Below are 115,343 nucleotides of genomic sequence, written 5' to 3' on the forward strand. Positions count from 1 at the left end.
ACCAGCTCCTGATCAAGCCTGGAGACGAAGGATCGGAATGTCCGACGGTCGCCCTCGTCCTCGATACTCAAGGCGTTGATGTCGCCTGGAGCGATCATGCGGTTCGCGAGCTGGATGTTCCGATTCATCAGGTTGAGGGCGGTTTCGTCGCCGCCGAACACCAGTGACACCACACCGTCGTCGAGCATGCGCTTCAGCGTATCCGTGGGGTCCGATCGCTCGGAAGCGCGAAAGTTCAGGTGCTGCACCTCGTCGACGAAGATCATCTCCGTCCTGAACCTCTCGACGCAGCGATACAGGCGCTTGCGAAGCGTGCTCTCGACGCTCGCATCGGAGTACTCGTCCCCGTAGCCGTCCAGCATCGAAGTCACGAGGCGCTTGGTCGTGCAGGCGCGATCGAGCTTGATCCGAAAAACCGGGAGTGTCCCCGGCTCAGGCTCGGACCGTCGGCGGTCGATCTCGATGTACTGATCGAATCCGGTCGACTTGCCCGAGGCGCTGGCACCGATAACGCGCATCGCCGACTTCGGGCCCGTGGAAAGCCGGTCCAGGGCTCGAATGTAGTCGAAGGAAGCGAACATCGCGCGGTGAGCGGGATGCTGCAGATAGATCTGCCTGGACAATGCCACCGCATTCGCCGCGGCGATGGAGCGCTCACGGCTGTTGTCCTCGACCGGCAAGCCGGTCGAGGGGCGCAGCTGTGCCGCGGAGAAAGTGGGCCGCACAACGGCCCTACGTCGTGGTCTTCTGCTCATGAATAGTCCTCCTCGAAGCGCTCGTCCTCGTCGTCGGGGGGCGTGAAGAGGCCGGTCTTCGGATCGATCGGTGGAAGTTCGAGATCCTCGCGGGGATCGGCGTCGTGGCTACTCCCCTGCGCGGTGACGCCCGAGGCTGGCCGGTCTTGAACCACGTCGTGATCGAGCCGCTCGGGGGCGGCCGGATCATGCTCGATGACCTGACCCAGGCCATCGTGCGAGGCCTCCGCATGCTCGATTGTCACGTCGCCGTCCGGCGTCGGGGTGCCCGCGGGATCGGTGAAGCGACCTACGGCGCGGCGCTCCCGTACCGACAGGGACGGGATCTTCGCTTCGATGAAGTCGTTGAGCCCGTTAAGCGCCGCCAGCCGCTCTTCCTCGGTGTTGAAGGCGAGATTCTGCTTCTTGGCCCAGGCGAGCACCTGCTCATGCTGATCGAGGCTGAGCCCCCACGAGTATCGCGCGTCGGTCGCTCGAAGCTCGACATAGGTGCGCGTCACAAGGTCTTCGACCCAGATGTGGCCCACGTTGTTGGGATCGATCTTGATCTTCACCGTGCACGCGGCGTTCGGCTTGATCCAGTCCCCGACCGCGCTGTTCGGCACGTTGGCGCGTAGAAGCCGTTCAAGCTCGCCCACCCTGTAGGTCCGACGATTCCAGCGCACTCCGTTGATCGTAAGTCGCCGTCCCGGAACGGTGATCAGCAGCATGCGGTCCAGCGCCTGCTGGTCGAGGATCGCACGCGGCCGCGCCTCGATGGACCGTAGCCATGCGGCGGCCGGCTGCTCGTTGAGCGTCGAGTGGATCGAGATATGATATACGTTCAAGAACTCGGCGATGAGCGCTTCCAGCTCCTCCACCAGCAGAACGGCCTTGGTAGCGGGGTCGTAGTTGAGTTCCCGCAGCGTCTTCGGGTCGAGAGTGTGACCTGGAAGCTTCTGCAGCAGCCAGGTGTTCAAGGTCCGGAAGAAGCGTTCGATGATCGCCTTCCACTTCGGCTCCCGAATGGGTGCATAGCGTATGGTGATGCCGGCCTCGGCCGCCGCTTCCTGGAATGCAGGCGAGATATAGTTCGAGCCGTTATCCACTCCGAGCGCGACCGGCTTGCCTCCGATCGTCGTGAGAACGGGATAGCGCCGCTTCCATTCTGGTGAAATGTTGGTCTTCTCGAGACCGACCCTCCTCAAACACTCCGCTGCGGTGTGTGTCGTTGGAGGCTTGAAGCTGATGACAAAGCCGGGCACGCAACGTGTCCCCGCGCATATCGCCAAGCACAGATACGGCCTTCCAGCCGGATAGCGCCGGCCGTTCACGGTGCGGATGCAGGCCACGGCGTCCAGAACCGTATCGTCCATCAGAACCAGCTCGAGGGCATTCTTCGCCTGCTGTCCCTCACGAGAAGTGCGCCAGTACCGCTGAGCGGCGATCTTGCCGTATTTCCGCTCGTAGTTCTCCGGCGATTCCGAAGTTCGGACAGCACGCCGGTAGGCCTCGCGTGAAGCCTGCTTGAGCGGCGATAGCCCCTGCTCGCGCCGCTCCTTGTTGATCTTCAGGATTTCGACGGCGCCCTTTGCCTCGACGTCCTTGATCTGACGACCACGCTCCTCCCAGTACCACTCGCAGCCGCGAGAGATGACCTCTCTCACGAGAGGGTCGAGACGCTTCGCGCGAGGCACGCGCCCGCTGTTCGACACCAGCTGGACGAGGGCGGGGAAAGCCGGATCGGTCCAGGTCATCCACTCGCGCACGGTCGACGTCGCTGGGCGTTCCCCGAAGCCCGTCAGCTTCTCTGTCCAGATCTCCCTGACTGCCTCGCCCAGATTGGGATCACTGCGACTGATACCCTTGAGATGAAGCTCCAGGAGGAGCGTCTGTCGCGCTTCTGCGTGCGGATCGTACTTCAGCAGCTCGTCGCGATTCATTTCGGACAAGGGCGCTCGTTCAGCCTCGGGCTTGGTGCCGTCGGCGTACAGGAGGATCTTGAACGCGCCACGGGCGAGCGCGTCCTGCATCCACGTCAAGGTGGCGACCTGACGCATGCCGGTCGAGGCATCCAGCGGCCGGTAGAGCTCTCCCGTACGGTAGTCCTGGACGTTCAGGTCGCCGTCGCCCAGCTCGCCTCTCCAGACGAGCTTCTTGTCGTCGACGGAGAAGATGGCGCCGGGCGTCAGCCCGGCGATGTTCAGTGGAGGTATCTGTCGTTCGATGTCCATGTGGATGTTCTCCAGACGCGAGGTATGGATCCGCAGCACGGCGTCGCGTGGCGCCGGACGGCAGGGGCGGCTCGAAGCGACCGCTGAGAGGAAGTGCGGGGGATGCCTGCGCGCTAGGAACTCAACGACGCGAGGCGCAGCGCGGCAGGATCTTCCTGCGGCGGCAGATGGCCGGGTCCGCACCCGGCAGAGAGCAGGTTAGAGGCGGATGCGCGGAAATGCGAAGGGTAGGGAAGGGGCCTGTCGCACGAGGCTGCGGGCACCAAGCGGAACTTGCAGATCGATGTCGGCCAGGCGGCGCACCATGAGTGCGCAGATCAGCGCCTGACCTCGGGAGGCGGTCTCTCCCATCTCCTCGGCGAGATCCGCGACCGTCATCTGACCACGTTCGCGAAGAGCACGGGTTGCCGCCTGCTCCTGACGAATGGGGATGTGCGCGAACCGATGCGCTACGATCTCGTCGAGATTCTCTCGGTAGTCGAGGGTGCCAACCGTCTCCCCCGTAATCTGTCGATATTCCCAGCCGAGGAGCTCCGCCGCCTTCATCGTCAGCGCCTTCTGGCGAAGTGCGCTTGCCCTTTCGAACTGCGCTCGATCGCGCTTCACCTCGCCCAGGATCGGCGCACAGTCCTTCTCGACCATAGCGAAGTCCGGGAGCGCGATATGCTTCTTGCCCCCGATTTCGCCCTCGACGCGGCATGGCTGCGGATTGAAGTCCAGCATCGTAGGAACGGCCTCGGCGTATTTGGTGAGGAGAAGTTCCATGGCCGTCTCCCCGGTCAGCGTCCGCCGCCATCGCTTCGAAGGGAAGCTGAACGTCTCATGGGTCTTAGTGCCGGTTATAACCTGGCGCAGCTGATTCCCGCGCACGTCGAAGACGATGCGATGAATGGTGGTGTCGGCGAGAATGTCGGAAAATTCCTCGTCAGCCTGGCTGAAGTTGGTCGCCATCTAAGTCTCCTAGTCGGAAGGGTTGTTCTCCAGGGTAGTCACGGTGTTTTTCGATGAAGGGCACCGTCCGGTCCCATACGGATCGCGAGCGCGTTCGCTCGAGCCCAAGCGAGCGCGCTTGGAGCGCCCGGAGCTGTTTCGTTCTTTCTTGATGTGGTGTTGCGACCCCGGTGAGGGGCTTTTTAGTGGAGCGCCGGGTGATCAGCGAAAGGCCGGTGCGGGCGCCTCGACGGAATGAGGACGCGGCCGCTGAACGTCGTCGTCGAGCAGGAATCCGATCTCCTCATCGAGCCATTCGACGACCTGGGTCGCATCGACTTCGGACAGGAAGCCGTTGCTCGCGAGGTACTCTGCGCATCGGTCTCCCTGCCAGACCGCCTCGCAGGGGACGGAGGTGATGAGCGCATGCATGTGGTCGAAGTCAAAGCCAGCCGTCACGGCCTTCTCGACGAGGTTGTGCCTGAAGTCGGCATCGATCTCGTCGCGGATGATGCTCTTCATCTTTGAGACGATGCGCTTGAAGCGGCGATGCGTAAGGGTGATCATCTTTCTTCTCCTTAGGTCAGCGTATGCAGGGTGGATCCGAGCACGATCGCCCGTAGGTCAGGTGGTCAGGAAAGGGGGATTGGAGCGCACAGGGACATAGGCAGGCCTGGAAAGGTAATGCCGTCCTCGCACAGCAGTGCGTAGATGAACGCCACGGTCAGCTTCCACCTACGGATCTGCACCTTGCCATCTTTACGATCGACAGACATCGCTGCGATCGTTCCATCGGCAAGCTGCCCGGTCGCAACCAGCCACTGATCCTTGACGAGAAAGGGGCGGCCAGCCTCGATGGCTCGAAGCGCAGTCAACAGCTCGACATCGTGAACGGAAAGGCCGCACGTGGAGGCCTCCATGGTCATCGTGGCCTCGTACTCAGCCATGGTGGCCGGGGTGAGTTCGTCCGGGTAGTCCCACGTCACGTCATTCATGAATTTCTCCTCGCTGGTGGAAGCCCGATTCTGGGCGTTGTTGTTGATAATGTGCTCAGCGCAGCACTGCCTCCTCCAGCCGCTCGGGCGGGGAGAGGAGGCGATGAGCGGATGCATGTGATCGAAGGCCGAAGCCGCCGTCATGGCCGACCCAATCAGTGGGCGCCTGAGATTGGCGTCGATCTCCTCGCTTGGGTTAGTCGAGCTTTCGAAGAGTGCCGGCGAAGCCGGACGACGTTCGGCTGACGATCGAGAACATGCCGTCGGACCATGCTTCCGTGAATGCGTCGCTGTAGTCCTCCGCGTCCTCCCACAGCCGCTCGTCCGCAATGATCATGCCGCAAGCGGCTGCCCGGGTTTGACCGCACAGCGACCGACAAACCTGCTGCGGTCGGATCCGTTGACGGTCGCCACCGCCTCCTTGCCTGGGACGCGCTGATGGCCACGGCTCATCAGTCTTTGACCATTCAGCTTGGCTGGGCTTCCTCGCTTCTGTCTCCTCGCTGAGTCTCTTCCCCCAGCCCATGCCACCTTTCCTGCCATTGCACGTTCTCTCTTGATATGCCTTCAAGTCGGCTTTCACGATGCAGACGTCAAGGGTAATCACTAAGTGCCATGATAGTTTGTTGGTTAACGGGTCGTTTGTCGCGTGTTGAGGGATGCTGAGGTGATTGGCGTGGATGTTCGATCGAGGCCTGCTAAGGTCCGGGGCATGTCGATGCCCTCGAAGCAGATTTCGGAAGACCTGAGGCTTGAGAGGCTGCTGAAGCAGCAGTTTGCGGCTCTCGAGTATCAGCTCTCAGATGATGACCGTGCCTTCCTAAAGAAGCTACGTCCAACGCAAATGCGTGATCTCCTGAAGCGACTCGTGGCGCTCGTTGCGCTGAAAGAGGGCGAGACGACGCAGATCGCAAGCCAGATCGCTGGCGTCAGCGTGCCGACTATGTTCAGGCTCAAGCGGATCTGGAAATCGACCGGATCAAACCTAAAATCCATCGCAGGAGGATCTGCCCGCAAAGCGCGGGGGGGCGACGCTGCAGAGAAGTTCACAAAGGCACGAGAGTATGCAGAGCGCTTGGCTGAGTCTGTCGCGCTTGAGGGGTCGCTAAACGCGTTTGCCACCCAAATCGTCGAAGCACACAAAGATGTGTCCTTGAGAGCAGCGGAGCGCATCGCACGGGAGGTCCTCAAGAAGCGGCGTCTGGTCGTTGACAATTTGAAGGAAGGCTACGGCCGAGATATCCTTGTGGATGCAGTAGGCATTTCGCTGCTTTTAGCGTTGCCTGGAGAAGAAAGCCGGGAAGATGGAGAGCGGCTGGAAGCCGCGGTCCTGGCTGTCGTTCTAGACAAGGCATCTGGGCTTATCTTGGGCGCTAGAGTTGTAGAACGTCGCAATGCCGTGACGGGACAACGTGCAGCTCTGATCGATGCTCGTCATTACATTTATGAGCGAGGAATCGACATTCACGTTCCAGACAAGGTGCGCTTGCACGTTACCGTGGGGCCTATTCAATCGGATAGGGACAGGCACTTCGCCGAAACCATGAAGACCCTGTTGGGCAGCGATGTCGTCCTACAAGGCTCGCGGCGGTTTGGGCGCAAGGCGATACCAATAATTGGGAGCTCCATCGGCTCCATAAAATTCATTCCTGGCGCGACCGAAACGGGGCGGGGTGAAGCTGCAGCGGTCCGTGCAGTTGGAAGAGAACCACTCAGCTTGTTCAAGGCTGACGAGGTGGTGAGTGCTGAAGTGTCCGCATACAATCAGACTATCTTAGATAGGCTAGAGGTGTCGGGAGCTATCCGACGCATAAAACTTCCTAGCCAGGGATCTATGTGCGCTTCACTTGAAGAAGTGATCAAGATGCTGAGGCGACCAATTTTGTCTCGCTGACCCTAAGATGTTATTAAGGCCGGATTGGCCCTGGTCTTCATAGTTGCGGTCCGTGTGCATAGGGGGCTCTCGGCGCTAACCGAGGCTGATTGCCTGCCTCTGAGCTCGGTCGTGCATGGCCAGCGCTCGAATCTTCCATTCTCTACGGGGCGAGCAAGCGCTCCCTCATGACAACGCAGTCAAGGCTGGCCGGCGGACGGTCCCAGCCGCGATTTCGCACATCTGCTTAGCTAGCTGACAGCGGATACAAATTTCAAAGGAGAAACTATGTCTGATATCAGTCGATATGATCTTTCAGGCGTTGCCCCGCATCGGCAGCGTGAGGTTCTTAGGCGAGTCGAGGTCCTTGAGGCATATATCTCGAAGGAGATCTCGAGTTCTCAGGCCATCGAAAGACTTGGGCTTTCAGTTCCTACCTTCTGGCGTCTGGTCCGGGCCTGGCGCAATAGCGGCCGTCCCGCGGAGCTTGGCGGGTCCGGAAAGGCCTTCAAAGGGCGATGGCCAATTGAAGCCGAAGCCGACATGATCATTCAGAGCGCGGTCGCGGAGACGCCCACGGCTTCGGTGCGGAAGATCGTCGAACGCGCTTGCCGAATTGCTCAGCAGAACGGCGTCGCGATGCCCGGCCGGGAGAAGATCGAGTATCGCGTCGACGAGTTCCGGCGCGAACTCGGTCTCAGGCCACATGGCGTGGCGGATCTGCTGCTTGAGTTCTGCGCGGTGAGAATTCCCGTCATACACGCGGAATTTGGTCACATTGTTCCCGTCATGTGCGTGCTGCTGGACGTACGACAGACGGTGAAACCGCTCGGCCTCAGCCTGTCCTTCGAAGCGGGAGACGCAAGCGCGGCTGCCAGGGCGATGCTCGACGCCATAGCGCAAGCCGATCGGCCTCGTACGTCGCCTCCCCGCTCTTTCTCAATCCCGGCTGAGGCGAGCGGCGAGTTCGCTGATCTAGGCACTGCCATGATGGATGCAGGAATTCCCGTCACCGTCGAGCCAGTTCGTTCGCGAGCCTCGGCGCGACGGGTCGTTCGACTTCTTGGCAAACGTCCAGGCGGGATCGTACTCCTGCCCGATCTGGCCCGAAGGTCCGCAAGGGAACGCGTCGCCAAGCTCACCTTCGGCGATCCCGTAGCGCTGACGACCGCGGAGGACATGATACGAGAGCGCTTCCGAGACGCCTTCCCAGGCGACCGTGAATTTCTGTCCAACGATCCGAAAGTTCGCAGCCGTCTCACGGGTGCTCTCCAGCGATTGATCTGACGCCTCAACTCGGAAAAGCCTAGTACCCCGCAACGTCGGCGCCGAGCCGAAAAGCTCGTTGGCCGCCGGGCCTAAATCGCCGTTCGGGAAGTGTAAGTGAACAGCAGAGTGCGCTCTTCGGGAGGTCCGGAGCGGCGCGACCCCCCTCAGGATGACGTTGTCCTTCCGGCGGACACTCGCCGAGCGGTGCGGCAAGAGGTCGCCGAAATGGCCATCGGTCTCGCTCAAGCGTCCGGCCGGCCCCGCACAGCTTATAGCTGACGATAGGTGCGGGACGATCAACGACCGTCGCAACGTGAGACAATCAATCACGAGACGATGAAGGTGGATGGCTAGGTTGCCATCTCTGGAAATCCGCTCCCGCGGCGGAGCAACCGCTCGCGAGCTCCCTGAAAACAACTGGCGACTGAATTAGCGGATTACCGCGTTCGGGGCGGGTTTTCGCGCGAGCTATTTCGCTGAGTCTTCGAGAAAAGGAGAGTCTATGTCAAATGAGCGCTATTACGATTTGTCCGGGATTGTTCCGCGGAAGCGTCAGGAAGTTTTGCGGCGGATCGAGATCATCGAAACGTATCTAGGAGGCACCATCTCGAGCGTGGAAGCGATGCGAAGGCTCGGTGTGTCGGCGCCCACATTCTGGAGGCTGTTGCGGGCATGGCGTCAGAGCCAACGCCCGGCAGACCTCGGTGCGACTGGGCACGTATTCAAGGCGAGGATGCCAATCGACGAGGATGCGGAGGTCCTCATCCAGGAGGCCGAGCGTGGATTGCCCGGTGCCTCGATCCGCCGCGTTGTCCATAACGTTCAAATGCTCGCTCAGCAGCGAGGCGTGCAGGTGCCTTATCGGCGGAAGATCGAGGCTCTGGTTCAGGAGGCAAGACGGGCCCGGGGCCTCAGGCCCGAAGGTATCGTGGATCTTGTGCTCGAGTTCTGCGCGCTCGACGTCGCAGTCGTGCATCCGGAACACGGACTTGTCGCACCTGTTATGTGTGCGCTGCTGGACGTTCGGAAGGGCGCGACCTTTCTTGGAATGACACTGTCGTTCGATGCAGGAAGTTCCAGCCAGGCTGCGCGGACCATTCTGGACGCCGTTGCGCGAGCGGACCGCCCGCGATCGGCGCCCGTACGTTCATTCACCATTCCAAACGAAGCGAGCAGTGGCTGGCCAGAGCTGGGTGCAGCACTTGCCGGCGCGGGGCTGCCCCTGTCGCTCCAAGCCGTGCGTCCCAGGGCCTCGGCCCGCAGCCTCGCTCGTCTGCTCGGCAAGCGTCCAGCAGGTGTCGTGCTTCTCCCCGACCTCACAAGAAGGCCGCCAAGCGAACGCCTGGTGAAGCTCAAGTTCGGTGATCCGATCGAACTGCCCGACGCCGAGGACATGCTGCGGGAGAGGTTTCGGAATTTCTTCCCCGGTGACGTCGAGTTCCTTTCCAGCGACGCCGCAGCTCGCAGCCGGCTGACCGCCGCTCTTCAAAGATTTGCCTAGGTTGCAGGCGCGTTGCGGACCCGGCACATGCCGCAGCGACCCATAGCATGTCGTCGGCCGAGCCCAGTTCCTCCGCCCAGTCGAGAAGAGAACGGCTGATCCACCATCAGCCTACAAAGACGTTGGAAGTGACGCCGATCGTGCGCACTTGCCGCGTAGCCTCCACATGAAATCGATGGCTTTTCTGCGCCCTCCTGTATTCGCGGCGCCGGGGGTATGACGCCACGCTCTGTTCGCAGCGATCGGCCGTCGGCTGCAGCTTGACCTGCTCAGTGGAACACGAGCGCAATGGTCCCCTCCATGTATCAAGCGAAGCCGTCGGACCAAAAGCGTCCGTCACGTGTCTGCCCTTGGGAGCGATCCTCCCAGTTCGGGTGCAGCATGGCCACTCAGGAAACTCGACTCCGTAGCGTACCGGGGCACGATGTTCCTCATTCATAGAAAGAGATAATCATGAACAGGTTCAATGAGCTGGACTTCTCGCAAGTGGCTCCCCACCGGCGTCATGAGGTCGCGGAGAATTGGGATTATCGAGCGCTATGTCGCTCGTGAGATTACTCGTCGTGAAGCTATTGCCCAGCTGGGACTTACGGAGGTTTCGTTCTGGATCCTAGTGCGGGGGTGGCTAGACACTGGCAGGCCCGAAGCACTCATGGGTTCCGGCAAGGAAAGGAAGAAGGTTGGTTCGGTTAGTGACACGCAGCGCCAGCTTATCTCCGATGCGGAGGCAGCAGCAAGGAACCAGTCGGTGAGTCAAGTCATGGATAGAGCTCGCCGGCTAGCCGAACTCCGCGGGGTGGGACTACCCGGCGTGACGGCCATGAAAGCCCTCATTGGCGAGATCCGTCGCAGCAGAGGACTGCGCCCGGAGGGAGTACGGGACGTTCTCGTCACGCATTGTGCTATCGACGTCCCGGTGCGACACGCCGAGCACGGCGTCGTTGCACCCATCGCGGCGCTCGTTCTCGACATCAGGCGCGAAGCCACGGTCCTCGGCATGTCGCTGTCGATGGAGCCTCCGAGTTCGTCGAGCGCCGCAGCTGCGCTGCTGGACGCCCTGTCCGCTGACAATCTTCCGCAAAGCCAGGCATTGAACGAATGCCGCGTTTTGGTCGGTGCGGGCGCGGGCTGGTCCAACCTGGAAGGCGCGCTGCAGGGAGCTAACCTGCCGCTGTACTTCATGCCGGCGCGGCCCCGGTCCTGGCGCGAGATCGTGGGGCTCCTAGGGCACAGGCCCGGCGGTATCAGGCTGAAGCCGGACCTGACTGAACGACCAGAAGGCGAGCGCGCCGCGCATGTGCCGCAGGGCGGAACTTCCCTCGACCTCCAAGACGCCGACGCGATCTTGAGGGGCCGTTTCAAAGGCAGCTCCAGCCCTCAACGTGAGGCATTGCTTGACAGCGAAGAAGAGGCAGACCGGCTGAGATCTCGCCTGCGGCATCTGATTGCAATGCCGAGCACCACCGCGGCGCCCATCGATTCTGAGGAAGTCGCAAAAAGAACATAAAGTGAACGTACTGACTCGGAAGACATGTTGCGCCAGCGCTTCCACGACGCTTTCCCATGCGACCGTGAATTTCTGCCCAGCGATCCGAAAGTCTGCAGCCGCCTCACGGGTGCTCTTCAGCGATTGATCTGAAGCCTCAACTCAAAAAAGCGCTGTACTTCCGACTTCGCCGCAGAGCCGAAAAGATTATTGGGCGCCGGGCCCCAGTCGCCGTTTGGGAAGTACGAAGTGTCTTAAGATGTATCTATTCGCCCGTGTTGAGCTTTTTCCGCAGATATCCATCTCCGGTCATCCCGCGCTGTGCCGGCGCGAGAATGGAGGTTTGAATGGCTTGCTCTAAGGAACAGCTGTACTTCGAGGTCGTCTTCGGGCGCGAGCCGTGGCTCGCCGAACTCGTTCTTCCCGCAATGCGAGAGGCGCTGGAGCCGTCTTTCAAGGTGCAATGGTCCCCTTCGCCCGATGCAGGTTTGGTGACCGGCGATGCCCTAACCATGCGGGTTTGGCTGAGCCCGAGCAACCTTGAGGCGGACAACGATGTCCCTCCGTGCTGTTCCTCTCTCGACCGCGTTGCAGCGCATTGCGACCTGATGGACCAGCTCGCAATTCCAAACGGCACCAAGGCGATCTCGATTGCGCTTCATAAACACTGGGGGGCCGACCACCGCGAACGGTTTGGCGATCCCGCTAGTCCCTCGACGGTGAAGCGATGGCGTGCGAGCCGGAAGGCGGGGAAGGGCACTCCGGGCGAAAAGAAGCCGCGGCATCTCACCGATGCCGACAGAGTGGTTCGAAACCTACGGCGTCATCATGCGCTGCGAATCGCTGGGGATGGCGGCACGATCCGGGAAGGTTACCGTCGCGTCTTGCGGGATATCCAGACCAGCACGGCAAGTGATCGGAGTTCTCGTGCGCGCGGAGAAAGGGCCGCGCCGCTCAGCTACGAGACTTTCCGGCGCGACTGCCATCGCGTCCGTGCGGGTGGAAGAGGTCGCTACAGCAGATCGAACGGCGTCTAGCCGGCGTTCGTCGCGAAATCGCGTCGGCAGAAGGTCCGTCGAGATTTCAGGCGGCGCTCGGCGGACACGATCAGTAGCCACCGCATCGACGGAAGTTTCCAATGCGAGAAGAAAGTCCGCATGTGGCGATCCAGGCGGGACGTCCTGATGAAGGACGCCCGTTGCCGCACCTGGCCAGCGGATTGCAGCCGAACTATCCTCGCGGCCGCTGATGCCGCTTTAGCCGTTTCTCAGGTTTCCTTCGAGGGGCCGGTGCCTTGCACGCGCCCGTCGCCGGCTGCTTGAGCACACCGACCTGCAAGCCGTGATCGACCCGAGACGTCCTCCAAGCGAGAGCGTCTCGGATCGCTAGCCGTTCCGTTACCAAGTCGCGCGGCGGACCAGGCCTGCGACATCCCGGTGACCCTGAAATCCGCAGGGGATTTGCCAAGCGATCCTTAGAGTTGGACGACTTGATCATCTGAACCCGGTCAGCCGGAAGGTTGAGACACGGGTAACCTCCCGCTGGCTCGCGCAACAGAACCCCCGCCGAGCAGCCATACACGCGCATATGGGCCTCGTTGCCATGTCGATGGGCCTGCGAATAGCTGGCCAGCTACCGCGTATCTCCACCACATTGCGCGAATGAGAGACACGGCTGAAATCGATCCCAGCGCGCGGGAGGACATCCTCGCTGGTAGCGGGTCCATCGAGTACGAGGTCCGGCTCGACACGGCTTCCTCGACGATCGGCATGTTCCGCGTTGTCGGGCGTAACGGAGCGTCCTTCGCCGAATACCCCGTATGGACCAGAACCTGGAGGCATAGGCGTCATGCGGCGTCGCTCTTTTCCTGGATGTTGGACAAGCGCGGAAAGTGGCTGCTCTGGGGCCGCCTTGGAGAGGTCGTCGGACCGGATCGACTGCTGGCCATGGCGGCGAGCGAGATATCCGAGCTTCGTGCTTCACAGGCGCGCGATCTGCTGAAGAAGCGGGCCAAAGCTCGCAAGGCCAAGGCGCGAGCGCTGAAGATATACTCCTTCCTGGTGGACCGTCACGGCGAGTTCGGCATCGATCTGCGTAGGGGAGGGGAGGACAAGGGCTTCTTCGTCATCTGGTTCCGGCAGAACTGGGAGCGGGAACGTTTCCGCGACTGGTGGCGCCCGCAGGCACACCGCTTCGCGGACTTTGCTGCCTTCTTTGAGGAGCAGGGGCCCCGAGCGCTGGAGCGCAAGCTCCTAGCCGAGATGCAGGAGACCGAGAAGCGAGTGAAGCTCGCCGGCCTCTCCTCGGGGGGGCGACGTCCTCTTCGCTTCTGGCGAGGTGACGAATGACGATAGCTGAAGCGGAACTTGCGCCCATCTGGCGCAACATCGCGGTCATCCCTCGGGCTAGCGCCGAGGCAAACCCGACCAGGACGGTAATGCAGGGCTCCCCAGCCGGGGAGTCCTTCGGTCTGGACAGGCCGCTGGATCTGCTCGGTTCCCCATCCGCCGACTGCGCGCAGCGGATCGGGATGGAATGGGTCCCCGGACTGGTCGAGTTCCTCGCGAACGACACCCGCCATCGTCGCCATGTTGAAAGAAGCTGGTTCCATTTCGCTCCGCTCGCCCTTGTGGGCCACACAGACGACGAGGCGCGCTTCGTTGCGCGCCGAATGGCGCGCGTCGCCGGCGTGCCGCTGTTCGTGATGGACGCTGGCCGGCTCCAGCCCGACGCGCTGCGCCGTTCGGGAGCGCGCGGACCCGAACTCGTCGTGCCGCCCGATCCCGTGATCGCCATGGCCAGCGCGCGTTGCGCCAATCCGATCGTCCTGGTGCTTGGGCTCGGGGGCGCAGCCGCCCGGATTGGAGACGACATCGCGACCATGCTCGACCCTGACGCCGCGCGCCGATGGTTCTGCCGATCGATGGATGCCGTCATCGACCTGGGGGAGATAAACTGGATGGTTGCGGCGTCGAACGAGCACGCGCTGCCAACCAGCCTCTACACGCGCCTTGAGCCGCTTTCGATCGGCGTGCCCTGCGATCCGACCGAGAGGATGCTCCGGGTCCTCGCGATGGCGCTCGAGGTAATGGCCGACCACGATCTGGAGATCGAGGAAGTCGGTCCAGCGCTAGCTACCATCTTCGACGACCCCGATGGCGAATGGTCCAGGATGTCAGGCTTAGCCGCCGGCGCGCTCTACGAAGCGGTGGGGCGGCATCTGCTCCGTGCGGCGAACGCGCTCAGGTTCTGAGAGCCCGCGCCGTCCGCAATAGGCACTCAACTGTAAGGAGATTGTGCATGATCGACGACAAACGAAGCCTTGTGCCGTTGAGAGTGAATCCGCTGCGGCCCGCCCATGACGTGGGCGATACCTGCGAGATCATCGTCAACGGGCAGAAGCACCTGATCAAAGGGAGCAGCATCGAGCATTGCGATCTCGTACGGCTCGCGTTCCCCCAGATGCGCGCTTCAATCAATAGTGCGGTGACCATCGCCTTCAGGGGTGGCCCGTCGCACGCTGCGGAAGGGCTGCTCACCGTGCGACAGCGCACGCCGATCGCCCAGGGGGAGACCTTCGTTGTCACTCACACCGTCGCGTCGTAGTGCGGACCTGGAGCGGCTGCGCGACGAGGGCTACGACGTAGCCCTCGTCGATGGCCTGCTTGTCGTCCGCGGCATCCCGTATGTCGACGGATTGAGGACCGTTAAGTACGGCACGCTTTCCGTTCGGGTCCTTCTCGCAGGCGACGTCACCGTTGCTCCCCATCGGCATGACGTGGGCTGGAGCGGAAGCCCGCCCTGCACCGCGAGTGGCGAGCCGCTGCCCGGCATATCCACCGGGCATGCCAAGGAGTTCAACGGTGAAGTGCAGCGAAGCCTCTGCCAACAGCCGTCTGGTCGCGAGTTCATGGACTACCACGAACTGGTGACCGCATATGTGGCCGCGTTGACCGGTCAGGCGATGCTGCTGGATCCTCGTTGTACCGCCAGGCCAGGCGGGGTCATGCGGGAGCACAACGTCGCCTCGCCCTTCCACTATGTCGACACGGCATCCAGCCGCGCCGGTACCGAACGTCTCGCCTCCAGGTTCCATGGACAGAAGCTGGCCATCGTAGGGCTGGGCGGAACGGGCTCCTACGTCCTCGACCTCGTCGCGAAGACACCCGTCGCATCGATCCATCTCTTCGACGACGATACCTTCGACCAGCACAATGCCTTCCGTGCACCGGGGGCCGCCTCTTTAGAGAATCTTCGCCTCCGCCGATCCAAGGTTGACCACTGGGCCGCCGTTTACTCGCAGATACATCGCGGCATAGTACCTCATCCGGAGCGCCTGCAGCGTGGCGGGCTTTCGGTTCTGGACAGCATGGACTTCGTGTTCCTCTGCATCGACCAGATCGAACCGAAGCAGTCCATCTGTCGCCGACTCGACAGGGCCGGTGTGCGGTTCATCGACACTGGGATCGGCCTTGAGGTAACCGCGGACGGAGTCTTTGGTCTGCTAAGGGTCACGACCAGCACGGACAGCACCAGGGAGGCGGCGCTGGCTACAATCCCTGGCGGCTCCGGCGGTCACGACGATCCCTATCAGTCGAACGTGCAGGTGGCCGATCTGAACGCTTTGACCGCCTCCCTTGCGGTGCTCAGGTGGAAGCGCCTGTGCGGATTCTACAGGAACGGAGCGGACGAGCATGTCAGCGTGTTCGACGTCGAGAGCGGGCTCGTACACACCGCCTCGAAGTAGCGGGGCCGCTGGTTCCATCAAGACGCCTGGGCTGACGGCGGCGATCAGCCCATGGGCTCGAGCCTACTTGCGCCCGCCTGACCGGGCGGGCGCACCCTCGCTCATGCCGAGACGATATTCACGTCCCGCAACGCCGAGGCTGGTACGCCCGGATTCCCCAGGAACAGCCCCCTTACCGACGAGCTGCGGGAAGGGGATGCCAGCCGCAGCCTAACCGATGATTTTAACGCGGCGCGCCGCTCCTCCTTGCGACCGCCTAACCAAGCTCCTCCTGAAAATTGAACGAGATGCGCGCACATCGCGGCTGCAGAAGTGCTCCCGTGCCTCGACGATTTCAGCGTCGCACAAGACGCGAACGCACGCCAACCAGCCCCGGGGAATATGTCCAGTGCTCGCTTCCGCCTTCAACTCGAGGAGCGGAGCTTCGTCGGCAGCAACGCGCCCGAAAACATGACCGCTCTCGCGATCCCGGGATGAAGCGAGCTCGCCATCCCCGTCATGAGGCTCGCGCCCGTGCCCGCCGCCACCACGAAACCCTCAAATTTGGAGACCGCCATGTTCGTACTGCCTTACGCAGCACCAGCCATCGTCCTTGCGCTCGAAGATCGACGTGACCGACCTTCTGTGCCCGGTCAGGTCAACCATCGTGGCTTCGATAACAGCCGTCTTGGTATCGTTGATGTCGCTGATCGCGAGGCGGGCGCCGGCTCCCAATATGCGGTCACCAACGTCTTCAGCGGACGGAACGAGACAAGCTTGGCCGACCACGTGATAGTCGGTGCACCACAATGCAAGGCGGACCAGCTCTGCTCTGCTCCCGCCAATGTTCTCGACGCCCGCCCGATACACGTCGTTCTCGTCAGAGACATTGGGGACAAGGTAGCCGGCACTCAGCGCTCCTGCGAGCCGATTGCTCTGAGCGGCGAGTTCCGCGGCTCGGGCTGCGACGAAAATGGCAACGACTCCGAAGAGGCTGATCATCAACGAGATGATGCTGCTGGTGGATTGAAGCAGGAGGGCAGAACGAGCGACCGAGTTGGCTTGGGCGTACTCGATGACCGCGGCCCAGGCGGCGCATACGCCGGACTCGTCTTTGCCCTGGGGTTGTGCACAGTAGGGATCATACTCCCGGCGCTGGCCCTTCTGTTCTCCAGCAGCAGAGGCGCCTGGCGTTTTGGTATGGCCATGTACGTGGTTGGGATGGCGATAGAAGTGGGCCTGAGCATCTATGTCTTCTGCCGCTACTAGGCCTGGATCCGGTGGTACCTTCGCGTCTCGAGCGGGCTGGTGGATGAGGTAGGGCTCAGGGCTTCCTTTCGAGGCTGATGCGCCCGCAGGGGTGCTCAGCCACGTGTCATAGCCTTGGCGAGACAGTTCTCGAGCTGAGATAAGTGCCATTACGACCACTAGAGCCATCGCGGGTAGCAGGACCGCCATGAGTTTGTAGATCCATCGTCTGGTAAGTGCGTCCTGTCTGGGGCGAAGTTCGTTCTGCTTCATGTCCCCAGCTTACGAGGGATCTTGTCAACAGAAGGTTGCGCTGCATGCCACGGACTCGTCGGCTGAGCGGGTCCGCCCCGCCTCCGAACGGGGAGGAGTGCCCAACCCGTTCAGTTGCTGGGAGCGGTTAATTCATCTCCCGGCCCGACTCCTGCGTTGAGGTCGGTCTGCACGGTCAGAGGAGAGTGCCTCTGCAAGCACGCGCTCAAGTTTCCTGGCCGAACAAAGCGAGATCGACTACAAGGCTTGGTGACGGCCACGGAAGAAGCATCAGACCACATATTTCCACGAGGGAAGCATGACCGACTACTCTCTTCCCGCCCCGGAGAGCATTGGCGAGATCGGCCGACGCGCGGAGCGCCTCCGTGATCTGATGGGGATGACGGTCGAGCAGCTAGCAGCGGAGGCGTCCGTGGCTGAGGAAGACGTTCAGGCATTGGAAGCGGGAGCTGCCGTTCGGCTCGACGCCGTCCTTGCCATCCACGCGGTTCTGAGCTCGGATGTCATAGGTGCGTCATTGTTCACTCGCCCCAAGTTTTGGAGTATCGATGACGTCGTAGCGTTCGAGCAGCGCGGGTTACGGCGATAAGGAATTGGCACAACGCGAGCGGTATCGAAATGGGATGGACCTCGGCCAAGGCCGCAGGTTCATGGGCAAGGCGGCGATTGCCAAACATCGCATCTTGCTGAAGTTCAATGCTGGCTTCGTGCGCAGGAAGTCAATCGATCGCCTATACAAGTGCTTGACGGCAGCATCGAAGTAGACGCGCCGATCTTGATGGACTGCGAGGGTCCGGACCCGAACCTCGCAGAGCACGCGCTCATTGCAGGCGGCGCAGGTAGAACCCCGATGTGGCGGACATGCTTGTCGCGGCGCAAGGGATCGGCATCCCAGACGAGCGCACCAGGCTGATCGTTGATCGCGTTAGAGCTGCAGTCGCCGACTGGAAGGTCCACGCGAGAAATGCGAACGTAACATCAGCCCTCGTCCGCGACATCGACGCCCGCTTGAACGGTCCCGGGGAAGGTTGGCGCCTGCAGCATACTTAGCGTTGCAGTCGGGGCAAGGACGATGATGCTTCGTACAAAATGCTCTGTTGATAGCAGGTATCTGCCTCGCTGCGGCAGGCTCTAGGATGAGGGTTTGGGTAACTTTCGTCGTCATCCAAGAACAATGTCGACTCTTGACGTCGCTCGGCCTAGCCATGCCCTTGTGGCGCCTATAGGTGCAGGGCCAGGGAAAAGGGGAATCGATGTCGCGTCATAAGCGCCTGCTGCTGACCACCGGAGCCATAGCCCTCCTGATGGCGGTCGTCCGCCCGCCGCGTCCTCACGCCGACTTCACGATTGTCACTCACCGCCCTGATGATGCGGCCCCGCAGCGGGTGCACGCCGCAATCGATCTCGGCATCCTCGCCATTTCGGTGGTCGTCACTTGGAGCAGCCAACTCGCCCGCTGACATCAAACCTGACTACCTCACGTGCTATGGAGCCGCGCGCTGCGCGCTATGTCTGCATGCCTAGGTGACGAACCAGCGCCTTCTCGCCGATCCAGATGCAGACATAGATGTTATCGACAAGGGTCGTGGTTCGTACCACTTCTGCGGTATGCACGACGGTCGTCCTGCAAGAGTTTTCGTGCGCGAAGCTCCTGTCGGCTCAGCCTTCGTCGTCCATAAATCAACTGTCGCGGCAATGGCCAAGCAGGGGATCGACGACGGTCGCCAAGGAGCACATACAGCCACCCGCCTCCGCCTAGGCGCTGTGAGCAGCAGGCGGGCTCGCTCCTGCTTCCAAGCAGCGAGGCCGCTGTCTGGTTGATACAAACTTGTGCTCGCCTGGGATGCCGGCCGTGCTGGCAATCCGCATTGTGGCTCATGCGGACCTATCGCGAGCGGCCGATACTCTCGAGTCGCTGGCTGTCCAGCGGTGGAGATGGGCGCAGTTACAGATGCTTCATACATGAGCGGTATCGTTGAACGATGGCATTGGCGAAGCTCTGGGGCCTTGTGCTGCGTACCTTTCAATCCGTGTTGACGGCGCGCTTTGTGCGAAGCGTGTTTAGCGCCCGCCTGGTTAGGGCAGGGAGAATGGTCCTGTCCGCTCTGCACGAGGAGCAGCGGCACAGTTCCAATTCGCCTCATGCAAAGGAGGGTGAAGGCTTGGCCACGCCAGGCGATGGCGTGCTCGCTGCCACGCAACCCCTGGCGCAGTGGCAAGCTTCAACAAGCATGCATGCGACGGTCTTCGATGAGCTCCGGGATGAGACCCGCTATGCCCATGTTCCTGCGGGACCGACGTTCGTAGCGCTGGTAGAGGTGGAGCGCTTTGCAGCGCTCCGGCGGAGCATTGGCTACCAGATCACCAATCAGCTGCTGGAAACACTAGCGAGCAGGATCGAAGTCGCGATCCCGGGCGCGGATCGCGGCCGCATCGGTCGCACCACGATCGAATTCGCTTTCCATGCAGATAGCCTCGAGGCTGCTCATGCGTGCCTGCAGGGCCTTGTCGCAGCGCTGGAAGCGCGCCTGCTCATCGACGAGTTCAGCGTCTATCCTTCAGTGTCAATCGGCTTTGCTGACGCAGGGCAGAGTTCCATTCTCGACGAACTGGTTGATCAGGCAGCGGCCGCGCTCAGCGCCGCGCAGAAGGAACGAAGCAAGATCCGCTTCGCAGATTCGGCCGTTCTGTCACAAAACAGCCTAGCAGATCTGGAGCTCATACGGGCCCTGCCGCGCGCGCTAGCTGAAGGCGAGATAAGTCTTCACTATCAGCCGAAGCTTCACGCACGTACGAACATGATCACGTCCGTGGAGGCGCTAATCCGTTGGATTCGGCCCGGCAGCGGACTTGTGCCGACCGATCGGTTCATCGCGCTGGCCGAAGAAACCGGCGCAATCCGCGAGCTCAGCGAATGGGTGATCACCCGCGCCATCGAAGATCAGCAGCGCCTTATCGAGCGCGGGCATCCCGTTGAAGTCTATGTTAACATCTCGGGTCAGCTGCTGCCAGACTATGACTTCGCTACAACGGCCCTTGCGCTGGCCCGTCAGGCGAGCGGCAGGCTCGGGTTCGAGATCACCGAAACCGCAGTGATCGGTGATCCTGACGCGGCCCTGGAGAACCTGCGCGCGTTTACGGATGCAGGCATTCGCATCGCAATCGACGACTATGGCTCGGGCCTGTCGTCGCTCGCTTACCTTAAGCAGCTGCCCGCCCACGAACTCAAAATCGACCGCATGTTTGTAAGCGGCCTCACCAACAGCAATCGGGACCCGCTTCTCGTCCGCTCCTCGATCGAGCTCGCCCATGCGCTCGAGATGGAGGTCACCGCCGAGGGCGTGGACACGGCGATGAGCCTGTCGCTGCTTCGCATCATGGGATGCGATCTGCTCCAGGGCTATTTCATCTCTCCTCCGTTGCCATTGCCGCAGCTGTCCGAATTCCTCAGCGACGAGGTGCAATTGGAACGGCTCGCTGGGCCAGGCGAGGGGCACTGGTCGCTTGCGCTAGGTGCGTGAAGTCGAAGGCTTAAATGATGCCTAACGCAATCCTAACGACGTTTTTTCAAGCCTTGGTAATCAGTCGCAGCGCACATCTACGGCAATACAAAAGTGATGGCGGCCGGGGGAGCCGACTTGAACGGGGCTTCTGATGACAGTGCGTACGTTGATCCGCTCGTATCTTATGGGGACAGTTGGCTTTGCGGGCCTGATCGGCACGGTCGGTGCCGAAGCCCAGACCACCTCCAATCCGACGCCCCCTTCGCCAGCGCCCATGTCCCCGCGCGTACAGCCAGTAGTAGTTCGGCCTGGTCCCGTCTCGACAGACAAGCCCGTGCAGACGCTGAGCGGGACACTGACCCCGTACGTAGGCAACATCCGCACGTTCACCGGCGACCTCGATCCGCTGGTCGGCAACATCCGCACCTTCAGCGGCGACCTGAGCCCCTATATCGGCAACATCCGCACGTTCGGCGGCACGGTCGACCCCTATGTCGGCAATATCCGCACGTTCTGGGGCGATTTGGCGCCAGCGATGGGCGATCTCGATCCGATGATCGGCAACATCAGGACCTTCTCGGAAACGTATAATGCCACCAGCAAGGATACGCTCGGTTACTGGCTGAATCTGTCGGCCACCCCGGCGCCCGCCGACCTGTCGACGCTGGTCACGAAGGTCAATGGCATGATCGGCCAGTCCAAGGATGCGTGGGGCACGGCCGTTCAGAAGCAGACCGGCAAGACCTTCGAGGCCGGCTTCGTCAACCCGATGTTGGCCAAGTGGGGCCTCGATCTGACCAATCCGACCTCACTGATGTTGGTCGACGCCTATACGCGGCAGATGTTCTTCATTGACTGGTATGATCAGCTCAACCAATATTCGGGCATGGACCGCACCGACTGGTGGATGCAGACGATCAACTGGTCGCCTGCCATCACCAAGACGATCGGCGAGGGCAAGCGGTCGATCGTCGGCCTGCTCGACTTCACCGTGACCGGCGACGGCACCAGCAACATCACCAAGTATAGCGGCATTTCGGACTTCTCGAATGGCCATGGCGCCGCGGTGGCGAGCCTGATCATCGCCGCGCACGACGGCAAGGGCGTGATGGGCATCGCGCCGATGGCTTCGGTCGTCGCGTACAATCCGTTCGACAGCTCGGGCACGGCCAACTGGACCGACGTCAGGAACGGCGTGCTGATGATCGCGCAGAACAATGCGAGCATCGTCAACATGTCGCTCGGCGAGCCCGGCAAGACCCTGCCGCAGGGTTGGAACGACGTGTTCGGCGACCCGGATGTCGCAGCCTACGCGAAGAAGACGATTTTCGTCATCGCGGCGGGCAATGACGGTGTCTCGCAAACGCAGGACATCAAATGGGACAAAGCCAACCCCTACATGATCGTGGTCGGCTCGGTCGGGCCAACGGGCACGATTTCCGCGTTCTCGAACCAGCCCGGCAGTGCGTGCCTCGTCGACGCGAAGGGCAAGTGCGCGCCCGACATGAAGCTGATGAACCGCTTCATCACCGCGCCGGGCGAGATGATCCTGGTGTCGGACGGGCAGGGCGGCGTGACGCGCGCATCGGGCACCTCGTTCGCCGCGCCGCTGGTCACCGGCACAATCGCGCTGCTCCATGATCGCTGGCCTTGGCTTTCCAACTATCCCAAGGAAACGGTGGACATCATCCTGAAGTCCGCCCGCGACGCCGGCGCACCGGGTGTCGACCCCGTCTACGGCGTGGGCATCCTCGACGTCACCGCTGCCCTGTCGCCACTGAGCTTCGACGGGCTGAAATGGTATCAGTACGACGCGAAGGGCAACATCGTTGCCACCCAGGCCGCCAAGATCCGCGACCCCAAGGAGCAGGCCAAGTGGGAAGCGGCCGGCATGTTCTTCTATGCCTATGAAGACGTTGGCGCGACCTTCCGCGACTTCGCCATCCCGGTGTCGAGCAAGCTCACCGATGCAACGGCGATGTCGCTGACCGGCTCGAACGAATATCTGCAGAGCTATATCTACAGCCGCTTCATGGCCTGGGCGACGACCAAGGCTGGTCCCGGCGTAAAGGGGCCGGGCGCCTTCAGCGGCTTCGCCTATTCCGCGCCGATCTCCAACAAGGGCGGCCTGCAGCTCTCAATGGCGGTGGCGCCGCGCACCCGCATGCTCGGCTTCTACCAGAGCCAGGTGCCCTATCAAACCGCGGTGCGACTGGTCACCCCGGGCAACCGCGTCGCCTTCACCCTTGGCGACGGCGATGGTGCAACCCAGCTCGGCGGCGGTAGCTTCGCACTGCCTTCGGACTTTGATCCCAATGTTGGCGGTGCCAACCCGTTGATGGGCTTCGCGTCGGGCGGCGGCTATCTCCAGACCAGCGTCGCGCTGAGCGATCACTGGACGATCTCGAGCGGGCTCACCCAGCGGACGCTGCGCCGCGACCTGCGGCAAATGGATGCGCTCACGGCCTTCGCAATGGGTGCAGTGGATCCCTATCGGGCTGGCGCGCAGAATGTCGCGGTGCGCTACACCGCCGGCAACGGCGCGCTGAGCGCGAGCTACACGCGCCTGCGCGAGGCCAAGGCGATGCTCGGCATCGAATCGGCCGATCCCTATGATTTCGCCCGCGGCAGCATCAGCGACGGCGTCACGCTCGGCGCAGACCTTGCCCTGACGCCGACCCTGGCACTTGCTGCGACCGGAACCATCGGCCGCACCCGAGCGGCAGGCGCCGCAACGATCACGCCGGCCGGCGGCGGTCTGGTCAGCACCTCGTTTCAGTTCGGGCTTACGAAGAGCGAATTGTTCGGCAAGACCGACCTGTTCCGCATGACGCTGGCGCAGCCGATGCACCTCGAACGGGCGAGCGTCGATCTTACGACGGTGCAGGTCATCGACAGGCAGACGGGTGAACTGGGGCCGCTCACCCAGCGTTTCAACCTCGGGGTTCCCGAGCGGCAATATGTCGGCGAAGCCTTGTATGGGCGGACGATGTTCAATGGGGCGGCGCAGGTTAGCGTCTTCGGCCGCGCGACGCTCAACGGTACGCAGACGCAGGCACTGCCGCGCCTCACCGGCGGGGCCGCCTTCCGAATGAACTTCTGAGTCAGTCCTGCCGGCTGTGCCCGGGGGCGCAGCCGGCATGGTTGGCCATGCTTTAACCTTTTCGCCCTAAGATGTTCTGGCGAAGGGAGATTCGGCCGGATGCGATGGGTGGAAGGCCTGTGTCTGCTGGCACTCGCGATCGCGACGCCCGCGATCGCCCAGATGCCATCGGCGCCGGCGACGGCGGAGAAGGCCGCTCTCGCGCGGTTCGATCAGGACATCGCCGCCGCCAAGACCGCGATGATGGCAGACCCGGGCCAGGCCCTGGGGCTGGCCGACAAGGCGCTGGTGCGCGCGCATGCGCTTGGGGCCTCGCCGCAGGCAGAGCGTGCGATGGCGACGGCCGAATGGCTAAAGGGCGAGGCCTATATCCGGATCAGCGAGCCTGCCAAGGCGCGGCCGATCATCGATGCGGCGCTCGCGCGAGTCGCAATCCATGGCTGGAATACCAAGTTGCAGGGCGATCTGATGCGCTCGCGCGGCGCGATCGCGGCGACCGCGGGCAACATCGTCGAGGCGCTGCAGGATTATCAGCGCGCACACGACATCTTCCGCGCCGCCCGCGAAGTCCGCAGCCAGGCGATCTCGCTGCAGGACATCGGCCAGATCTATTCCGACGCCGGCGACTATCCGCGCGCGCTCGACTATTACTCACAGGCCGGCGAACTCTACTCCGCCGATCCAGGCTTCCGCCTGAGCACGTTCAACAACCGTGCGGAGGTGCTCCGCCTGCTCGGTCGCTATGACGAGGCAGAGCGCGATTACCGGGGTGCGCTGAAGAGCGCTCGCGAACTCGGCAGCCCGTTGCTCAAGGTCCAGATCCTCGCCAATCTCGCCAGCGCGGAGACGGAGCGTCATAAGTTCGGCGCTGCAGGCCAGGCAATCGCCGAGGCACTGGGTCTGTCTCGATCGGGCGACGCCGCCTCATTGCGGCCGGCGGTCTATGCCGCTGCCGCGAAGCTGAAAGCCGCGCAGGGGGACGTCGCGGGCGCAGCAGCGCTGCTGCGTAAGACCTTCGCTGGCGACGATCTCACCAAGACGACGATGCCCAACAAGGAGTTTCATGCCACCGCAGCGGACGTGTTTGAAAAGCTCGGCGATCACGCGATGGCATTCCAGCATCTCAAGGCCTTCGAGCGCCTCGACAAGGAGGCGAGCCGTCTCACCGCTTCGGCGGCGTCGCAGCTGATGGCTGCGCGCTTCGACTTCCAGAACCAGAAGCAGAAGATCTTCGAGCGCGATGCCCGTATCCACCAGCAGCAGGCCGAGTTCCGCACCAAGCTGCTCCTGAGCCTATTCGCGGCGGCGACGATCGTGCTGGTGCTGCTGCTGATCAGCGCGCTGCGGATCCGCAAGAGCCGCAATGAAACGCGCGCCGCCAACATCGTTCTCAACCAGACTAACACGGCGCTGGAGAAAGCGCTGAAGGCGAAGACCGAGTTCCTGGCTACGACCAGTCACGAAATCCGCACGCCGCTCAACGGCATTCTCGGCATGGCGCAGATTTTGCTGACCAATCCCCGCCTGGATGCGGAGGCGCGCGAGCAGGTGCAGGTGGTGTTCGGTGCCGGCGAGGCAATGCGCGCCCTGGTCGACGACATCCTCGACGTTGCCAAGATGGAGACGGGCGAAGTCGCAGTCGTGCAGGAGGACGTCGCGTTCCGCGCCATCCTTGAGGATGCCGCGCGCCTGTGGAGCGGGCATGCCGCCGCCAAGGACATCGCGCTCCACCTCGAGATCGGCGCGGCGCCCGCTCGCATCCTCTCCGATGGCGCGCGGCTTCGCCAGATCATTGGCAACCTGCTGTCGAATGCGGTCAAGTTCACGCGCGAAGGCAGCGTGACGCTTCGCGCCCATGCTGCGGACGACTCAGAAATGCTGGTCGTCGAAGTGGAGGACAGCGGCATCGGCATCCCTGCAGACCACATCGAGCGCGTGTTCGAGGCATTTCACCAGGTTGATGGCGGCCTTGACCGCCAGTTCAGCGGAACGGGACTTGGCCTGTCGATCTGCCGCAAGCTGGCGCACGCCTTGGGCGGCGAACTCAGTGTCGTCAGCGCGGTTGGAGCGGGCTCTCGCTTCACGCTCCGCGTGCCGTTGCAGCGCCCCGACGACGGGGCGGACGTACCGCAGCGTTGTGGCCGGCCTGCCTCGCTGGCGGAAGCGCGCCTGCTGCTGGTCGAGGGCAACCCGCTGACCCAGGGGATGATGCGCAGCATCCTTGAGCCCGTCGCGGCCGTAGTCGATTGTCTACCCGACGGCGACAGCGCAATCGCCGCGATTCGTGCTGCGACGGCGGATCACCTGTTGGTTGAGGCTCGCTCAGCGACGGTACAAGGCCAGCTCCTGATGGATCCGCTGCGATCTCTCGTCGCGACTTGTCGGGAGGCCGGCGTGCCAATCAGCCTGCTGTTCGCGCCGGGTGACGATCTGCCGCTCGACGAAATGGAGCACCTGGGGGCGACGCAGCTGATCGTCAAACCGATCAATGCGGTTCAGCTGATAGCGGCGCTGCAGGGCATCTATGCTGATGAGGAGCGATCTACCGAGTTTCCCGAATTGGCTCAGCATCCTAAGCAACAATTTACGCCGTGATGATAGGCATGCGTGATCCACGGAGCGTACCATGCAGATTCTTTTCGTTGAAGACGACCCCATGAACCGCCGCGTCGTGAAGGACATGTTGCGAGTCGTAGGAGCGAATATGGAAGAGGCTGCGGATGCGGAAACAGGCCTCAGGATGATCGCCGACGGCGACTACAGTATCGTGCTTATGGACCTGCGCATGCCCGGCATGGATGGGCTGACCGCCATTCAGCATCTGCGCGCCACAGCAGGGGAAAAAGCCGCGCTGCCAGTAATCGTCGTGACCGCCGATGCCGCCACGGACCTGCGGGAACGGTGTATGGCTGCAGGTGCCGACGAGGTCATCATGAAGCCAGTGGCCATGACTGCGCTGCTCAACGCGATGGGGCGTATGCTGACGAAGCGGGGCACGGATGGACTGACCTTGAGCTGAGATATCTCGCATCTCCTCGAACAGGCAGGTCTACGTAGTTTCCTTCAGTTCATTCTTAACCGCTCTTCAGCGGCGGCTTGGTTTAATCGAAATCATGACGTTGGTCTCGAACCCCTCTCGCGGTCAAACGGCTGGCCGCGTCGCGATGGCAGCGCAGGTGGCCCTCATCTTTGCGTCGTCGCTCACCGCGCTCGCGCCTCCCGAGCACGGGCCCATGCTGCTGGTGCCTCTAACATCTCATGCTGCTCAAAACATAGATACGCTTGTCGCGCAGTCCGGAGCGGTCCTGACGGGGATCGGTTATCTGCCGGGCTCGCGCTTCGTCCAGGGCAAGCGAATTCGACTATTGCCTCAGATGCTCAGAAGCGGCGTCCTCGTGGTTACCGGGTCCCCTCCGCTGTGCGGCAAACTTCAAGGAAAATGATGCGGTGAATACGCTTTCGCTAAACGCGCTGCGCCTCATCGGAATGCGCTTCCTGGCAGCTCTGATGGCGTCCATGGCACTCGCCAATGTGGCGGGAGCAGCAATTATTGGGGATTGGTCGCTTGGCATCGTGGCCACGCTTCTGGTCGCCTATCCGGTTTTCCTGGCACTGAATGGGGCGATTGATGCGCGATCTCGGATGATGGTCACGATGACGATCGTCGCGCAGCCGGCGCTGTTGCTGATCCTGTTCAAAGGCGAAGCTTGGCAGGTAGATCTGCACATGATCTTCTTCGCAGCTCTTGCCGCGAGTGCCGTGCTTTGTGACCCCAAGGCCCTGATTGCTGGAACAGTGGTTGTCGCGGTCCACCATCTGCTTCTGGGCATGCTCATGCCCGACTGGGTATTCACCAATGGCGGCGGGCTGGGTCGCATCCTGCTGCACGCCGTCGTCCTGATTGCAGAGGCTGGGGCCCTGGTCCTAATGGCAAGCAGCATGACACGTCTCCTCGACGCGCTGCGGCTCGAGAGCCAGCAGCGGTCCGAGACGGAGGCTGCGACAGCCCTCGAGCGCCAGCAGCAGGCCGATGAGCTCCGCTTCATCATCACTACCGTAAGCGGGGGGCTTGCCGCGCTAGCGGACGGAGATCTCACGCAGTCTCTGAAAGGGCGTCTTCCCGAGGCCTATCGAACCCTGGAACAGGCGTTCGATCAAACGCTTGATCAGCTTCAGTCTCTTCTGTCTGCGATCAACGAAAGCGCAACGGTGATTCGTGGCGGATCAACGGAAATCGCGCATGCGTCGGAAAACCTTGCGAAGCGGACGGAAGCTAACGCCGCTGCGCTCGAACAGACCACAGCAGCCATTTCTCAGATCGACAAGCGGCTGGTCGAGACCGCGACAACCGCTCGGCACACCGTCACCCGGGCTGAGGCCGCGGTTCACACCGTCGACGCGGGTCGGGCCACGGCCACCGAAGCGGCCGAGGCCATGGGGAAGGTCCATGATAGCGCCAAGGGGATCGACAGCGTCATCGAAGGTCTCGACAAGATCGCTTTCCAGACGCGGGTTCTTGCGATGAACGCCGCGGTGGAAGCGGGACGCGCCGGAGAAGCTGGTCGAGGGTTCGCGGTTGTCGCAGACCTCGTGTCCGCATTGGCCATGCGCGCCGAGGAGGAGGCTGGCCGCGCCAGAGACCAGCTGACCGCTACGCAGCTGCAAGTTGAAGGCGCAGTAGACATGGTTCTCCGCGTCGGAGATGCCTTCACCAACATCACAAGCGACGTCGATGCGGTTCGTGCGCAACTCTCCACGATGGCGTCCGCGAACCAATCTCAGTCCAAGGCTGTAAACGAGATCAGTGTTGCGCTTGCCGACATGGACCGGGCAACACAGCAAAACGCAGCGATGGTCGAGGAAACCTCCGCCGCCGCGCGACAGCTTGCGCAAGAGGTGGTCGTGCTCAGCGAAACGGCCGCGCGCTTCCGCACTCACCGCAGCGATCAACCATCCCTTGCCGTCAAAGCAAACTCCGCACCTCGTAGTGACCGAGCCCAGTCCGCGCGGGCTGGTCAGGTGAACGTAGGCGAGTGGGCGAGCTTCTGATCCAAGGCCTATGGCCAATCGACGTAGAGGCTCGGGATGGCGTTTCGGAAGGCGGGCATCTATCTGTCGCATGAAGCACTGAGCCCGAGAATGGCAGGAGAAGGACAAACGCACTTTCCTGCCATTTTCCACACTTTTCGTCACGGCTGCCTCAGGGGCGCTCTTCTGTGCGGACGAACATCTCAGAACAGCTCGTCCAGCAGAAGATGGAATCGAAGCCGCCGCTCATCTGGCAGGTCGATGCCATAGCTCGTGAACAGCCTCGCCTGAAGCGCGCTGCCGAACTCGCCGAGGCAGTTCCACAAGATGGCAAGATCCTGATACGGATCCGCCGAACCCGCACGGCCCACGTCTATGCACCCGGCCACTACGCCGTCGGCCAACAAGATGTTGTCGAGGGAGAAGTCACCGTGGGTGACCACCGACTCTTCGGCCAGAGGCAGGAGGTGCTGCAACTCATCCCAGACTTGATCCGCCGTCCACCCCTCGCGCTCATCATCGAAGTCGTCGACGTCAACCATGCCAGCGTCGATACAGTCGCGCGCACCGGCGAGCCTGCTGTGATGATCACTGCGGAACGGCGATGCGGTCACGGGGATGTCGTGCAGCCGACGCAGATAGTCGGCGACAGAGTCTATGATCGCCGCTCGCTGTTCTGGTCTCGAGACCAAGGCCTGGTAAGCTGTTTCACCCGGCAAGGCCGTCATCACAAGCCATGCTTCGCCCAGAGCGAGAACGAAGTGCCGGACCTCTGGTACGGATACCTCCTCCTTCAGCAGCCAGCGGAGCCGAGCCACCTCGGCGACGAGATCATCCGCAACCTGCCCAGTCCCGTGTTTGACATACAGGTCGCACCCATCCCCACGGCCATGTAGGCGGTACACGGCACCGCCGGACTCACCCACGAAGTTCCGTGACCACTGATAGCCTGACAGCAGGTCCGTCAGCGGCTTAGGAAGAGCCGGAGCCGCACAGCCTATTTCACGTGGCGCGATCATCGTGCCTGTTCTCCGATCGTACGATCGAGCGAACTCAGCTGGTCGGCAAGCGCCTTCTGAAACGCAGGGCGAGCTTGACAGCGTTCCTTCAATGCGGAGACGTGAGGGAACCGCCCCAACAGCTCGGTGTGCCGGAGCATCCGCAGGACCGTGGTCATGAGGAGGTCCGCTGCCGTGAACTGACCCGTGACGTACTCACGATTTTCCAGGTGCGCTTCGAGCAAGGCGAGACGCTTCGTTGCACGGGCCTCCATGGCGGCTCGCATCTCCTTGGCCCATGGCTCTCTGGCGTGAAATATGTCGGCATCGAGAAGACCGAGGAGCATCGGCTCTATCGAGTTCAAGGCGGCGAACATCCAGGAGATTGCTGCTGCACGCGCACCGGGATCGGACGGGAGCAGAGTCTCTGACTTCTCGGCGATATGGAGAACTATCGCGCCCGATTCGAACGTCGGGAGTCCTGCGGCCTGGACCGCGGGAACCTGGCCAAAGGGGTTGAGCTCCAAATGCGCCGAGCTTCTCGATGCCGCGTAGTCGATGAGTACGGTTTCGTACGGCAGGCCAGCTTCCTCAAGCGCCCACCGGACCCTCAGGTCGCGCGTAAGACCCCTCGCGAAATCAGGGCAGCTGCCGAAAGCGTAGAGAGTAATCATCCAACATCCTTGAAAGCCGAAAAATAGGTTGGTATCAACCTATGTATGGCTGTGTCACAATCCGTATCGTTCAGCAAGGCCGTTCAGGTTCATGGCGCTTGCCTCTGTTTACACACGCAGCGCGCCGCTCGGTTGGTGGCGAGAAGGTTCGATGCCGGCCTGAAGCGGCATGGCATCACCAGCGGACAATTCTCGCTACTGATGTCTCTCAACCGCCCGGAGCCTGGCTCCGTGCGATGGGTTGCGGACCTTCTGGCAGTGGACCGAACGACGCTGACTGCCGCGCTGAAGCCGCTGGAACGGCGAGGCTTGGTGCAGGCGAAAACGGACCCGTCGGATAGGCGCGGAAAGCTGCTTTCGCTGACTGCGGAAGGCCAACGCGTGCTGGCGGAGTCGGTTGTCACTTGGGAAGGTCTGCAGGCGGCTGAAGAAGGCCGGTTGGCGAACCCGGACGAGCTACGTTCCGCGCTTAGTGCGCTCCGGTAGGGCGTTGTCGATCATGCGAGACCGCTGCGAGAACCTGGTCGGCGACGGGAACGTAGTGAGTGGTCGAGCTGAAAGCGACCGACACTTGCCGGGGCGATAGCCAACTCCCCCTCCGTGTTCCATCGTGCGCATGGCCGCCTTGCTTGCCGCACCTCAGGCGTGCTTGGAAAATCGGGAGCGATGGGTGGCGGGATTGGTGCCGAGGTGTCGCTGGAAGGCGCGTCTCATGGTCTGCTCATCACCGTACCCCGAATTGGCGGCGACGCTTTTGAGTGGCAGGTCGGTCAGCTCCAATACGCCACGGGCAGCCTCGAGACGCATCAGCTCGACCGTCTTGGCCGGGGTACGACCAACCTTCGTTGTATAGGTGCGTGCGAACGTGCGGGGCGCCATTCCCGCACGCTCGGCCAGTCGTACGACGGATAGATCAGCCGTCAGGTTCTGCGCCATCCAGGCATGAAGCTGGACGAATGCTGGATCCCGCGACTGCATGACGAGCGGAACGCTGAATTGCGACTGACCACCGGATCGCTTCATGAACACGACCATCTGGCGTGCGGCATCAATGGCGACGCGAGGACCAAAATCTTCTTCTATAAGGGCCAGAGCGAGGTCGATTCCCGAACTCACTCCGGCCGACGTCCAGAGCTTGCCGTCACGGACGAAGATGCTGTCGGGATCTACATCCAGGCTTGGATGAAGGGCCTTGAGCTTCTCGAGCCAGGCCCAGTGCGTCGCCACCCGCCTGCTCTCGAGCTGGCCGGCCGCGGCCAGCAGAAATGCGCCCGTGCAGATCGAGCAGAGCCTGCGAACGGAGCCTGCGCGCATTGCGACGAACTCCCGCAGGCCAGGCGCAACCACATAGTCTTCGCCGGAGCACCCTCCGGGAGCTATAAGGGTATCTATCGCCTCGCCTTTCAGCGAGGCGATGCTGTCGGTAACGACGGGCAGGCCTGATCCGGTGACGACCTGGCCGCCATGTTCCGAAGCAATGACGGGTGCATAGCGCGAGGTCGCGCCGGCGGGTACACTTCTGTTCGCAGTGGTAAATGCCTGCAGCGGCCCTGCCAGGTCGAGCAGATTCATGCCTTCATAGGCAAGCAGAACGACGGTGACTGGTCCCGGGGATCGCTCGGGAGCGCTGCTGCCGACGTCGTGCAGCCCCAGAGAAGTTGGATCTGTCATTTCACAACCTGTAGATCACCCCAGGGATACTCCATGGCCAAGGCGGAGAGGCGTGCCGTGCCGCTACCATAGCGCCGCGCGATCGCGTCGAGTGCGACGTTCAATGCGGCGGTACCTCGGGGCTGTTCCTCAAGGGTGATGCGGAGGTCCGGTGCGATCGTCGCCGCAGCTTTCGTTCTTATGCGCAGGCCTCCCCGCAACCGCACCGCGTCGCCCTTGTCGGAGACGAGGTGGACCTCGTCGCGCATGGTGCGCGACCATGCCTCGGCCTGTAGCGAAAGCGCAACCTCCTCGCTGCCATCCTGAACGGCAAACGAGATGGTTTCGGGTTTCGCTCGCATGTTGACCTTGTGCACGGCAGTGTCGTCGCGGCGGATCCTAAAAATGTCGCTCTCGTGCGATGCTTGCCAGGAAAGCTCGCCGAAGCGCTCGGCCGTACGGTGCGCCACTTCTGCCCCCGCCATGGTCTCAATCAAAGCCAAGCTGATGGGAAGGGCGGCGGATACTCCAGCGCTGGAGGCAATGTCGCCATCCGCGACATAGCGGGTGTTCGTACGCCAGGTGACCTTGGAATATTGCTTGCGGCGAGAGGACAGCGACGCCCAGTGCCCCGTCGCGTTGCGACCGTCGAGCAGGCCAGCATCTGCGACTAGCTCAACACCGTCACAGATCGAGATCAGTGCGGCACCGCGGGAATGTTGCTTTCGTAACCATGCAACCTCCTCCGCGTGCTTGTCCGAGGTAGCAGGCACGATCACGTAGTCAGCTCCCTCCGGATGAGCGCGATCGAACTCGGCCGCCGTCATGTCCGGTACGATCGTGAGCGGGCCCGCCTTAAGATCGCCAGTCGTCATATTGACGGCAATAACCCTGGCGATTCCGGACTGCGCCAGTACTCCATAGGGCACGACGAAGTCGGACAGAACGGCCTCCTTCGTCGCCACGATCACGACTACCGGCAGCGCTCCGGGGTGCTTGCTCACATGGACGAGGGGCAGGCGGTCACCTTCCTCGTGGTTCGGCACACCCAAAGGCGTTGCCGAAGCAACAATATTCAGACCGCAGGCCGCGCCGAGGGCAGTGGCTGCAAGCAGGAGTGGAGCACACAAGCTAGGCGTTCGGATCATCGGGGTTCCTTTCAGTCGCCCCTTGCTCGCACCTCTCGCGACTGGCTGAAAGGTCATCCTGGTGTCGATTTCTGCCACTACTTAGACCGGGATCACGTGCCGGCGGCGTCGTCGCAGGAGGTGCGAGTCGTAGATTGATAGCGGTTGTGCTCCCGTCTCGGTAAGTCCCGAGGCATGTACCTCAGGGAGGGGATCGGGAGCCGCAACCCGTCTGCGCCTCCGACGTGTAACCGTGCCGCGGTGTGACGATACGGGGCGGACCCCCACGTCGCGCTTTGTGGGAGAGCGAGAGCTCTCCCACCGCTTCTCACTTTACGCCGAAGTCGTAGACCCGGGCGGTGAGGGCGCCCCCGGCGGCACCGGCGACGGAGTAGACGAATCCATACTGACCCGCTTCCAAAGGTTGCTTCGGCGTGACCTTGAATACGCCTTGTCGAACCTGCTCATAGTTGAACTCGATGCGGTCCTTGTCCATGATACCCGTCTTCGCGCCGGCGATGTTGGCGCTGCCAACACGAGCTTCCCGGCGCCCCTTCTTCTCCATGAGCTGCACGAGAGAAAATTCGGACGGGCTCTTTACCACAGAAGCGCTGCCTGCGAGCCAAGCGCTGGTCTGGGCAGCCGTGCCGGGGTTGGAGTCGTCGAAAAAGAAGTAGAACGTCGGCTGCTTGCTCGTGCTCAGCGCTGCCGCGGATCCAGGAATCGCCGCCTTGATGCTCATCGAAGCCAATCCCCCGGTGAGTGCATAGCCGAATATGCCGCCCGTCTTCGCCTGCGACGAGACCGTCGGTTGCATCACGACCATCTTGTGATCGGGCTCCGGCGAGACGAAGTACACTCCTGCCGGGTGAGGAATCATGGGATCCGCTGCATCCATCGACATGGCCGGCTTCGACGCGATGTCCGCCGCCCCGATCATCGCTGCGATCACAGGGCCGGAGAGACCCTTCTGCTTCAGCGTCAGGATGTTCGCGGTGGACGTGTCGTACATCCCCTTCGACGCCTTGATCTTCGCGACCAGAGCTTCATCCGGAATCCCAGCCGCAGCTAGGGAGAGCACAGTCTCGTTGGTCAGGACCTCGTCCGTGCCCGAAGAAGTCTGTGCCTGCACGGAGGAGCAGGAAAGAGCTGCAAGAATGCATGCAAGTAGATAGTTTCTGGACATTGAATACCCCGCTCAAGCCACATCCGACACTCTCCCCAGAGCATCAGGAAACGATGTGGCATGGAACATCGATTATAGGGGTTTCATGTTGGTGTGAAGGTGACGCTTCATTTGGCGGGCGTGAGCGTTCTCAAGCGTAGTGGAAGCTGGCACGCTTCTGGCAAATCGGCAGCTTTCAAGAGCTGCGGTCGATGCTTGGCAGGCGCGTTCTCCATTTCGCAGCGTCGCCAGCGGCGACCAGGCTCATCTACTCATGTTAGCGGCCCGTGCAGAACTGTCCCGAAACGGTACCATCATGCTCTCGATCATCAGCGCAGTTGATAGAGGATTGTGACTCTTGCCGCGTAGGCGCCAAGGAAGCATGTTGCTTCAACGTGCACGGAACTAGGAGGCTTCGAATGCGGCTCAGATCTTTCGCTTTGGTGGCCTTCTTCGCGGTCGCTGCATCACAGGCTGTCGCCGCTCCCGTCACCTACAGCGGCTCTGGCACACTGTCCCAAGTTGCAGGCAAGCTGCCGCTGACCGGCACGGTTCCAGTAGGAAGCCCCTTCAGTTTCTCTTTCACCTTCGACCCTGCGAAGGCGTCGCTCTTCGAGGCTTCGGAGGGCTATGCGATCTACGATTTGGCTCTGTCCAACGTAGCTGTCACGATGAGTGGCTACACCTATGCCCTGTCGGCCGAGCCTGCATATGTTCCGTTCATCGAACTCTATCGTGCCTTCTCGTTCTTCCCGGGATCGAACATGAGCGAGGAGAGCGTTGCCTTTACCTTCTTTCTGAGTGGCAAGCCAACCACCGGCGATGCAAGTGAACCCTTTGGCGGGGGCCCGGGTAAGTCTCAGCTCGTCTCGATCGGTGGCGTTCTCCGCCAGGCTGACGACGGTACCCCGCTCACGCTCGACAGCATCATCGGGCAAGGCCCAACATACTACTCCAGCTTCGAGTACGGCACGCGTGACGCGCTTACCAGGCAAACCGGTTTCCTGCGGGGCTCGTATGTCGGGGCGTTCTCAAGTGGCGTTCCCGAGCCGGCGAGCTGGGCTTTGATGATCGCCGGCGTCGCCATTTGCGGGTTTGGTCTTCGCTGGCGAAGAAGCTTCCAAGCGTCTCGAGATCGGCTTGCCGATTGCTGATACGGAGCTCAAAGAGCGGATAGTAGAGAATACGACCGCTACGTTATCGCGGTCGCCCATACCCGTTCAGCCTCGAAGCGCATCCTGCAGGTAAATGAAACGGACGATCGCGCGAACGCGGCCGCGGATCGCGAGAGGTATGCGATCGTGACCAACCTCGGATCACGCGCTCGCATCGCTCACCTCTCTGCCCAGCACGCCGGACAGTCGAGCCATGAGCTCGCCTATCCAGGCTTCCCACAGTTCTTCCCACAGAACACCACTGACCAGTAAGCCTGCCGGCTCGATCGAAGCCCAAAGAAACTGAGGATCATCCTCGTGGCCAAACCAGTAGGGGATGCCGTCGCGATATCCCCGCCATTCAGGCATGAGCTTGTATGTCTCGTCGATTGAGCACCAAACCTCGTCGGGAAGTCCGTCGTTGACGTTCAGCGTGATAGCTTGAGCAGGCTGCACATCCATCCCCAGATCTCGCACTTTTTCGGGTGATGTCGTTCAGCACGGTTACATCTGAGAAGTCCACAGGCCAACTTGAGCCACTGAGGGCGATCAACAGCGATGCGGATGGCACCTAGCTGCGATCCCAAAGAGGTCCCCAGATTGTACCGAAGATTGTTCCTGGTAGCTGGGCGCTGATTGAATCTGCTGCGGGCGGCGACTGGTTGGATCTGAGGTGAACGCTCTCTAGCAAGCGCACACGAACACCGCCGGCGTCTGCGAAGTGCATGCAAGGCGCCGAGCCGCGTTATCGCTGCTGAAGGCGAGCCCTGAAGCGGAGGATGGTCTCCTCGGTGTTATGCTCGAGGTTGAGCATGTATTCCGCCCAGCCATCGTCCATCTGCTTGTTCGCGGCAAGCTCGGCATCGTGGACCGACATACCACCTTTGACCAGGTCGGTGGTCAAGTCGTCCCGCACGGACGCCTTCAGCCCCGATTCCTTGTCTTGGCAGCCGTGCATAGCCGTGCGCGCGACGTTGTTCGCAGGTTCTGGCGTTTTGTAGAGCTTCTCTACCTGGTGAACGACACAAGTGACGTAATCGGCGAGGACGGGGTTATCGTCTTCCTGAACCGAGAGTAGCAGAATGGCGGCGAGGAGCATGCGAGCCGTCTAGCACTCGAAAATCAGTTCGCAATGCTCACGCGTCAAAATGCTCGGGGGTCCGTGATGAGCGCCAGTCGAGGCTCGCGACATGCATAGGGTAGGGCACCTCAGCGCGAGCGATGGCGTTCAACCGGCTTCGGGAGCATCGCACCTTGCGTCTCATCACGCTCGAGCACCTTGTTCCGAGTGGCGGTGAGGCGTGCGGCTCATCAAAGTGGGTATGCATCGATGGGCCGTTTACTGCATCTTACCTGAGCCATACATCGCTCGGCAACAGGAAGGCAGCGAGACCTGACCCTCGTGGTTGCGCATAGTCGCAACGCAGCTTTGAAGCGATTAGCTTCATCGCATTACGGAGCTTCACGTGACCAACATCGGCGACCCGGGATATATCTCCCGCTTCTCTGGTTCCGTGCACCGGAGGTCGTAAATGCCAGGAGTGATCGTAGCGGGTTTGTGGGGGCTGCTTGGTGGATCCGCGCTGCTGATCGGTGCGGCCATCGCGTACGTAGTCGAGCTTCCACAGCGAGTGGTTGCCGCGGTGATGGCGATCGGCGCGGGCGTCCTGATCTCCGCCGTGGCCTTCGAGCTCATGGACGAGGCCTATGCGCGGGGCGGCTTCGATTCCACCGCCCTGGGCTTCCTCGGCGGCGCCGTAGTATATACCGGCGCCAACATCCTGGTGTCTCGCTCAGGTGGCAGCCACAGAAAGCGTTCCGGATCGAATCCCGACCAGAGCCAGGCCCCGGCCAGCGATACAGCCGGCCTTGCTATTGCCGTCGGCGCATTGCTCGACGGTATTCCAGAGTCGGTCGTCATAGGTGTCAGCCTGCTCCACGGAACTGGTGTCAGCCTGGTAACGGTGGCGGCGGTCTTCCTCTCGAACGTGCCTGAGGGCCTCTCAAGCGTGGCGGGAATGAAGAAGGCGGGCCGCAAGGCGGTGTACATATTCGGCGTCTGGGGAGGTATCGCGATCGCATCTGGCGTCGCTGCGGCACTCGGGTACGTCACTCTCGCCGGCGCAAGCCCCGACCTCATTGCGGCGACCACCGCCGTGGCCGCCGGGGCTATCCTGGCCATGCTCGTCGATACGATGATCCCGGAGGCAACGGAGGAGACGCACGAGTTTTCCGGCCTGATCGCTGTCGCAGGATTTCTGATTGCCTTCGTTCTGAGCAAGCTGGCAAGCTAGTTCCTCCCTTGCCGTAGCCATCAGCGCGACCGGGACCTCTCACCGCGGGGACTGCATGATCATTCAGTCGACGAGCGCTGCTTCAACATGGCCGCACCAGCCTCGGTCAGTCTGTAATGACCCGGCTTCTCCCGCACGAACCACCCGTAGACATTCCGCCGTAGCACTTGCCCCGCATCTTCTGCGAGGTGCTTCAAGTCACGTGGCCGGGCGACGCCGCTATCGATTGCTTCGGCGCAGGCGATCGCTCGCTGCCTGTAGGCGGTCATGATGGGGCTCCGCGTGGATCCTCCTTCTGCGGGATCCCCCTGACGGTTCTTGTGCTCCTTCAGAATGCGTGCACGCCGCTGCAGATCGGGCCGTGGGCGGTACGGTGAAGGCTCGACCAGTACGGAGACCGTGCGTAGCTTCGGGTCGACCGCGAGCAGTCCGACGCCCAGCAAGCGACAAAGCCGCAACGCACGTGCATCTCGATCCCGACCCTTCCGGCTGGAGACCACCGCCAGGTAGATCAGGTCGGCGCAGCGTAGACGGTCCACGGCCTGCAGCACCAGTTCGAGGGTGAAGGAGAGCTTCAGTTCAGCGATGATGAGCACCGGCGGCTCGCTTCCGCGGACAGCCACCACGTCGCATCCGCAGATCTCGCCCTTCACCTCGTAGCCTTGTTCCTCGAGGAACGTCTTCACCGGTCGATACAGGGCGGTTTCAGCATGTCGCGCAGGTTGCGCAGGCGGGCTGGCCTGAGGAGGTTTTCCACCAGCCATCGCTACCTGCCGAGATCCTCTCGATCGTGCGCAGCTTCTCGAATGCACATGGCAAGGGTCGAGTGCACGGGTCCAACGTCGGCCTCCAGCACGCCGCCAGCGCTCACGGCATCGAAACGCGCTGCGACCGCGCCTCGCACGGTGTCGTAGATGGTCACTACGTAGCGGCCGTCCTTCAGCCCTGGAACCATCAGCCTGGCCGGTGGCGCGTCATCCCGCGGCTGCACCATGCCTTCTGGCGAGATGCTGTCGGTTCGGATGGCCCAGATCAGCGCCTGCCGCGCGTCCCCGCATCCGACCAGTGCAAGGCCGGGATCGTCGCAGCCGAGCCTGTCCGAGAGGTTGCGACGCCGGAACCGGGCCCAGTCGATCAGCGGCAGAAAGTCTGACAGCGCTCGCTGAGCAGCGCGCATGCCCTCTGTCAGCACGTGCGGATGGCGATTCGGCCAGCGCATGCCACCGCCAGCACCCCCGCTTGCCAGATGTGCCCACTGGATGTGACGGAAGTACTCGTCGTCGAAGGCAGCAGGCAAGGTGCGCTTCTTGTCCTTGAAGCTGTGAATCGGCCCATGTTCGGAATCGAATACGGGGCGGTTCCCGGCGTCTTCGACCGCCGCCTGCATCAGGCGCGCCACGGCCAAGGCTGGCTGAACCGTGTCGCGAGGCAAGTCGATCGTGCCGGCCTGGTAGAGATGCGTGTTTGCGAAATCTAGCGCAGGGTGTCGGAAGATCGTCTCGGTCATCTCGGGATGGTTGATGAGCTCTGGGCCGAAAACCGAAACCGTCTGCAGATTGGCGAAGCCGTGCCGCGCCTTTTCATACTCGCGAAGCCAATTGGCAACGTCGTCTATGAAGGGAGCAGCGGATGCTGGATCGCCTCCGCCATGCGCAGGATGGATCTCGTTCCAGATATCCCAAGCGAACAGGGCAGGGCTTGCGCCCCAGCGATCGCTGGCAAATGCCAGCCGGTCCTTGATCGCCGCCCGCATTTCCGGCGATGTCAGCCATTCTGCCTGCGTCGCGCAAACGCCGCCGTTCGCCCGGCTGTAGGGGTGATGGCGCCATCGAATCCACATGAAGAACGTGTCGTATGGGGTCAGCAGGACGCGCAAACCGACCTTCTCGAGCAAGCCGAACAGGTCATCCCAGAACCGAACCATGTTGGGGACGAAGCGCCCGACGGGGCGCTCCAAATATCGATGCTCGCCGTGGCAGTATTCCAGCATCAGCCGAATCACGGTCACCCCGTGCTCGCGCAGCCAGACGAGATGACGCTCTACCGCTGCCGGATCCCCGCGACGGAACAGCGGCGCGAGTTCAGGCCAGGTGACTGCATCATTGTGCCCGATCGGCGTCCAGGGTGCACCCTGTTCGGTGACGAAGTAGGGAAGCCCCGGCAGAACGTTGACACGAGGGAGCGGGATGTTGGCCGGATCGGAAATCTGAAGCACCGGGCGCGCTTAGCGGGAGCGAGCCATCTTGGCTATCTTCGGCGGCGCGCATGTTCCTGATCGCTGAGGAAGGCCAGAACTGGGACTTTGCCGCCGTTCGCGTACCCAACATGCCGATCGGCAGCCCTCGCCAAAAGCCGACTTTCAGCGGTCGCCCGGCTGCCGTCGTGGAACAACCAAAACTGGGCCGTTTGCGGACAGGCAGCTCTGGACCGGGAAGTAGGATTAAGCTGACGTTCGTTCAAACGGACGCGGTGGGCGCAACGGTTAAGAAAGCGACATTTGATCGAGTCGCGCCACTCCGTAAAATAGCCGTTAGTTCATGCCGGCTTTCAATCGGCCGACACGGCCGAAACTCAGTTCTCGCTCTCCATGAAAATATGAAATCAATACAGGCTAGCTATTCCGCCGAGCTAGCTCGAGGCGTCGCCTCATCCGCGATCGAGGCAAGTGCGCCACAGTTACGCTGATCGGCGGACAAGCACATGTTCCAACGACGCTTCGGGTCTGCGCCGCGGGTTATGCCGTAGTCCAGCATGCATTGCATATAGACCGGATAAAACTCCATTGGGTTCATCTTGCGGTCCACTGTATCATGCCAGTGCTGGCACGACCCTGAACCCTTTGCGGTGGCGAAGCCCCAGTCAAAGGGCGTGCCCTCATACCGCTTTCCCGGCCAATGGAAGAACTTGTCCATCCCGTCGGGCGTGCCCACGATCGCGCGGTTGTCGATCAGTGCCCAACGGAAGGTGCCCCGGCCGCTCTCCCAGCGCCTAGCCTCCTGCACGGAGAAAATTCTAACCTGGGTCTGCAGTAGGTCTGCCGCTCCTAAACCATAGTCGACGGAGCTCAGCCTCATTTTTTCGATACGCTTAGTCTTACCATGCGAGTCCAACCACTTGTCCCATTCCTTGGGAAAGTAGGTACCGTTCACGATCAGGTCCATGTCCACTTTTGGCAGATCCTTGATCTCGTCGTGCAGCTGACTGAAGAAGACGGCAAAGAGCGCACCTCCGTCTACGAAGACATGCCTTCCCGCTACATAGTTGGACGGTACGACCTGCTTCGGCAGACCACGGGCAGCACGCAGCCTTGGAGAGTTAGGATCTAGGATGTGTCCGTCTTTGCCCTCCTTGATGATCTCGATCGGAACCGCATTCACACCAGGCGGAACGCTGGAGGACGCTACGAGCGCGTCGGTGTAGCAGTCGCGTGCCCATTCAAGGTAAATAGCCTCGCTGTGAGGATGCGACCTGCGGTATTCGGGGAATACGCCTTCCAGATCCTGGATTTCCTCAGGCGTCTTAGCGCCCGGCTCGGCTGCGAGCACGGCGAGCTGCGCCAGCTTAGTCAGGTCGGCCGCATAACCGTATTTGTTCTCGAGATCCGCGATCGCGACGTAGAGCCGACGACCCGAGTTCGCTTCAGTGGCCACACCGCGAAGCGCGTCGTCACTCAGTTCCGCACGGATGACCCGCCTCAGTGGATCCATGTTCGCCAGCCCATCGTGGTTAATGAGCTCTAGAAAGCCCAACTTGTTCGGGCTCAGCTTCTGTAGGGGGTGGAGATGGAGGAGGTCGCTCTCCCGGTCGGGCATGTAGTCCTGGGCTAGCGTCGCGAGGTAACCTGTTTCGGGGCCCGCAACCCCATTTTTCTCGTGATAAAGCCTGTCTCGGAGGAAGGGCACATCGCCCAGACGATTCCGAATGGAGGTCGCGCTGTTTTTAATTTTGTCGCTCTTCGATGTGGCAAGAAAGATAAACGTGCTTTGCAACGCACCAGTCGAGACGCCAGTGATGATGTCATACGTCGGTGGCTGTTCGCCTCCTTCTCCCGCTGCTTTTGCCCACCCGTAGAATAACCCAGCGCCGAAGGCGCCATGCAGACTACCACCGCTCAGGACCAGAACCGACTTGCTATCGTTTTCTGCCTTTAGGGGACTTGCGGAGCGCAAACCGTCGCCCAGCGTTCTAATGAACTCTCGCACGTCGGGGCTGTCGGGCCGGCCGGATGCTTCATCGGGATCGTCGAACTGATTGGCGGTCAGCTTCACGACCGGTAGATGGCACAAGCCCTCCGGCGGCTCCATCCATGGAGGGATTGCGACCTGCCGCGCGCAACCGGAGAGAGCAAATACTAACCCGAGCGCAACGGCAAGCATCCTCATCCGACTTCCCCCAAAACCCAACGGCAGCTTAGGCCGTATTCTGCTATCTGCAAAGAGGTACGGCTTTACACGCCCCCTGCCAACCGCACTTCTCAGAAACTGCACTAAATAGACCAAGAAGCGGGAGCGCAGCGCAATTCAGGAACAAAGGTCCGGGAAGGCGATGACTCCCCACAAATTCCGCCAATCGACCGCTGCTGAATGAATTACGGGTTTCGGGATTGCTGGGCGATGGGTCGAACAACCGAGATTGGGGCGTTTGCCCAACGACCGCTCAGGCGAGGCGATCGACCGCTTTTGGCGCAACCGGACGATCACCGGCGCGGACGGGATGGACCGGAGCTGGTCGGACTTCGACATGCGGTGTCGCTCGGCCAGTATGCTGGAGGACGGATGATAGCGTTATGCGCAGTGGCGGCGGTCAAAGTTGCTTGGCTGGTGCCCGACCTATGTTGTAGCGCTATCCGGCCGTTGTAATCCTCGGCTATATCACTGGATCGACCATCCAGTGTGCAAGTCGCTGCGGCCGAACGGCGTCTGCCTTCACAAGCGGAGACACGATGTCGAAGCGGTCTCCGTCAACCCAAACCTCTGGCGCAAGCGCACGGGCATTGTAGGTCGACGCCATGGCGGCGCCATAGGCGCCGGCGTTTGCAAACACGGCTAAATCGCCTTCGTTCAGTCGATCGATGCAGCGGCCGCGCGCGAAGGTGTCGCCAGATTCGCAAATCGGACCAACCACGGTGGCGAAAAAGCGATCGCCGCTCTCGCGCACGGCACGGATGTCATGCCACGCGTCATACAGTGCGGGTCGCATCAGGTCGTTCATCCCCGCGTCGACGATCACAAATGGATGCGGCCGGCCCGGCTTGACCCAAAGTACGCGCGTCAGCAGCACGCCTGCTGCCGCGGCAATGAAACGCCCGGGCTCGAACAGCAAGCGCACGTCCCAGTCTTGCGTTTCACGCGCCACCATCAACCCATAGGCGACAGCATCCGCGCTAGGATCCCCTTCGCGATAGGAAACTCCAAGCCCGCCACCTAGATCAACATGGGTGATGGCGTGGCCCTGTTCACGCAGCGCTGATAGGAGTTGGCCGACGTGGCGGACCGAGGCCGACAGCGGAGCGAGATCAGTGATCTGGCTACCGATATGGATTGCGATGCCCTGAAGATTGAGCCCGGGCAGCGCGGCAAGTCTACTGTATATCGACACAGCCTCGGTGAACGGCACACCGAACTTGCTATCGGCCAGCGCCGTGCTGATCTTCGCATGCGTATGAGCATCGACCAACGGGTTGATGCGGAGCAGTGCGGGCGCACGCATGCCCCGCGCACAGGAAAGCGCGGACAGCACCTCGCCCTCCCGCTCCAGCTCAAGATTGAAACGGCCAATGCCCGCATCCAGCGCCGCGGCGAGCTCGGCGATTGTCTTCCCGACGCCGGAGAACACAATTTCGTTCGCAGCGATGCCCGCGGCGAGTGCGGCCTTGAGTTCCCCACCCGAGACGATGTCCGCGCCGAACCCAAGACCTGCCAGCGTTCGCAGGACCGCAGGATGCGGATTGGCCTTCATTGCGAACATCAGCTGCTTAAGGGGTATCGGCGCGAGGGCTGCCTGAAACTGCACCGCCGACGCTCGTAGCTGCGTGGCGGAGTAGACATAGGCGGGCGTGCCAACCACTTCCGCGATCGTCGGGAGCGATACGCCATCGGCGTGGAGCACGCCGTCGAGCATCTTGAAGGACATAGGTGATCCTCAGTGGTCCTAGCTACGGCTCAGCCGCAGCGGGCGTTTCCGTTTCGCCGCCTTTGCAATCTTTCGGGTAGATGGCGATGCCGGCTGCACTCCACGCGGATCGCTCGGGGCGCCCGCCGCCCCTGCACCACCAGCACGAGCCCGAACATCCCAATCGGGAAGCCAAGCAGCAGCAGGCCGCCGAGATCGGATTCGATGGCGTCACTGAAGGCACCTGCCAGTCCTCCGGCGATCAGCAGCGCCACGCCGACGCCGCGCCACAGCCGGTCGCTAGGCCGGGTCATGCGGCGGCTCCCGATCTAGGCCCGGCGAGAGCCATCTGCCCTGCGCGCCGGGCCAGTCCCATCAGCGCCGAAGCTTCGCCGGGGGGCGCCGCATAGAGCAGGATGTCGGCAGGGAAAACGGTCTCGTCCCGCATCGCCGCTGCGGCGGTGCCGATGTAGAAGCGAAGGTCGATCGCCGGATCCCGAATTGTTGCGGCGACGCGACGCGCTTGGGGGAGCAGCACTCCGTCGCGATCCACGCCCCGCGCCTCGATCGCGACGAAGCCCAACGAACGAGCCGACCGGATCGCCAGCAGCAGAAGGCTGGCATCTCCGCATGCGGCGTCCACAATGCGGATGCTGCGGCGTCCTTCCTCGCGCATCGCCTCAAGGCGTGCGGCGATGGCCGGCCAGCGCAGGTCCTGCACCGCGGTTCGGTCGGCGGCCAAGCAAAGGGCCTGCCGCAGTCGAGCCGCCAACGTCGGTGCCGCGGGAGCGGCCGGAAGCGCGAAGGCATGGGCAAGTTGCATGGACCCCCTCCGTTACGCAGCGCGCCGGGCGCACTCGTCCGGCGCTGGAGGATCGAAGGAGATGCTCGCGATGAGCGGCTGCTCCGCCTCCACAAGAGCTGCGCCGGGGAAGGCATGCCGCTCGGCGCGGGCGAACTGCCACGCCGCCGCGCGGGACACGAACCGCCCCTCCATCAGGCCATGGTTTTCCTGGACCAGCCAGTGGCCATCACGGTCCTGCCCCACCCACAGGATGGTGGCACCTTGATCAGGCTCTTCGATGAGGTCGGACACCACGCAAACATACTCCTTACAGGTCCTGGCAATCAGGTCGTCAGCAACCGTGAGGTAGGGCGTAAGCGCATTAAGCTTCGCGATCGAAGTTGATAGATTCGCGTTAGATATTCATAAACTTGCGTCGGGTAGACTTCGTCCAGCTCGAGAAACCGTGACCGCCTTCACGGCGGCGCGGTTCGGCACCGAATGGTTCTTTGGCTCGAGCACCGGGGCCGTTGCAGCGCCGTGCTGGCCCATGCCGGTAGGCCACGTCCGCCACTTTCCTTGATCGACACGGCATTTTGATCGTCCAATAGCGAAAGCGGAACGACCTGTCTTGGTAGATTGTGTTGAAGACCCTTCCCCGAAGTTGCCATGGCGGTCCGATTCACTCCAGGCGGCAGGGGACGTGCGGATGGTTATCATGCACATCTCGATCGCTCCCCGCTCATTCCCCTTCTGGGGACGCGGGATGATGAGTGCCGCTTGAGCCTTCGAATTGCAGCGCGACGATATAGAAGCAGGTCGTCCGCTCAGCGACGACATCGTCGCGGTAGAGCATCAAGTCACCGTCAGCCTTGAAGAACTTCAGCCCCGGCGCATCGCCACGCATGACGCGGAACGCCTGAGCTCGTATATCTAACCACCGGGATAAGGGAGGCACAGACCATGGCACACGTAGAGGCGGAACTGCCGCCACGCTCCGTGATCAATCTCCACAATCACGCGCAGATCAGTCACCACGGAATCGCCACCGCATCGGAACTGCTCGCCGCGCTGAAGCTGCCGAATACCCCCGAGCGGCGCAGAGTTGCAGCCCAAGCGCTGCAGGAGGCCGAGATCGCGGAAGTCGCCGACCTGCTGGTCGATCGCGTCCTGAGCGGTCTCGAGTTGCACCGGATGCTATCGGGCCTTGCACAGGAAGGATCAATCCGTCGCCCGGATCTTGTCGATTGGTCGGAGAGGTTCGCATGAGCGGCATCCTCGATAGGCAGACCCATCCCGACCTCGCCATGTGGCGCAACCTTCTTCGCCGCAGCCTCAAGGTGATCGATGACGTCCGCAGGCAAGCCCAAGGAACGGGCGAGGATGACCGCGTGCCTTGGGAACGAGACAAGCCGGCAGCCGCTACTCCGGCCATCAAGCTCGGCGGCGGCACGGTGCTATCGGGGGCAACGGTACAGCCGGAATGTGGACCTGTTCACCCACGATCTGCAGCTCATCAGCTACCTGGAGTGCCCGCACCCGAGACGCCAGTGCCTGGCGGCATCCGTCTCGACTCTCAGGCCCACGGCGGAAGGGCAGCGATCGCACGGCAAGGAATAGCGATCCTTACGCCGTTCTTCTCGAGGGCCGAGTTGGCGGAACGGCGCTGGTGCAGCCATTTGCTCAGGTCACGACGCATGGTAGCACCTATTGGTCTGTCGTGGCTCAGGCACGGCGCGACGTTCCTAAGATCAGACGCTTCCGGGCGTGGCTCAGGGAGGAGATCGGCCGTGACCGCCCGACGCCCGTGTGAGCATTCCTTCCGCGTTGCCGCTGGTGAGCTGTCTCCCGTTCCGACGCGAACAGCGTGCGCATCTTTCAGTATGCGATCGTCGCGGCCGCTTCAGCTTCGCCCTTTAGACCCCGGCCTTAACGTCGCTCGAGCAGGCGCTCCGCTGCCGTCATGATCGTCCTCGAGGTCCGCGAGGATCGGGCAATCGGGTCGGGCGTCGCCGGCGCAGCAGTCTACCAAGCTTTGCAGCGTGCCCGCCATCTGCTTCATCGCCTCGATTCGTTCATTGAGGTCATCGACATGCTTCTGCGCGATACGCTTGACGTCGCTGCTCTGCCGCGAGCGATCACGCCATAGGTTCAACAAGCCGTCGATCTCGCTAACCGAGAAGCCGAGATCGCGCGCCTTACGAATAAACCTTAGCATGTGGACGTCGGCACTCGAGTAGTCGCGGTAGCCAGAATCCTTTCGGCCAGCCTTCGGGATGAGGCCAGTTTGCTCATAATAGCGGATCATCTTGGCCGAAACACCCGATGCCTTCGCCGCCTTTCCGATGTTCATAACCGTGTCCCTTCCTACGTCATCCGGCTTGAAAGCGGCGTAGCCTCAAGGAATTGCCGAGCACGAATACGCTCGACATCGCCATCGCGCCCGCCGCGAACACCGGAGAGAGGAGCACTCCCCACGACGGGTAAAGCGCACCCGCCGCGATTGGGATCAGGGCGATGTTGTATGCGAAGGCCCAAAAAAGATTTTGACGTATGTTCCTCATGGTCGCCTGCGACAGCGCGATGGCTGTGACGACACCATTGAGGTTGCCCGACATCAGCACAACGTCGGCTGCCTCGATAGCAACGTCGGTCCCGGTTCCGACGGCAATACCGACATGGGCTTCCGCCAGCGCGGCAGCATCGTTGAGGCCGTCACCTACGAATGCCACTCTGCCATGCTGAGCCTTCAGCCGAAGAACCGCCTCGACCTTCTCGCCTGGCAGGACCTCGGCGATCACTTCGTCGATGCCAAGCTCGCAGGCGATCGCTCTTGCCGTGCGGGCATTGTCTCCCGTGATCATCGCGATCCTCAGCCCGTGCGAACGGAGCGCGCTAATCGCCCTGGGCGTTGTAGCCTTGATCCGGTCTGCGACTGCGATAATGGCGGCAAGCTTTCCATTCTGGGCCGCGTAGAACGGCGATTTGCCCTCATTGCTGAGCTTTATGGCACTGTCGGACAGTGTGCTCACATCGACGCCCAGATGGGTCATGTAGCGATCACCGCCGATATCTATCCAGCAATTATCGACCTCGGCATGGACGCCGTAGCCAGGAATGGTCTCGAAGTGACGGGCCGACGGCGCGGCGATATCCTCAGCCGCTGCTGCCTCGACTATCGCCCGTGCAATGGGATGCTCGGATTTACTCTCCACCGCAGCGATCTGACCAAGGACGCTGGCACGATCGAAGCCTTCGGTCACCTCTAGATCGGTCAGGACGGGGCGGCCCTCGGTGAGAGTACCTGTCTTGTCGAGGGCGATTACCGCGGCTTCACGCAGCAGTTGCAGCGCGTCGCCTTTACGGAACAGAATACCTAGCTCCGCGCCTCGACCAGTGCCGACCATGATCGCCGTCGGGGTGGCGAGGCCCATCGCACAAGGGCAGGCGATGATGAGCACCGCAACGGTGTTCACCAGCGCGAAGGTCAGCGCCGGCGACGGACCAAAGGCGAGCCATGCCCCGAAGGTCAGCGCGGCGATCGCCATCACGGCCGGCACGAAGTAGATCGTCACCCGGTCGACCAGTGCCTGAACCGGCAGCTTTGAGCCCTGTGCCTGCTCGACCATGCGGATGATCTGCGACAGCATCGTCTTCTGACCGACGGCAGTGGCGCGGAAGGTGAGGGCGCCTTGCTGGTTGATAGTGCCGCCAACTAGCGCAGCCCCTTGGGTCTTGGTGACCGGAAGCGGTTCGCCCGTGATCATCGACTCGTCCACAAAGCTATCGCCTTCGATGACCTCACCGTCGACCGGCACGCGCTCCCCCGGACGAACCTCGACGATGTCGCCTTCGGCCACTTCATCAATCGACACCTCAGTCAGCGCGGCACCGCGGCGCACGCGGGCAGTCTTGGCCTGCAAGCCGACGAGCCGCCCGATAGCTTCAGAAGCTCGTCCCTTCGCGCGCGCCTCCAGAAAGCGGCCTAGCAGCACCAGCGCGACGACAACGGCTGCCGCCTCATAATAAACGTTGATCGTCCGGGCGGGCAGTAGGCGCGGCGCAAACGTGGCGACGAGTGAAAAGGCGTAGGCGGCGAAGGTGCCAACTGCAACCAGCGAGTTCATGTCCGGCGTAAGCCGCAGCAAAGCTGGAATACCTTTGCGGTAAAAGCGAAATCCCGGTCCGGCGAGCAACAGAGAGGCCAGCGTGAACTGGATGTACCAGCTCGTCTGGATCCCGATGCTGCGAGCGATCAGGAGGTGGACGCCAGGGATGAGGTGTGACCCCATTTCCATCAGGAACACAGGCAGAGCAATGATCGTAGCGACGATCAGGTCGCGTTGCAGTGCCCGTCGTTCTTCATCCTTTCGGCTAGCGCTCGCCACGGCCGGGGCGCCGTAAGACATGATTCGAGCGGCCTGATAACCTGCGCTAGCCACCGCTGCGATCAACTCCGATGGAGCCACCACTCCGCGCACGGTGGCGCGCTCGGTAGCGAGGTTCACGGCCGCGCTCACTACGCCGGGGACGGCCATCAATGTTCGCTCGACCCGACCCGCGCACGAAGCGCAGGTCATACCCTCGACACTGAGCTCGACCGTCTCGCCGGCGACAGTGTATCCTGCGCGCTTGACCGCCGCGACGACCGCGGCATGATCAACGCTGCCGTCCACGTGCATGCTCACGCGCTCCCTCGCCAGGCTCACGCTCGCACTGACAACACCTGGCAGCGCCTCCAATGCGCGCTCCACGCGGCGGGCACACGAAACGCAAGTCATGCCCTCGACCGCTAGATCGAACCTGGTGGCGCGGGTGCCGGCGGATTCTTGGCTTGTAAACATCGCTCATTTCCTCATCGGGAAGGGACCGACTACCCATGTCGACCTTCCAGTGATGGGAAGGTCAAGCGCTGTTTAGATCGTCAGGTACGAGCGGGCCGCCGGGTTCCACTCCGTGTGTCATGTCGTGGAAGTAGCCTTAAGAGGACTGCGAAGGTCGCTGCTGCTGCCGACGTCAAAGGGGCGCGGTATCGCGCGGCAGATAGGCACCTAATTTCGTCGTCGACTGCAGCGTACACCTATATGGGCCACAATCGGCCGCTCGCTAAGTCCATTGTCGATCTACTCGTCGACCCAAGAAAGTCACTACATGGGCTTGCTTGATCTTTGATATTGGCGATATCAACCAATGACTCTAGATCGATCACGAGTCGGGGAGGTGAACATGAAGAATGCAGTGCTTGGTTTCATAGGTGCGGTGTCGTCGCTCAGCGTCGCGCCGGCGTCTGCTGAAAGCTACTATTTCATCGGCGATATTCCCACGCTAGGATCGAAGATGGAGGGAAGCTTCTCCATCGCCAATTCTTCCGGGCGCTACACGCTAACTTCTTTCAGCGGGCATGTGGGTAGCGTCATGTATAGCCTCGGCGACGTTGCCCTTCTGAATGGCGCCGATACACCATACAGCTACCTCAAGGGCGCAATAATCATCGGCGGCAAACAGTATGGAGCTGACGGGATCGTAGATGGAACCGACGACTTCTGGACTGGCTGGTTTTTCCCGAAAGCGTCGTTCTTCGCCTCGGGGAATGTCGCGTCTCCGTTGATCAAAGGTGAGGACAACGTTGAACTGAAGTTCATCCAAATCGCCTCAGGCGTGCCGGAACCCGCGAGTTGGGGATTGATGATCCTAGGCTTCGGACTTTCGGGTTTTGTTGTTCGTCGAACGCGGATCAAGCACTCACAATTGCGGTACGTAACTCAAGGAGGCTAGGTGAACTATCGGCTGAGGTGAGGTGTGAAGGGGAAGGCGGAATCGAATTCTCGCAATCCCTTCGGATTGAACCGTATCGCCCTGCTATCAGTGTCTCGCCTTGCCCATCCCAATGCAAGGATACGATCCAAACAGGCCGACCCCAGTCGGCCCGCAAGGTGATCCTTGCGCTCGCTCCAGTCCAGACAGGCAACACACGCAGCTTCGGCTGAAAGCAGGTCTGGACTTATTCCAAACTCGGTCAGAAAACTGCGCCCCTCATCACGCAGGTGCAGGCGATCGTGCTGGCGAAGGATGAAGTCGCGCTGATGCAGACTGTTCAGCATCTGGATCCCCTTGGCACCTGCTAGATGTCCATAACAGCTGCGGGCTTCTCGCAGCGCCGGATCGCGTGGGCCGGTGCGTATGCGTCGATGACCCGTGCGCTCAGCCAGCAGCATCAGGCTTTCTACAGTGTGCGCGACGTCCGCACCGGACAGGCGTACATAGCGGTTGCGACCTTGACGGACGCTGAGGACTAGACCCGCCGCTTCCAGCTTGGCGAGGTGCGCACTGGCCGTAGGCCGCCCGACATTGGCCGACATGGCCAACTCACCCACTGTGAGCGCCCGACCGTCCATCAACTGCGAAAGAATCTCGGCTCGAGCCGGATCTCCAATGAGCGCCGCGATCAGAGCGAAATTTGGCCCGTCCTTCATGGTTCGGTGCGTAACGAACCATCCAGCCGTTTTCCAGCTCTACAAGCATCCGCTAGGAGAGAACGGAGGATCTCAGCATGTCGGTTGAAGATGGTCGCAATGCGCTGGCGGTTGCCTATCGCGCTGCAGAACATTGGCTTGCATCGGTGGCCGATCGCTCGATTGGCACTACCTCGTCCATGGCAGAATTGCGCGAACGGCTGGGCAGACCTCTGGCCGATCTTGGAGTGCCGGCAGCCAAGGTGATCGACGAGCTGGTGCAGGATACTGATGGCGGCCTTCTCGGCAGTGGCAGCGGGCGCTTCTTCGGTTGGGTTATAGGAGGTACGCTGCCTTCCGCTCTTGCGGCCGACTGGCTGGTCTCTGCCTGGGATCAGAATGCCGCAATTCACGCTTGCAGCCCTGCCGAAGCGATCATCGAGGAAGTTACCGGAGAATGGCTGAAAGAGCTGTTCGGCCTACCGGAGGAGGCCAGCTTCGCTTTCGTTACCGGCACGCAGGCCGCTCACGTCACCTGCCTCGCCGCTGCACGGCACCGACTGCTGGACCGAGCGGGGTGGAACGTCGAGGTGGACGGCTTGGTTGGAGCGCCTTCCTTGCGCGTGCTGACAGGAAGCGAAAGGCACGGGTCCGTTGACAGGGCGGTTCGTATGCTTGGCTTAGGCACCCATTGCATGGAGACCTTGCCTTGCGACTCGCAAGGGCGGATTGTTCCCGAAGCTCTGGACGACGCGCTCAGCCGCTCCGCGATGCCGACCATCGTCGTGCTGCAGGCCGGGGATCTCAACATCGGAGCGTTCGATCCCTTCGCCGAGCTCGTCCCGATTGCCAAGCGGCATGGAGCATGGGTGCATGTCGACGGCGCCTTTGGTCTCTGGGTGCAGGCGTGCCCGACCTATCGGCATCTTGCAGCCGGCATCGAGCTGGCCGACTCCTGGACCAACGATGGCCACAAGTGGCTAAATACGCCGTTCGACTGCGGGTATGCCATCGTTAGGGATGCTCAGGCGCATCGTGCGGCTTTCTCCTTCGAGGCCAGCTATGCTCAATCGAGCAATAGCGCACGCGATCAAATCGAGTGGAATCCAGAATGGTCCCGGCGGGGTCGAGCGCTCCCGACTTACGCAGCCCTGCGCGAATTGGGGCGCGACGGCGTTTCCAAATTGATCGCTCGAAGTTGTGACCATGCGCGTGCGCTGGTTGCCGGCATCGGGGCGCTCCCCGGTGCTCGGGTCGAATGGCTCCCGACGATCAACCAGGGGTTGGTGCGCTTCCTCGATCCCGCAGCTAACTCAGGTAGCGCCGACCATGACCGCAGGACCGACGAAGTCATCGCGCGCGTAGCGGCGGCAGGTGTTGCCTTCTTCAGCGGGACGACCTGGCGCGGCATGCGCTGCATGCGCGTATCGGTATGCAACTGGCGCACCGACGCGCAGGATGTTGAATTGACCGTCGACGCAGTCAGGCAAGCGCTGAGCCACGTAGTCAGGCAAGCGCTGAGCGACGTAGATTCCGCCTGAACCGTAGCTTGCTTGATTGGGACGAGATGCCCAATAAGCCAGGCGGGCGCATCAAAGGGCTGGTCGGGCCCGATGCGCGCCTAAGATGCGCCCGCAGGCATATAGCAAGCGTCCCAACTTCCTCTGAGTCTGAGCAGGTGCGCTCACCGACGACTTCGTCGCGCTGTAGCACGATGTAGAGCTGAGCTGCGGCAGCGGCCTTCAGCACAATCTGGTAATCGAGAGCGATAACTTCGATGCGCTTCGAGTGCTGAGATCGAAGCACGCCGGCAAGGTCAAGGTTATCGCATCGCCCACCCCAGTACAACATCGGAGCGCGCGACTTCATCTACAACGACAGCATCGTGCGAGCCCTACACGCAGGTCCATCGACTGTTGGCTTCCATGTTCAACCTCTTCGGTTCTTCTGCACGATTGCGGAGAGGAGCAGAAGAAAGGCGCAGAGGCGGAGAACATAGGCCCAGGGCCGCTGCTCATCGGAAATGCCGCTGACAGCAAGGATCGTCTGTCCCATGCCGAGAAGCAGGAACGAGGCGGAGAACGATAGAAACAGCGTGTCGCGGGTATCCCGCCAGAAGCGCAGGAAGAACAGCGCACACAGCACAAAGCCGAGCGAGACTGCGCCTGCCAGGAAGGTGGTCAACGTCACATCCGTTCCTCCAGATCCCAGATGAAACCGAAGAGAAGCACTCCCACGGCGCAAAGGGAGAGCAGTAGCCGGAGTAGCTGCAAGTCGACCCAGTCGACGAGTACGAGATCAATTATCAGTACGAGGTTGTTGGCGGCAAGGAGCGTGAAGCAAGCCGTGCTCCAGAGTAGCAGTCGCATACCGCTCCTCGCATAGCTGCGCCCGAGAAGGGCAGCGCACAACGTGCTTGTCGCGAAGCAGAGTAGATATACGATGGGTGGAAAGATCGATTCCATGCTCAACCCTTCCTCAGTTTGAAGGCTTCTGCAAACCGGCGTGCCGGCGACGATGCGGTGGATACGATAGTCCGGCGAACGAAGTCAGGTCGTTGCGCGTACAGGGCCTCGGCTGCTCCGGCCAGAGCGTCCAGTGACTCGCTTGCTGGTAGGAAGCGCACGCCGTGCTCCCGGTCGACGACCACAAGCCCGGCGGCGTGGAGCGACCGCAGGCTCTGGGCGACGACCAGTTCGCTGCTCCGCATCGCCGCTACCAGTGCGTCTTGCTTCCAGGCTTCTGCCCGGTGACTGCGCAGCAAGCACATCAATTCGATCGCCCATACGGACGGGAACGTAGATCGGATGAAGCTGGAAATCTCTTCTTCGTCCGGCATCGACCGCGTCGTCTCCCATCAGTGTCTCCTGCACTTGCAACCAGCGCGCCCTTCGGGCCTGGCTGCAAACAGTCGCAAGTTCCAGAGAAGGCGCGCTTTTCCTATCGTTGCGCTGCTGCTATGTGTCCGCCCTATGCCGGGGGGCTTTCCGTTGCATATCTTCGCTCTCGAAAGGCGAGGAATGAGGAGTGATTGGTGAACGCTGAACTGTCTCGTGACGCACTCGATCGTCGCCAACTCGTCGCCGCGCTCCGCAGCTTCCGCCGCGGCGATTTCTCGGTGCGCCTGCCCGAGGATCTCCCGGGCGTCGATGGCGAGATTGCTACGCTGTTCAACGAGGTCGTCGGTCTTGAGGCCGAGATGACGGACGAGTTCGAGCGGCTGTCGCGCGTCGTCGGCAAGGAAGGCAAGATCACGCAGCGCGGCAATGTACGCGGAGCGACGGGCGGCTGGGACACGAAACTGCGCGCGGTCAACGAGCTGATCGACGACATGGTGCAGCCGACCGCCGAGGTCAGCCGCGTCATCGGCGCCGTCGCCAAGGGCGACCTCTCCCAGTCGATGACGGTCGAGATCGACGGGCGGCCTCTGCGCGGCGAGTTCCTCCGCATCGGCAAGGTGGTGAACACCATGGTCGAGCAGCTCGCCTCCTTCGCGTCGGAAGTGACGCGCGTGGCGCGCGAAGTGGGAACCGAAGGCAAGCTGGGCGGCCAGGCGCGGGTGGAAGGCGTCGCCGGTACGTGGAAGGACCTTACCGACAATGTGAACGCCATGGCCACCAACCTCACCGGCCAGGTGCGCAACATCGCCGAAGTGACGACCGCGGTCGCGAGCGGCGACTTGTCCAAGAAGATCACCGTGGAGGTGAAGGGCGAGATCCTCGAGCTGAAGAACACCATCAACACGATGGTGGACCAGCTGAATTCGTTCGCGTCGGAAGTGACCCGCGTCGCCCGCGAAGTGGGTACCGAGGGCAAGCTGGGCGGTCAGGCACGGGTGGACGGTGTCGCCGGCACCTGGAAGGACCTGACCGACAACGTGAACCTGATGGCGGACAACCTTACCGGCCAGGTCCGCAACATCGCCGAGGTCACCACCGCAGTGGCCTCGGGCGACTTGTCGAAGAAGATCACCGTCGACGTGAAGGGCGAGATCCTCGAGCTGAAGAACACCATCAACGTGATGGTCGACCAGCTCAACGGCTTCGCCTCGGAGGTGACGCGCGTGGCGCGTGAAGTGGGCACCGAAGGCAAATTGGGCGGCCAGGCGCAGGTGCCCGGGGTCGCCGGTACCTGGAAGGACCTTACCGACAATGTGAACCTCATGGCCGACAATCTGACCGGTCAGGTCCGCAACATCGCCGAGGTGACGACCGCGGTGGCCTCGGGAGACTTGTCGAAGAAGATCACCGTCGACGTGAAGGGCGAGATCCTCGAGCTGAAGAACACCATCAACGTGATGGTCGACCAGCTGAACGGCTTCGCCTCGGAAGTGACCCGCGTGGCCCGCGAGGTGGGCACCGAGGGCAAGCTCGGCGGCCAGGCGCAGGTGCCCGGCGTCGCAGGCACCTGGAAGGACCTGACCGACAACGTCAACTTGATGGCCGCGAACCTCACGGGGCAGGTGCGCAACATCGCCGACGTGACCACCGCCGTGGCCAAGGGCGACTTGTCGAAGAAGATCACCGTCGAGGTTCGCGGTGAGATTCTTGAGCTGAAGAACACCATCAACGTCATGGTGGACCAGCTTAATGGTTTTGCATCGGAAGTGACGCGCGTGGCGCGTGAAGTCGGCTCGGAAGGCAAGCTGGGCGGGCAGGCGCAGGTGGAAGGCGTTGGCGGCACCTGGAAAGATTTGACCGACAATGTGAACCTGATGGCGGGCAACCTCACCGGCCAGGTGCGCAACATCGCCGAGGTGACCACCGCGGTGGCGAAGGGCGATCTCTCCAAGAAGATCACCGTCGACGTGAAGGGCGAGATCCTGGAGCTGAAGAACACCATCAACACCATGGTGGACCAGCTCAACAGCTTTGCCTCGGAAGTGACGCGCGTGGCGCGCGAAGTGGGTTCGGAAGGCAAGCTCGGCGGCCAGGCGCAGGTGCCGGGCGTGGGCGGTACCTGGAAGGACCTGACCGACAATGTGAACGCGATGGCCGCCAACCTCACCGGTCAGGTGCGCAACATCGCCGACGTGACGACGGCGGTGGCGAAGGGCGATCTTTCCAAGAAGATTACCGTCGACGTGAAGGGCGAGATTCTGGAGCTGAAGAACACCATCAACACCATGGTGGATCAGCTCAACGGTTTTGCCTCGGAAGTGACGCGCGTGGCGCGTGAGGTCGGGACCGAGGGCAAGCTGGGCGGGCAGGCGCAGGTGCGGGGCGTCGCCGGGACCTGGGCCGACCTCACCGACAATGTGAACCTGATGGCGGCGAACCTCACCGGCCAGGTCCGCAACATCGCCGACGTGACCACCGCCGTCGCCCGCGGCGATTTGTCCAAGAAGATCACGGTCGACGTGAAGGGCGAAATCCTCGCGCTGAAGAACACGATCAACGTCATGGTGGACCAGCTGAACGGCTTCGCCTCAGAAGTGACCCGCGTGGCGCGCGAAGTGGGTACCGAGGGCAAGCTGGGCGGCCAGGCGCAGGTGCCGGGCGTGGGCGGTACCTGGAAGGACCTGACCGACAACGTCAACCTGATGGCGACCAATCTCACCAACCAGGTGCGCGGCATCGCCGACGTGGTGACCGCGGTGGCGCAGGGCAACCTCAAGCGCAAGCTGACCGTGGACGCCAAGGGCGAGATCGCCGCGCTGGCGGAGACGATCAACTTCATGATCGACACGCTGTCGACCTTTGGCGACCAGGTGACCAACATGGCCCGCGAAGTGGGCATCGAGGGTCGGCTGGGCGGCCAGGCGCGCGTGCCGGGCGCCGCGGGCCTCTGGCGCGATCTCACCGACAACGTGAACCAGCTCGCGGCCAACCTGACCAACCAGGTGCGCTCGATCGCCGACGTGGCAACCGCCGTGACCAAGGGCGACCTCACCCGATCGATCGCGGTGGAGGCCTCGGGCGAGATGGCGGCGCTGAAGGACAACATCAACGAGATGATCCGCAACCTCAAGGAACAGACCTTGAAGAACGCGGAGCAGGACTGGCTCAAGACCAACCTCGCGCGCTTCAGCCGCATGCTGCAGGGCGAGCGCGACCTGACCACCGTGTCCAACCTGATCATGTCGGAGCTGGCGCCGCTGGTGAACGCGCAGTACGGCGTGTTCTACGTCACCACCCGCGACGGCGATGAGACCACGCTCGAGCTGGCGGCGAGCTACGGCGCCGAGCGGAAGGATGCGCTCAAGCCGAAATTTGCGCTGCGTGAGGGTCTGGTCGGCCAAGCGGCTGCCGACAAGCGCCCGATCGTGTTGGAGAAGGTCCCCTCCGACTTCCTTCGTATCGGGTCCGGGCTCGGGCATGCCGCACCGGCGAACGTCGCGATCCTGCCGGCGTTGTTCGAAGACGAGGTAAAGGCGGTGATCGAGCTCGCGTCGTTCGGCGAGTTCAACGAGACCCACCAGAGCTTCCTCGACCAGCTGATGGAATCGGTCGGCATCGTGCTCAACACGATCGCCGCGACGATGCGTACCGAGGGCCTCCTCAAGCAGTCGCAGCTGCTCACCCAGGAGCTTCAGGCCCGGCAGACCGAGCTCACCACCAAGCAGGAGGAGCTCCACGCTACCAACGAGGAGCTGCAGGAGAAGGCGCAGCTTCTCGAGAACGAAAAGAAGCAGGTCGAGGCCAAGAATCTCGAGATTGAGATGGCGCGGCGCGCGCTCGAGGAGAAGGCGGAGCAGCTCGCGCTGACCTCCAAGTACAAGTCCGAGTTCCTGGCGAACATGAGCCACGAGCTGCGCACCCCGCTCAACTCGCTGCTGATCCTGTCCAAGCTGCTGTCGGACAATCCGCAGGGCAACCTGAACGACAAGCAAGTGGAATTCGCCCGCACGATCAACGGCGCCGGATCGGACCTGCTGAACCTGATCAACGACATCCTCGATCTGTCCAAGATCGAGTCCGGCACGGTTTCGATCGAAGTCGGCGAGATGCCGCTCGCCAGCATGAAACAGCATATGGAGCGGACCTTCCGCCAGCTGGCGGCGGACAAGAACCTGGACTTCAACGTCCAGTTCGATGCGAGCCTGCCCGCCACCATTCGCACCGACGAGAAGCGCCTCCAGCAGATCGTGCTCAACCTCCTGTCCAACGCCTTCAAGTTCACCGATCGCGGCTCGGTGACGCTGCGGGTACGCGCCGCGGCAAGCGGATGGAGCACCAACCATCCGGTACTGCGCAGCGTCGACAGCGCGATGGAGATCGCCGTGACCGACACCGGCATCGGCATCCCGGAGGATAAGCAGAAGCTGATCTTCGAGGCGTTCCAGCAGGCCGATGGTACCACGAGCCGCAAATATGGCGGCACGGGTCTCGGTCTTTCGATCAGCCGAGAGATCGCGCGCCTGCTGGGCGGCGAACTGCAGGTGCGTTCGCGGCCCGGCGAGGGATCGACGTTCACGCTGTTTGCGCCTTTCAATGCGGTGGCGCCTGTTGCGACCGCATCGCCCGGCGCTACTGCGCGCTATGACAATTCGGGCGCGATGGTGCCGACCGCGTTGCCCAACGCCTTCGACCTTTCCGACGATCGTGACAATCTGGGCGGGGATCCGTTCGTGCTGATCGTGGAGGACGACTCCACCTTCGCCTCCATCCTCCTTGATATCGCGCGCACGGCAGGCCTGAAAGGCGTGGTGTCGGCAGCGGGTGCCGGCACGCTCACGATGGTGCGCAAGCTACAGCCGCACGCGATCACGCTGGACCTCGGCCTATCCGACATCGACGGCTTCGTGCTGCTGGATCTACTGAAGCATGATCCTGCAACCGCGCACGTGCCGATCCACGTCATTTCGGGCGCCGATAAGGTAGCGAAGGCCCTGGATCTCGGTGCGGATGGCGTCACGGAGAAGCCAGCCGACAAGGAAATGCTGACAACGGTCTTCAACGATCTCGCCGCGCAGATTGGCAAGCAGCCCAAGGTGGTCGAGCTACTGCCAGGGGCCGCCGATCCGTTGCCGCAGGCGGCGCGCACGGTACCCGAACTGGCAGGCGCCAAAGTCCTGATCGTCGACGACGACATCCGGAACATCTATTCGCTCACCAGCGTGCTGGAGAGCTATGGCGTGCAGGTGCTGCACGCCGAGGGCGGGCGGGAAGGCATCGCCATCCTCGAAGCAACCGACGGAATCGACATCGCCTTGATCGATATCATGATGCCGGAGATGGACGGCTACGAGACAATGCAGCAAATCCGCCGGCGACCACAGCTGACGGACCTGCCCCTGATCGCCGTGACGGCCAAGGCCATGAAGGGGGATCGGCAGAAGTGCCTCGACGCAGGTGCATCGGACTATATCGCCAAGCCGGTCGACATCGATCTGCTGATGGCGCTGCTGCGCGTGTGGATCGCCCGTTCGCGGGAAGCGTCGCAGGCGGTCGCGTTGATCGTCGCGGAGTCGAACTGAGGTGCAGGTGCGAGCGAACATGACGGCGGCCACCACCACCTTGCTGGCGGATTCGCTTCTGGCAGCCAGCGGAGAGGATGCGCCGCTTGCGCGGGCGCGGGTGTTGCTGGTGGACGATGACGAGCGCAACCTGCTCGCCATCTCGACGGTGCTCGAGGATGTGGCCGAGATTGTCGTCGCCAACTCGGGAGAGGCGGCGCTGCGCCACCTCCTCAAAGGCGAATTCGCCGTGATCCTGCTCGACGTGTTCATGCCGGGCATCGACGGCTATGAGACCGCGCAGATCATCCGCTCCCGCGAGCAGACCAAGCGCGTGCCGATCGTCTTCCTCTCGGCGGTCAACAAGGAAGACCAGCATCTGCTGCGCGGCTATTCGATGGGCGCGGTCGACTACGTCTTCAAGCCGGTCGATCCGGTGGTGCTCCGCTCCAAGGTGGCGGTGTTCGTCGACCTGTTCACCATGACGAAGGAGATACAGCGCAAGGCGCGTCAGGAGCAGGCGCTGCTCGACGCCAATCTGCGCGCCAACGCGGAGCTGCTGCGCGCCGAGCAGGCATTGCGGCTGGCCGAGCAGCGCCAGGCTGCGATCATCGAGTCTTTGCCGATCATCCTGTATCTGGAGGAGGTAAACGCGTCTCCGCGCGTGCCGAAGTTCGTCAGTGGCAACTTCGCGGCGCTGACGGGCTTTGCCTTTGAGGAGATTCAGGCGACGCCAAGCTTGTGGGTGGATCGACTGCACCCGGAGGATCGGGAGCGGGTCGTCGAGGCACTGGCGGAGCGCCCCGAAGGACGCTCCCTCGCGGTCGAATATCGATGGCAAACCGCCGACGGGCATTACAAGCATTTCCTGGATCAGGCGGTGCTCCTGCGTGACGCTTTCGGCGAGCCCCTGGAATTCGCCGGCACCTTGCTGGACGTTACCGAGCGCAAGGAGTTGGAAACCCAGCTGATCCAGGCACGCAAGATGGACGCGATCGGTCAGCTGACCGGCGGCATTGCCCACGACTTCAACAACCTTCTCGCAGCGATGCTTGGCGGTTTGAGCATGATCGAGCGGCGCGTCGCTCTGGACGAAGGTCAGCGCAAGGTGATCTACATGACCCGGCATGCTGCCGAACAGGGCGCCGAGCTCGTGAAGCACCTTCTCGCGTTCAGCCGGCGTCAGAAGCTGGCACCCGCGACGATCGAGCTGTCAGCTCTTTCGACGACGGTCACGGAGCTCCTCGCTCACACGCTTGGCGGCCTGGTAGAGCTCGTGTGGGAGATCGAGCCAGGTGTGTCGGCCGTCTATGCCGACTCCGCTCAACTCGAGCTGGCATTGATGAACCTTATCATCAACGCGCGCGATGCAATGCCAGATGGCGGGGTGATTACCGTTTCTGCTGAGAATGCAGAGGTCGCGGGAGCCGACGATACGACCCTCGCACCCGGCCGTTACGTGATCTTGAGTGTCCGCGATACCGGCTGTGGCATTCCCCCGCATCAGCTCGATCAGGTGCTGGAGCCGTTCTTCACGACCAAGCCGGTCGGAAAGGGCACCGGTCTAGGCCTCAGTATGGTGTACGGCTTCGTCAAGCAATCCGGTGGAATCGTCCGGGTTCAAAGCGAAGTGGGCCTGGGTACCCGGGTTCAGCTGTGGATGCCGGAGGCTTGCGCTCGCCTGGCGGATAGTCCTTCAACGACCGAGTTCTTCGCCGCCGATCCCAAGCCCTTGCGGGTTATTCTCGTCGACGATCACTACGCGGTGCGGCTGACGACCGTCGCTATGCTGGAGGATCTGGGACATAGTGTTGTCCATAGCGGTGATGCCGCTACTGCCCTCGACATGATCCGCCAGGATCCCGGAGCATCGGACCTCCTTATCACCGACTTCGCAATGCCGAAGATGTCCGGATTGGAGCTGATCCGGCAGGTGCGATCCGTAGCGCCCGATTTGCGGTCGATCATCATCAGCGGCAATGCTGATGTCCGCGACGTGATCGGTGACGACCTCGCGAACGGTGTGGTGTCGAAGCCTTTCACGCGCGATAGGCTACGTGCCGCCCTGCTTGAGGTAACGTCGGGATTCTCACGTCAGGATGCTCCAGTTGCCGAAGCGATTGTGAGGAGTGGTAGCGCCAAGAACGCCTGATCTGATCTTGAAAAACGACGTTCAAATTTTGCTTCATTGCCTCCGTGGCTGGATATGCGCAGCCGGAGCAGCGATGAGGTTCCCGCTGACCGCTGAATAACGCGCGCACGTCGATGAGTTCGAAGCGTCGTCACGCGTCCGCCGATGTCGGGCAACCACCGTCTGGCAGCCGCCTATCGGCTTCGCCGCTATGAGAAGCGCAGAGGCACACTGGCCTCCGCGCTTGCCATCAGGCGTTCCGCAGGCTGTCAGGGACTATGCCACCGTTCTCTGCCAGCTTGGCCATGACCGCCCTATGAAGCGCGATGTTCTGTTCGGCGCTTCCATCAGCCCCCGCGTGCACGTTCAGTTCGTCAGCGAGTTCCTTTCGCGCGGCCAGGCTCGAATCCAGGTCGAGGAGCTTAAGCAGATCCACGATGGACTGCTGATAGTTGCCACCTCCACCCTTGATCGCTGCCATTTCCGAGAGGACCGCTCCGACGTCGACGGAAGTCGTTGGTTGCTGCGCGGCCTCAGCTTGTGCGGCCGCAGGGGCCTGTGCAACTGGGGTGGAAGGACTGGCCTCGGTCGAAGGTGCTGGAGTCTCGACGCGTTTGTGGCCGAAAATGCGGTCGCGAATGCTGCTGAAAATGCTCATGCGGATCTCCTTGAGGCGCTCATGCGCTCGCGCGCTCAACGCCCTAGTCGACGGAGAGTTCGGCGGAACGGCGCCCTCTCGACGGCGTTCCCTAGTCGCCTGCGCGGTTCGCGCTCGATAGGGGAGACAAGAATGTACGCTGTTCGCTGGACGATGCTGGGTATCGCCGCCGTTGCACTTGCAGGCTGCGGATCCAAGACGGAGACGCATCGGACCGATACGGTGGTAGCTACGGGGAATGCCGCAAGTGCCGGATCCACCTCGACATCCGGGGCTCCCGCCTCTGCAGGCCAGTCGTTCGCCAATGCAGCTGCCGCCAGCGACGCCTTCGAGATCGCTAGCTCACAGTTCGCGCAGCAGCATGCAAGCAGCCCTGCGATCAAGAAGTTTGCGGAAAGCATGATCAAAGCGCACACGGATTCGACGGCCAAGCTGAAGTCGGCGGCTGCGGCTGCGAGCCCGGCGATCACGCCCGATCCCGCATTGACGGCGACGCAGCAGCAGAAACTCGACGGGCTGAAGGCACTGGATGGTACGGCTCTCGACAAGGCCTATGCCACGGCCCAGGTGGAAGCACATCAGCAAACGCTTGATGCCCTGAAGGCTAATGCTTCCAACCAGGGGGTGCCTCAGCCGCTACGCAGCTTCGCCACACAGTTGATCCCGACGGTCACTGCGCACCTCAACATGGCAAAGTCGCTGGCGAAGTGAGCTTGTGGGGGCGGCAAGGCCAAGCCGCCCCCAAGTTCCATCTTTCGGTAGCAAGCGACGCGCAAGCCTCCGGTGTCCCGCGGTTCGAGAGCTGCTGCGTGATCTAGCCGAACCCGCTCATGAGCTTGCGGATCTCGTCGGCCGCCGCCTGCTTCATCCCCCTCGGATCATTTTTGACCCGGGGTTGAACGTTATCCCCTTCCCGAGATCCACCCGACTGCTGAAGATGTCCGGGTTCCAGATGGGGTCGCGGAACCGCTGCGACAGCGTGGCGACACTCGGGTCAAAGGTCCGCGCGGGAACGCTGGGAATGGGCGGCTGCGGCGTTTCCTCAGCGTCGAGGGGAGACCAGCCCGCCACGGCCTGAATACAGATGGTGCGATGGAGGATCTGGTCACCGACCATGGCGCTGATCCGAACCGGGCCCGCCAAAATGCCTTTCGCCTGTGCCTCGGTGCCGTTCTGCTGCGTGATCTCGATCTGGCCTCCCATACTGGTCGACCACCAGCCCACTGCGGTCACGCCATCAGGCAGCGGCGAGACGCTGAGCAAGACCTTCTCCCCCTGAGCAACGGTCTTGGCAGCCGAGATGAAGGGTCCCCGCGGTAGACTGATCGGGCCCCGGCCCCCGCGGTCACGTATTGGAGGTCGGCCCCTCGATACGCTTTGACACCGCAGCTCGATCGGCACGACGCGTGCGTCCACTTCCTGCCCCTCACGCGTCGTGACATACGCGTACCCGCCGATGGTCCAGGCCGAACCAGGCAGATCTGGCACATCGGCAATCAGACTGCCCAGCGCAAGGCGGCCGGACTGAGCGGCTGCCGGTGGCCAGCTGATTGCGACCGTAACACCCCCTCGGCCGCGACTGGTCTTGGTGACTGTAGCTCCGAGCGCTTGCATTGCCTGCGAAAGGGCGAAGTCCGGTTCAGCGGCCGGCTGGTCGACCCCCGGACCGCAGCGCCGTTTTCTCGGCGCGAAATCGATGGTGGCCGCGTTCACCGACACATTTCCGACCACCAGGGTGATGGGCACTGAGGCGGAGCGCGCTTTCGCACCAGTTTGAACGATGCCAGGCGCTTCTGCCAGAATGACATGTGCGGCCATCGAGCGAGCGTCGGGTTCGGGTGTGCTGATCATCATCGAGCGCGGAAAGGTACGGTAGCCGGCCGCCTCCTCGACGAGCAATTCGCGCCGGTTGCCGGCAGGTACCGACAGCTGGAGGCGGCCATTCGAAGTAACTTGCGCGCTAGCCTTTGTGGCCGAGCGGACCTTGATCGCGCTTCCGTTTGCTGTGCCGAGATCTACCGTCTGTTCCAGCGGCATTCGAGGCACGACAGGTGGAACGACGACGCGGCCATGGGTCGGATCGATCGGGATCCGAGGGTTGGGCACCTTACGTGGATCGACCTTGGGGTCGAGCGGGGACACTCTTCCAGATGAAGACCCATCCACTCGGCCGTTGGCGCGGATCGCAGGCGCGATCTCGTCGAGGGTCGAAACATGGGTCGGAAGCCGCGGCTGGTATCTCTTGATCGACGTAAGATCGACAGGGAGTCCGCCTGCGTCCGTCAGATGTGGAGCACCGTCGTCCAACATCGTTACAAGCGCGTTCGTGACCCTTTCCTTGGGCAGGGCGATCAGCTCGACGGCGTCGTCGCGGGCAAGCTGGTCCACACGGCGCGTGTGAAGGTCGATCGCGGCCACATTCGCCAAGAGGCGCATCTCGTCCTTCTTCCACGCGAGGCCGACCTGGCCCCGAGGCGTGCCGGCGGAGGCCCGAACAGCATAGGTACGCGCGACTGGATCGAGCTTCTCGTGTCGAACGGCTCGAGCGACCGGACGAACGTCGCTAAGAAGCGCCTCCTCCGTAATCTGGAACGTCTGTGCAGTCAGATCGAGGTCGATCAGCACCGTGCCGTGGATCTCCTCGACGGAAAGCGCAACGCCGGAGTCGAGCATCAGGCTGACGAGGCCTGGCTTGTCACTCGACGTTACGCGGAGCCTGACCGACTTCGCGTTCATCATATGGATGGGCCGGGGCGCCATGACAGGGGAAGCCTGCAAGCCGTTCAGGGGTTCTACGGTCGTGCCCGGCCCGGGAACGCAGCTTCCGAAATAGGCTATGGCCGCGTTGAACAGCTCCGCTACGGTCACCAGAGACCAGTGGCCCTGATGGCCGTATGCCGAAAGCGGGATGGTGAAGCAGTATTTGCCGTGCCAAGGGGCATTCACGGTGTCGAACTTGAACGACCAGTTGCCCGTTATAGGGTTTATGTCGAAGTGGGAGATGGGATCGTTCGTGGGACCCTCGCGCTTGGCCGGGCTGTTCGGATTGTAGACGTGCACCTGGTTGTTTGATTCGGCGTGCGCCACGACCACGTGCCCTTCCAAAGGGTTCCATGCCTTGGAGAATGCAATCATGCGAGGGTCGACCCAGCCTCGACTGAGTTCGTCCCGCACGTCTTGAAGCATGGGCCTCGCATCCATTGTGTTCGGCGCCCCAGCGACGTTGCCGATGGAAACGAGCCGAGTGGTGTAGAAGCTGAGCGCCTCGGAGCTCATCATTGCGAGCTGGCCGACCTGGATGAGGTGGCTCAGTGCGGGAGCGGGTGACGACGCGCCGTTCGACTTGTCGAAGAGAGACCATTCCAGCGGGTACGGATTGCCTTCGACCGGAATGCTGTAATCGGAGATGATGCGCTGCCTGAAGCGAAGGGATGTCATCGCGAAGCCGTGGCAGCACCCGTTTCCGATCAGGTCTCGGGTAGCGTGATAGAAGATCTCTGCCTTGGGGCTGGGCACCACTTCGTCGAACGCACCGAACAGGTACATCTCGCCCTTGCCATAAGCCTCAACATAGCGATCCCAGCTGAACTCGTCCGGGAAGCCGTCTGCCTCCCCGCCGCTCATCGTGTTCACGAATGCAAATCCGCTGGCAAAGCGATAGCCGCTTGGGTGAACTGTGAATGTCTCAGACGAGTTGCCGGTGCCGGTCGCGGTGGCGACCTGGATGGGACCACTCGCCGCGCCGGTCGGGACCGGCACGGTGACCATGTTCTCCCATAGCATGTCGGGAGCCACCTTGGCTTCGATCGTGCCACCGGCGGCCGCAGTGAAGAAGACCCTCGTCGTCTGCCCGACGCGCGCATCGAAGCTGGAACCGGTTATAGTGACAAGGGTGGCGCCAGGGCCTGCGGGAGGAGCATCCACCCAGCCAAATTCGGGTGAGATGTCAGAGATCGTGGGAGCCGGAAGCTTGCTCAGGCTCGCGATGCTGATCGTCTTGGAGGAGCTTCTGCCATCCGCGTCGGTGACGCTGAGAGTACCTTGCCAGATCGTCCCGTCCGGACCGCCGACGCCTGAGAGCAGGATGCGCCGCTTGTCCGTGATGGTAATGGTAGGCGGGGACCAGCCGCTCGTAGCTGGCTTGGAGAGGCTCCACTTGAGATCGAGCCTGCCTCCTGTCGCGGAGAACTCGTGGCTTATGACCCCGCCGGGCTTCGCCTGGATCTTGCCAGTGCCGTTGATCTTCGGGTTCGTGAACTCGACCCGATGGAAGTCCGGTGCCGTCCAATGGCGATGTGGGCTCTCATCCTCCAGCCACACGACGCCCTGACCCTCCGGCGTCGCGTAGATGGGCTGCTCGTTCACATAGATCTCGATCTTGTCGAAGGCCCATCCGCCATAGATGGAGTCGGCGTCCTTGTAGAGCTGAACGATACTGATATCGTTCACTACGAAGCCGGCGAAATAGCTCGCCGGAGCCCAGCTCGTGTCGGTCGAATTTACCTCAAATCGGTTCGATCCATTCCCGGTCAGTCTGAACTGATACGCCTTCGTGGCCTTCGGGATCTCGATCAGGCGAATGTAGATATTGTCATCGGTGCCGGCGGCGAATTTGTCCGCGGTATGCGTGACAACCCGAATGCTGGTGATCGGGTCATCTGGCTGAAGATTTACCCCCATTTCGCGCTCCTCCCTCGCTATTCATCGCAGTGGCGCAGGTTATCGGTGACTCCACAGGACTTCGGCGCCAGTCTGCTGCAGTCGCTTCTACGATTCGCAATGCCTTGGATCTTGTGAGCTTAGCGAAAGGGTTGGCCGCATGCGTGGACAGGACCGCAATAAAGATGGACGGGAGAGCAGCCAACCGAACAGCCCGGGGCTGATCCGCTTCTCCACCAACGACCTGCCTGAACGGGATCGGGTTGCGCTTTGGCGGGACCAGATGGGACAGACCCTCACCGGCTGTAATCCGTCGTCGCTCGATGGAGGCACGTTGTCCGTCGATTTCGCGGCGGTCGGAGGCGCTGGGCTGCGTCTCGCAACGGTGGATCTTACAGACACCCGCAACAATCGAGACGCCTCGTGCCTGAGTGATGGTGACGAGGACCTTGTTCTCTTTCTGTCACTGAGCGGCGAGGGCTGGACGGACCATCATGGACAACGCGTGAGGCTGCAGGCCGGTGACGGCATGCTGGCGCGCTTCGATCGGACGCTCGACACCGGCTGGCCCAGAAGTCGGCTGCTGCTCGTTCGCCTCAGCCGCGCAATGTTAGGGGGTGTGCAGCCGGATGCGGTCCTTGGACAACGGCATCGAGGCCACACTACGGTGATGCGGCTGCTCGGCAGCTATGCGCGAACGGCTTGGGAGGAGGCAGCCAGGACCGGCTTTCTGCATCCGCTCGCAGAGCGGCACATGGCGGAGCTCGTCTCCAGCCTCTGTGCCGCAGGGCCCGACGAGCAAGACCGGCTAGCACGTCCAGCCCTAGGCGCTGCTCGTGTCGCTGCCATGCTCGAGGTCATGGCCTTGCGCTACTCGAATCCCTGCCTCTGTATGCGGGACGTGGCGGCTGCAGTCGGAGTCTCAGAGCGCGCCGGCCATCTGGCGTTCGAAGATGCGGAACTGAGCTTCACGCAAGAGCTCTACGACATCCGCCTGGCGAGAGCGGCAGAGCGCCTGAGCTATCGCTACGAGCGCGTGATGGACACGGCCTTTTCCGTTGGCTTCTCGGACATGTCGCACTTCCATCGACTGTTCAAGCGGCGATACGGCTGTACCCCGCGGGAGTGGCAGGAACGCTCGGATTTTCATCTGAGCTGCGACCGGAGGGTTACAGCAGAGCGCGTGTGACTGGCTTCGTCCATGGGCGCTCGTTGGGCCGTCAGGAATGCGGTCGGCATGCGCGCGTCCCGAACTCATTTCTCGGCTCGTTCCAGCCCGGTCAGCGAACCGCGATCTTCATGTCTAGCCATAGCGGCACATGCCGGTATAGCGGCCAGCTCTATTCGGGTTGAGGAAGACCATGCATAGCCTACCAATGATCCTCGCGACGGCCGCCGCGCTTGCAAGCGGCTCCGTCGGCCAGACTGGCTCCGTCATTCCAGTCAAGTTCCGAGGGGAGTGGGCTCGAACACTGGGCGACTGCAATCTGCGGGGAGGCGAGAACAGCGCGGGATTCACCGTTACGGCCAAGACCATCGTCTACTACGAGGACCGCGAAGAGGTGAAGCAGGTCCGTATGACCGGTCTCAACAGCCTCGCGTACACCAGCAAGTACGTCTCGACCGACGGCGAGGAGCCTTCCAAGGGAACCTTGCGGCTGTCGCCGGACGGCACCCGGATGCTAGGCTCCGACCGCTCGTCTGATCTCGTTCGCTGCGTCAAATAGGCAAGCCTACTAGGGAGCTCGCCCAGATGCCCGCGAGGCGCCGTGGAGGCGGTGACCCCCGCCTATCTCACCAGCTGGCGGCTTCCACGGCGTGATTGTAGCTCGCTACCATCTGCTCAGCATGCGTGGGGCGGCGCGTCTCCTTGAACGTCCGGTAGCTCCCGAGCATCGAAGACAGGAAGTGTAGTTCTGGCGGATCCTTCCCGTCCGACTTGGCTGCGGCAGCGTGCGCGGCAGCAATCGCCTGGTCGATAATCGCAGCATCCGCATCGCCTTGGGCAAACAGGGCGGCGTCGCGGGCTTGGGAGCCGACGAAGCGCTTGATCATCCCGTTGGCGCGGAACATCGCAAGTCGGCGGTTATAACCCAGGATATCGCCGTCAGCCTTCAGCTTCTCGATCGCAGCCGTGTCTCGCTTCAGCGTCTCGCGGTCGAGCATCTCGCCGAACCGCTTCAGGTCCGCATCGGCAGCATCGAGCTCGGCGAGCATCTGCGGATCCTCCTTACGCCCCCGGGCCAGCTTATCATTCAGATAGGCCTTGCCCGTATAGTAGGGGGAGAGGTCCGCGAGATGCGCTCGCACCTTGGTCAAGGATCCGATCAGCGCATCGGCAGCCCCCTCAAGCTCAGCGGAAGCACCCGATAGAGTGCGAGCAGCCTTCAGCTGCTCGATGCCCTTGTCGATCATACCGGCATCGACCAGAAACTCGCCCTCGAGCGTGGCGTGCGCGACATCAGCCTTGCGGTATTTTGCCGCCTGCTCGGTGTACCCAAAAGAGCCAAGCAAGCGATTATGGGCCGCGATGAAGGCGTCCACCTGGTTAGGTGCCGCGGTGCCGGAAGAGGCGCTGCCCTGCTCCTGGCGGTCCGCCTTGTCGCACGCGCCGAGACATAGTGTCGCTGCGCCCAGCACAGCCGTGAAAAACATCGTACGCTTCATTGTTGCTCCCGTTTGATTACTCTGCGTCGGCCAGCGACCATTTCAACGTCGCCTGTTAGGCATCAAAGCCAAGTGCGACCGTCAGCTCCGGCGCAGCCGTAGGGCGGCAATTGATCCGGGAAGCGTTCGCGTAGACTATGGCAGCCCCAGCTGCGCAACGGCTTCGGCGCGTGACTGTTCAGTGCGATGCCGACCTCGTCGTACGGGCTCTCTGCGCGAGCCACGTACAGGTACCAGCGGCCGCCGAACATCACTGTCGCCGCGAGGAGCACGACGCAAACAACCTGCACGATCTTCTTCATGGAACCCCTCATTGCGACGTGAAAGTTTCCGTTGCAGGCCGCTCCATCAAATTCAACCCTTCCGCGCCCCGTGGCTGGCCGCCAGTCGTACTGCAGGCAGGCTGGATACAAAGTCGAACCTTCAGCTGATAGCCGCCCAGGCGAGCGTATGCCGAACGCGCGCCCGGAACTGGACGCCTTTGCCTCTGGAGCAGTTCGGTCCGGCTTGACACTCGCCTTGCCGTTTTCGCTACTTGACCTTCCCGTCTCCCGTCGACGATCGACGCGATCGATCGAGAGGCAAACCGAAGGAGGAACGGATGGCATATCGCCGAACGCTGCCGGGCGATGCGCTCGCACTCGAAATGCCTGACGGCACGGTTCGACAGGTACTGTTCGCCGGCGCGCGCGCGGTCGCAGATGCTCTGACTCCGGGGCGTCAGTTCCTCGATGCCATCGCAATCTCCTGGGGCCTCCTGCCACTGGGTAGCACGTTCGTATCGGAGGCTAGCACGCCTGCCGAGACTTGGGATCCGGGCGCCAGCAAGCGAGTTTCTGGCATCGCCTTCGGCTTCGCGGCGCTGGGCAGCGAGGTCGAGCTCGCTGCGATCCACTCCAGCAGAGACGACGAAGCGCGTCGCTTGGCGCCTCTTGCCGCGGAGCGCTACAAAAGGCTGGCGCGGGCTCTCCGATCCCCTGAGGGTAGCCAGCCTCATCTTCGCGACGCGCTGCTCGTAGACGTCCTCAAGGGTCAACCGGAAGCGCGCGGCGAGGATGTGGTCAGAGCGGCCTGCAGTCTTCATCCGGATGCGGCTAGAGGATTTTACCTGCACGACCGCGCGCGCCATTTTCAATGCTTCTCATGCGGAGCCTGCGGATCGGAAGTCGATTGGCTCAAGGCGAAGTACGGCCTATCCCGCGAGCAGGCCACGTCGCTTCTCGCGGGCTAGGAGGGGCGGCCAAGCCGTACGGTCATCCGCCCCATCGCCTGCCCGCCGCCGCGACTAGCGAAAGCGAGTTCGCGCCGTCAGCTCCTCGCACTCTGGACCCATCCCTCGGGCTCCTCTGCCGGCGCGGTAGACGTTGAGCGCCAGCCAGAGCTCTTCCGGCAGCTTTTCTGCATCGGACACTTCCTTCCACCAGACCCGAAGGTCCCCGTCCCATCGGTATCCGCGGTCGCGAAGCTCGTCCTTCACGTCGAATGAGGCGCCATAGGCTCTGAGAAGCCACGATGGATGCGAAGACCGTTCCACGAGCAGCGATAGGGCCGAACGATCGCTTGCGAAGGGATGACGGAGCAGCTGGATCAGTCCGTCGACTTCGCTCGCATCATCCTTTGGGTCGATGAACCATCCGATCTGACATAGCAGGTACCCCAGCGATCGCCCTTGAAGATCGTGGCTCCGCCAGTCGATCTGCGTCATCGAGCAGGCCCAGGGCAGATCGGCTGCCTGCGGCAGCTGGGTTTCGATCCATGGGCGGGCGAACGCAGCACCATGAGAAACGATGATGGACGAGGTGCGCAGCATGTCCAGCAATTCCTGTCGACCGATCGCATCGTCCATGAACCGACCGGCTTCCACGCTGCCGGCGGCCACCTCGAGCTCTGAGCACGCGGAGGGAGCGCTCATGCACCAGAGTTGCGGCTTGCCGAGGTACGTCACCACGCCATCAGCATCGTAGCGGAACTGGCGGACGGTCACACTGACGCTGAAGTCGCCAGCATCTTCCGAACCTGACGTGGTTACGTTCAATGCGACCGCAGGCTTGGCAGCGACGTCGCATCCTTCACCTGTCGGTCCGTCTTGAAGTCGGACCCGGTGGAGCAGGCGTACGTCTTCGTTTCCGGACGCATGATCGCGTCCGACTTCCTTCGTTCCATTCATTTGCTTCTCCTGGCGGCTTCAGGCGCCGCTATGTAAATGCAGGCGCCAGACTGGTCAGATCTCGATGCGCTGTTCAATGTCTACGGCAAACGCGAGTGCCGAGGGGTCGTGCAGTTGCGCTCGATCTCGCGGATCATGTCAGCCACGGCCGGGGGGACGATCGCAGCGGCAATGGGCGTGGCGGGGAAGAAGCCGCAGCGAAGTTCCGCAATCCCCACGACGTCGTCACCGAATCTCGAACGAAGGCGTTGGACAACCTGTGCGTGATGATGGGCCACCGAGGCATGGAATGCCTGAATCATCAGGCTCCCGTCCGCATAGATGATGGTGGCGGTGTAGAGCCGCGGCGTGGGCATCTGGCGAGCCAGGGAGCTACGGCCGCGCTTCGGTCTGATCAGGCGGCGGACGCTTCGACCTGCAGCGCGATCGGGCTCGCCATCGCTGGCTGGGAGCGAACATTGCGGCTCACGCTTCCTGGGCGCAGCTGGGCGCGCATTCGGCTGCTTGGACATGAAGGGCCCCTTCCTCAGAGGCGGAATTTGTTCCGGAACACTCAAGCTTCGTCTCCTTTCTTGTCGAAGTGGCGACCGTCAGACGTACAGCGGCGAGGGCTGCCCTCCCGACCTCTGGTCGAGCAAGTCGTCGAGCAGGCTGGGGTCGGCGTCCAAGCCGATCGCCAGAGCATGCAGCAGGATCGCCCGCTTGCAGCCGGCAAGCTCAAGAGAGGCATCGATGGCGTCGCCGCCATCGAAAAGCGCCAACGGCGCGAGCAGCCATGCTACGGGATCCTGCTCGAGGCCTTCGCGCTGAAAGCGCGCTCCAGTTTCAGCGGCGACGATTGCGAGCCGGATCAGGCGGCGCTTGGTGACCAGGACGGGCGGATCGTTGCGGTCGTCCGGATCGAGCGGGTCCGGCCAGTAGAACGTTACCGGCGGGCGGCTGAATTCGTGAAGCTCTTCAATGGTGGAATACGCGTGCATAGGTCGGTCCCCTTCAGTCGCGTGGTGGACTCCAGATCCAGGAGCCGTGAGAGCGGCCCCTGCAACTCATATAGGAAGATGATGCACATCATTTCCACAATTCCAGAAACGTCGTACCAATTTTGGTGGTTAAGCGCGCCTTCAGCAATTCCGCCGTAGGCGGTTGATCGGCGGAACTTTTCGATTATTCTCGTAACATGGAACTGTCAGACGCGGTGATCCTGTTGAGCGCTCTCGCGCAGCCAACGCGCTTCCGGTGCATGGCCATGCTTGCTGAGAAGGGAGAGGCAACGGCTGGCGATTTGGCGTCGAGCTTGAGCGTGCCGGCTAATACGATGTCCAGTCACCTCACCGTCCTTGCGCATGCGGGCCTTGTGTCGTCGTCGAAGGCCGGGCGTCATGTGGTCTATCGAGCGCATGCGGAGCGCGTCGAGCTACTAATTGAGAGGCTGAGCACCTTGGCCGCGAGCGAGCTGAAGGCAGAATGATCGTCTAGCCAGACCTGTTCTGGCTCTGGTCAGCCTGACGGATCGCAGCCGGTCGTGCATGCCGGCGAAGACATCGGCTAGAGGTTGGTGCTGTCGCAGGACGCCTCGTGGAGGAGAATCACGCTCGGAGCCAAGTATGCACATGTGTGCATCGGAGCAGCGGATTATGCGCATGTGTGCAAAAGGAGCGGGTGTGCCGGCCCACGCACTCTGCTTCGATCGTTGGTCATCGGATCCAAGGTGGCGTGCGTCCCGATAATACGTGCTTGGACTGGTGGAGCGCCTCGACCTCGCTAATCCGACCTGTCAACCTCGGATACACGCAAGCAGCTGAACAGCCGTTACTTATCCATGAAAGCGTAATCTGTGATGCGGGTCAGACTACCAGCCACACGGCTATCGCCCCCGAGCGCGCGAGGTGAGAGAGCTCTGGCTAGACGAATAGTCAGCGAGGCAGGAGACGCGCAAGCTAACCGGACCGAAATCAATTATGTACAGATGTGCATCGGGGCGGCTGATTATGCACATGTGTGCATCGGGGCGGCTGATTATGCACATGTGTGCATCGGGGCGGCTGGTATGCACATGTGTGCATCGGGGCGGCTGATTATGCACATGTGTGCATCGGCGCGGCTGGCTATGCACACATGTGCATCGGGGCGGCTGGTTATGCACATGTGTGCATCGGGGCGGCCGGTATGCACATGTGTGCATAAGGGGAGGGTGTGCCGGCCCACGCACTCGACCTCGGCTGTTGGCGATACGGATGCCTGGTGGCGTCTTTAACAGCAGCAGAGCTTGGGCTGGTCGACCGTGCTTGTCCGTCTCTATCCATCCGCGAGCACATGTAAGCTGCTGAACAGCAAAAATTTATTCGAGCAAGCGTGATCCACGATGCCGGTCAGACTGCCAGCCTGCACGCTATCGAAGCCCCCGGTCTCGTGTTGAGAGAGTTCTAGCCAAACGATTTGCGGGCCTGCAGGTGATGCTTAAGCTAACCAGGCGATGCACACGCGTGCGGCCAGGATCGACACGCACACGTGTGCATCGGGCTGGCTGGTTATGCACACATGTGCATCGGGCCGGCTGGTATGCACATGTGTGCATCGCGGTGGCTGATTATGCACATATGTGCATCGGGCGGCTGATTATGCACATGTGTGCATCGGGCTATGCACATGTGTGCATCGGGCGGCTGGTTATGCACATGTGTGCATCGGGCGGCTGATTATGCACATGTGTGCATCGGGCGGCTGGTTATGCACATGTGTGCATCGGGCCGGCTGATTATGCACACGTGTGCATCTAAGAGTGCGGCGGACAATAACCCTCGGTCACGTGCATGTGCACAGATGCAGTCGAACAACGATTGGGATGGCCTATCCTCGGCAACCGCGCGGACGCCGCGGCACCCCCGGGACTAGAAGGTCTACAGCATAGGCGTAAGTTCTTTGAAAGGCTGATTCAAAGCTGAGAAATGTGGAATATGACGTCCGTCAAACACCTGACTTGATGATCATCAACACATCGGGGTCGCAACCCCTGTTGGCCCGGCCACGAGGGGGATCGCCTCATGCAGGGCGGCTCAGGCTGACCCGATGCACAAGTGTGCATCCGACCGCCGGATTTTGCACATGTGTGCATCGGGCCCAATTATGCACATGTGTGCATCAGGGCGGCCCGTTATGCAGATGTGTGCATCTTAGAGGTCGAACGGGCGCTACCTGGGGGCACGTGCATGTGCACAGATGTGGGCCGAGTGGCGTTGGATGGCCTGTCCTCGGCCAACGCGCGACGTCCGCCGCAATCCCGGCCTAATCTACAGCGTCGTCGTAAGTTGCTGAAAATGCCCATTCAAAGGTGAGGAGCGTGGAACGTCACGTCAGTCAAACACCTGGCTTGATGATCAACCACATCGGGGGCGCAGCCCCTCGAAGCCTTGGCCTCGTCTCATGCACGGAAGCTCAGGCTGGCCCCGATGCACATGTGTGCATCCAGCGGCTCGTTATGCACATGTGTGCATCCGCGGGTTATGCACACATGTGCATCGGGGCGGATTATGCACATGTGTGCAAAGCGCCGACGCGACTCGGACCACCTCAGTTTGCACATGTGTGCATAACGAGGCACGGAGTCAGCAAGGTTGAGATATGAGGGAATTGATAAGGCACTGACATAACGCAAAAATATTGAGTTGACGAACTTTTTGTGGAGGTTAATTGCGCGCGATCACGTGCGCGAGCGCTCCCGCGCACGGATCCACGCGCGCGTGGATCCACGCGCGCGCAGATCTCTCTATCATAATCTAAGACTCTAAGATTAGATAAGAGAGAGAGAATCTCTCCGTGCGCGCGCGCGAGAACCCCCGGCGAGGCGCAGCTTCTGTTTGAGCTTAGCCGTTCGTGTGTCACACCCACACGCGTTGCGCCCATGGACGTTCATCAGACCATGCAACGATCAGATTCTCATAGCTTCCTAGGGGTGAAGGCCATCCGCAGGATCTTCGCGCGTCGAAACGGGGCGAGACGTCTTGCCGTTCGCCGCCCACTTGATGGTGCCGCATGCCGATCCTACAATCCTTGCTGAGCCGGCGGTTGGACGCGCCGGCGTCGAGGAGCAGCGTCGTCGTGGTACTTGGGAATCAGGAAACGTCGCGGGGTCTGTGGGCGCAGGAGCGTGCGCGTAACCCTGCGGCGGAGCGGTCGAGCGAAAGTTTTGCCCGGGCACGCAACCGATCGGCAGTTGACGCATTCCGCACTCGACCGACGCCTCGCGCCGTGTCGGTCGCGAAGTAACGGAGCTGAGCCGATGACGACTGTGGCCAAGCGCCAGCTGGGCAGCCAGGGCCTTCAAGTGGCCGCGCTCGGTCTCGGCTGCATGGGCATGTCCGAGTTCTACTCCGGCCGCGACGAGCGGGAATCGATCGCGGCGATCAATCGCGCGATCGACATGGGCGTCGACTTTCTTGACACGGCCGACATGTACGGATGCGGTGCGAACGAGGAGCTGGTTGGGCGCGTCGTGCGTGAGCGGCGCGAGTGGGTCGTCGTCGCCACCAAGTTCGGTAACGTGCGGGGCGAGGACGGCGGCTTCAGGGGCATCAATGGCCGCCCCGAATATGTGCGGGCAGCCTGCGACGCTAGTCTCCGGCGGCTCGGTCTCGACGTGATCGACCTCTACTATCAGCACCGCGTCGATCCCGCGGTGCCGATCGAGGAAACGGTGCGATGGCCGACCTGGTTGCGGCAGGCAAGGTGAAGTACCTTGGCCTATCCGAAGCGGCGCCCGAGACGGTACGCAGAGCGCATGCCGTACATCCGATCAGCGCTCTCCAGACCGAATACTCACTGTGGAGCCGGGATCCGGAAGATGAGATCCTGCCTACCGTTCGGGAGCTTGGGATCGGATTCGTGGCGTACAGCCCCATCGGCCGCGGTTTCCTTACCGGCCAGTTCAAGACGCAGGATGATCTGCCCCTGGACGATTACCGACGCAATTCGCCGCGCTTTCAGGGAGCGGCGTTCGAGAAGAACCTGCACTTGGTCTCAGATGTCGAGCGGATGGCCGCCGAGAAGAACTGTACGGCCGCGCAACTCGCGCTTGCGTGGGTGATCGCGCAAGGCCAGGACGTCGTGCCAATCCCCGGCACCAAACGCCGCAACTACCTTGAAGAGAATGTCGGTGCTCTCCAGGTGATGCTCTCCGACGAGGACATGCGTCGCATCGACGCAATACTGCCGCCAGGTGCGGCGAGGGGCGCGCGCTACCCGGAGGCAAGCATGGCTGCTCTCAACCGATAGGGACGAGCAGGCTCGCTCTCGCTAGGCTCCACAACAGGGCTGACGCAACGTGCAGGACATGTGGCGTGTCTGGTGTGACGGGCGAGGCTTCACCATCCACAACCGCCCGGCGCTTTGGATGACAAGAGCCGCACTTGCTCGAAGTTGTATTGGCGCGTCGGATATTCCCTGAGATTACAGGCAGCTGTGCCGCCCGTAGAAGCCGCGTGGCGGCAGCCTGGCAATGTGCGAGGGCCGCAGGGAGGGGCGGATGCCCGAGCAAGCGATCGTTGCAGACGTAGGCCGTACCGCACTGCGTATCGGAATCACGGACGATGCCTGCTCACTGGTGAGTGAAAGCGTTCGCACGCTCTCTCCTGAGGCCGAACCGACAGTGTCCGGCGCAATCAGCGGGCTTGCCAGGGAGCACGGATTGGTCGGCGGCGGCATTCCGCTGGCGATTGCCGTATCGGGAATGCCGCGCGGCGACATGATCTCCGTGACCAACGGACGATGGCGCATTTCGCGACCGGGTCTCACGGCCATGCTCCAGCGCGAGCCTCTTATTCTGAACGACTTCGCTGCGAACGCCTGGGCCATCAGCGATATGCGGGTTAGTTTCCTCGAGCCCCTCTCGGCGGGGCAGCTGGATCCGCAGCGACCGGGCACCTACTGCATCATCGGTATAGGCAGTGGTCTCGGTGTTGCGCTGATGTCGCGGGATGCCTCTGGCCGCGTGACCGTCGTGCCCACGGAAGCCGGTCACTGCGCATATCCTTCCGGCCTAACCGATGTCATGGCGGCTGCATCTGCGCTGCCGGCGAGGGCAGGCTTCACCTCAGCGGAGTCCATCCTCTCGGCCGGCGGCCTTCTGGCCGTGTACACAGCATGCGCGGCCTCTGCGGGGGCGAAGCCCTCCACGTCCGATCCGAAGGAGGTGATCCGGCGGGCTAACGGCGCCGTTGACGAGCATGCAGTCACCGCGCTCAAAACCTGGTGCTCGGCGCTATGGTATTACGCGGGCAACATGGCGCTGGCCTACGGGGCGCTGGATGGAGTGATCCTGACCGGTAGCGTGTCAGCCTCGCTGAAGAAGATGCTTGCGCGAGAGGAGCTGGCCAGGCACTTCGTCGTGCCCAGCCCGTATCAGAAGCAGCTGGCGATGGTGCCCAGGGCCTTGTCGACACTTCTGCACCCCGAACTTGCGGGAGCCGCGGTGGCGTTAAGGACCATGTTGACGACGCACTGACTGGGAGAACGAACCAAAGGTGTAGATGCTGATCACCGTCGCTGTTCAGGCGGTGAATGCCTGGCATGATGAGATCCACGCCTCGTCCGATCACCCGCGCACCCGGCAACGACAGGGAAGAAGCAAGTCACTCGTGCTTCTGTCGGCCGCGGATGTGGAGCGCGTGCGTTTTCAAAGGTCGCAGACATGCCGCAGAATCCGTTCTGTCACTGTTGTTTCGCTTATAAGCGCGGAGGCATCGATCCCCTGCCGCTCAGGCTTCCTGCCTTCACCGGAGCGACAAGGGTAGCCAGGCGCCGCCCACGATGGCGAGACCGGTCAAGTTGCCGATCGGCACGCCGCCCGGGCGTCATACATTACTGTGGCAATACGGATTTTCCCGCTTTATGCGCCCGCGTTCCAACCGGAGCTACGCCCTTGACCAATACGATTACCGGCCAGGAGCCCTACGGCGAGATCTTTGTCGGCGACGGCGAGATGGCGCGCCTCATGCGATCCCATGATTGGCGTGCGACTGCTCTTGGCGATCCCTCGACCTGGCCGGAGAGCCTGAAGGTCGCACTCCGCCTGCTGCTCACGTCGAGGTTCGAGATGTGGCTCGGGTGGGGCCCCGATATCAACTTCTTCTACAACGATGCCTATCGTCCCACGCTCGGGGTCAAGCATCCTAACTCGTTGGCAGTTCCCACTCGACTACTGTGGGCGGAAATATGGGACGACATCAAGGATCGTCTCGCCACGGTCTACGAGCGCGGCGAGGCAACCTGGGATCGCGCGCTGCTGCTTCTCCTCGAACGCAACGGCTATACTGAGGAGACATACCACACGTTCTCCTACAGTCCGCTGCTCGGCGACACGGGGGCTGTCGAAGGGGTGTTCTGCGCCGTGTCCGAAGAGACCGATCGAGTCATCAGCGAGCGGCGGCTTGCCTCTTTACGCGAGCTCGCTAGCGGACTGGCACGGGCGCAAGTTCGGACTGACGTACTGGAGGCCGTGCGGTCAGGGCTTTCCCGCAACCTGCACGACCTGCCCTTCAGCATCGTGTACCTGTTCGATGATGCAATGGTGCCTGCACTCGCTGCCGCAGTCGGCATAGCGGCCGATGACGCGCACTGCGAGCCTCGCGTCTGGCGGCTGGATCGCATCGCCGGCCTCGGCGAGATCCTCGTGGAAGATGCTCCGGCCGGGCTGCCGCAGGGGTCATGGAACAGGTCTCCATCCAAGGTCGCCATCGTTCCGCTACCTGGTCCAGCGGGAGAAGGAGCGCGTGGCGCCATGGTCGTGGGCCTCAACCCCTTCAGGCCGGTGGAAGAGCAGTACCTCAGCTTCCTTGATCTTCTGGCAGGGCAGATCGCAGCGGGGCTCGCGAGCGCTGAAGCAATGGAGCTTCGCACGCGCGAGCGAGACCGCGTTCGCGACCTCTTCCAGCAGGCTCCCAGCTTCATGTGCATACTTGCCGGCTCGGAGCTGCGGTTCGAGCTGGTCAACGATGCATACCTCCAGCTCGTCGGCCACCGCCATCTGATCGGCTTGCCCGTGCGCGAGGCGCTACCGGAGATCGACGGACAAGGCTTCTTCGAGCTGCTCGAGGGCGTGTTTTCCAGCGGTGAGCCCTTCGTCGGACGAAACATGCCAGTGACGATCCAGCGAGGCCATGGCGCTCCTCCTGAGAACCGCTTCGTTCATCTCGTCTATCAGCCGATCTTCGAGCCGAACGGGTCCGTCTACGGCATCTTCGTCGACGGCTATGACGTGACTCACCAAAAGCGAGCAGAGGATCAACTGCATCAGTTGAACGAAACCCTCGAGCAACGGGTCGCCGAGCGAACCCAGGAGCTTCGCGCGGCATTGGAGCGCCTGCATCACGAGGCAAGCGAGCGCGAAGTGGCCGAGCGGGCTTTGCGCCAGTCGCAGAAGCTAGAAGCGCTCGGCAAGCTCACCGGCGGCGTCGCGCACGACTTCAACAATCTCCTGCAGGTGGTCAGCGGAAACCTTCAGCTGCTCTCGCGAGACGTCGCGGGTAACGATCGCGCCGAAAAGCGGGTCGAGAATGCAATGGCCGGCGTGACCCGCGGAGCGAAGCTCGCTTCCCAGTTGCTTGCGTTCGGGCGCCGCCAGCCGCTTGAGCCCAAGGTAGTGAACCTGGGACGGCTGGTCCGGAACATGGACGACCTTCTCCGGCGTGCGATCGGCGAGGACATAGAGATCGAGACAGTGGTGTCCGGTGGCCTCTGGAACACCCTGATCGATCCAGGCCAGATCGAGAACGCGATCCTGAACCTGGCGATCAACGCCCGGGATGCGATGCCGGACGGCGGCCGCCTTACGATCGAGGCGAGCAATGCCTTCCTCGACGATGAGTACGCCAGGCAGCATGATGAGGTAAAGGCTGGCCAGTATGTCATGATCGCGGTGACCGACACCGGCTCGGGTATCCCGAAGGACATCCTGGAACAGGTGTTCGAACCATTCTTCAGCACGAAGCCGGAGGGCAAGGGCACGGGGCTCGGCCTCTCCATGGTGCACGGCCTTGTCAAGCAGAGCGGTGGACATCTGAAAGTCTATAGCGAAGTTGGCGAGGGCACCACGATCAAGCTCTACCTGCCTCGTGAAAGTCAGGAAGAAGATGTCCTCACCGATATCAGCGCAGCTCCAGTGCGAGGAGGATCCGAGACCGTGCTGGTCGTCGAAGACGACGATGGAGTGCGGGAGACTGCCGTCGCGCTTCTTTCGGAACTTGGATATCGGGTGTTGAAGGCTCGCGACGCAATGAGCGCGTTGAACGTGATCGAGAGCGGCATCCCCATCGACCTGCTGTTCACCGACGTAGTGATGCCCGGGCCACTTCGCAGCCCGGAACTGGCGCGCAAGGCCAAGGAACGGCTGCCGAAGGTCGGCGTCCTATTCACCTCCGGTTACACCGAGAACGCGATCGTGCATCATGGTCGCCTGGATCCGGGCGTAGAGCTGCTCTCCAAGCCCTACACGCGAGAAGCACTAGCCCGGAAGGTGCGCCACGTTCTTGGGAACCAGGCGCAGCGCAATGATCTGCACGTGTCCTCTGTGAAGCCTGCCCAAGCAGCTGTCAAAGCATGTGCCGAGCAGTCTCTGGCCCTTGGCTGCACCATCCTTCTCGTCGAAGATGACGACCTCATCCGATTGAACGCGGCGGAGGTGCTAGCGGATGCGGGCTTCTCGATTATCGAGGCATCGAGTGCAGAGAGCGCTGAGCAGCTACTGGAGTCGCGTACGATCGACATATTGCTCACTGACGTGGGCCTGCCGGGAAAGTCGGGAGTGGAGCTTGCAAGGAGCGCCGTAGCTCGGTTCCCTCAGCTGAGGGTGGTATTCGCCTGCGGCGACGACTCGCAGATCAGTCAAGCGGTCGGAGACGCTACGATATTGCTGAAGCCCTACAAGGCCGAGGAGATGTTGAGCGCTGCAATCGGGTCTTGGAACCGCGCGAAGCGGTAGAAGAGCGTCCGTCCGGGGCGCTGGCACCACGAAGGCTTCATCCAGTTATTCGCAGTGTTTCGAAGACGGTGTGTTCTCTCTTGCGTGGGCACTGCGTTGCGCTAGGTCCGGCGGACGAAATCGATCATTGACGGGGTAGAGAGATGAAGCAGTTCCTGGCCGCAACCGCAGCCGTTTTCTTGTGCGGCGTCTCGTCGCCTGCGCTGGCCCAGGGCAAGCCGACCAGGACGCAGCGCACGCAGGAACAGGCGATGCAGGACGTGCCCCATTGCGCGCGCAAGCTGGGCACGCTTTCGATCGTCGATGGCGACGATCCCCGTGGCTGGACGCAATACTCGCTGGCGCCACCGCAGAAGCTGCTGAAGGTGCTGGTGCAGCGTTCGGGCTGCTTCAATCTCGTCGACCGCGGCTCGGGCCTGCAGGCGGCGCAGCTGGAGCGCAACATCGGCGGCGATCTCGGCCACCAGCGCGGCGCCAACGTCGGCCAGGGCCAGATCAAGGCGGCGGACTATGTCCTTGTTGCGGAGGTGCAGGCGTCGAACCGCAACGCGGCGGGTAGCGGCGTGGCAGGTGCCGCTGGCGGCGTTCTCGGTGGACCGATCGGTGGTCTGCTGGGCGGCATCAAGTCGCGCAAGATGGAGGCGAACACGGTCCTCTCGCTCACCAACGTTCGCACGACCGAGACGATTTCGACGCAGGAGGGCTACGCCTCGAAGAACAGCGTAAGCTGGGGTGCCGGCGGTGGCCTCGGCTTCATCGGTGGCGGCCTAGGTGCCGTCGGTGGTGGCTATGACAATACGGATATCGGCCGGATCGTGACGCTAGCGTTCATCGACGCCTATTCGAAGATGGTCAACGAACTCGGCCTTGTGCGGCCGGGCGACGAGGGTACCGCCCAGGCGGCGCCGACCAAGACCTTCACCGCCCAGGCGCCAGTCGCGATGCGCAGCATGCCCGCCCCGACCGGCAAGGTAACCCGCACGGTGCCAGTCGGCGCGATCCTCTACCCGACAGGCAAGAAGGACGGCCTGTGGTGGGAAGTCGCCGACGAAAACGACAATGTCGGCTGGGTGCTGAACACCAAGCTTGCACCATCGAACTGATCAGCCGCGGGTTCCGGGTCGGCCACAGGACGCCCTCGGCGGTAGACCCGAGCCGCTCGAGGCAGCAGTATGCCGTTCCGTAGATCACCGACGCCCGGCTCGAAAGCATTGCAGTGGACTTTGGCTTTGGCTGCATGGGTGCCCCAGATTGGCACCCGAGCTCGCGTGCAACCCGCAACTGCTTTCAGCCGCGAGTGTCGCATGAATGAGTTTGGCTAACTGGTAAGTCTATGTCTCGCCGCCGTGGACGCTGCCATCTGGGATGCCTCCCGAGCGAAAGTCGAGCATAGACCTAGTCCATCCTGACCACGAGCTCGGTGCAGCCATTTAGGTTGAGTTCCCCCTCTCGCGCAACGTGGAGCAGCAAGGCAGGGGATGCTCTGGGCCAGAAGAGCCCGCCTCCGCAAGGGGGTGAACGGAGCGGGCTCTTCCTCGCCACGCTCGAAGCGGAAGCTTCGAGAGGTGCTTAGTCTGGACGCCTGAGCCTCCAGTCCGACGCGGACTAAATGGACCGTACTGCTCCAAGGCACAATTAAGTGGAAAGCCGGGTGCTCCGTGCATGCAAAGTTAAGCGACCGCGCGCAGGCAAGGCCACGGCCGTCAACGACTCGCTGCACGAAAGGGACGCGAGCTGTCGATCCTACGGTAGTTCAGGCTTTGCAGACCTGAAGTCTGGGCACTGATAAGTTCGTACGTGCTGGCCCAGGAGCCGGGCGATCGTACCTGAGGCAAGCTGTGTCACATGAACAGCGCATGCGGGCGTGCGATCAGAAAGCTGGACACGGCGCAAGGCAGCCACTAACGCACAGTAGCCGTCCCCCCCCCAACCGCAATAGGGGCCTGAATTCGGAATGAAGCTTTCCTTCCGCAGGGGGCGGCACCTAGATCTTACAGCCTAACGCATACTCCTTCTCGGTAGTTGAAGTGATCGCGCCGGTCTCTCGACGAGCGAGTGGTTGAAACAGAACCGCCGGCATCGCTCGACAGAGTACCCGGCCGCCGCGGTGCGCACCGGATGCTCGAGCCCTTGCCGAAAACTTCGTCTCACGCGCAGGGCGGGCCAGGTTTTATCTCCGAGCATCTGTGTTGGAGACGACCCGCCACCCCCCTCTCGGCCGCGTTCTCCTCAAACCTTCGAGCCCAGCAGCGTTCGTACTGCTGGGGGACGGCACCGGCAGGTTGATCACCGGCTTGCGGAGGGCTCCGATCGAATCGAACTGCTGCAACCGCTGCAGCGGTGATGCCGAGGACCATATGTATGGAGTTCAGCGCGGCGAAGCTGTTCGCGCACCGCGTCTAGCCTGGGTATCTTCATTTCGCAGCGGGCGCCCTGTGTGGCTTCCCGATGCCGCGCTTGCACTATGATGCAGTCTCGCTCGTCTGCCTCCGTAGTTCGTCGGAGTGACGGCAGGTTCGGCGACGTTCCTATAACTTGGAAGTGCACTTTCTGCGCTTCGGGGTACAATGCGAACACGCGCGATCATGCTTGGTGCGGCGATGCTGGTCGCAGCTCCTACCCGCGCGCAAGCGCCGCTTGCTGAGCAGCAGATCGCTCGAGCCATCAACCGAATGTTCGGCAGTCCCGAGGAGGCGCTTGGGGCTGCGCGTGTCGCCGAACGCGAGGCGGACAAAGATCCTGCAAGTGGCTTGCTCGCCACGAAGGCCCGCTGGCTCGAAGGGGAAGCCTTATCCCGCCTCGATCGAGATGCCGAAGCTGAACCGGTGGTCTCCCGGGCACTCGATGATGCGCGTAAGCGCTGGCCAAAGACGGTTCTGCACGCGGATCTGCTGATGACTTGGGGGGGGAATCCAACAAAATCGCAACCATGCTGCCGTAGCCCTCGAATCATTTCAGCAGGCGCACAATCTGTTCCGCAGCCTCCGCCAGCCGCGCAAGCAGGCCATAGCACTGGTGATGATAGCTAGCCTCTACAATCGCGCGCGCGATAGCGGATCGGCTCTCCGCTATTTCCAGGCTGCCCTGGATGCATATGCGGGCGATCGCAACCTGCGGATGTCGATCCTGAACAACCGCGGCAACGCGTTGCTGGACCTAGGCCGTCCTGCCCATGCGGCGCGAGAGTATCAGCAGGCGCTAGCCTTGGCTCAGGCCATGGGAGCGACTGGGCTACGAGTACCCATCCTCAACAACCTGGCCCGCGCGGCTTTGCACCAGAGCGCTCTGACCGCCGCACGGCGCTATAATGACGCGGCTTTCGCCGCGAGCGTCGGTCACGAAGCCGAATATGGCGGCAACCTCCATGCGCTTCGCGCCCAGATTGCTCTGCGGCGCGGCGCGGTGGAAGAAGCTGTCACCGAGATCGAGGCGGCCTTCGCGCTTATCGTCGACCCCAGCTCACCAGTTTGGCGCGAGGTGCACGAGGCGGCAGTAGACATCTATTCTCGTGCCGGGCGCCCAGCTGATGCGCTGACGCATCTCAAGACCCTCAAGCGCATCGACGACGAGGTGACCAAGGTCGCTACCGACACCAACACCGCCTTGCTTGCCGCGCGGTTCGATGCAACCAACCAGCAACTTCGTATCGAGAAATTGCGCACCAGCCAGGCCAACCAGCGTGCCCGGTTCGCCCGGGATCGCGCCTTGTTTCAGCTGCTGCTGGCTGGGGGCCTGCTTCTGATCGTTGCAGGGGGCGCCGCACTGCTTGCTTTCGCGCTGTTCCATATCCACCGCAGCCGCCGCGAAGTGCGCGAAGCGAACCGCGACCTTGCCACCACCAACGTTCAGCTCAGCAAGGCACTCGCCGCCAAGCGCGAGTTTCTCGCCACCACGAGCCATGAATTCCGCACCCCCCTGAACGGCATTCTAGGCATGAGCGAGATACTGCTCGCCGACGTTACGCTCGCGGGCGAGGCCCGGGCCAAGATCTCAGTGTTGCAGGATGCCGGACGAACGATGCAGGCACTGGTGGACGACGTGCTCGACATGGCTTCGTTGGACAGCAACGAAATCACTCTTGCGCAGGCGCCGTTCGACCTGCGCGCGTTGCTCGAGGATAGTGGCCGTCGATGGGGAGTGGTGGCGGAGCAGGGCGGCTTGGCCTTCACGCTGGACTGCTCCGAATGTCCAGGTATGCTGACTGGCGACGCTCGTCGCGTCCGTCAGATCGTCCACCATCTTCTCTCCAACGCCGTCAAATTCACCTCCGAGGGTGGAGTTACGCTCACCGCCCGCAGCGCAGAGAATGGGCGAGGCATCGAGATCCTCGTCGTCGACACCGGTATCGGCATCGCGGTGGCCGAGCAGGCGCTTGTCTTCAAAAAGTTCTATCAGGTCGACGGCGGCACCAGCCGTGCCTATGGCGGGATAGGCGTTGGACTGGCGCTCGCACGTGCCTTCGCCATTGCAATGGGCGGCAACCTAACGGTCGAAAGCTCGCCTGGCATGGGAGCCACCTTCCGTCTGCTTTTGCCCGGCGGCGAGCCCGACGCAGGGGCAGCGATCAAAACCGCATCATCACTCACCGAGCCGCAGCGGGTCTTGCTGGTCGAAGCCAACCCGCTCTCGCGAGGAGTGACGCTGCACGCGCTCCGCCAGGCTGGATTTGCGGTAGATGCCGTGGCTTCGATACGCGCGGCACATGCGCATCTGGCGACAGACGCTACCGATCTGATGCTCGTCAATGCGGATGCGGCACTAGCGGCGGATCTAGCCCCGCTCCTGGCCGCCGCGCGCAACTGTAACGTCGGCGCTACCGTTCTATTCGATCCTGACGATGCCTTTACCGCGCCCCCAGCAGAGGTCGTTGGCGTTCATCAGTTCCTTGCGAAACCCATCGCAATGAAGGCGCTCATCGAACGATTGCCGCTTCCTTTCAGCCGCGAGCCTGATCAAAGTATCGCGCTTGGCAAGTAAGCGCCACCATCGCTGGAACAGGCAAGGGCTTTCAATAAGTCAGATTGGGCCAATGAGCGAAGCCAAACGTCGTGATTATACCTACAGGCAGCATCGAACTATCTTAATGTTCGCCGCCTACATCCGGAGAGTGAAAATCTGAGAATTTGAGGTTATTATGGATCGTCGCTTTCGACTTGGTCTCGCCGCGTCGTGCAGCTTGTTCGCTCTGCCTGCACATGCGCAAAGCGGCGCGCCGATTTCAGGGTCGGATCGTAGCGATTTGGCTCCGTCCGCTGCGCCAGCTCCCAAGCAGGCTTTCACCACCGGCGTCGCCAAAGGCCGCGACCTGCTCGATTCGGCGATTTCGGCAAGCTCGATTGACGAAGACGAGATCCAGAAGATCGGCACCCGCTCGATCGCGGAAGTGCTGGGCAACATGCCCGGCATCCGCGCCGAGACCGCCGGAACCGACGGACTGACCGCAGTCACCATTCGCGGCCTGCCGATGGCGGCGGACGGCTCGAAATTCCTGCAGATCCAGGAAGACGGCCTGCCGGTCCTCGAGTTCGGCGACATCCACTTCGCCTCCACCACCGCCTTTCTGCGGACCGACCTTAGCCTGTCGCAGGTTCAGGCGATCCGCGGCGGCTCGGCATCCACCTTCGCATCGAATTCGCCGGGCGGCCTCGTCAACTTCATCTCGAAGACCGGCGAGGAGGACGGCGGCACGCTGCAGCTTTCCTCCGGCATCGACCATGAGCTGGGTCGCGCCGACTTCAACTATGGCGGCCATCTGAGCAAGACGGTGCGCTTCAACGTCGGCGGATTCTACCGCCAGGGCGAAGGCCCGCGCGCTACCGGTTACGATGCCTTCAAGGGCGGCCAGATCAAGATGAACGTCACCAAGACGTTCGATAACGGCTATATTCGCGTCTACGGCAAGTATCTCGACGACCGCGAGCCGAACTACGCGATGATGCCGGTGGCGGTGCGCGGCACCAATGCGGACCCCGTCTACAGCACGATCCCCGGCTTCGATCCGCGCAAGGACACGCTTGCCTCGCGCTACCGCTCGTCCGTGCTTGCGCTCGACGGCAACAACAATGTGACCAACGTCGATCTGCGCGAGGGCAATCACAGCAAGGTCGCCTCGATCGGACTGGAAGCCCAGTTTGATATCGCCGGTTGGACCTTCAGCGATCGCATGCGCTACGCGGGCATTTCGGGCAGCTACAACGAGAGCAGCTCGCTGGCGCTGCTGCCCGCCGCCGCCCTCGCCCCCACGTTCGCAGGCCCGGGTGCGACGCTGCGCTATGCAACCGGCCCGAACGCCGGCCAGGCCATTGCCAATCCGTCGACGCTAAACGGAAACGGCCTGCTGATGTATGGCCTCGAGCTGCATTCGGACCTCGAAAAGCTCGACAACTTCACCAACGACTTCCGGGGGAGCCGCGTCTGGAACGTGGGGAACGCCAAGCTGACCACCACCGCGGGCTTCTATGCCTCCTCCCAGGCGATGGTGCAGAACCTGCACTTCATCAACGATGTGTATGACATTGCCAGCGGCGGCAACTCCGCCTTCGTGGATGTGCTGACTGCCGGGGGCGTTCCGGTTACCCAGGGCGGCGTGCTCGCCTATGGCGTTCGCGGCACCGCCGCCTATCGTCGTCGCTACGACCTGCAATACCGCGTGTTCGCGCCCTATGGCTCGGTGAACTACCAGATCGGCGCCGTGTCGATCGGCGGCAGCCTGCGCTATGATTTCGGCAAGGTCAGCGGCACGCTCTATGGCGCCGATCTCGGCGGCGGCCGCGTCGGCACCGCGCCGGTCGACATGAACCGCGACGGCACCATCTCGCTGCCCGAGCGCAGCGTGGCGGTCCTGCCGCTGTCGCAGCCGGGCCAGGCCGATTACCGCTACAATTATGCGTCCTACTCGGTCGGCGTGAACTATCGCATTGCGGAGCCGCTGTCGGTATTCGCGCGCTACAGCCGCGGTGCCCGTGCAACCGCCGAACGCATCTATTTCTCGCCGGCGGTGAACCCCGCCTCGGGTGCGCTGACCGATCCGGCCATGGCTTATGGCCCAGTGAAGCAGGCTGAAGCTGGCGTGAAGTTCCGCAAGGACGGCGTGACGCTGTTCGCCACCGGCTTCTGGGCCTCGACCACCGACAAGAACCTGCAGATCGGCGCCGACGCCAGCGGTGGTACCGTGGTGCTGCAGATCGACCGCGACTACAGCGCCAAGGGCGTCGAGCTCGAAGGCCTGTTCGAGCATGGCCCGCTCAGCCTGCGGCTCGGTGCCACCTACACCAAGGCCAAGATTGATGCGGACAAGGCGGACAAGACGCTGGTCGGCAACACCCCGCGCCACCAGCCGGACCTGATCTTCCAGGCGACCCCGCAGTTTGAAGGGAAGCGCTTCACCATCGGTACCAACCTGATTGGCACCACCAGCAGCTTTGCGCAGGACGGCAACCTGCTGAAGCAGCCGGGCTACACCATCGTCAGCCCGTTCGTGCAGGTCCGCCTGGTGAAGGGCCTGCAGCTCGGCCTCAACGTCTACAACGTGTTCGACAAGCTCGCCTTCGTGTCCGTCAACTCCGCGGCGGTCCCGGCCTCCGGCGTCGCCACCGCACAGACGCTCACGGGCCGCACTATCACGGGTTCGGTTCGTTTCAGCTTCTGATTCGGACGCGCAACACAAGGAGGCGTGGGAACCACGTGGTTCCCACGCCTTTCTCGTCGATCAATACTCGAAGGATCGCCTGGATCAGTACGGTATGTACGCTTGCTTCGTCGACGTAACGGATCTCAGTTCTGTTCCTCCGTCACGCCGGACAGAGTGACCGCCTCCCGGAAGGGGACCTGCGCCGCGACCTCGCCTCGCTCGTCGGTTATAAGGATGTACCAGGCGAGGTTTAAGCAGCCTTTTCGCAGCTCGCCGATCATCACGTCTCGAGCCGTATCTATCGCGCGCGCCCTCGCTTCAACGAGTGTCGCGCAGTTGATGCCCTCATGATCCTCCAGAAGGCCTATTCTGTCGTGAAGATGGAAGAAGAATCGGTCCATGAGAAAGGGGGTCCGCTAACTCCGATCGATCAGCTACGCCGCGGCGTGCAGGTACGCTGCATCAAACGCTGCGACACGCCTGAAGCCCGACCAGTCTCTGACTTGCAGCATGCCTGGCGAGCGTCGAATGAGCCCCTCTTCGGTAAGCTCCCTCAGCATGCGATTAACGTGAACAGCTGTAAGGCCCGTGGCATCACCGATCTGTTCCTGCGTGAAGGGAAGGCGCATGCTTTCCACGCTTCCAAGGCCGGCTGCTTCGCTGCGCGTAATGAACTCACAAAGCATATGAGCGATCCTGGTCTTGGCGTCGCGACGTCCGACATTGAGCACCCATTCACGAAAAATCGAGGCGTCTATCAATGCGTCGCGCCAGAAAGCGGTTCCCACCCTTGGCCGATTCGATATGAGTTCTCGCAGCGCTGGCATGGGTATCCACGCAAGCGTGACGTCCGTCATCGCCTGAACGAAATGATCAGCCCGGTCTAGAAATAGATGCTGCAGGTCAAGCATGTCTCCGGACACGTGGAAAGAAACAATCTGCCGGCCGCCCTCAGCAGAGAGTTTGCTCCGGGCCGCATATCCGTCAACGAGTAGGCAGCATTCTGTTGGCTTATCGCCCTCACGCACAATGTACTGCTGAGATCTCCGCCTGTCCGTCCGGTGAGAGAGTGATCGCAAGGCTGCGATGTCTTCATCATCAACAGGGGATAATCGTTGTACTTTGGCGATAAGTGCCTCTAAGGGAAAATTCCTACTATCCATTCTCCACTCTCATCGCCCGTCTCTCTTTGCCTAATGCATGCGGGGTGATATCGTTCCGATAGGATAACGGGATGGAACCTCCGTGCATTTTGCAGAATCATGCAAGGCAGGTGCAGTCTATTCAGAGAGGCCCGTAATCCTTTGTTTCTTCAAGAGGTGCGGAATATGTGCTGACATCAGCAGGTTAAGTCTCGACGAGAGTTCAATCTGCGTTCGGAGAGAATGGCTTCCTTCTTCAAGCGGCATGTTCATGAAGCGCGCGATCCTTCGCATCCGCTTCCGGAAGCTCAGCCAAGCGTTCTGCAAACGCCACCAGCTCGACAGCATAGGCCGCGGTTTGAGGCTGACGACTTTGGGGGCAGCGTCCCATCGTTCGGTTTCCCGCGATATCTGCCCAGCTCGGCTTCGACATGACCTACGTTGAAGCTGTCGCACCTCCCCTTGCGAGATAGGCGCTCGGCAAGGCCTCTTTCCGTATATGACCGTAAAGCACTGATAACCGAGGTTGTCGTAGGGTCACTTGGCTATGCCGCGAATGACAGCCCGATGCCTTCTCGCCTCTGCTCCGCTGGGCCTGACCTACTGCGCCCTCGCGTCGAGCACCATCATGTGGAGCAGGTACGAAGGGGGCGTGGCATTCGTGTGGTTCGCGAGTGCGGCACTTCTTGCTCGCCTGCTCACGCTGCGACCTCGCCACTGGAGTTCGGCGCTGCTGTGGTGCGGAGTGAGCAGCGCCGTGGCGACCTCACTTTTTGGATTAGGTCCGCAAGCGGCTTTGCCCATGCTGTTGCCAAACCTGGCGGAGCCGGTGATCGCAGCCCTTCTGATAGGGCGTGTTGCCGCGCCTAGCACGGCATTCACGACGAACAGGCGTCTAGGTGCGTTCTTAGTGGCTGCGGTCGTTGCGTCATGCGTCAGCGGGCTACTTGGTGCAGCAGTCGCAGCTGCATTTGGCTCGGGCTCTTATCCTGTGAATTTTTTGCATTGGACCACCGGCCATGCGTTAGGCCTAATTACGTTTACGCCAGTCGCACACTACATCGCTCGTGGCGCCTTCGTGAGGTCGCTTCGGCGAGCGAGCACAGTGCGCGTGCTGGAACTCGCCGGACTAACGCTGCTCGTCGGTCTGATGACGGCTGGATCCTTTGTCCAGAATACTACGCCTACCCTCTTCCTGCCCATCCTTCCCATGACGCTGGCTGCATTCCGGGGCGGGCGACTGGCGGCCGCAATATCCGTGCTCATGCTCACGCTCATCGCTGGAGGGCTCACGCTGGAGGGGTTTGGCCCTATAGCAGCAATCGACGCTGCTCCCGGTGAGCGAGTGAACTTTCTCCAGTTCTACCTCGCCGCCACGGTTCTGACGATCCTGCCCGCGGCAACTGAATTGGGCCGGCGCCGGGAGCTTTTCCGCGCGCTGCGTGAAAGTGAGGCGCGATATCGCCTCCTCATGGAAAGCTCCACCGACATCATTCTGAACCTCGGCATGAACGGTGATATTCGCTTCGCGTCGCCATCTATCGCTCAGATCAGTGGCTGCGACGTCGGCAGTGTTCTCGGAAGGAACGCAGTGGAGCTTGTCGAACTTCGAGACCGGCAAGCTGTGAAGCGGACGCATATCCAGGCACTCGCAAACCCTGCGAGAACGTTCATAGTGGAGTATCGCGCCGCTGTGAGGGATGGAAGCGCGCGCTGGTTCGAATCGCACACCCGGGCGGTCATCGAGTGCGAGCAGGTCGTCGGAGTAGTCTGTGCCATTCGAGACGTGACACATCGAAAGGCGGTCGAAGAAAAGCTCGCCCATGCGGCTGCCACCGACCCGCTGACCGGCCTCGTGAACAGGAGGGCCTTCGATGCGGCGCTTCGAGCTGCCACCTCCAGCGAGGAGGAAGGCTCCGGCTGCGTGGCGCTATTCGACCTCGATCACTTCAAGCAGATCAACGATCGATTCGGCCACGCCGCGGGGGATGAAGTGCTGAAGAGCTTCGCCCTGCAAGCGCGCCAATGCGTGCGGGAGGGCGATACCGTCGCCCGAACGGGAGGTGAGGAGTTCGCGATCATCCTGCCGGGTGCGTCCAGGTTGCAGGCGCAGGCGGTCTGCGAACGCCTTCTGGAGGCGATATCCAACGCGGTCCTGGTCATTGATGGCAAGTTCATACGCGTCACGGTGAGCGGAGGAGTTGCTTGCTATCAGCGTAACTCCTCGCCGGCTACCCTGCTAGCGGAGGCAGATCGCGCCCTATATTCGGCCAAAGCGAGTGGCCGAGATCGTCTGGCGTTCGCGGCTTAGCGTGGCGGAAGGCGACTAGCGCATCGACGCGAAGCTTCGCTCCGACTATGCTGAGGATCTGCGCGCCCGTAAATCTTGTCACGCGCGCTTGCGCTCACGAGCAGCATCCGCGAGGAAGCGAGATGCTCAGGTGCTTGATCTCCCCACTCCTCGCAGTTGTGCTTACGTTGGCGAGTATCTCGATCCATCCGGTCTCCGACGAGGAGGCGCTGTATGGCCATGAAGGTGCGCTCGAGCGCTACTATCTACCGCGAGAAGTCGCAGGGTGGCCGGCCCCTTTCCTCGCCGATGATCCCGGAACGTCAGTTCCGCACAAGATCGGGATGGAGGACGTGCTGCGGCCAGGATCGCTCGTGGCGACCTGGTGCTTCTGGTTCGTCGTCGTGATCGGCTTGCGGAAGCTTCTGAAGCTACTGACGTCCGGCCGGCGGGAAGTCCGGCCTGCCTCGGAATGAAATCGTGCCACACTGCTCCTAGCAACGTTAGAACCTAGCTCCAAAGGCGGCTCCGGTAAGCATCGAAGCATCGAGCGCCGCATCGAAGCCGGATCAACGCACCTTCTGCCATGGCCCAAGCCCGACGCGGGTCCGCTTCCACGGCAGGCATAATCGCCTCACGGTTCCAATCCTCGCTGTGCCTGATGTCGAGCACTGCGTGCAGCGTAAAGTATCTGGCTTCCTTCGGCGTAAGCCCCACGCGCTTGAGCCCTTCGGCGACCATCGCAGAGCGACCCGGCGCAGTCAGTTCAATGATTCCAAGGGCCCCGACTGAATGCCAGGCGTAACGCCGATTGGTTGCCATGGCAGTCATAGCATTGGCAAGGCAGAGGCTTTCCCAAACTGTGTTTTCGATGGCGGGAGTGACACATAGCGTCTCGACAAGGCCATCGAGCATAGGACCATGCATGCCTTTTTGCGTGCCGTGGCCCATTTCGTCCCAATAGTTCCTCGCAAGTTCAAGCTTCGGCCGGGTTGGAAGCTTCACCTGCGTAAGAGCCACGAGATCTTCAAAACCGGCTTCCCCTGCCGCCTCCTGCTCGAAGAACCATCGCAGCTCGTCGCGCGTAGCCTCAGCAGCTAGCCACGGAAATAGAGGATCTCCCTGGCCCGGGCCCATCTCCCTCAGGCCTTCGAACCAGGCGATGAATTCACGTGCTTCGGTCGGAACCGTGGCTGCCTCCTCAGCCACTTCGGCCCGAAGCTCTTCGAGGAACTCGCCCTCCAGCCGGCGCATCCGAACCTCGTCCTCGAACCTGGGTCGCCACGCCTTGCAGACGAAACTCGGCTCCAGCCTTTCTCGGTTCCAATGTGCGAGCTCGCGCTGGAAGGCGTCCGCCAAGAAATGTGACGATTGACTCGCGCGAATGCAGTTTGAAGCTGCGGTCATGGCGCTGACTCCCCTTTTCGCCGCAAACTCGCGCGTCATTGGGAAGTTCCTTGGTCGGAACGGTAGCGTCCATGAGCGTGGCACTGGTACAACGGAGGGAAAGTGCGCGATTCAAACAGTCGCCTATCAGCGGCGCTACGTGCCCCAACGAGACGGTTGAATTCGTCCTGCAAATGTCTGTTACTGGTTGTATGAAACATGGAGCACATCCAGCCGATATCCAGCCGACGATCCTGCGGTTGTCCAAACTCATGGCCTTGGGGGAGGGGGATATAGAGACCCTCCGCATCGCGAGCGGAATGGCTTTCGCGCTGCCAGCTGGCCGGGCGCTGAGCAAGCTTGACCAGGAAGCCTCCAACCCAGCGGCCGTTCTGGGCGGCTGGCTTGCTCGTGTTCGTCAGGGCCGGGATGGAAAGAGGCAAATCCTAGACATCTATCTTCCGGGCGACATCATCACTCCAAACCCGAAGATCAAACCTTACGTGGCTGGTGCGATCGTTGCAGTGCATGATGTCCATCTTTGCCAACTTCCGGCCTCGTTGAGCGATACGCTGAGCACGGCCCTGCTGCTTAGCCGGCAGCTGGATGAGGAACGGCTTCTGAGGCAGATCTATCGCGTCGGGCGAATGACCGCATCGGAGCGCATTTACGACTGGATGATCGAAACCGGAGACCGACTGCGCGTTGCAGGCCTGGCGGGCGAAAATGAGTTCATGCTTCCATTGAGGCAGGATCTCGTCGCTGACATTTTGGCGCTGACCGCGGTACACCTCAATCGAACGCTGAAGGACCTACGTCTTTCCGGTAAGCTGACGTGGCGCCTGGGGAAGGTTCGCATTTCGCCTGACCAAACTGTACGATCAAGACACAGCCCATTCGACATTACTCATTCACCTGAAGCCCACCGCTCAGACTATGGCTGAACGGCGGCGTCATGAACGCTCGCGCTGATCCGCTTACGGCTTTTCGTCTGTCGAAAGAAGGCCCTCCGGAGCATCGGATCCGCGCATGATGGCGGAGCAGAACGACTCTTGAAGAAGAAGGTAGTCGTATACCGCTTCCTGCAGGCTCCTGACGGAGAGCCGGTAAGCAGGCCAAAACGTTTGAAGCGCCACCTCCTTCCAAGCATCTAGGTGCCGTTCCACACTCGCTATCAGTTGAGCAGTACGCGCACGATGAAGCGTTGTCTCTTCCGGCCACTGTGACGCAAGGGCGGGCAGGGAGCAGAAGGCGAGTGCGCTCCTAAGAGCGTGGAGCACCTCCGTCTCCGCAACGCCAAGGGCTTGATGACGTTCATCAAGGGAGTTTGGCTCCGACGTTTCGACAACGTTCTCGAGCGCATTCAGCGCCTGCCACGCGAGCGGATACACGGCATCTTTGAACGCTCCGGCGGGCATCAGCGTCGGTCCTTCCAAGCGGGATCGCGCTACGAGAACTCGATTATGACGCCAGTGTTGCGGCGCAGCGGTAATGCGCCTCGAAATCAGGTTGGAGCGGGGGAGGGGGGGCTGGTGTTTGGGCGGCGGCGGCAGCGCAGATGAAGAGGTGTTCGGACTGGGTCTGCGGCGCTGCGCCGGGGCATCGCGCGCGCTTCCGCAAACTGCCAAGACCCGATGAACAGACGCCGTGATATGGCGGGTCAGAGTGCCTCCCTGGCGGACAGTATATCGCTCAGAGGGCCGCCGGCGCGAAACAACCCTCAATGGCTGGCGAGAGCCAGGAAAAACTGGCCCTCGCCCCCTCGCGATCGGCTCACAAATTCAATACAGCGCTTCGCCCGCAGCCGCCTGTCCGGCGCCTGCGGAACCGCGCGTCACTCTGCTTCAGCGGCTTCCGCATCAGCCTTCGTCTTGTGGCTGACGCCTTCTTCCTCCGCAGGGGGAGAGTATACCGTGAACAGCTTCAAGGGTTCTTCACCCTTGTTGATGATGTTGTGCTTGGCACCCTTGGGGATGACGATCATGTGATTGGCGGACACCTTGGTGCGGCTGCCGTCGACGACCGCCTGCCCCTCGCCAGATACGAAGAAGGTGGTCTGGTCGGCGTCATGCGTCTCCTCGCCAATGTCGTCACCGGGTTCGATGCTCATGAGCACGATCTGGCAGTTTTCGTCGTAGTAGACCTCCTTCTGGAAGTTCTTGTTCTTGTTCGCAGCCTCGATGATATCCTTGTTGAAGATCGCCATGACAATTTTCTCCGGGAACAGGTGATGCTCACAAACGAGCGGCGCTCGCGAGGAGGGCGGGAGGGCAACGCTGCCGCCGAGCTAATGATCCGCGATCGTTATTCCAGTCAGCGCATTGCACGTGCTTCTGTGGAGATCGGTCGATCACCGCGAAGGGTCGCTCCACGCTGCACCGTCATCGTGCAGCCGCGTTGCCGCCTATCCGGTTCTGCTCGCCTGCAATTGCACAAGCTGCGTCAGCTGATCGGCCCGATAAGGTTTTGGGAGGTAGATGCCGTGATCAGGGAGATCCTCGGAGCCTAGCCAATGGCGACCAGACGTGACTATCACCTTGATGTGTGGATAGCGAACGGCCACGATATCCGCGAGTTGAAGACCGTCGATCTCTCCTGGCATGTTGATGTCAGTGAAGAGGACCGCTACCCTGTGCGCTGCTAGCTGCTCCAGAGCCTGCATCGCGTCTGCTGCCTCCAGCACTGCGAAACCGCTCTCTTCGAGCGCGTCCGCAGCTATCATCCTGACGAACATCTCGTCCTCGACGACTAGAACCGTCGACGTGCAGTCTTCGCTCATAAGCCTCTCCTGAGGCTCCAGCGGACAGGGAGAAAGTAAGTTCCCTTCATCCCGCCGTTTTCGCGAGTCGTAGAAGATCGGTTACTTGAGTGGCGGAGCCTTTTCTGCTTGAGTGCGTCTTGGGCCATGTGCGGCGCAGTTAGCATGCCCCGCGTTTACGCACTCGTGACACTTGCGTTTCAATTTGCGATGTCGGGAGCGTGTCGTACGCGGCGGTGCTTAGAGCATAATCGCAATCAAACTGAACGAGGTTCGTGGGTTTGGTTTGTGACGACACGGTTTACATCAGGTTGCTATGACAATCTCGGTTCGGGAGATCGCTCATGCACTATCGGTGCTATTCGCTAGATCGACATGCGAGGATCCTTGCCGGCGTCGACCTGGAGGCTGCAGACGATACGGACGCTATCGGGCAAGCCAGCGAGATGCCGGCGGAGCGGTGGGAGCTGTGGTGCGGCGCGCGGAGAGTGGCTCAGGCTTTCGGCGAAGCTGATGTTCCACTCGGTGCGAACGCGGCGTACACATTGCGGCAATCTGAAGGCTCGCAGGAAACCGTTGGTCCCGCATCTGCACCGTTGTTACAGAACTTGTGAAGGCTTACGCGACGGCAGCGCATCCAACTGATTACTAAAGGAGCCAGCTCGGCAATTCAGCTAGCTGCTCGATAAGGGGCTTGCCATAGAGATATCCCTGTTGATACCTGACGCCTAGATCGAGAAGCGCGTTCGCTTCATCGTGCGTTTCCACGCCCTCGGCGATCAGGACTGTTTGAAGCTCATCGCACATTCGTGCGACCGCTCGAACGATGGCCTGGCGTCGCCGATCGGCCGCTATGCCTCGAATGAGCTCCATATCGAGTTTCACTTCGTCCGGTTCGAAGTTCGCGAACATGTCCAACCCGGAGTGGCCTGCGCCAAAGTCGTCAATCGCGACTTTGAAGCCGATGTTCTTGTAGGTTTCGATGATCTCCATCACGTGCTTGGTGGACGTCATCATCTCGGTTTCGGTGAACTCGAATATGATTCGATCGATCGGCAGCAACGCGCTGGCGGCAGCCGCAAGTGTCAGCTGGATGCAGGCCCAGGGCGAGTAGACGGCGTTGGGAAGAAAGTTAATCGAGAGCATAGCATCCGATTCGACCAGCCCAGCGGACATCGCGGAACCGATGGCTTTGACGCGGCACGCTTGGTCGAATGCGTAGCGGTTCTCGTCGGTCACAGAAGACAGGATTGAAGCAGCGCCTGCTCCATCAGTGCCTCGGACCAGAGCCTCGTAGGCGAACACGATGCCAGCATGAACATCGACTATGGGCTGAAACGCCATCGCGAAAGGAACTTCGAAACCAGTTCCGTTACGGCATCCACTGCAAATCCGTTTCATTTCCATGATTTACCATCTTAGGGCGCTTAACCTAAACAACGGTAAATTCCTGAGCTCGCACGAAAACCGAAGTTAATGCCTCCTGGCAGGCGTGATGGCGTGGTCAAGTTGATCAGCCGCCTGAGACGCATCCCGCGAGCTGCAGCCGTCCGAGCGTCGCGACCTGCTTCCGGCGAAGTCACCCCAGGTTGTTCTTAGATCCGCGCTCCTGAAGAACCTCCTCGGCTGCATCCCCTGTCCGGCGAAGTGCCTCAAGTTCCTCGGTCGTCTTGCTTTCGATGCCGGCCACCTCGTTGCGGGCTCCCTTGATCGCGTAGACCAGCTCGTCGATCTTGCGGTGGAGCGCCTGCTCGCTGCGACGCTGCCCATTGAGGACCATCTGGGTGAGCGATATCGAAGCGACGGACAAGATGAGCGTGAGGCTGTTCTCTCCCGCTTCGCCGGCCTCGACGAACCAGCCCGCGCAGAACAAGGCCACGAGGATGCTGGCTATGGGAGCGCCGGCCAGATCGGCAGTTCTGCCCGCCAAGCGGCTTCCCGCCTCGTTCATCTTCTTCCACATCGCTATCAACCCTGCACAGTTGGGGGCGGGAGTTCTGCCGCCCTTCAAAAGGTCGTCGAACGGACTGGCAGCGGCGCGTACGAGAGGCTTCCGGGCCATTCTCGCTGCGTGCGGCAGCCAACCCCTCGCAGACGCTGGACTAGCGGCCGTTTAGCAATCCCGCAACGGAACGCGCTGAATGGCCGCGATCGCGTGTATGCACCTTCCACGCGGCTGCGGCTTTGGATAATGGCGGCACGGCGCCGCTACCCCCTATGCGAGCGCGAGGCGAACACTGATGAGCAACCCCGAAGGTGCATTCGGCGAACTGATGATGATTACCTCGCTCAGCGAAATGGCCACACTGATCGAAGAACGGGACTGGTCGGGTACCGCGCTGGGCGCGCGCGCGCAGTGGCCTGCCGCACTTCGCACGCTGGTAGACCTCATGCTCGGATCGAATCAGCCCATGTTCATCTGCTGGGGCGAAGATCGAACTCTGCTGTACAACGATCAGTATGCCGCGCTCCTGGAGAAGAAACACCCTGCAGCGCTCGGTAAGGACATCCTGTACGTCTGGGATGAAATTGCAGACGAACTGCGGCCGATCGTTGATCGTGCGTACGGCGGCGAGTCGGTCCACATGAGCGACATCTCCTTCCTGATCAACAGGACCGGCGATCTCGAGGAGGCGCATTTCAGCTTTTCCTACACTCCGATCCGCCTGGACGCTGACGTGGCAGGCTTCTTCTGCGCCTGCACGGAGACAACGAGGCAGGTTCTGGCCGAACGGGAGCTAGCTTCGGAGGCGGATCGTCAGCACAAGCTGTTCGCGCAGGCGCCCGGCTTCATCACCATCCTGAACGGCGCCGATCATCGCTTCGAGTTCGTCAATGCGGCCTATGAGAGGCTGTTTGGGCCCCGCGAATTCATAGGGCGTCCGGTGCGCGACGTATTTCCCGAGCTGGAAGGGCAGGATTTCTTCAGGTGGCTCGACCAGGTCTACCGCACTGGTGAGCAGCTAGTCGCTGAAAACCTGCCCATCACTCTGCAGGGCCGGGAGGGCACCTCGCAGCAGTTGTACCTGACCTTCATCTACCAGCCGGTGACGGATCCGCAGGGAAGAACGACGGGCATATTCTGCGAGGGTTTCGACGTCACTGAAGCCTATCGTGCGAAAGAAGCCGCGCAGCGCAGCGAAGAGAGGCTTAGAGAAAGCGAGGAGCGCCTTCGACTCGCCACCGAGCTGACGGAAGTCGGTCTATGGGATGCCGATCTCCAGCGTCAGACCCGGTCATGGTCGCCCCAGATGAGAGCCATGTTCGGCGTCTCTGTGGACGCCCCTGTGGCGATGGACGACTTTCTGGAAGGGCTCCATCCCGAGGATCGACCATTCGTCGAGCAGGCATATATGGATGCCGTCGACCCCGAGAAGCGTGCCTTCTATGATGTCGAATATCGCACCATCGGGCGCGACGACGGCCTGATAAGATGGGTCGCCGCGAAGGGGCGGGGCATCTTCGACGACAGTGGCGTGTGCGTTCGCGTCCTTGGTACCGCGCTCGACATCACTCGTCGCAGGCAGGCTGAAGCGGCGCAGCGCGCGCAAAGCGAAGAGTTCGCTGCCGTGTTCGACGCAGTGCCGGCCGGCATCTGGATCGCGCGTGATCCGAGCTGCCGTGACATCGTGGGCAATCAAGTCGCGCATGCGCTCACCCGCATGCCGGTCGGCTCCAACATGTCCAAGAGTGCTCCTGCGGACGAAGCTCCTACGCACTTCAGGGTGTTGGGTGCCGATGGGGCTGAGCTGACGCCGGAAGAGATGCCCGTTCAGAAAGCTGCACGAGGCGATCTCGTCCGCAATTTCGAAGAGCAGATCGTCTTCGATGACGGCACGGTCACCCATCTGCTTGGCAATGCCACGCCGCTTCATGACGAGCGTGGCAACGTTCGGGGCGCCGTCGCGGCATTCGTGGACATCAGCGATCGTAAGGCTGTCGAGACGTCTCTCCGGGAGAGTGAGGAGCGCTTTCGTCAGCTTGCCGAAACGCTTGACCAGGTGTTTTACGTGACGGAGCTGAAGGAGCGTCGTCTCTCCTATCTGAGTCCTGCGTACGAAAAAGTTTGGGGGCGGCCCGTAGCAGAACTAGTCGGGGACCTGTCCTCATTTTTCAACACGATCCATCCGGACGATCGTGAACAGGTCGCTTCCGTTCTCCCCTCCCAGATGGCCGGCCTGTCGGCCGAACTCGAGTATCGCATCATCAGGGGTGACGGCGCGGTCCGGTGGATCAGGGATCGCTTCTTTCCCATTCGCTCGCCCGATGGCGAGCTCGTGCGCGCGGTGGGTCTTGCCGAAGACATCACGGAGAGCAGGCAGCTCCAGGATCAGCTACTGTCGCTCAACGAGACGCTGGAACAGCGTGTTCTGGAACGCACGAAGGAGCTTCAGCATGCGGAGGAGGCGCTTCGGCAGAGCCAGAAGCTGGAGGCGATGGGCCAGCTGACTGGAGGCGTCGCTCACGACTTCAACAATCTTCTCACGCCCATCATCGGCAGCCTCGACATGCTTCAACGCCGAGGATTTGGCGACGAACGCGCACGCCGACAGATCGACGGCGCTCTTCAATCTGCAGAGAGGGCAAAGACGCTCGTTCAGCGGCTGCTTGCGTTTGCGCGGCGACAGCCCCTGCAAGCCACTGCCGTCGACATGGAGGCGCTCGTCGGCGGCATTTCCGAGCTGATTTCGAGTACTCTCGGCCCACAGATTGAGCTGGTCACCGACATAGAACGCGATCTCCCCTGCGCGCGTGCCGATGCTAACCAGGTCGAGATGGCGATACTGAACCTCGCTGTGAACGCTCGCGACGCGATGCCAAGTGGCGGCAAGCTCACGATCAGCTGCAACAGCGTGGTCGTGAGCGGCGCGCATCCGGCGAAACTTGGGCCCGGCAGATATCTTCGGCTGGCCGTTACCGACACGGGCGCAGGCATGGACGAAGCTACCATAAAGCGCGCCATCGAGCCGTTCTTCAGCACCAAGGGCGTGGGGAAAGGCACAGGCCTTGGCCTGTCCATGGTACATGGTCTCGCCTCCCAGCTGGGCGGCGCACTCACCATCACCAGTCGGCTGCAACACGGAACCAGCGTCGAACTTTGGCTCCCTTCCGCGGCCGGTGGCAGCCAAAGCGACGGTATCGAAGCAGCGAAGCTAAAGCCCCACGGCGTGGGCACCGTTCTACTGGTGGATGACGATCAGCTCGTCAGATCAAGCACCGCCGATATGCTCACCGACATGGGATACGAGGTCGAGGAAGCGATCTCGGCGGAACACGCGGTGCAACTGCTGAAGGGCGGGATCGTCTTCGACCTCCTGATTACGGATCACTTGATGCCGGGCATGACCGGAACGGACCTCGTCAGCGAAGTGCGGGGTCGTCGACCCGATGTGCCCGTTCTCGTTATCAGCGGCTATGCCGAGGATAAGGGCATCGATCCGGATCTTCCGCGCCTCATCAAGCCCTTCCGTCAACATGAACTCGAGGCGATGCTGACCAGCCTTACTGCCGCATAGGCGCATGTAGATCAGCTCAGCCTGAGAAGGACCCGATTGCCGATCGGCAGCATGAGGCCGACGGTGGGTCGTAAATGCTCCTCCGCTAGGCGAGCGCGGGAGTGGGTAGCTTGCGCGGCTGCGGCACAATGCAGGGAACGGGCGATATCAAATTGGCGGCCCGCACCACACGAGTGGCTCGCTCAGCGTCCTCCGCCCCCGGCCCTCAGCCGCCGCCGTTGCCGGAGCCGGTTTGTGCCGGATGTTGAGCCAGATTAAGGAGGGATGCGGCGACTGTGCTATCGCTCGCAGCGAGGGGGACGCAAGTGACGCGCTTGATGTGTTTCGGTATCGCTGCGTTTCTGCAGGCACTCGCCAGCGTCGCGGGGGTAGTGTCAGGGGAAATTCCTGTCTTCCAGAGCCATCGAACGCTGAGCCGCGACCGGCCCGCTGCTGTTTTTGGGTACTGGTTGCTGCCTTGATCGGCTTTACCGTGAGCATCACCTGGGTAGCAGTAAATGCGTTTAGTAGCGCCGTGATGGATCGCGTCGGCGGGTTTGGTTGACGGGCACGAAATATTTGCAGCGTTGTCTTTGAAGCGTCGTTAGGCCTTTTGGTCGTTGCCTCCTTCGACATCAGCGTCGGACGGGACATGTCGCAGAATTGTTGTACCGAGGGGCGAGCAAGTGGTTGAAGAGCGTAACGAGCTGCCGCTTGATCACGGCCAGGCCTATTGGCGGGCACCTGCGGTCATATCGCACATTGCGGCTTCTACTGACGCCTTGGCGGTCGCCAGTGATTTCGCTGCATTAGCTGAATATCTGCCAACCTTGTGCTGGATCGCACGAGGCGATGGCTACATCGTGTGGTACAACCGCCGATGGCACGACTATTGTGGAACCACGGCGGAGCAGATGGAGGGCTGGGGCTGGACCAGCGTCCACGACCCGGACCGTCTCCCCGAGGTCATGCAGCGGTGGGAGGCGGCCATTGCAACTGGTGCACCATTCGAGATGGTTTTTCCGCTCAGAGGCGCTGACGGGCTGTTCCGCCCATTCCTCACGCGCATCGTGCCTGTTCGCAACGAGAAATCGGAAATCGTTCGTTGGCTGGGGGTGAACACCGAAATTGGTGCACAGATCCAGGCTGAGGCAGCTCTGGCTGCCAGCGAAGCAAAGTATGAAGTGCTCACGGATGCCATGCCGCAGATGGTGTGGTCCACGCTACCCGATGGCTACCACGACTATTACAATGCGCAGTGGTATCGGTTCACCGGGATGCCGGCGGGTTCCACCGATGGCGACGCTTGGAACGGCGTATTTCATCCCGAGGACCAGCCTAGGGCATGGGACAGATGGCGCTCCAGTCTTGCAAGCGGAGAGCCGTACGAGATCGAGTATCGGCTGCGGCACCACAGTGGCGAATACCGCTGGGTACTTGGCCGAGCACTGCCGGTTCGTAGCGGCGACGGCAAGATCATCCGCTGGATCGGCACCTGCACGGACATCCACGACGCCAAGCTGACTGCGGAGCGGAATGAGCTGCTGAGTCGAGAGCTCAGCCACCGGATCAAGAATATCTTCGCCGTCATATCGGGGCTGGTGAACCTGACAGGGCGCCGAGCAGGCGAGTTGCGTCCGCTGATGAACGAGCTTCTAGGGCGTATCGCCGCCCTAGGGCGCGCCCACGAATTCGCTCGTCCGCATAGCCCGGAATCGAAGCCGGATCTCGGACAGAGCTCGCTGCTTGGGTTGCTGGCCGAGCTGCTCAAGCCATATGACGCCGATGGTCGCATCCGGATTCACGGTGTGGATACAGTTATCGACGACAAGGGCGCGACGCCCATTGCGCTCGTCGTTCATGAGCTGGCAACCAATGCCGCTAAATACGGCGCACTCTCTACGCCCTCTGGAAGCCTGGACGTGGCGGTCGACCGAACGGTCGACGCAATTTCCATCACCTGGCAAGAAGCTGGTGGCCCTCCTGTAGAAGGGGAGCCGCGCAGGCAGGGGTTCGGCACCCAACTATCCGAACTAAGCGTTCAGCGGCAGCTCGGAGGAGTGATCACGAAGGATTGGCGCGCGGAAGGCCTCTGCGTCGTCATTCTAGTGAAGGCAACGCAGCTCCATCGGGGCGGTTAACCCTGATCCACGCTTCGAAGGTCTTCCACTGTCTGCGCAAGTTGCGCCTCGGTCCAGGGCTTGCTGACCACCCCAAGAAGGCCTTCGAAAGGATCGCCGGCCTGAGCCGGATTTGCCGTGAGGATGAGAACCTTCGTACGATACCGGTTCGCCAGATCGCGCGCGATCTGGGGCCCGGTGAGACCGTCCCGCAGGTTCAGATCCACAAGCGCCAGATCGGGCTGTCCGTTGGCGAGCTCCATTGCCGTGGGTGTATCAGGTGCTATGCCCAAAACCTCGCACCCCAAGTCCTCAATCGCTGCCTCTAGGTGCAGAGCTGCGAAAATCTCGTCTTCGACAATTAAGACTTTCATGACCGTTCCTGAAGTCGATTGCAGCGAGCAACGCGCAGCTCTCCACCAATATCCGTGGCGGTGGCAGATTTCCAAGTGAGCTGGCCCCCTAAATCCCCTGACAGGGTTTCTCGCTTATGTAAGTGAGAGGCATATGACTGACGCTAATCCTAGGCCCTACGTCGCGTCCGAGGTGCTTTCCGGGGTGCAGCGCCGGAGGCGCTGGACCCCGGAAGAGAAGGTGCAGATCGTCGAGGAGACGTACCTGCCCGGCATGAGCGTTTCGCTGGTGGCGCGCCGCCACGGCATCGCCGGCAGCCAACTGTTCAACTGGCGGCGGCTGATGGCACAGGGCGCGCTGACCGCCGCAGGCGCCGGCGAGGAAGTTGTCCCCGCGTCCGAATATCGCGCGCTGCAGGCGCAGGTGAGCGAGCTTCAGCGCCTGCTCGGCAAGAAGACCATGGAAGCGGAGATCCTGCGTGAGGCCGTGTCCCGGGCCGCAGGCCCAAAAAAACAGCTGTTGCGCTCGACCTCGTTGCCGGGGGAAAAACGGTGACCGCGGTCGCCGAGGCGATCGGCATCAGCCGCCAGCACCTGTCCGCCATGCACCATCGGCCGCCGCTCCGCCCCCGCGGGCGGCCACCGCTGCCCGATGCCGAGCTGCTCGCCGACATTCGGGCGATCATCACCGATCTGCCGACCTACGGCTATCGCCGCGTGCATGCCCTGCTGCGCCGCCAGGCTCGGAAAAACGGGCGCGCAGCGCCCAATCCCAAACGCGTCTACCGCGTGATGAAAGTCCACGGTCTCCTGCTCCAGCCGCATAGCCAAAAGGGCGAGGAACGGCGCCACGATGGCCGTGTCGCAGTCGACCGACGCAACACGCGCTGGTGCTCCGATGCGCTCGAGATCGCCTGCGACAACGGGGAGAAGGTCCGCGTCGCCTTTGCGTTGGATTGTTGCGACCGGGAGGCGATGGGGCACGTCGCCACCACCGGCGGCATCACCGCCGAGGATGTTCGCGATCTGATGGTCGCCACCGTCGAGCACCGCTTCGGACCCGTCAACCGCCTCGCCGAGCCGATCGAGTGGCTCACCGACAACGGTAGCCCCTATATCGCAGGTGAAACGAGGCGCTTCGCGCGGGATATCGGCCTGCTGCCGCGAACCACCCCCGTCAGCAGCCCCCAGTCCAACGGGATGGCGGAGGCCTTCGTCCGCACCCTCAAGCGCGATTACGTCCGCGTGAACCCCAGGCCCGATGCACGGACCGTCATCGAACAGATCCCTTCCTGGCTGCACCACTACAACGAGGTCCACCCGCACAAGGCGCTGGGCTACCGCTCCCCGCGCGAGTATATCCAACAAACCCGCGAGGCTCCGTCAGGCATTTAGGGGGCAACAACACCAAGCCTTGGTCGATTGAGCCTGCTGGCGAAACCTGGCTGATGACCGCAACGCGCTACTCCACAGCATTCGTGCTATCAGCATGTTTACTCGTGCAAAGTTCGCCACATTCGCCCCTATGAGGCACTAGGCAGTAGGTACGTATTTCGAATAATCGTCACCTAGTGGCTTGCGAACGCATCTGGAACAGCATCAATGGGCGTTCGTTTGGCAGTCTTGGTAGTGAATAGTGCCTCTAGCCAGTCGTTCCTGGGTGGTCTGCCTCCGCTGATGGATTTCGGCTTTGCGCGTTGCGCCAATGCGGGAGACCGTATGCGGCAGAATGACCCAATGTGACGTGCTCCCCTTTTCTCCTCCACTCATAAGTAGAGTCCGGGGCTGCCTGAGGGTCCCCCGGTTTCTCATCCAGCTTGGGCGTGAGTATCCGGTGTTCATTCGGCGGCCATCTTGGCCGCGACGGCAGCATATTCGACCGGCGTCAGCCAGCCAAGCGATGTGTGAGGGCGGCTCTCGTTATAGTCCCGGCGCCAGGCCTCGATCTTGGCCCGGGCATCGGCCAGCGACAGAAACCAGTGCGCGTTCAGGCACTCGTCGCGCAAGCGACCGTTAAACGATTCCACGAAGGCGTTGTCGGTGGGTTTGCCCGGCCGGCTGAAGTCCAGCGTGACGCCGTTCTCGTACGCCCAGCGGTCGAGTGCCTTCGAAATGAACTCCGGCCCGTTGTCCACCCGAATGGTCCGTGGGGCGCCGCGGATCGAGGAGATCCGCGCCATCGTCGCAACCACCTGCTCGCCCTTGATGCCCTGGTCCACATCGACCGCCAGCGCTTCGCGCGTGAACGCGTCGACCACCGTCAACGCCCGCAAGCGCCGGCCGTCGAACAGGGCGTCGGACACGAAGTCCATCGACCACATCTCGTTGGCAGCCGATGCCGCGGGTTGCCGCACCCGGTTGGCGGCGCTGACGTTCCGCCGGGGCTTCTTGAGCCGAAGGCTCAGTCCATCCTCCCGATAGAGCCGATACACACGCTTGTGGTTCACGACCCATCCTTCCCTGCGGAGCAGGATGTAGATGCGGAAATAGCCGTAACGCGTTCGCGCCGCCGCCAGATCGCGGATGCGCATCACCAGCGGCGTCTGGTCCGGCCGGTGCGAGATGTACCGCACCGACGAACGTTCGATGCCCAATGCCGAACAACTGCGCCGCTCGCTGACACCGTGGGACGCCTGGACGTGCGCGACAATCTCGCGCCGCCGTCCAGGCGTCAGAGCTTTTTTGCCAGCACATCCTGCAGGATATGCTTGTCGAGACTCAGGTCAGCGACCAGCTGTTTCAGCTTCCGGTTCTCCTCCTCGAGCTGCTTCACCCGCCGTAGCTCGCCCACGCCCAGCCCGCCGTACACCTTCTTCCAGCGGTAGAAGGTCTGCTCCGATATCCCCATCCGGCGGATCACCTCGGCAACCGGCGTGCCCGTCTCCGCCTGCTTCAGCGCAAACGCAATCTGCTCTTCCGTGTACCGCGATTTCTTCATGTCCCAGCTCCTTGCCAAAAGGCTTCAAAGGGCCGGAAAACTCTCGCTCAAAACGGGCCAAAAAACAGGGGGGACGTCAAATGGTGCGACTAGGTTTGGTCATGATCGTCATGCTGGCGCTTCTGGTCATCGTGATCATTTTCAGATCATTTCTGCATCACCATGGATGAAGCTTTACCTTTTCCAAGCCGCTTCTCCTTCCGGCAGGCAACATGCACGTGCGAAGCTATACCTCTTCCTCCTAGAAGCACCTTCGCAATCTCCTTCCACGATCGACATTCTGGTTGGCGCCGCGACGGGATCAAGTGCTCTGGGCGACGTAGCGGCGTCGATGTTGAACTTTGAAGTGAGCGACGGCGCTCATCCGTACGATTTTATCGGCGGGAACGGTAGAAGCCGCATATGCACTACCGGTCCCGTCCAGCTCCCGTTGCTGACCCCGAGACGCCGAACTCGCGTTCTCCTTCTGAGCTTAGGTCGGCCCCGGGGAGGGCGCGGCTTGCCAGGGCAAGGCGACACTATTCAGTCTCACAGCGGAAGCAGGTGACACCTCGCTCGACTGCTCAGAGTGCTCTTTCCTTCAGACGAGTGCGCAACGTTCTCCGCTCACGCTCTATCTGCTCGCGCATCATGCCTCGGATCACTCCGGATGCCTCGCGGTATCCACCCCAGTTCTGCTGGATGGTCCAGGAGCTCCATGCTGCAACGTGCTTGCTGGAAGCGGCGCGCTTGGCACTGAACGCCTCGAGCATCTGAGACAACTCTCCACGCAGAGAGGCGTCGGCCTGCCCTAGGAGCTTGGGAACGACCGATTCTCGAACGAACCTTGATCGCTCCGTGCTTGCTCGACTCAGCTTCACTCGGATGGCGGCCAGCTCCGCAAGATTCGGCAAATCGCGGCTGCAGTGCGCTTCGACCTCCGCGATGCCGGCCTCGATTGCGGCATGGTGTTGATCTAGCTCGTGGAGCAATGTCGTGACAGCAGTGGCCATTCTTCGAACCTGCCTAACCTTCAGGCGCGGCATAGCAGAACATGCCTACCTGTTCGTTAAGCGGTTCTGCAGCGCGAAGGCTCGTCTTCACACGCGCGTCGGGCCCGTCGTGGGAGCTGCAGCCGGCACGCTGCCATCTCGTAGCATGCGAGAAGCCTGAGCTTCATACCTGCGCTATCGCCGTGGCTGGTGGCGCGGCAGCTTGGCGGTTCAGTAGACAGCTTCATGCCTCATGAACCACGAGCGGGTCGAAGAATGCATCTGCCTTTGACTGCTTCGATATCAGGCGGCGAGCGCGTACCGCCTGCAGTGCTCAAGATATCCCATCTCGTGATGCCCGGCGAGGGACACGACACTCTCCCAAAGCCAGGATGGCGCATCCAGGTCGCCGCGACGTGCGGCGCCTAGGGTTTCGAGCCACGCCGCTCGCGCCTCCGTGTTGAGCTGCCGTGCATGTGCTCTACCGACGACGAACGCCAGATAGCGCGCCGATTTAACCGCCTCGGATCGATTGAACTGATCGAGTTCGACTTTCAGATCCTGCGGTGCAAGTTCTCTCGCGAAGAGTGAGCGCCCATTCATGCGAACGGCTGCCATCCGCATTCCCAGATGGGGAGACAACGCGCGAGCCGCCGCTACGACGCGATCGGCAGCGTCGAGCGGCATCTGGGCGCCTGGTGCTGCAGGCGCGACCGGTGCGACTGCCTCCTTCAAGTCGACGAGCGCGTAGTCCATTCTTCCCTTTTGGTCGGGCAGAGCTACGATCGCTGCGTATCGCAGCAGCCCCAGCGAGCTGCACCCCTTCATCCAGTAGGCGGCATCCACCAGGTGGACGTCTAGAGCCCGATCGTCGTCTTCGAGCGCGAGCACGGTCGCAAGCACCCCCGGCTCGTGGAGTGCAGCTTCAAGGTCTACGCGCTCTTTCCTGGCGATAGGCCAAAATCGCTTGCCCAAGGGGATCTGAGGCTCGACCGCTTCCAACCTCTCCTTCGCAAGATGCCGCCACCGGCGACCCAGCGCCCGTCGCTTGACGCTCTGTACGACATCCGGCTCGACACCTGGGTCGCCGCTGGTAGGATCATGGGTCGCGGCGGCATAGCCTTCCACCATCTCCTCCATCATCCGCGCGGTTACGACACCGGGTAGGTCTGCTCCTCTTGCGGCGGTTGCGAGCGACAGGCCAAGGCGAATGAGATCGTGCGCAGGGTTGCCGATGACAGCTTGGTCCATGTCTCGGATCTGAACCTCTACCCGGCCGTCTCCGTTGGCGATCGGACCCAGGTTCCCGACATGGCAGTCGCCGCAGATCCAGATGGAAGGTCCATGCGGCACCCTCCCGGAGGCGGGGGAGGCTCCTAGCCAGTCATAGAACTTGGCTGTGTTTCCTCGCACATACGCATGTGCAGACCGCGCCGTCTTCAGGTTGCGGCTGGCGGTCAGAACGGCGTTGCGGTTGGATGGGGAAGGGAATGAGGGGACTTCTTTTTTCGGCATGGCGGTCACAACACGCGAGGTCGGGAAAGGTAACGAAGTGTTGCTGTTGCACCCAAGATGCGAACCGTTGTCAATCTGGCCCGTGGCTCTGCCTTTACCCTCTCCCTCACGCGTCCTCCGAACCTCGGCCCGGCGGCGGTGGCGATCAGCTTGGGGGGCTAATCGAGTACCCCGCAGGCGTGCAGATCCTGATGGAGAAGTTCGACGGAGGTCTACGTAGCGACGGCCGAAGATCTGTGTGCCATTCGATCGATCAGGAGGTGGTGCCCATGACAGGACTCGGGAAGGCCCGGAACTGCAGCGTTGCGTTGCTCGACCTCGACGATCAGGCGCGTCGTGCGACGCACCTCTTCCTGGCGAGCGCTGGGTGCAATGTACACTCGTTCCGCTCACCAGAGGCGGTCCTGCGAAGTCGCCAGAAGAGTAGTGCTGATGTTTTGCTGGCCGCAGTATCGGCGCCGTGGTCCGAGGAGCTGTTCGACCTGCTGCCGGCGCTGAAGCATTCCGGATGGGAGGGAACTGGCATCTTGATGGTCAGGGACGACAATGCTGAGATGCTGCCTTGTTTCCTTGAAGGGGGATACTCGGCGGTGATTTCGCCACTCAAGGGGTGGTACCGACCGCTGTCGATCGAAGTCAGCCTCGAAGATCTACTATGCGTCCGACCGGCCAATCTCATCGACTAGCGACGGTGATGGGCTGAGCCGATACCGCCGCGCTCGAAGCAGGCCGCATCGTGCTTCATCACAAACCGCAGAGTCTCCGTAAAGAGTTCACATCAAAGACCGCGCGCCGGTTTGGTCTAGCGCGCGGTCCTCAAGTTGCTGATCAGCAGGCCAGGTCTGCTTGCTTCCAGATTTTAGGAAGCCTTCTTCCAGATGGGTTCAAGCGCCACATGAGGCGGGCATTCCGCGACGGCACCGGTCGGGAGGCCGGCGAGCTCGTTGGCGAAGCCGTGGTTCACGTCACGGTGGTGCGCTTCGTCTGCACGAACCACCAGCACGACATCACGAAGCGTCGCGTCGTCAGGCAGGTTCCAGTACCGCTTTGCGATCTCCGGCGCCGCCACGTTTTCACTCCTGCCCTCGTCGATTTCGGCGAGGTAGTGGGTGTAGCTGATCACCGCCTCCTCCTCGAAGTACCCGACCACCCGGTGCGCCGTCTTCGAGCTGACGAGATAGAGAGCGAAGAAGAAGAGATAGAAGACCCACTGAACGCCGATGATCACGGCTCGCTCAAACCAGGTGGGCTTGGAGATCTCGATGAACGTCATCAGGTGCATGCGCTCATTCTCGGCCTCGTCCATCAGCGTCCGGATCCAGCCCTTGTCGTCGCAGATGCGTCGCAGGCAGGCGAGATGGGTGATAGTCGCGCCGACCATACCGGGCACGGCCGCCACGGTCTCGAGCACCACTGCGCGATGTCCGTAACGCTCGGCGAAGAAGGTGTCCGCCGTCCAACGCAGCAGCTTGGTGAACCCGAACGCGATACGGTCGGAGAACCCCTTCGGCTGGTGATGAACGCTCAGGTCGATGAAAGGCGATTTCATGATGCTTCTCCGCTATGCAGGATCTCTGTGTGTTGCCTCCTTCTATGCCGGGTAGAGATGGTGGAAAATTTGGATGTTGTCCCTACTGCGTATACCCTAAGGAACCTTCCGGAGGCAGCACCACTGCCTTGCAGCTGAAGGTACCCTGTGATCAGCCGGCGTCCGCTTCTCCAGCATCACTACCTTCCGAGCTTGTCCATGCCGGCCGCCCTGGCGCTGGCGGCAGCAGCGATCGGGCTCGGCGCGGGCGTTCGCATCTGGTTTGCTGTCGAGCTTGGGCAGCGCGCAACCTTCATCTTCTTCGTTCCTGCTGTGGTTCTGGCGAGCGCTTTCTCCGGCATCAGCGCTGGCCTCATGGCGAGCGTCGCTGGTGCAGGCGTGGGCCTTCTATGCGACAGCATGGCCGGGCCTATCGGTGCCGGTAGTGAAATTGCAGCTCTCGCCTTCATCATCATCGGCGGCGCAGTCGCTCTGGGTGGCGAATGGTTTCAACGTGCTCGCGCCGAAGCCGACCAGGTGACGGAGGGGCTGGCTCGCAGGGAAGCACATCTTCGATCTCTGCTCGACACGGTGCCGGACGCAATCGTGGTAATCGACGAGGAGGGGCTGATCCGAGACTTCAGCCCGGCCGCTGAAATCATGTTCGGCTGGGACGCGGAGGATGTGCGTGGCCAGAACGTCAGCCGTTTGATGCCCTCCCCGTATAGGGCGGCACACGACAGCTATCTGAAGCGCTACTACGAGACCGGTGAACGCCGGATCATCGGCAAGGGAAGGGTAGTAGTGGGGCAGCGCAGGGATGGCTCGACGTTCCCAGTGGAGCTGGCCGTCGGCGAGATGCACGTAGCAGGTCAGCGGCACTTCACCGGTTTCATTCGGGACCTTACCGAACGCCAGAAGACTGAAGCGCGCGTGCAGGAGCTACAGGGGGAGCTGATACGTGTGTCGAGGCTCACCGCGCTTGGAGAACTGGCTTCTGCTCTAGCGCACGAGCTGAACCAGCCGCTGTCGGCTATAGCGAACTATCTGCAAGGCAGCCGGCGCCTTCTTGCACGAGAGGAACCTCCGCTCGATCGTGTAGCCGATGCCCTTGACAGGACCTCCGCTCAGGCGCTGCGCGCCGGCGACATCATCAGACGCCTTCGGGAGTTCGTCTCTCGTGGAGAGACCGAGCGAACCGTGGAGAGCCTGCCCAAGCTCGTCGAGGAAGCCAGCGCTCTTGCTCTACTTGGCGCCAAGGAACACGAGATCAGCGTGCGCTACGACTTCGCAGACGATCTCCGCCCAGTCGTTGCGGACAGGGTGCAGATCCAGCAGGTTGTGCTCAACCTCGTGAGGAATGCCGTCGACTCCATGGTTGCAGGGCCCGGGAGTTCTCGGGATCTCATCATCAAGCTCAAGCTTGCCGATGGCGATCTCGCCGAGGTTTGCGTCGAAGATACAGGCCCCGGTATCGACCCGGAGGTGGCAGAGCAGCTCTTCAAACCCTTTGTCACTACAAAGCGCTCAGGCATGGGCGTAGGCCTCTCCATTTCGCGAACGATCGTCGAGGCGCACGGCGGCCGGATATGGGCAGCGCCTCGGGACGGCGGCGGAGCGCGCTTCTGCTTCACGGTGCCTATGGTTGACGAACAGGAGTTGAAGGGTGGCCAGTGATCCCATCGTCTATGTGATCGACGACGATGACGGTGCGCGCGATGCGCTTGAATTCCTGCTCGACACCGCGTCCATCCGCGTACGTTCCTTCGCTTCCGCCGACAGGTTTCTGGCCGCCGCGCCACCGCTGCACGGGGCATGCATCGTGACGGACGTTCGCATGCCCGGGATGAACGGCATCGAACTTGTCGAAGAGCTGAAGAAGCGCGGAGCGAACGTGCCCGTCATCGTCGTGACCGGTCATGCCGACGTCCCCTTGGCGATCCAAGCCCTCCACGCAGGTGTCGCGGACTTCATCGAGAAGCCCTTCCACGACGAGTTGATGCTCGACGCCATTCGCAAGGCGATTGCGGATCGCGACGTCGTCGAGCAGGTTGAAGCGGAGCGCGCTGAGGTGCGTAGCAGGATCGAAGCTCTCAGCGGGCGGGAGCGCGAAGTCATGGATGGTCTGGTAGCGGGCAAGGCAAACAAGGCCATCGCCTTCGACCTCGGCATCAGTGCGCGGACCGTTGAAGTATATCGGGCGAACGTCATGATGAAGTTGAAGGCCAAGACCCTGTCCGACCTCGTGCGGATGGTCACGAACGCTCATAACGCCCGATGAATCGCGCGGCGGCCCGCGTATTGCCGCTCTCCACAACTGGCTCGGCCCGTCACCCAATCGCGACTGTTCTCGCGATCGTTCACCTTGAGGAAAATCGAGCCTTCGCCGCGTCGGTAGTGGGCGTGAAGAGGCTAACCAGAGTCCCTTCCGGATCGCGGAACTGAGCCGAGCGGTTTCCCCAAGGCAGAAGCTTCACCTCGCGCACCAGCATTGCGCTCCCCTTCATCCGCTCGACCGCTGCGTCGACGTCATCGACCATGAACTCCAAGATCGCCGTCCGGTTCGCGCTGGGCTCGGCGCTGCCACTTGCGAAGAGCTCGACGGTTTCAGCGGATCCTATCGCCAACGTCGCGGCGGGCGTCACGATTTCGGCGAACTGAGGGGCCAGCCATTCGGCGGAATGGCCCGTCAGGCGCTCATAGAAGGCAACCATCGTGTGCATGTCCGCGGCGATGAGGCGAGTGGAGGCGAACTTCATTCGTGCAATCCCAGGAGAAGAGGTCACTTGTGTGCGTGGCGCTTGTGACACATCCCTGCTGACACCGTTCTGTCAGCAGGAGTCATGGACGTGCGACGTGCCGATCGCCTCTTTCAGATCCTTCAGATCCTTCGAAGGGCGCAAACCCCGGTAACCGGAGCCGCACTTGCCGCCGAACTCGAGGTCAGCGTTCGCACCGTCTACCGAGACGTGGCGGATCTGGTGGCGCAGCGAGTGCCCATCACCGGCGAGGCAGGTTTCGGCTATTTGCTTTCAGCAGAATACGACATGCCACCGCTCATGCTGACGCATGTGGAACTGGAGGCGATTGCGCTCGGCGCCCAGTGGGTTGCGGAGCGCGGCGATCCTCTTCTCTCCCCCGCGGCCATCGACGTCCTCGCCAAGATTGCCGCAGCTGCGCCCGCCAATTTGAAGACGGTCATAGCTGAACCAAGCACCGCGGCCGAGCCGCGCCTTGGTGAGATCGTTGAGGTCA

At 62.0% G+C, this 115,343-nt stretch carries 95 protein-coding genes and 1 pseudogene (2 of these 96 only partly in view); 47 read left to right on the forward strand and 49 right to left on the reverse strand.

Annotated elements, in window-relative coordinates; all coding sequences use genetic code 11:
- The 6 genes from V7E00_RS00550 to V7E00_RS00575 form a co-directional block, all read right to left on the reverse strand.
- On the reverse strand, window positions 1-755 hold the 5' portion of the coding sequence (locus V7E00_RS00550; protein WP_084253606.1) for a TniB family NTP-binding protein. The gene continues 247 nt to the left of window position 1, outside the view; only the first 755 of its 1,002 coding nucleotides appear in the window; its start codon is at window positions 753-755; its stop codon lies beyond the left edge, outside the window.
- Window positions 752-2,968, reverse strand: a complete 2,217-nt coding sequence (locus V7E00_RS00555; protein WP_333570867.1) for a transposase family protein — start codon at window positions 2,966-2,968, stop codon at window positions 752-754. The genes V7E00_RS00550 and V7E00_RS00555 overlap by 4 nt, the downstream gene beginning before the upstream one ends.
- A 198-nt stretch (window positions 2,969-3,166) precedes the next feature.
- Complete coding sequence (locus V7E00_RS00560; protein WP_066726419.1) at window positions 3,167-3,919, reverse strand: hypothetical protein; 753 nt, start codon at window positions 3,917-3,919, stop codon at window positions 3,167-3,169.
- A 201-nt stretch (window positions 3,920-4,120) separates the two neighbouring features.
- Complete coding sequence (locus V7E00_RS00565; RefSeq protein ID WP_066726416.1) at window positions 4,121-4,465, reverse strand: hypothetical protein; 345 nt, start codon at window positions 4,463-4,465, stop codon at window positions 4,121-4,123.
- Between the two features lie 65 nt (window positions 4,466-4,530).
- Window positions 4,531-4,893, reverse strand: coding sequence for a hypothetical protein (locus V7E00_RS00570; protein ID WP_157084794.1), 363 nt, complete (start codon window positions 4,891-4,893; stop codon window positions 4,531-4,533).
- Window positions 4,894-5,089: 196 nt separating this feature from the next.
- Window positions 5,090-5,230, reverse strand: a complete 141-nt coding sequence (locus V7E00_RS00575) for a hypothetical protein (protein ID WP_157084793.1) — start codon at window positions 5,228-5,230, stop codon at window positions 5,090-5,092.
- A gap of 375 nt (window positions 5,231-5,605) precedes the next feature.
- On the opposite strand from V7E00_RS00575, the gene V7E00_RS00580 reads away from it, so the two are divergent.
- From V7E00_RS00580 to V7E00_RS00620, 9 genes are all read left to right on the forward strand, one after another.
- Window positions 5,606-6,787, forward strand: a complete 1,182-nt coding sequence (locus tag V7E00_RS00580) for a hypothetical protein (RefSeq protein WP_157084792.1) — start codon at window positions 5,606-5,608, stop codon at window positions 6,785-6,787.
- A 267-nt stretch (window positions 6,788-7,054) separates the two neighbouring features.
- Entirely contained in the window at window positions 7,055-8,053 is a 999-nt protein-coding gene (locus V7E00_RS00585; RefSeq protein ID WP_333570868.1) for a hypothetical protein, read from the forward strand.
- A gap of 484 nt (window positions 8,054-8,537) precedes the next feature.
- Window positions 8,538-9,536 carry a hypothetical protein gene (locus tag V7E00_RS00590; protein WP_157084790.1) on the forward strand — a complete coding sequence of 333 codons (999 nt, stop codon included), beginning with the start codon at window positions 8,538-8,540 and terminating at the stop codon, window positions 9,534-9,536.
- Window positions 9,537-10,356: 820 nt separating this feature from the next.
- Complete coding sequence (locus V7E00_RS00595) at window positions 10,357-11,043, forward strand: hypothetical protein (RefSeq protein WP_157084789.1); 687 nt, start codon at window positions 10,357-10,359, stop codon at window positions 11,041-11,043.
- A 326-nt stretch (window positions 11,044-11,369) separates the two neighbouring features.
- On the forward strand, window positions 11,370-12,059 hold the full coding sequence (locus V7E00_RS00600) for a hypothetical protein (RefSeq protein ID WP_157084788.1): 690 nt from the start codon (window positions 11,370-11,372) through the stop codon (window positions 12,057-12,059).
- Between the two features lie 624 nt (window positions 12,060-12,683).
- The gene (locus tag V7E00_RS00605) at window positions 12,684-13,370 is read left to right on the forward strand and encodes a hypothetical protein (protein WP_066726397.1); all 687 of its coding nucleotides are present in this window, start codon (window positions 12,684-12,686) and stop codon (window positions 13,368-13,370) included.
- Complete coding sequence (locus V7E00_RS00610) at window positions 13,367-14,275, forward strand: hypothetical protein (RefSeq protein WP_066726395.1); 909 nt, start codon at window positions 13,367-13,369, stop codon at window positions 14,273-14,275. The genes V7E00_RS00605 and V7E00_RS00610 overlap by 4 nt, the downstream gene beginning before the upstream one ends.
- A gap of 47 nt (window positions 14,276-14,322) precedes the next feature.
- Entirely contained in the window at window positions 14,323-14,628 is a 306-nt protein-coding gene (locus V7E00_RS00615) for a hypothetical protein (protein ID WP_066726392.1), read from the forward strand.
- Window positions 14,603-15,769: a ThiF family adenylyltransferase gene (locus V7E00_RS00620; protein ID WP_066726389.1), complete on the forward strand. Its 1,167-nt coding sequence runs from the start codon at window positions 14,603-14,605 to the stop codon at window positions 15,767-15,769. Before V7E00_RS00615 ends, V7E00_RS00620 begins: the two co-directional genes overlap by 26 nt.
- A gap of 537 nt (window positions 15,770-16,306) precedes the next feature.
- Here the strand turns inward: V7E00_RS00620 and V7E00_RS00625 are convergent.
- Window positions 16,307-17,269, reverse strand: coding sequence for a hypothetical protein (locus V7E00_RS00625; protein WP_157084786.1), 963 nt, complete (start codon window positions 17,267-17,269; stop codon window positions 16,307-16,309).
- 298 nt (window positions 17,270-17,567) lie between these two features.
- On the opposite strand from V7E00_RS00625, the gene V7E00_RS00630 reads away from it, so the two are divergent.
- The 8 genes from V7E00_RS00630 (at window position 17,568) to V7E00_RS00665 (ending at window position 28,924) form a co-directional block, all read left to right on the forward strand.
- A complete protein-coding gene (locus V7E00_RS00630) occupies window positions 17,568-17,858 on the forward strand; it encodes a hypothetical protein (protein WP_066726380.1) in 291 nt (96 codons plus the stop codon).
- A gap of 664 nt (window positions 17,859-18,522) precedes the next feature.
- A complete protein-coding gene (locus tag V7E00_RS00635; protein WP_066726377.1) occupies window positions 18,523-18,729 on the forward strand; it encodes a hypothetical protein in 207 nt (68 codons plus the stop codon).
- A 522-nt stretch (window positions 18,730-19,251) separates the two neighbouring features.
- A complete protein-coding gene (locus V7E00_RS00640) occupies window positions 19,252-20,790 on the forward strand; it encodes a GGDEF domain-containing phosphodiesterase (protein WP_333570869.1) in 1,539 nt (512 codons plus the stop codon).
- 316 nt (window positions 20,791-21,106) lie between these two features.
- The gene (locus V7E00_RS00645) at window positions 21,107-23,875 is read left to right on the forward strand and encodes a S8 family peptidase (protein ID WP_066726373.1); all 2,769 of its coding nucleotides are present in this window, start codon (window positions 21,107-21,109) and stop codon (window positions 23,873-23,875) included.
- A 99-nt stretch (window positions 23,876-23,974) separates the two neighbouring features.
- A complete protein-coding gene (locus V7E00_RS00650; protein WP_066726372.1) occupies window positions 23,975-26,470 on the forward strand; it encodes an ATP-binding protein in 2,496 nt (831 codons plus the stop codon).
- Between the two features lie 31 nt (window positions 26,471-26,501).
- The gene (locus V7E00_RS00655; protein WP_333570870.1) at window positions 26,502-26,894 is read left to right on the forward strand and encodes a response regulator; all 393 of its coding nucleotides are present in this window, start codon (window positions 26,502-26,504) and stop codon (window positions 26,892-26,894) included.
- A gap of 94 nt (window positions 26,895-26,988) precedes the next feature.
- Entirely contained in the window at window positions 26,989-27,318 is a 330-nt protein-coding gene (locus V7E00_RS00660) for a hypothetical protein (protein WP_333570871.1), read from the forward strand.
- Window positions 27,319-27,361: 43 nt separating this feature from the next.
- Window positions 27,362-28,924 (forward strand): methyl-accepting chemotaxis protein, encoded by a 1,563-nt coding sequence (locus tag V7E00_RS00665; protein ID WP_066726368.1) that lies wholly within the window; start codon window positions 27,362-27,364, stop codon window positions 28,922-28,924.
- A 182-nt stretch (window positions 28,925-29,106) separates the two neighbouring features.
- Here the strand turns inward: V7E00_RS00665 and V7E00_RS00670 are convergent, their stop codons facing one another.
- Complete coding sequence (locus V7E00_RS00670; protein WP_066726365.1) at window positions 29,107-29,922, reverse strand: APH(3')-I family aminoglycoside O-phosphotransferase; 816 nt, start codon at window positions 29,920-29,922, stop codon at window positions 29,107-29,109.
- On the reverse strand, window positions 29,919-30,575 hold the full coding sequence (locus tag V7E00_RS00675) for a glutathione S-transferase family protein (protein WP_066726362.1): 657 nt from the start codon (window positions 30,573-30,575) through the stop codon (window positions 29,919-29,921). Before V7E00_RS00675 ends, V7E00_RS00670 begins: the two co-directional genes overlap by 4 nt.
- 201 nt (window positions 30,576-30,776) lie before the next feature.
- Here V7E00_RS00675 and V7E00_RS20030 point away from each other — a divergent pair, with 201 nt between their 5' ends.
- Window positions 30,777-31,061 carry a MarR family winged helix-turn-helix transcriptional regulator gene (locus V7E00_RS20030; protein ID WP_245653681.1) on the forward strand — a complete coding sequence of 95 codons (285 nt, stop codon included), beginning with the start codon at window positions 30,777-30,779 and terminating at the stop codon, window positions 31,059-31,061.
- 153 nt (window positions 31,062-31,214) lie between these two features.
- On the opposite strand, the gene V7E00_RS00685 is transcribed toward V7E00_RS20030, so the two are convergent.
- The 3 genes from V7E00_RS00685 to V7E00_RS00695 form a co-directional block, all read right to left on the reverse strand.
- Window positions 31,215-32,246 carry a GlxA family transcriptional regulator gene (locus V7E00_RS00685; RefSeq protein ID WP_066726356.1) on the reverse strand — a complete coding sequence of 344 codons (1,032 nt, stop codon included), beginning with the start codon at window positions 32,244-32,246 and terminating at the stop codon, window positions 31,215-31,217.
- Window positions 32,243-33,373: a DJ-1/PfpI family protein gene (locus V7E00_RS00690; RefSeq protein WP_169804550.1), complete on the reverse strand. Its 1,131-nt coding sequence runs from the start codon at window positions 33,371-33,373 to the stop codon at window positions 32,243-32,245. The genes V7E00_RS00685 and V7E00_RS00690 overlap by 4 nt, the downstream gene beginning before the upstream one ends.
- A gap of 307 nt (window positions 33,374-33,680) precedes the next feature.
- Window positions 33,681-34,538 (reverse strand): hypothetical protein, encoded by an 858-nt coding sequence (locus V7E00_RS00695; protein WP_084253596.1) that lies wholly within the window; start codon window positions 34,536-34,538, stop codon window positions 33,681-33,683.
- Window positions 34,539-34,936: 398 nt separating this feature from the next.
- Here V7E00_RS00695 and V7E00_RS00700 point away from each other — a divergent pair, with 398 nt between their 5' ends.
- Window positions 34,937-35,671, forward strand: a complete 735-nt coding sequence (locus tag V7E00_RS00700) for a PEP-CTERM sorting domain-containing protein (RefSeq protein ID WP_066726342.1) — start codon at window positions 34,937-34,939, stop codon at window positions 35,669-35,671.
- A gap of 162 nt (window positions 35,672-35,833) precedes the next feature.
- Here the strand turns inward: V7E00_RS00700 and V7E00_RS00705 are convergent, their stop codons facing one another.
- Window positions 35,834-36,133 carry a hypothetical protein gene (locus V7E00_RS00705; RefSeq protein WP_066726339.1) on the reverse strand — a complete coding sequence of 100 codons (300 nt, stop codon included), beginning with the start codon at window positions 36,131-36,133 and terminating at the stop codon, window positions 35,834-35,836.
- A gap of 283 nt (window positions 36,134-36,416) precedes the next feature.
- On the reverse strand, window positions 36,417-36,770 hold the full coding sequence (locus V7E00_RS00710) for a hypothetical protein (RefSeq protein ID WP_066726336.1): 354 nt from the start codon (window positions 36,768-36,770) through the stop codon (window positions 36,417-36,419).
- Window positions 36,771-37,203: 433 nt separating this feature from the next.
- On the opposite strand from V7E00_RS00710, the gene V7E00_RS00715 reads away from it, so the two are divergent.
- A complete protein-coding gene (locus V7E00_RS00715) occupies window positions 37,204-37,965 on the forward strand; it encodes a ZIP family metal transporter (protein ID WP_066726333.1) in 762 nt (253 codons plus the stop codon).
- A gap of 59 nt (window positions 37,966-38,024) precedes the next feature.
- Here the strand turns inward: V7E00_RS00715 and V7E00_RS00720 are convergent, their stop codons facing one another.
- The 3 genes from V7E00_RS00720 to V7E00_RS00730 form a co-directional block, all read right to left on the reverse strand.
- Window positions 38,025-38,651: a DUF2161 family putative PD-(D/E)XK-type phosphodiesterase gene (locus V7E00_RS00720; protein WP_218017632.1), complete on the reverse strand. Its 627-nt coding sequence runs from the start codon at window positions 38,649-38,651 to the stop codon at window positions 38,025-38,027.
- 80 nt (window positions 38,652-38,731) lie between these two features.
- The gene (locus V7E00_RS00725; protein WP_157084783.1) at window positions 38,732-40,180 is read right to left on the reverse strand and encodes a hypothetical protein; all 1,449 of its coding nucleotides are present in this window, start codon (window positions 40,178-40,180) and stop codon (window positions 38,732-38,734) included.
- 400 nt (window positions 40,181-40,580) lie between these two features.
- Complete coding sequence (locus V7E00_RS00730) at window positions 40,581-42,233, reverse strand: patatin-like phospholipase family protein (protein WP_169804549.1); 1,653 nt, start codon at window positions 42,231-42,233, stop codon at window positions 40,581-40,583.
- A gap of 373 nt (window positions 42,234-42,606) precedes the next feature.
- Between V7E00_RS00730 and V7E00_RS00735 the strand changes: the two genes are divergently transcribed.
- Window positions 42,607-42,744, forward strand: coding sequence for a hypothetical protein (locus V7E00_RS00735; protein WP_333570872.1), 138 nt, complete (start codon window positions 42,607-42,609; stop codon window positions 42,742-42,744).
- 87 nt (window positions 42,745-42,831) lie between these two features.
- Here V7E00_RS00735 and lysA read toward each other — a convergent pair whose 3' ends face one another.
- The 5 genes from lysA to V7E00_RS00760 all read right to left on the reverse strand — a co-directional run bounded on the left by lysA (window position 42,832) and on the right by V7E00_RS00760 (window position 45,767).
- Window positions 42,832-44,097 carry a diaminopimelate decarboxylase gene (lysA, locus tag V7E00_RS00740; protein ID WP_066726324.1) on the reverse strand — a complete coding sequence of 422 codons (1,266 nt, stop codon included), beginning with the start codon at window positions 44,095-44,097 and terminating at the stop codon, window positions 42,832-42,834.
- Between the two features lie 29 nt (window positions 44,098-44,126).
- Window positions 44,127-44,390 carry a hypothetical protein gene (locus V7E00_RS00745; RefSeq protein ID WP_066726321.1) on the reverse strand — a complete coding sequence of 88 codons (264 nt, stop codon included), beginning with the start codon at window positions 44,388-44,390 and terminating at the stop codon, window positions 44,127-44,129.
- The gene (locus tag V7E00_RS00750) at window positions 44,387-44,818 is read right to left on the reverse strand and encodes a hypothetical protein (RefSeq protein WP_066726318.1); all 432 of its coding nucleotides are present in this window, start codon (window positions 44,816-44,818) and stop codon (window positions 44,387-44,389) included. Before V7E00_RS00750 ends, V7E00_RS00745 begins: the two co-directional genes overlap by 4 nt.
- Before the next feature lie 93 nt (window positions 44,819-44,911).
- Entirely contained in the window at window positions 44,912-45,172 is a 261-nt protein-coding gene (locus tag V7E00_RS00755; protein ID WP_245653677.1) for a hypothetical protein, read from the reverse strand.
- 430 nt (window positions 45,173-45,602) lie between these two features.
- A complete protein-coding gene (locus V7E00_RS00760; protein ID WP_157084781.1) occupies window positions 45,603-45,767 on the reverse strand; it encodes a hypothetical protein in 165 nt (54 codons plus the stop codon).
- Between the two features lie 56 nt (window positions 45,768-45,823).
- Here V7E00_RS00760 and V7E00_RS00765 point away from each other — a divergent pair, with 56 nt between their 5' ends.
- Window positions 45,824-46,129, forward strand: a complete 306-nt coding sequence (locus tag V7E00_RS00765) for a hypothetical protein (protein WP_157084780.1) — start codon at window positions 45,824-45,826, stop codon at window positions 46,127-46,129.
- Between the two features lie 634 nt (window positions 46,130-46,763).
- On the opposite strand, the gene cueR is transcribed toward V7E00_RS00765, so the two are convergent.
- Window positions 46,764-47,213 (reverse strand): Cu(I)-responsive transcriptional regulator, encoded by a 450-nt coding sequence (cueR, locus tag V7E00_RS00770; protein ID WP_066726308.1) that lies wholly within the window; start codon window positions 47,211-47,213, stop codon window positions 46,764-46,766.
- 19 nt (window positions 47,214-47,232) lie between these two features.
- The gene (locus tag V7E00_RS00775; protein ID WP_066726305.1) at window positions 47,233-49,704 is read right to left on the reverse strand and encodes a heavy metal translocating P-type ATPase; all 2,472 of its coding nucleotides are present in this window, start codon (window positions 49,702-49,704) and stop codon (window positions 47,233-47,235) included.
- Between the two features lie 382 nt (window positions 49,705-50,086).
- Here V7E00_RS00775 and V7E00_RS00780 point away from each other — a divergent pair, with 382 nt between their 5' ends.
- Window positions 50,087-50,635 (forward strand): PEPxxWA-CTERM sorting domain-containing protein, encoded by a 549-nt coding sequence (locus V7E00_RS00780; protein WP_066726302.1) that lies wholly within the window; start codon window positions 50,087-50,089, stop codon window positions 50,633-50,635.
- Between the two features lie 5 nt (window positions 50,636-50,640).
- Here the strand turns inward: V7E00_RS00780 and V7E00_RS00785 are convergent, their stop codons facing one another.
- Window positions 50,641-51,333, reverse strand: coding sequence for an ArsR/SmtB family transcription factor (locus V7E00_RS00785; protein ID WP_084253592.1), 693 nt, complete (start codon window positions 51,331-51,333; stop codon window positions 50,641-50,643).
- Between the two features lie 77 nt (window positions 51,334-51,410).
- Between V7E00_RS00785 and V7E00_RS00790 the strand changes: the two genes are divergently transcribed.
- Window positions 51,411-52,853, forward strand: coding sequence for a pyridoxal phosphate-dependent decarboxylase family protein (locus V7E00_RS00790; RefSeq protein ID WP_066726299.1), 1,443 nt, complete (start codon window positions 51,411-51,413; stop codon window positions 52,851-52,853).
- 388 nt (window positions 52,854-53,241) lie between these two features.
- Here the strand turns inward: V7E00_RS00790 and V7E00_RS00795 are convergent, their stop codons facing one another.
- From V7E00_RS00795 to V7E00_RS00805, 3 genes are read right to left on the reverse strand one after another with little or no spacing between them, the layout of a single operon-like run.
- Window positions 53,242-53,502, reverse strand: a complete 261-nt coding sequence (locus V7E00_RS00795) for a DUF5985 family protein (RefSeq protein WP_066726296.1) — start codon at window positions 53,500-53,502, stop codon at window positions 53,242-53,244.
- Window positions 53,499-53,777, reverse strand: coding sequence for a DUF5985 family protein (locus V7E00_RS00800; protein WP_066726294.1), 279 nt, complete (start codon window positions 53,775-53,777; stop codon window positions 53,499-53,501). The genes V7E00_RS00795 and V7E00_RS00800 overlap by 4 nt, the downstream gene beginning before the upstream one ends.
- A 2-nt stretch (window positions 53,778-53,779) precedes the next feature.
- Window positions 53,780-54,151 (reverse strand): hypothetical protein, encoded by a 372-nt coding sequence (locus V7E00_RS00805; RefSeq protein WP_066726291.1) that lies wholly within the window; start codon window positions 54,149-54,151, stop codon window positions 53,780-53,782.
- A gap of 195 nt (window positions 54,152-54,346) precedes the next feature.
- Between V7E00_RS00805 and V7E00_RS00810 the strand changes: the two genes are divergently transcribed.
- On the forward strand, window positions 54,347-59,731 hold the full coding sequence (locus V7E00_RS00810) for a HAMP domain-containing protein (RefSeq protein WP_333570873.1): 5,385 nt from the start codon (window positions 54,347-54,349) through the stop codon (window positions 59,729-59,731).
- A gap of 19 nt (window positions 59,732-59,750) precedes the next feature.
- On the forward strand, window positions 59,751-61,862 hold the full coding sequence (locus V7E00_RS00815; protein WP_333570874.1) for a response regulator: 2,112 nt from the start codon (window positions 59,751-59,753) through the stop codon (window positions 61,860-61,862).
- A gap of 229 nt (window positions 61,863-62,091) precedes the next feature.
- Here the strand turns inward: V7E00_RS00815 and V7E00_RS00820 are convergent, their stop codons facing one another.
- Window positions 62,092-62,499 carry a DUF3597 domain-containing protein gene (locus tag V7E00_RS00820; RefSeq protein WP_066727231.1) on the reverse strand — a complete coding sequence of 136 codons (408 nt, stop codon included), beginning with the start codon at window positions 62,497-62,499 and terminating at the stop codon, window positions 62,092-62,094.
- Between the two features lie 132 nt (window positions 62,500-62,631).
- Here V7E00_RS00820 and V7E00_RS00825 point away from each other — a divergent pair, with 132 nt between their 5' ends.
- Window positions 62,632-63,210: a DUF4142 domain-containing protein gene (locus V7E00_RS00825; protein WP_066727225.1), complete on the forward strand. Its 579-nt coding sequence runs from the start codon at window positions 62,632-62,634 to the stop codon at window positions 63,208-63,210.
- A gap of 153 nt (window positions 63,211-63,363) precedes the next feature.
- Here V7E00_RS00825 and V7E00_RS00830 read toward each other — a convergent pair whose 3' ends face one another.
- A complete protein-coding gene (locus V7E00_RS00830) occupies window positions 63,364-67,179 on the reverse strand; it encodes a PLAT/LH2 domain-containing protein (RefSeq protein ID WP_066727220.1) in 3,816 nt (1,271 codons plus the stop codon).
- 139 nt (window positions 67,180-67,318) lie between these two features.
- On the opposite strand from V7E00_RS00830, the gene V7E00_RS00835 reads away from it, so the two are divergent.
- A complete protein-coding gene (locus V7E00_RS00835; RefSeq protein ID WP_066727219.1) occupies window positions 67,319-68,347 on the forward strand; it encodes an AraC family transcriptional regulator in 1,029 nt (342 codons plus the stop codon).
- A 187-nt stretch (window positions 68,348-68,534) separates the two neighbouring features.
- Entirely contained in the window at window positions 68,535-68,885 is a 351-nt protein-coding gene (locus V7E00_RS00840) for a hypothetical protein (RefSeq protein WP_066727217.1), read from the forward strand.
- A 67-nt stretch (window positions 68,886-68,952) separates the two neighbouring features.
- On the opposite strand, the gene V7E00_RS00845 is transcribed toward V7E00_RS00840, so the two are convergent.
- Both V7E00_RS00845 and V7E00_RS00850 read right to left on the reverse strand, forming a co-directional pair.
- A complete protein-coding gene (locus V7E00_RS00845; protein ID WP_066727213.1) occupies window positions 68,953-69,825 on the reverse strand; it encodes a DUF3829 domain-containing protein in 873 nt (290 codons plus the stop codon).
- Window positions 69,826-69,887: 62 nt separating this feature from the next.
- Window positions 69,888-70,127 (reverse strand): hypothetical protein, encoded by a 240-nt coding sequence (locus V7E00_RS00850; RefSeq protein ID WP_066727229.1) that lies wholly within the window; start codon window positions 70,125-70,127, stop codon window positions 69,888-69,890.
- 299 nt (window positions 70,128-70,426) lie between these two features.
- Here V7E00_RS00850 and V7E00_RS00855 point away from each other — a divergent pair, with 299 nt between their 5' ends.
- The gene (locus tag V7E00_RS00855) at window positions 70,427-71,056 is read left to right on the forward strand and encodes a CHC2 zinc finger domain-containing protein (protein WP_066727211.1); all 630 of its coding nucleotides are present in this window, start codon (window positions 70,427-70,429) and stop codon (window positions 71,054-71,056) included.
- A gap of 54 nt (window positions 71,057-71,110) precedes the next feature.
- On the opposite strand, the gene V7E00_RS00860 is transcribed toward V7E00_RS00855, so the two are convergent.
- The 3 genes from V7E00_RS00860 to V7E00_RS00870 form a co-directional block, all read right to left on the reverse strand.
- On the reverse strand, window positions 71,111-71,992 hold the full coding sequence (locus V7E00_RS00860; protein ID WP_157084827.1) for a DNA polymerase III subunit epsilon: 882 nt from the start codon (window positions 71,990-71,992) through the stop codon (window positions 71,111-71,113).
- A gap of 80 nt (window positions 71,993-72,072) precedes the next feature.
- Window positions 72,073-72,348, reverse strand: a complete 276-nt coding sequence (locus V7E00_RS00865) for a hypothetical protein (protein ID WP_333570875.1) — start codon at window positions 72,346-72,348, stop codon at window positions 72,073-72,075.
- A 234-nt stretch (window positions 72,349-72,582) separates the two neighbouring features.
- The gene (locus V7E00_RS00870) at window positions 72,583-72,972 is read right to left on the reverse strand and encodes a hypothetical protein (RefSeq protein ID WP_066727205.1); all 390 of its coding nucleotides are present in this window, start codon (window positions 72,970-72,972) and stop codon (window positions 72,583-72,585) included.
- Window positions 72,973-73,169: 197 nt separating this feature from the next.
- Here V7E00_RS00870 and V7E00_RS00875 point away from each other — a divergent pair, with 197 nt between their 5' ends.
- The 7 genes and pseudogenes from V7E00_RS00875 (at window position 73,170) to V7E00_RS00905 (ending at window position 89,610) form a co-directional block, all read left to right on the forward strand.
- The gene (locus V7E00_RS00875; RefSeq protein WP_066727203.1) at window positions 73,170-73,460 is read left to right on the forward strand and encodes an ArsR/SmtB family transcription factor; all 291 of its coding nucleotides are present in this window, start codon (window positions 73,170-73,172) and stop codon (window positions 73,458-73,460) included.
- A 2,817-nt stretch (window positions 73,461-76,277) separates the two neighbouring features.
- Window positions 76,278-77,260: pseudogene (locus V7E00_RS00880) on the forward strand (aldo/keto reductase).
- Window positions 77,261-77,510: 250 nt separating this feature from the next.
- Entirely contained in the window at window positions 77,511-78,488 is a 978-nt protein-coding gene (locus V7E00_RS00885; RefSeq protein ID WP_333570876.1) for a glucokinase, read from the forward strand.
- Between the two features lie 417 nt (window positions 78,489-78,905).
- Entirely contained in the window at window positions 78,906-81,962 is a 3,057-nt protein-coding gene (locus V7E00_RS00890; RefSeq protein WP_373278329.1) for a response regulator, read from the forward strand.
- Between the two features lie 143 nt (window positions 81,963-82,105).
- Window positions 82,106-83,065 (forward strand): CsgG/HfaB family protein, encoded by a 960-nt coding sequence (locus V7E00_RS00895; RefSeq protein ID WP_066727314.1) that lies wholly within the window; start codon window positions 82,106-82,108, stop codon window positions 83,063-83,065.
- A gap of 1,915 nt (window positions 83,066-84,980) precedes the next feature.
- Window positions 84,981-86,939 carry an ATP-binding protein gene (locus V7E00_RS00900; protein ID WP_333570877.1) on the forward strand — a complete coding sequence of 653 codons (1,959 nt, stop codon included), beginning with the start codon at window positions 84,981-84,983 and terminating at the stop codon, window positions 86,937-86,939.
- A 262-nt stretch (window positions 86,940-87,201) separates the two neighbouring features.
- Window positions 87,202-89,610, forward strand: a complete 2,409-nt coding sequence (locus V7E00_RS00905; RefSeq protein ID WP_306305032.1) for a TonB-dependent receptor domain-containing protein — start codon at window positions 87,202-87,204, stop codon at window positions 89,608-89,610.
- A 125-nt stretch (window positions 89,611-89,735) separates the two neighbouring features.
- On the opposite strand, the gene V7E00_RS00910 is transcribed toward V7E00_RS00905, so the two are convergent.
- Window positions 89,736-89,993 carry a DUF6894 family protein gene (locus tag V7E00_RS00910; RefSeq protein ID WP_066727359.1) on the reverse strand — a complete coding sequence of 86 codons (258 nt, stop codon included), beginning with the start codon at window positions 89,991-89,993 and terminating at the stop codon, window positions 89,736-89,738.
- A gap of 33 nt (window positions 89,994-90,026) precedes the next feature.
- Window positions 90,027-90,755, reverse strand: coding sequence for a Crp/Fnr family transcriptional regulator (locus tag V7E00_RS00915; protein WP_066727357.1), 729 nt, complete (start codon window positions 90,753-90,755; stop codon window positions 90,027-90,029).
- Between the two features lie 535 nt (window positions 90,756-91,290).
- Between V7E00_RS00915 and V7E00_RS00920 the strand changes: the two genes are divergently transcribed.
- Complete coding sequence (locus V7E00_RS00920; RefSeq protein ID WP_333572356.1) at window positions 91,291-93,045, forward strand: sensor domain-containing diguanylate cyclase; 1,755 nt, start codon at window positions 91,291-91,293, stop codon at window positions 93,043-93,045.
- Window positions 93,046-93,212: 167 nt separating this feature from the next.
- Window positions 93,213-93,500, forward strand: a complete 288-nt coding sequence (locus tag V7E00_RS00925; protein ID WP_157084716.1) for a hypothetical protein — start codon at window positions 93,213-93,215, stop codon at window positions 93,498-93,500.
- Window positions 93,501-93,534: 34 nt separating this feature from the next.
- Here V7E00_RS00925 and V7E00_RS00930 read toward each other — a convergent pair whose 3' ends face one another.
- Window positions 93,535-94,431: an iron-containing redox enzyme family protein gene (locus V7E00_RS00930; RefSeq protein ID WP_066724233.1), complete on the reverse strand. Its 897-nt coding sequence runs from the start codon at window positions 94,429-94,431 to the stop codon at window positions 93,535-93,537.
- 71 nt (window positions 94,432-94,502) lie between these two features.
- Here V7E00_RS00930 and V7E00_RS00935 point away from each other — a divergent pair, with 71 nt between their 5' ends.
- Complete coding sequence (locus tag V7E00_RS00935) at window positions 94,503-95,354, forward strand: Crp/Fnr family transcriptional regulator (protein WP_157084717.1); 852 nt, start codon at window positions 94,503-94,505, stop codon at window positions 95,352-95,354.
- Window positions 95,355-95,387: 33 nt separating this feature from the next.
- On the opposite strand, the gene V7E00_RS00940 is transcribed toward V7E00_RS00935, so the two are convergent.
- The 5 genes from V7E00_RS00940 to V7E00_RS00960 all read right to left on the reverse strand — a co-directional run bounded on the left by V7E00_RS00940 (window position 95,388) and on the right by V7E00_RS00960 (window position 99,131).
- Window positions 95,388-95,828, reverse strand: a complete 441-nt coding sequence (locus V7E00_RS00940; protein ID WP_066723966.1) for a hypothetical protein — start codon at window positions 95,826-95,828, stop codon at window positions 95,388-95,390.
- A gap of 416 nt (window positions 95,829-96,244) precedes the next feature.
- Window positions 96,245-96,616: a cupin domain-containing protein gene (locus tag V7E00_RS00945; protein ID WP_066723969.1), complete on the reverse strand. Its 372-nt coding sequence runs from the start codon at window positions 96,614-96,616 to the stop codon at window positions 96,245-96,247.
- Between the two features lie 198 nt (window positions 96,617-96,814).
- Window positions 96,815-97,189 (reverse strand): response regulator, encoded by a 375-nt coding sequence (locus V7E00_RS00950; RefSeq protein WP_066723972.1) that lies wholly within the window; start codon window positions 97,187-97,189, stop codon window positions 96,815-96,817.
- 627 nt (window positions 97,190-97,816) lie between these two features.
- Window positions 97,817-98,569: an EAL domain-containing protein gene (locus tag V7E00_RS00955; RefSeq protein ID WP_066724236.1), complete on the reverse strand. Its 753-nt coding sequence runs from the start codon at window positions 98,567-98,569 to the stop codon at window positions 97,817-97,819.
- Between the two features lie 178 nt (window positions 98,570-98,747).
- Window positions 98,748-99,131 (reverse strand): low affinity iron permease family protein, encoded by a 384-nt coding sequence (locus tag V7E00_RS00960; protein ID WP_333570878.1) that lies wholly within the window; start codon window positions 99,129-99,131, stop codon window positions 98,748-98,750.
- A 277-nt stretch (window positions 99,132-99,408) separates the two neighbouring features.
- Here V7E00_RS00960 and V7E00_RS00965 point away from each other — a divergent pair, with 277 nt between their 5' ends.
- Both V7E00_RS00965 and V7E00_RS00970 read left to right on the forward strand, forming a co-directional pair.
- Complete coding sequence (locus V7E00_RS00965) at window positions 99,409-102,684, forward strand: hybrid sensor histidine kinase/response regulator (RefSeq protein ID WP_084253489.1); 3,276 nt, start codon at window positions 99,409-99,411, stop codon at window positions 102,682-102,684.
- A gap of 665 nt (window positions 102,685-103,349) precedes the next feature.
- Window positions 103,350-104,804 (forward strand): sensor histidine kinase, encoded by a 1,455-nt coding sequence (locus V7E00_RS00970; protein ID WP_169804524.1) that lies wholly within the window; start codon window positions 103,350-103,352, stop codon window positions 104,802-104,804.
- On the opposite strand, the gene V7E00_RS00975 is transcribed toward V7E00_RS00970, so the two are convergent.
- On the reverse strand, window positions 104,801-105,157 hold the full coding sequence (locus tag V7E00_RS00975; protein ID WP_084253490.1) for a response regulator: 357 nt from the start codon (window positions 105,155-105,157) through the stop codon (window positions 104,801-104,803). The two genes, V7E00_RS00970 and V7E00_RS00975, sit on opposite strands and share 4 nt — an antisense overlap.
- A 133-nt stretch (window positions 105,158-105,290) precedes the next feature.
- Here V7E00_RS00975 and V7E00_RS00980 point away from each other — a divergent pair.
- A protein-coding gene (locus V7E00_RS00980) for an IS3 family transposase (RefSeq protein ID WP_333570879.1) occupies window positions 105,291-106,531 on the forward strand; the annotation gives its coding sequence in 2 pieces (ribosomal slippage) (window positions 105,291-105,639 and window positions 105,639-106,531; 1,242 coding nt in all).
- 443 nt (window positions 106,532-106,974) lie between these two features.
- Here the strand turns inward: V7E00_RS00980 and V7E00_RS00985 are convergent.
- From V7E00_RS00985 to V7E00_RS00995, 3 genes are all read right to left on the reverse strand, one after another.
- Window positions 106,975-108,074, reverse strand: a protein-coding gene (locus V7E00_RS00985) for an IS3 family transposase (protein WP_157084719.1) whose coding sequence is annotated in 2 segments (ribosomal slippage) — window positions 106,975-107,822 and window positions 107,822-108,074 — 1,101 coding nt in all. Because the reading frame shifts where the segments join, the coding sequence is not laid out codon by codon here.
- Between the two features lie 563 nt (window positions 108,075-108,637).
- Window positions 108,638-109,066 carry a hypothetical protein gene (locus V7E00_RS00990; RefSeq protein WP_066723993.1) on the reverse strand — a complete coding sequence of 143 codons (429 nt, stop codon included), beginning with the start codon at window positions 109,064-109,066 and terminating at the stop codon, window positions 108,638-108,640.
- Window positions 109,067-109,348: 282 nt separating this feature from the next.
- Window positions 109,349-110,560 carry a DUF2252 family protein gene (locus V7E00_RS00995; protein ID WP_066723995.1) on the reverse strand — a complete coding sequence of 404 codons (1,212 nt, stop codon included), beginning with the start codon at window positions 110,558-110,560 and terminating at the stop codon, window positions 109,349-109,351.
- A 179-nt stretch (window positions 110,561-110,739) separates the two neighbouring features.
- Here V7E00_RS00995 and V7E00_RS01000 point away from each other — a divergent pair, with 179 nt between their 5' ends.
- Window positions 110,740-111,246, forward strand: a complete 507-nt coding sequence (locus V7E00_RS01000; RefSeq protein WP_066723998.1) for a hypothetical protein — start codon at window positions 110,740-110,742, stop codon at window positions 111,244-111,246.
- A gap of 173 nt (window positions 111,247-111,419) precedes the next feature.
- Here the strand turns inward: V7E00_RS01000 and V7E00_RS01005 are convergent, their stop codons facing one another.
- Window positions 111,420-112,109: an alternative oxidase gene (locus tag V7E00_RS01005; RefSeq protein ID WP_066724001.1), complete on the reverse strand. Its 690-nt coding sequence runs from the start codon at window positions 112,107-112,109 to the stop codon at window positions 111,420-111,422.
- Window positions 112,110-112,307: 198 nt separating this feature from the next.
- Between V7E00_RS01005 and V7E00_RS01010 the strand changes: the two genes are divergently transcribed.
- Window positions 112,308-113,765 carry a two-component system sensor histidine kinase NtrB gene (locus V7E00_RS01010; protein ID WP_066724004.1) on the forward strand — a complete coding sequence of 486 codons (1,458 nt, stop codon included), beginning with the start codon at window positions 112,308-112,310 and terminating at the stop codon, window positions 113,763-113,765.
- Window positions 113,755-114,369 (forward strand): response regulator FixJ, encoded by a 615-nt coding sequence (gene fixJ / locus V7E00_RS01015; RefSeq protein WP_066724007.1) that lies wholly within the window; start codon window positions 113,755-113,757, stop codon window positions 114,367-114,369. The genes V7E00_RS01010 and fixJ overlap by 11 nt, the downstream gene beginning before the upstream one ends.
- 79 nt (window positions 114,370-114,448) lie before the next feature.
- Here fixJ and V7E00_RS01020 read toward each other — a convergent pair whose 3' ends face one another.
- The gene (locus V7E00_RS01020; protein WP_066724009.1) at window positions 114,449-114,847 is read right to left on the reverse strand and encodes a VOC family protein; all 399 of its coding nucleotides are present in this window, start codon (window positions 114,845-114,847) and stop codon (window positions 114,449-114,451) included.
- 84 nt (window positions 114,848-114,931) lie between these two features.
- Here V7E00_RS01020 and V7E00_RS01025 point away from each other — a divergent pair, with 84 nt between their 5' ends.
- Window positions 114,932-115,343, forward strand: partial view of a helix-turn-helix transcriptional regulator gene (locus V7E00_RS01025; RefSeq protein ID WP_066724011.1) — the 5' portion only. 293 nt of this gene lie beyond the right edge of the window; the window shows 412 of its 705 coding nt (coding positions 1-412); the start codon lies at window positions 114,932-114,934; the stop codon falls past the right edge of the window.

The sequence above is a fragment of the Sphingomonas sp. genome (assembly GCF_036731925.1).
GTDB lineage: Bacteria > Pseudomonadota > Alphaproteobacteria > Sphingomonadales > Sphingomonadaceae > Sphingomonas.

Bases quoted from the DNA above. Each gene is read 5' to 3' on its own strand.
- V7E00_RS00555 (WP_333570867.1), bottom strand. From the start codon at position 2,968: ATGGACATCGAACGACAGATACCTCCACTGAACATCGCCGGGCTGACG.
- V7E00_RS00560 (WP_066726419.1), bottom strand. From the start codon at position 3,919: ATGGCGACCAACTTCAGCCAGGCTGACGAGGAATTTTCCGACATTCTC.
- V7E00_RS00565 (WP_066726416.1), bottom strand. From the start codon at position 4,465: ATGATCACCCTTACGCATCGCCGCTTCAAGCGCATCGTCTCAAAGATG.
- V7E00_RS00570 (WP_157084794.1), bottom strand. From the start codon at position 4,893: ATGAATGACGTGACGTGGGACTACCCGGACGAACTCACCCCGGCCACC.
- V7E00_RS00575 (WP_157084793.1), bottom strand. From the start codon at position 5,230: ATGATCATTGCGGACGAGCGGCTGTGGGAGGACGCGGAGGACTACAGC.
- V7E00_RS00580 (WP_157084792.1), top strand. From the start codon at position 5,606: ATGTCGATGCCCTCGAAGCAGATTTCGGAAGACCTGAGGCTTGAGAGG.
- V7E00_RS00585 (WP_333570868.1), top strand. From the start codon at position 7,055: ATGTCTGATATCAGTCGATATGATCTTTCAGGCGTTGCCCCGCATCGG.
- V7E00_RS00590 (WP_157084790.1), top strand. From the start codon at position 8,538: ATGTCAAATGAGCGCTATTACGATTTGTCCGGGATTGTTCCGCGGAAG.
- V7E00_RS00595 (WP_157084789.1), top strand. From the start codon at position 10,357: ATGAAAGCCCTCATTGGCGAGATCCGTCGCAGCAGAGGACTGCGCCCG.
- V7E00_RS00600 (WP_157084788.1), top strand. From the start codon at position 11,370: ATGGCTTGCTCTAAGGAACAGCTGTACTTCGAGGTCGTCTTCGGGCGC.
- V7E00_RS00605 (WP_066726397.1), top strand. From the start codon at position 12,684: ATGAGAGACACGGCTGAAATCGATCCCAGCGCGCGGGAGGACATCCTC.
- V7E00_RS00610 (WP_066726395.1), top strand. From the start codon at position 13,367: ATGACGATAGCTGAAGCGGAACTTGCGCCCATCTGGCGCAACATCGCG.
- V7E00_RS00615 (WP_066726392.1), top strand. From the start codon at position 14,323: ATGATCGACGACAAACGAAGCCTTGTGCCGTTGAGAGTGAATCCGCTG.
- V7E00_RS00625 (WP_157084786.1), bottom strand. From the start codon at position 17,269: ATGAAGCAGAACGAACTTCGCCCCAGACAGGACGCACTTACCAGACGA.
- V7E00_RS00630 (WP_066726380.1), top strand. From the start codon at position 17,568: ATGACCGACTACTCTCTTCCCGCCCCGGAGAGCATTGGCGAGATCGGC.
- V7E00_RS00635 (WP_066726377.1), top strand. From the start codon at position 18,523: ATGTCGCGTCATAAGCGCCTGCTGCTGACCACCGGAGCCATAGCCCTC.
- V7E00_RS00640 (WP_333570869.1), top strand. From the start codon at position 19,252: ATGGCATTGGCGAAGCTCTGGGGCCTTGTGCTGCGTACCTTTCAATCC.
- V7E00_RS00650 (WP_066726372.1), top strand. From the start codon at position 23,975: ATGCGATGGGTGGAAGGCCTGTGTCTGCTGGCACTCGCGATCGCGACG.
- V7E00_RS00655 (WP_333570870.1), top strand. From the start codon at position 26,502: ATGCAGATTCTTTTCGTTGAAGACGACCCCATGAACCGCCGCGTCGTG.
- V7E00_RS00660 (WP_333570871.1), top strand. From the start codon at position 26,989: ATGACGTTGGTCTCGAACCCCTCTCGCGGTCAAACGGCTGGCCGCGTC.
- V7E00_RS00665 (WP_066726368.1), top strand. From the start codon at position 27,362: ATGCGCTTCCTGGCAGCTCTGATGGCGTCCATGGCACTCGCCAATGTG.
- V7E00_RS00670 (WP_066726365.1), bottom strand. From the start codon at position 29,922: ATGATCGCGCCACGTGAAATAGGCTGTGCGGCTCCGGCTCTTCCTAAG.
- V7E00_RS00675 (WP_066726362.1), bottom strand. From the start codon at position 30,575: ATGATTACTCTCTACGCTTTCGGCAGCTGCCCTGATTTCGCGAGGGGT.
- V7E00_RS20030 (WP_245653681.1), top strand. From the start codon at position 30,777: ATGTCTCTCAACCGCCCGGAGCCTGGCTCCGTGCGATGGGTTGCGGAC.
- V7E00_RS00685 (WP_066726356.1), bottom strand. From the start codon at position 32,246: ATGACAGATCCAACTTCTCTGGGGCTGCACGACGTCGGCAGCAGCGCT.
- V7E00_RS00690 (WP_169804550.1), bottom strand. From the start codon at position 33,373: ATGATCCGAACGCCTAGCTTGTGTGCTCCACTCCTGCTTGCAGCCACT.
- V7E00_RS00695 (WP_084253596.1), bottom strand. From the start codon at position 34,538: ATGTCCAGAAACTATCTACTTGCATGCATTCTTGCAGCTCTTTCCTGC.
- V7E00_RS00700 (WP_066726342.1), top strand. From the start codon at position 34,937: ATGCGGCTCAGATCTTTCGCTTTGGTGGCCTTCTTCGCGGTCGCTGCA.
- V7E00_RS00705 (WP_066726339.1), bottom strand. From the start codon at position 36,133: ATGGATGTGCAGCCTGCTCAAGCTATCACGCTGAACGTCAACGACGGA.
- V7E00_RS00710 (WP_066726336.1), bottom strand. From the start codon at position 36,770: ATGCTCCTCGCCGCCATTCTGCTACTCTCGGTTCAGGAAGACGATAAC.
- V7E00_RS00715 (WP_066726333.1), top strand. From the start codon at position 37,204: ATGCCAGGAGTGATCGTAGCGGGTTTGTGGGGGCTGCTTGGTGGATCC.
- lysA (WP_066726324.1), bottom strand. From the start codon at position 44,097: ATGTCCTTCAAGATGCTCGACGGCGTGCTCCACGCCGATGGCGTATCG.
- V7E00_RS00745 (WP_066726321.1), bottom strand. From the start codon at position 44,390: ATGACCCGGCCTAGCGACCGGCTGTGGCGCGGCGTCGGCGTGGCGCTG.
- V7E00_RS00760 (WP_157084781.1), bottom strand. From the start codon at position 45,767: ATGCGTGGCGATGCGCCGGGGCTGAAGTTCTTCAAGGCTGACGGTGAC.
- V7E00_RS00765 (WP_157084780.1), top strand. From the start codon at position 45,824: ATGGCACACGTAGAGGCGGAACTGCCGCCACGCTCCGTGATCAATCTC.
- cueR (WP_066726308.1), bottom strand. From the start codon at position 47,213: ATGAACATCGGAAAGGCGGCGAAGGCATCGGGTGTTTCGGCCAAGATG.
- V7E00_RS00775 (WP_066726305.1), bottom strand. From the start codon at position 49,704: ATGTTTACAAGCCAAGAATCCGCCGGCACCCGCGCCACCAGGTTCGAT.
- V7E00_RS00780 (WP_066726302.1), top strand. From the start codon at position 50,087: ATGAAGAATGCAGTGCTTGGTTTCATAGGTGCGGTGTCGTCGCTCAGC.
- V7E00_RS00785 (WP_084253592.1), bottom strand. From the start codon at position 51,333: ATGAAGGACGGGCCAAATTTCGCTCTGATCGCGGCGCTCATTGGAGAT.
- V7E00_RS00790 (WP_066726299.1), top strand. From the start codon at position 51,411: ATGTCGGTTGAAGATGGTCGCAATGCGCTGGCGGTTGCCTATCGCGCT.
- V7E00_RS00800 (WP_066726294.1), bottom strand. From the start codon at position 53,777: ATGGAATCGATCTTTCCACCCATCGTATATCTACTCTGCTTCGCGACA.
- V7E00_RS00805 (WP_066726291.1), bottom strand. From the start codon at position 54,151: ATGCCGGACGAAGAAGAGATTTCCAGCTTCATCCGATCTACGTTCCCG.
- V7E00_RS00815 (WP_333570874.1), top strand. From the start codon at position 59,751: ATGACGGCGGCCACCACCACCTTGCTGGCGGATTCGCTTCTGGCAGCC.
- V7E00_RS00820 (WP_066727231.1), bottom strand. From the start codon at position 62,499: ATGAGCATTTTCAGCAGCATTCGCGACCGCATTTTCGGCCACAAACGC.
- V7E00_RS00825 (WP_066727225.1), top strand. From the start codon at position 62,632: ATGTACGCTGTTCGCTGGACGATGCTGGGTATCGCCGCCGTTGCACTT.
- V7E00_RS00830 (WP_066727220.1), bottom strand. From the start codon at position 67,179: ATGGGGGTAAATCTTCAGCCAGATGACCCGATCACCAGCATTCGGGTT.
- V7E00_RS00835 (WP_066727219.1), top strand. From the start codon at position 67,319: ATGCGTGGACAGGACCGCAATAAAGATGGACGGGAGAGCAGCCAACCG.
- V7E00_RS00840 (WP_066727217.1), top strand. From the start codon at position 68,535: ATGATCCTCGCGACGGCCGCCGCGCTTGCAAGCGGCTCCGTCGGCCAG.
- V7E00_RS00845 (WP_066727213.1), bottom strand. From the start codon at position 69,825: ATGAAGCGTACGATGTTTTTCACGGCTGTGCTGGGCGCAGCGACACTA.
- V7E00_RS00850 (WP_066727229.1), bottom strand. From the start codon at position 70,127: ATGAAGAAGATCGTGCAGGTTGTTTGCGTCGTGCTCCTCGCGGCGACA.
- V7E00_RS00855 (WP_066727211.1), top strand. From the start codon at position 70,427: ATGGCATATCGCCGAACGCTGCCGGGCGATGCGCTCGCACTCGAAATG.
- V7E00_RS00860 (WP_157084827.1), bottom strand. From the start codon at position 71,992: ATGAATGGAACGAAGGAAGTCGGACGCGATCATGCGTCCGGAAACGAA.
- V7E00_RS00865 (WP_333570875.1), bottom strand. From the start codon at position 72,348: ATGCCCACGCCGCGGCTCTACACCGCCACCATCATCTATGCGGACGGG.
- V7E00_RS00870 (WP_066727205.1), bottom strand. From the start codon at position 72,972: ATGCACGCGTATTCCACCATTGAAGAGCTTCACGAATTCAGCCGCCCG.
- V7E00_RS00875 (WP_066727203.1), top strand. From the start codon at position 73,170: ATGGAACTGTCAGACGCGGTGATCCTGTTGAGCGCTCTCGCGCAGCCA.
- V7E00_RS00885 (WP_333570876.1), top strand. From the start codon at position 77,511: ATGCCCGAGCAAGCGATCGTTGCAGACGTAGGCCGTACCGCACTGCGT.
- V7E00_RS00895 (WP_066727314.1), top strand. From the start codon at position 82,106: ATGAAGCAGTTCCTGGCCGCAACCGCAGCCGTTTTCTTGTGCGGCGTC.
- V7E00_RS00900 (WP_333570877.1), top strand. From the start codon at position 84,981: ATGATAGCTAGCCTCTACAATCGCGCGCGCGATAGCGGATCGGCTCTC.
- V7E00_RS00910 (WP_066727359.1), bottom strand. From the start codon at position 89,993: ATGGACCGATTCTTCTTCCATCTTCACGACAGAATAGGCCTTCTGGAG.
- V7E00_RS00915 (WP_066727357.1), bottom strand. From the start codon at position 90,755: ATGGATAGTAGGAATTTTCCCTTAGAGGCACTTATCGCCAAAGTACAA.
- V7E00_RS00920 (WP_333572356.1), top strand. From the start codon at position 91,291: ATGACAGCCCGATGCCTTCTCGCCTCTGCTCCGCTGGGCCTGACCTAC.
- V7E00_RS00930 (WP_066724233.1), bottom strand. From the start codon at position 94,431: ATGACCGCAGCTTCAAACTGCATTCGCGCGAGTCAATCGTCACATTTC.
- V7E00_RS00935 (WP_157084717.1), top strand. From the start codon at position 94,503: ATGAGCGTGGCACTGGTACAACGGAGGGAAAGTGCGCGATTCAAACAG.
- V7E00_RS00940 (WP_066723966.1), bottom strand. From the start codon at position 95,828: ATGCCCGCCGGAGCGTTCAAAGATGCCGTGTATCCGCTCGCGTGGCAG.
- V7E00_RS00945 (WP_066723969.1), bottom strand. From the start codon at position 96,616: ATGGCGATCTTCAACAAGGATATCATCGAGGCTGCGAACAAGAACAAG.
- V7E00_RS00950 (WP_066723972.1), bottom strand. From the start codon at position 97,189: ATGAGCGAAGACTGCACGTCGACGGTTCTAGTCGTCGAGGACGAGATG.
- V7E00_RS00955 (WP_066724236.1), bottom strand. From the start codon at position 98,569: ATGAAACGGATTTGCAGTGGATGCCGTAACGGAACTGGTTTCGAAGTT.
- V7E00_RS00960 (WP_333570878.1), bottom strand. From the start codon at position 99,131: ATGTGGAAGAAGATGAACGAGGCGGGAAGCCGCTTGGCGGGCAGAACT.
- V7E00_RS00965 (WP_084253489.1), top strand. From the start codon at position 99,409: ATGAGCAACCCCGAAGGTGCATTCGGCGAACTGATGATGATTACCTCG.
- V7E00_RS00975 (WP_084253490.1), bottom strand. From the start codon at position 105,157: ATGAAAGTCTTAATTGTCGAAGACGAGATTTTCGCAGCTCTGCACCTA.
- V7E00_RS00990 (WP_066723993.1), bottom strand. From the start codon at position 109,066: ATGGCCACTGCTGTCACGACATTGCTCCACGAGCTAGATCAACACCAT.
- V7E00_RS00995 (WP_066723995.1), bottom strand. From the start codon at position 110,560: ATGCCGAAAAAAGAAGTCCCCTCATTCCCTTCCCCATCCAACCGCAAC.
- V7E00_RS01005 (WP_066724001.1), bottom strand. From the start codon at position 112,109: ATGAAATCGCCTTTCATCGACCTGAGCGTTCATCACCAGCCGAAGGGG.
- V7E00_RS01010 (WP_066724004.1), top strand. From the start codon at position 112,308: ATGCCGGCCGCCCTGGCGCTGGCGGCAGCAGCGATCGGGCTCGGCGCG.
- V7E00_RS01020 (WP_066724009.1), bottom strand. From the start codon at position 114,847: ATGAAGTTCGCCTCCACTCGCCTCATCGCCGCGGACATGCACACGATG.